Below are 115,084 nucleotides of genomic sequence, written 5' to 3'. Positions count from 1 at the left end.
GACCGCCCTCATGGACGACTCCGGGACGGCTGGCTAGGGTCGAAGTCGTCCCAGGACGTCCCAACGTGGAGGGGGAGAAGGGGAGATGGCGAACGAGCGACTTCGTGGAGCGATCACCGAACGAGGACTCACCATCGAGACTGTCGCCGAGCGCCTCGGGGTCGCCAGCAAAACCGTCGAGCGGTGGATCAACCAGGGCCGCAAGCCGTATCGCCGCTTCCAGTACGCGGTGGCTTCGCTGCTCCGCTACGAGGTGTCCTATCTGTGGCCTGACGAGCGGACGATGGCCGAGGTCACGTCAGCCGGCAGTGCAGAGCTCGTGAAGCTGTACCCACACCGTTCAGCGGTTCCCCCGCGTCTCTGGCCGCAGCTCTACTCGTCGTCCCGGGCCTACTTCGATGTTCTGGTCTACTCCGGTTTCTGGCTGACCGAAGATTCCGAATTCCTCCGCCTGGTCAAGGAGAAGTCGGCAGATGGCGTACGGGTTCGCTTCATGCTTGGCGACCCGGACTGCCCCGAGGTTGCGACCCGTGGTGCAGACGAGGGGATCGGCGATGCAATGGCCAGCAAGATTCGCAACGCGCTGATGAACTACCGAGGGCTCTTCGGCCTGCCGGGCGTCGAGTTCCGCTTGCACAGCACGACCCTCTACAACTCCATCTACCGTGCCGACAACGAACTGCTCGCAAACGGCCACGTATACGGAGTCGGTGCCTACCTTGCCCCTGTCCTCCACCTACAGCGCGTCCCTGGTGGCGAGCTGTTTGACACATACGCCGAGAGCGTTGAGCGCGTGTGGGAATCCGCCCGCGGGATCACCTCACCCACCGACTTCACGGAGGTTCACGCATGAGCCGCAGGGACTACTTCAACGACCCAGAGGCCCCGAAAGCCAACTCGGTGGTGCCTTCGGTTACCGCCGTCGTCAGAGATGAGGACGGGCGGCTCCTGCTCATCCACAAGACTGACAACGACCTGTGGGCTCTCCCCGGGGGCGGCCATGACGTCGGCGAGTCGATCGCCGAGACCGTCGTACGGGAAGTCGAAGAAGAGACGGGCTTTACGGTCGACGTGGATGGCGTCAGCGGCCTCTACACGGACCCGCGGCACGTCATGGCGTACGACGATGGAGAAGTCCGGCAGCAGTTCTCCATTTGCTTCCGTGCGCACCTCACAGGCGGTTCCCTGCGCACGAGCGACGAATCTAAAGAGGTCCGCTGGGTCTCTCCAGCGGACCTCGACCGACTCGACATTCACCCCTCGATGCGGTTGCGCATTGAGCACGGGCTGGAGGCCTCTCGGACGGTGCCCTACATCGGCTGACCTGCGCCCACGGCGGCCATCCGCTGTTCCACCCGGCTCGCGGCAGCGTGAATCTCGGGTGCCGCCCGCTGGATGAAGCGGCCCACGATGGTGTCAGGGCCGTAGCGCGCCACGATCTCGTTCAGCCGGTCGGCCGGCGCCGTGTGGCCGCCGTCCGGGGTCGTCGTCATGTCGCAGAAGATCAAGGCGTCGACGAGCTCCGGACGCTCCAGCTCGAACTCAGTCGCCAGTTCGTCACGCAGCCCCCGCTCCTCCGCCTCAAGCAGCGCGCAGGAGTGGTGGGCCACCAGGCGAACGACCCGTTCGTCGAACGACTCCTGCTCACGGAGGAATCGGGCGCCGTCGAGCGGATGGAACCCTGTCGTGGCGATCGATGGCGAGTAGCCAACGTCGTGGAGGACTGCGGCGGCCTCCAGGAGATCGGCGTCGTGACCGAGGATGGGGCGCAAGGCCGCCGCACGCTTGGCGACGCCGAGGGAGTGCGCCCAGCGGCGTGGGAGGGGTTCGGCCAGCATCGATTCCGAGAGGGCAAATGCCTGCTCTGTGAGTTCCATGGGCTCCAGCCTACGAATCGTGTGTGCTCACCGGGAGGGCGCGAACGAACCGCCCCTTCCCGTGCACGGCTTCCAGGATTCCCCGTCCTTCCAGCGCTGATAGAGCGCTACGCAGGGCTGTCCGCGAGACTGCGAATTCCTCGCAGAGCCGGGCCTCGGATGGAAACGCGTCACCGATCGCGAAACCGCGTTCCGTGATCATGTCGGTCACCCTTTGCGCCAAGGGGCGCCGCTCGCTGCCGTCGCTGACCACGCGGCCGACCCCTGGCGCAGCGTGGATGAGACCTTCCTGTTCCAAGATCTCCAAAGCACGTCGTACCGTGGTCCGCGCCACCCCGTGCTCCCGCATCAGCGCGGCTTCGGAGGGGAGCCCCGTCTCAGCGAAGCGTCCTTTCCCGATCTCCTTGCGCAGAGCATCTGCGATCAGCAAATACGTCCCGCGCGGACTCGCACCCGGCATCTGGTCCCTCTCATCCACATGAGTTTGCCCTCCAAGACTCGCACGGTCGCTCGTTCGCAGTCTCCGTGCAGCGCGCCGACCTTGGCCCATAAACCGAACGAGCGATCTAATTGGGATTTGGATCGCCCCGACTTCCCCCCACGACCTCCTGGAGGTCCAGACCGCTGACCGCTTGGTACCTCACCTGCGGTCGGTCGCTACGGCGCTGACGAACCAGGTGGTTCCCCACCGCCGGCGTCTGCTGGAGGTCTCCCGGCGCATCGCCGACCACCCCTACTGGCAGACCCTGCAGGGCACGCCCGCGGCCCGCGTGGCGCTGAAGGAGTAGGCCTACGCGGCCGCCGTGCGCGGACGGCGGCCATGAGCCCCACCGCCTGTCAGGAGCGCGTCGCCCGCAGCGCCCGCATTCCACCGCTCACCGCCGTACGCGCATCCCATCTGATGGTTCGCGCCTCAGGGCACGGTGATGCGCCTGCACATGTGCGCATGGGCGTAGCCGAGTGCTGGCTACGCCCACCGACTGTGCGGCGACCGGTGCTGATTCGGCCATGAGAACGCGGTTTGCGTCAATTTCACCGAACGTGACTCCTTGGCCACATAGGTCGCGCTACACCAGAGCACTGTGAGGCGGTCGGGAATTGACGGCGGGGCTTTGACGGGCGGTCCGTGGGGAGCCCGCACCTCTGGTTTCTTCCGGTCGCCCAACTGGCCATCAGCCGAGAAGTCCATGGGGGAAGCCAGCTCATGCCGCAGTCCGGCCCCGTCGGAGACGACGATCGCATCAACGCCCTGATAGACCACCGACGGACCGTTGCCAACCTTCAACGTCAGATCAAACGCACCCGCTTGGTCAGCGTCGCCACCCTCATTGGGGTGGTCGGGCCTCCGTTGCTGCTGCTCTCCCTGGTCGGCGCGACCGCTCTCACCTGGCGCCACTACAACATGGCGCCGATCAACATCTTCGGTGTCGTGTTTGCCGGGGCCCTCTTCGTGGGGTGCACCGTGTTCAGCCGTAAATTCGACACTGCGCAGCCCTGGATTAGGTACGGGAACGGAAGTCGCGCGCAACAAGACCTTTCGGTCGCGGAGCTGAAGCTGAACCTCGAACTGGCCGAGGAAGAGCGGGTTCTGGCTGCGTCCAAGGTCGCGCGGGCGGCCTTCGATCGGCAGTATTCCTACCGGGACGCCATCCCCCGGGAGATCGACCGCCTGCGGGGGGAGAGCGCGAGCTACCGCCGCTGGCACAACTGGCTCCAGTGGACGCTCGTTATCTGCTCGGCCGCCGTCACCGGCGTCACCGCCCTCTATGACCCGCCGCAGCCAGGTAAGGGCATTCTCATCGGTCTCGGCGGCGCCATCACCGTCATCACCTCGGTGATGGGCTACTTCAAGTTCAAGGAGCGCGGCTTCAACCTTCAGCAGACGGCCGATGCCATCGAGCAGGAGGTAACCGCTCTCGACCTGGCTATCGCCCCGTACAACCTCTCCGACGAGAAGGAGAACCTGGAGCTGTTCGCCGAGAGGGTCGAGGCCCTGCGGATCGAACAGCGCAAGCGTGAGCAGCAGCTCGACCAACCTCACCAGGGCCAGCAGGAGGTCGTGTGATTCCGCCCGCCCGGTACGGTCTTCAGCGGTGGCTCCTGGCGCCCCGCACCACCTGGCGCGCCCGCCGGCTGTGCGCCGCGCACCCCCAGCTCAGCGGTGATCAGGCGTGGGCCCTCGCTCGCCTGTACCGGCACCCCGACGAGGCTCTGTACGCCCACGGCTTCCTGCAGCGGCGCGACTCGGGCCAAGGGGACTGAGACCGCTGACAGCGTCAGCTGCTGGTGGGCCGGGTCTCAATTGTGGTCCCAGTTGCCGCCGCATCCATCGAGGTCCGTAGACGTCCACTGACGTTCACTACGGCCGCTGAACTGGGCAAACGGACCTCCATGGACGCCGACGGACGAAGATCCGACAACTCGTAATGCGTAGGTCACCCCAACCCTCAAGAAGCGTTGGTCGGGGGGTGTACCCGTTCGGTCTCCCTGCGGTCCCGGTGCCTCATTCCCACAAGGAATGATGCGGCGCCGACACCAGCGGTGATCAGCCCCCCAATGGCGGTTATGAGCTCAGGCCCGCCCGCCCCTGCCGCAGGTAGTTGAACAAACTGGGTGACGGTCACGGTTGGGGTGGGTGATTGCGTCGAGGGCGGGCCGGCGCTCCCGGGGGTGGATGTGGCGCCAGGGAACTCGGGTGTGTCACCAGGGGACTCGGAGACGGTGGGGTGCGCAGACACCGACGGTGCCGCGGTTGCCTCGTGCGAGGTGGAGGTGGACCCATTCCCGTGGCCGGTCAGAAAGGTGAAAACAGCCGCGGCGAGCAAAGCCACAGCTAAGCCCATTAGGGCAGCGCCGGACCAGATCAGGTGCTGTCGCCTCATGGGGTCGTGCCTTCGGCTGTCCTTCTGTGGCGACTCCATGTCTTGCGCTCCGTCACTCCACCAGGCTGCCGCAGGGAGACGGCCGGCGCGAGGTGACTGTCACGTTTCGTGGACCATCAGTGGACAGGTAGCCACCCCGCAGCTGCCCACCAATGAGCGACCAGCGAGAACGCCAGCCAGCGAGAAGTGCCGTCGGAGCCGTCCGCGAGAGGGCGCCAGTCGCCCACCATCCGCTAACGCCCTGATCAGCCCTGTCGGCTCGCTAGCGGGGTTGCTAACGTTGGCGACCCGAACGCTTGCGCTGGAGCCAGCGGCCGGGGCCCCGGGCCCCGGGCCGTCTAGGGGCCGTCAGAGGACAGCCGAGGGCGACCGGCAACGACCAACGACAACCGCTCCACTGCTGGTCAGTGGGCACGCCGGTAGAGTCATGGGAGGTGAGCAAAGGCGTGCATCAATCCCTGCGCAACAAGAAGCAGGAGTGGGAGGAGTACCGCTCCGAGGTCACCGCCTTCGAGCTGCGCAAGATGCTGCCCGTGCTCTGAGCCACCGCGCCACCGAGAGGCTTGCACCCATGGCACTTCCCGCTCCGCAGGGACGGCGGAGCAGCACCTTCACCCGGCTGCTGAGGCACGGCTTCACCGACCCCTCGGCGGCCGGGGCGCTGCTCGATTCCGCTCTGTTCGCGTCCGTACGCGATGACTCGGTCCTGCTGGAGGCGCTGGGCGCCACCGCGGACCCGGACCTCGCCCTGCACAGCCTGGCCCGGCTGGTCGAGGCCCAGGAGCCGGACGAGCAGCAGGCGCTGCTGAGCACCGTCGTCGCGGCGAAACCGCTGCGCGACCGGCTGCTGGGCGTGCTGGGCGCCTCCGAGGCGCTCGCCGACCACCTCGTCCGGCATCCGTACGACTGGCAGTCGCTGGTCACGTACGAGTCGGTGGATCTGCACCCCACCACCCCCGAGTTCGAGCTGGCGCTCGCCGAGGGGATCTGGGGCGGGCAGAACGCCGAACGGCCGCGCGCCGACGCGCTGCGCACCGCCTACCGCCGCTCCCTGCTGGGCATCGCCGCCCGCGATGTGTGCGGCACGACCGATGTCGCCGAGGCCGCCGCGGAGCTGGCGGACCTGGCCACCGCCACCGTCCGGGCCGCCCTGGAGATCTCCTACGAAGAGGCGCCCGGCGACGCCGCGGTGAGCCGGCTGGCCGTCATCGGCATGGGCAAATGCGGCGGTCGCGAGCTGAACTACGTCTCCGACGTCGATGTCATCTTCGTCGCCGAGGCCAAGGAGGGCGTGGACGAGGCCAAGGCCCTCCAGGCCGCGACCCGGCTCGCCGCCCGCATGATGCGGCTCTGCTCGGACAACACCGCCGAGGGCACGATCTGGCCGGTGGACGCCAATCTGCGCCCCGAGGGCCGCAACGGCCCGCTGGTCCGCACCCTCAGCAGCCATCTCGCCTACTACCAGCGCTGGGCCAAGACCTGGGAGTTCCAGGCGCTGCTCAAGGCCCGCCCGATGGCCGGTGACCTCCAGCTGGGGCAGGAGTACGTGGACGCGCTGGCGCCCATGGTCTGGGAGGTCGCCGAGCGGGAGAACTTCGTCGCCGATGTGCGCCAGATGCGCCGCCGGGTCGTCGAGAACATCCCCGCGGCGCAGGTCGAACGGGAGCTCAAGCTCGGCCCCGGCGGACTGCGCGATGTCGAGTTCGCGGTACAGCTGCTCCAGCTGGTGCACGGCCGCAGCGACGCCACCCTGCGCAGCGCCACCACCCTCGACGCCCTGGCGGCGCTGGCGGCCGGCGGCTATGTCGGACGCCAGGACGCCGCCGCCCTGGACGCCGCCTACCGCTTCCTGCGCACGCTGGAACACCGGATCCAGCTCTTCCGGATGCGCCGTACGCATCTGATGCCCGAGGACGAGGGCGAACTGCGGCGGCTGGCCCGCTCGTTGGGCCTGCGCACCGAACCGGTCGACACGCTCCGCCGGGAATGGCGGTGGCACGCCCGCGAGGTGCGCCGGCTGCACGAGAAGCTCTTCTACCGTCCGCTGCTCGACGCCGTCGCCCACCTGGAGCCCGGCGAGACCCGGCTCTCCGCCAGGGCCGCCGGCCACCGCCTCGAAGCCCTCGGCTACGCCGACCCGGTCGCCGCACTGCGCCACCTGGAAGCCCTCGCCTCCGGCGTCACCCGCAAGGCCGCCATCCAGCGGACCCTGCTGCCGGTGCTGCTCGCCTGGTTCGCGGACTCCGCCGACCCGGACGCCGGACTGCTCAACTTCCGCAAGGTCTCCGACGCGCTCGGCAAGACCCCCTGGTACCTGCGGCTGCTGCGCGACGAGGGCGCCGCCGCCGAGAACCTCGCCCGGGTGCTGTCGGCCGGCCGGCTCGCCCCCGATCTGCTGCTGCGCGCCCCCGAGGCGGTCGCCCTGCTGGGTGCCCCCGACGGGCTCCAGCCACGCGGCCGGGCCGCCCTGGAGCAGGAGGTGCTGGCCGCGGTCGGCCGCGCGGACGGTGCCGAGGCCGCGGTCACGGCGGCCCGCGGGGTGCGCCGCAGAGAGCTGTTCCGTACGGCCGCCGCGGATGTGATCGGCGCCTACGGCACGGAGTTCAGCCCGGCGGCGAACGACCACGGCCACTCCGTCGACGCCGTCGGCTCCGCCGTCTCCGACCTCAACGCCGCCACCCTCGCCGGTGCGCTGCGCGCCGCGGTCCGCGACCAGTGGGGCGACACCCTGCCCACCCGCTTCGCGGTGATCGGCATGGGCCGCTTCGGTGGCCATGAGCTCAACTACGGCTCGGACGCCGACATCCTCTTCGTCCACGAGCCCCGCGAGGGCGCCGACGAGCAGGAGGCCGCCAAGGCCGCCCACGCCGTCGCCAACGAGATGCGCCGGCTGCTCGAACTCCCCTCCTCCGACCCGCCGTTGCTCATCGACGCGGACCTGCGCCCGGAGGGCCGGACGGGCCCGCTGGTGCGGACACTCGCCTCGTACGCCGCCTACTACCGGCGCTGGTCACTGGTCTGGGAGTCGCAGGCCCTGCTGCGCGCCGAACCGGTCGCCGGCGACATCGAACTGGGCGAGCGGTTCATCGAGCTGATCGACCCGCTCCGCTACCCCGCCGAGGGCCTCGGCGAGGACGCGGTCCGCGAGATCCGCAAGCTCAAGGCCCGTATGGAGGCCGAGCGGCTGCCCCGCGGCGCGGACCCCACCACCCACGCCAAGCTGGGGCGCGGCGGCCTGAGCGATGTCGAGTGGACCGTACAGCTGCTCCAGATGCAGCACGGCTGGGAAGTCCCCGGCCTGCGCACCACCCGCACCCGCGAGGCCCTGGCCGCCGCCCACGCCGCCGGACTGATCGGCACCGAGGACGCCCAGACCCTGGACGAGGCCTGGGTCCTGGCCGCCCGTGTACGCAACGCCGTGATGGTGGTCCGGGGCCGCCCCGGCGACACGTTCCCCGTCGACGGCCGCGAGCTGGCGGCCGTGGGCCGCTACCTCGGCTACGAGGAGGGCCAGACGGGCGAGATGATCGACGACTACCGCCGGGTGACCCGCAGGGCGCGGGGCGTCGTCGAGGAGCTCTTTTACGGGGCGTAGGGGGCGGGGGCACCGCGGGGGCACCCACTCCGGCCGCTGCCCGCGCAGCCCTTGCGCCTGCCGCCGTGAGCGACACGATTCAGCCAGCCGGTTCCCGGTCCGGACGACGGGAAACCGGCTGCTGCGTCATGGCCATGGCGGGAGAACGGTGGTGTGCGCCGGTGATTCCGGCGGTGGGCCGGAAAAGGTGAACGGCGGACATTTTTCGATTTATCGGCGGGGGCGGCGGGGCTTATTCCGCCCCTCGTACCCTTGATCGTTTTCTGATTTCATTTCATGCGTTGATCAATTCCAACGCAAAGGAATGATGATGTGGGGTAAACAGAGGATCCTGGCGGGGATTCTGTCGGCATCGGTCGCCTCGGCTGGATTTCTGGGAGTCTTCGCAGAGCCCGCGCAGGCCGCCACGGTTTCGCATGTGCGTATGGGCGCGCCGGCGGATCAGAAATCGGCAGTCGGAAAGTGGCACATACGCAACTCGTTCTTCGGGAAGAACGGCGAAGACGTGCCACTCAGGCAGGGGAGCCTGAAGTTCGGATACAAACACATTCAGGACAAGCACCCGGAAGATGACACTTCCTTGCTCGGCTGGATCGACGATACCCTCGAAGATGGAAAATACGAGGAAGATGACGGGTCGATGGTGGCAAGGAGCCGTACGGCCACCGGGAAGATGTTCCGCGTGGTGTTCACGGAGCGCGAAGACGACGCCTCCAAGGACGGTCGGCCGGTCGGCATCATCACGGCGTTCCTGGAATGACGGTATGGAGAGGAGAGGCCGTGGACCATACACCGCGTGGCGGTATGGATGTGGAACAGTGGCTCGCACGATTTGAGCGATCCCTGGAAAGCTCCCTGCCGAAGAGTCTGGCCTCGGAAGAGGATCAGGGTTCCTTGCGGGAAATGCTTGTCGACCGGAGAGCGCAGGGCGTCTGGATCACCGCCACTTTCTCCATGGCGAGTCATCCCGGGGTGGCCTTTGAGTGGCGGCAGAATGTGGTGCCCGAATTCAGTGCGGACTGGGACCCCGAATTCGCTGCCATGCTCTTCCGCACGCACCTCATCGAGTGGTATCACACGGAGGCCAAAAGGCGGCCCCCCGCTGCTGATGGTGTCGTGCGGGACTGACCCGGTGGCCAGGCGGTTGCCCACCCTGTCCGCTTCCGCGCGCACCGTACCGTCAGGGCCTCATGCCGCCTCCCCTGCGCTCGCCCCTTCCGGGGGAGGGTGCGGGGGAGGCCGCATGCGGCTCCGCCTCACGCCGTGGCCGGCAACACCCGCTCCAGCCGATGCGGCAGCGACCCGTACCAGACAGAGGCACACGCGAAGCCCAGGGACAGGCACAGGACACCGCCCACCGCGTCCAGCCAGAAGTGGTTGGCGGTGGAGATGATCACCAGCAGGGTGACCGTGGGGTAGAGCAGCCCGAGGGCCTTGCACCAGAGGGGCTTGGCGAGCAGGGCGATGGTGATGCCGCACCACAGCGACCAGCCGATGTGCATCGACGGCATCGCGGCGTACTGGTTGGACATCGCGGCGAGGTTGCCGGACGCCATCGATCCCCAGGTGCCGTGGTGGACGAGGGTGTCGACGAAGCCGCCGTCCGGCATCAGCCGGGGCGGCGCCAACGGGTAGAGGTAATAGCCGATCAGCGCGAGACCGGTGGTGGTGAACAGGGCCAGCCGGGCGGCGGCGTAGCGGCCGGGGTGCCAGCGGTAGAGCCAGATCAGGACACCGATCGTGACGACGAAGTGCAGTGTCGCGTAGTAGTAGTTCATCGTGACGATCAGCCATGTCACGGAGTTCACCGCGTGGTTGACGGTGCGTTCGACGGCGATGCCCAGGAAGTGCTCCGTCTGCCACACCCAGTCGGCGTTCTTCAGGGCCTGGATCTTCTGCTCCGGCACGGCGTTGCGGACCACCGAATAGGTCCAGTAGCTGACCGCGATCAGCAGAATCTCGAACCAGAGCCGGGGGGAGCGGGGGGCCCGCAGACGGGCCAATCGGCGGTCGGTCACCGGGCGGTCCGCGTGTTCCCCCTTGGGTGGCGGGGTGGTCGGCAGGCCGTCCAAAATCCTCGTATTCGCATCACCCATAGGCAGACAGTCTGCCAGAAACGGACGTCTTGCCGATCATCCTTCGGGCGGGTATTCGAGGCCTCGTATCGGACCTGTGGGGTATGCCAGGACCCCGTACTTGCGGGTGATGTGGCGCTCAGTGAGCCCGCGACGGCTTCGGAATCCGCGCCGTGGTGCGGGGGGCCGAGGCGGTCGAGCCGCGCACCACCAGTTCGGGGTGGAAGACGAACTCGCTGTGCGGGGCGGGGGTGCCGCCGACCTCTTCCAGGAGGGCCCGTACCGCCGCCTGTCCCATGGCCGTCACCGGCTGCCGGATCGTGGTCAGCGGCGGGTCGGTGAAGGCGATGAGCGGGGAGTCGTCGAAGCCGACCACGGAGATGTCACCGGGGACGTCGAGGCCGCGCTGCCGGGCGGCGCGGATCGCGCCGAGCGCCATCATGTCGCTGGCGCAGACGATGGCCGTGGCGCCCCGTTCGATCAGCGCGCCCGCCGCGGCCTGGCCGCCCTCCAGGGTGTAGAGGGAGTGCTGGATGAACTGCTCCGCCTCGGCCGGGCCGAGCTGCAGCCGGTCCTGCATGCTGCGGACGAAGCCCTCGATCTTGCGCTGCACGGGAACGAAGCGCTTGGGGCCGAGCGCCAGCCCGATCCGCCGGTGGCCGAGTGCGCCGAGGTGGGTGACCGCCAGGTCCACCGCGGCCCGGTCGTCGGGGGAGACGAACGGCGCCTGCACCTTGTCGGAGAAGCCGTTGATGAGGACGAACGGGACGCCCTGGCCGCGCAGCTGCTCATAGCGCTGCATATCGGCGGAGGTGTCGGCGTGCAGCCCGGAGACGAAGATGATGCCGGCCACCCCGCGGTCCACCAGCATCTCGGTCAGCTCGTCCTCGGTGGAGCCGCCCGGCGTCTGGGTCGCGAGGACCGGCGTATAGCCCTGGCGGGTCAGGGCCTGCCCGATGACCTGGGCGAACGCCGGGAAGATCGGGTTCTCCAGCTCCGGAGTGATCAGTCCGACCAGCCCGGCGCTGCGCTGCCGCAGCCGCACCGGGCGCTCGTAGCCCAGCACATCGAGGGCGGCAAGCACGGACTGGCGGGTGGTGGCGGAGACTCCGGGCTTTCCATTGAGCACCCGGCTGACGGTGGCCTCGCTGACACCCGCCTGCGCTGCGATATCGGCCAGCCGGGCGGTCATGTGTGGGACTGTACCGTTCGGCTCTCAGATTGCCCACCAGGTGCAGCTGTCACCGGGGAGCACCGCGGCGGCCCCGTTGCCGGTCACCGGGGCGCTGGCCAGCAGCAGCGCACCGGGCGGCGGCAGCTCCACGTCGTGCCCCAGTGTGTTGACGGCGCACAGCACGCCGGGCCGGGTGAAGGCGAGCACCCCATCGGGTGCGGGGGCCCAGCTCATCTCCCCGTCGCCCAGCCCCGGCAGCCGGTGCCGCAGGGCGAGGGCGGTGCGGTAGAGCTCCAGGGTGGAGGCGGGGTCGCCGGTCTGGGCCTCGACGGTGAGGGCGGCCCAGTCGCCGGGCTGCGGCAGCCAGCTGCCGCCGTCGCCGAAGCCGTACGGCGGCAGCTCGCCGGACCAGGGGAGCGGCACCCGGCAGCCGTCCCGGAAGCCGTTCTGGCCGCTGGTGGCGGCGGCGCCCGCGGTCCGGCCGCCGCGGAAGAAGGCCGGGTCCTGGCGGACCTCGTCGGGGAGGTCGGTGACCTCGGGCAGGCCCAGTTCCTCGCCCTGGTAGAGGTAGGCGGAGCCGGGCAGCGCCAGCATCAGGAGGGTCGCGGCACGGGCACGGTCCAGACCGCCGCCGAGCCGGGTGGTGTGGCGTACGACGTCGTGGTTGGACAGCACCCAGGTCGTCGGGGCGCCGACCGAGGTGGTGGCGGCGAGTGAGGCGTCGATGACCTCGCGCAGCGCGCCGGCCTCCCAAGGGGCGTTCAGGAACTGGAAGTTGAAGGCCTGGTGGAGTTCGTCGGGGCGGACGTAGAGGGCCAGGCGCTCGGCGGTGGGGGCCCAGGCCTCGGCGACGCCGACCACCTGCTTGCCGTGGGCCTCGCCGTAGCCGTCCAGCAGCCGGCGCCAGGCGCGGTGGATGGTGTGCACCCCGTCCTGGTCGAAGAACGGCAGCACCTGATTGCCGATCAGCTTGGCCTGCTGGCCGTGGCCGATGTCCGGCAGGCCGGGTGCCTTGACCATGCCGTGCGCGACGTCGACCCGGAAGCCGTCCACCCCGAGGTCGAGCCAGAAGCGCAGGATGGCCTCGAACTCGGCGTGCACCTCGGGGTTGTCCCAGTTGAGGTCGGGCTGCTCGGGGGCGAAGAGGTGCAGATACCAGTCGCCGCGGTCGGTGCGGGTCCAGGCCGGACCGCCGAAGACCGACTCCCAGTCGTTGGGCGGGAGTTCGCCGTTCTCGCCCTTGCCGGGGCGGAAGAGGTAGCGCTCCCGGGCGAGTTCGGGGTCCTGGAACCACGGGTGCCGGTCGGAGGTGTGGTTGGGGACGATGTCGACGATCACCCGCAGGCCCAGGTCGTGGGCGGTGCGGATCAGGTCGTCGGCGTCCTGGAGGCTGCCGAAGAGCGGGTCGACGGCGCGGTAGTCGGCGACGTCGTAGCCGCCGTCGGCCTGCGGTGAGGCGTAGAACGGGGTGAGCCAGACGGCGTCCACCCCCAGATCCTTCAGGTGCGGCAGCCGGGCGCGGGCGCCGCGCAGATCGCCGACGCCGTCACCGTCGCTGTCGGCGAACGAGCGCACATACACCTGGTAGATGACGGCGTCGCGCCACCACCCCGGACCTCGGCCCGTTCCGGGGGCCTGGGGGGCGGGGCTGGGGGAAGTGAGCTCCTGGGTCATCTGCCGTCCCTGTCGAGATCAAGAGGCGTCGGTGCCTTCACGCAATCAACGCTCGGGCGGGCGCGGGGTGACGGTGCCGGGGGTGCCCGGAGGGTCCCGTTCCAGCCATCTCGTTGCAATTCGTTCCCATGGTCTTGCAGAAATTTGCCGCAAGGTCTTTCGGTTTGTTTTCCACGCTGTTACGTTCCTGACCGCCATCTGAGGCATTTCCCTAAGGAGTTCACATGCGGCGTGGCATACGGGGCATCACGGCCACCGCGCTGGTAGCGGGCCTGGCACTGGCAGCGACAGCGTGCGGCGGAGGCGACAGCGGCAGCGGCGGCGACAGCGGCAGCGGCGGCGACAGCGGGGGTGAACTGTCCGGAACCGTTACCTTCTGGGACACCTCCAACGACGCCGAGAAGGCGACGTACCGCAAACTTGCCGAGGGCTTTCAGCAAGAGCACCCCAAGGTCCACGTCAAATATGTGAACGTCCCCTTCGGCGACGCCAACGCCAAGTTCAAGAACGCGGCCGGCGGCAACTCCGGCGCCCCCGATGTGATGCGTACCGAGGTCGCCTGGGTCGCCGACTTCGCCAACCTCGGCTACCTCGCGCCGCTCGACGGCACCCCCGCCCTCGACAAGACCGACGACTACCTCCCGCAGGCCGTCGGCTCGACGAAGTTCAAGGGCAAGACCTACGCCGCACCCCAGGTCATCGACACCCTCGGCCTCTTCTACAACAAGAAGCTCCTCAAGGACGCCGGCGTCGAGGTACCCAAGACCTTCGACGAACTGGCCAAGGCCGCCAAGAAGATCAAGGCCAAGACCGGCGCCACCGCCCTGTATCTGCGCGGAGACGACCCCTACTGGTTCCTGCCCTACCTCTACGGCGAGGGCGGCGACATGGTCAACGCCCGCGACAAGGTCGTGGAGATCGACGACGGCGCCGGTGTCCGGGCGTTCAAGACGATCAAGGGCCTGGTGGACTCCAAGGCCGCGGTCACCGACGCCACCGACGGCTACGAGAACCAGATCAAGGCCCTCAAGGACGGCACCGTCGCGATGGCGGTCGACGGTCCCTGGGATATCGAGGCCGCTCGCGCCGGCAAGGCCTTCAAGGACAAGAAGAACCTCGGCGTCGCCCCCGTCCCCGGCGGCAGCACCGCCCAGGGCTCCCCGCAGGGCGGCTGGAACCTCTCCGTCTACGCCGGCAGCAAGAACCTCCAGGCCTCCTACGCCTTCGTGAAGTACATGAGCTCGGCCAAGGTCCAGCAGCAGACCAACGAGAAGCTCAGCCTGCTGCCCACCCGTAAGTCCGTGTACGAGGTGCCGGCCGTCAAGAGCAACGAGATGGTCCAGTTCTTCAAGCCCGCCGTCGACGGTGCCGTGCAGCGCCCCTGGATCGCCGAGGGCAACTCCCTCTTCGAGCCGGTCAAGGTCCAGATGAACAAGGTGCTCACCGGCGCCGCCTCGCCCCAGCAGGCCGCCAAGGCGACCGGCGACGCCTACCGGAAGCTGCTCAAGGACTACAAGTGACCTTTGCTGTACGGGTGCGCCGGGCGCTGGGCACCCACTGGTACGCGTGGACGATGGTCGCCCCGGTGGTACTCGTCATCGGGGTGATCATCGGCTACCCGCTGGTGCGCGGCGTCTTCCTCTCGCTCACGGACGCCAACGAGGCCAACGTCGAGCGGAACATCGGGGTCAACCACCTCCCCGCCACCTACAAGTTCACCGGCCTGGACAACTACCGGGCGGTGCTCTCCGACGGCGTCTTCTGGGACCGCCTCGGCTGGACCGTCCTGTGGACCGTCGCCTGCGTCTCGCTCACCTTCCTCGTCGGCCTCACGCTCGCCAACATGCTCAACCGCACCCTGCGCGGCCGCACCTTCTACCGCCTCGCGCTGATCCTGCCGTGGGCCATCCCCGCCTTCATCTCGGTCTTCACCTGGCGGATGCTCTACAACGAGAAGAGCGGCATCCTCAACAAGCTGCTGGCCGGCGGCGGTATCGACGCGGTCCCGTGGCTCAACGACCCGACCTGGGCCAAGCTCTCGGTCATCGCCGTCAACGTCTGGCTCGGCGTGCCCTTCATGCTGGTCGCGCTGCTCGGCGGGCTCCAGTCCATACCGGGCGAGCTGTACGAGGCCGCCGAGATGGACGGTGCGAGCGCGTGGCAGCGGTTCCGCCACATCACCGTGCCGGGGCTGCGGGCCGTCAGCAGCACCGTCATCCTGCTCTCCACCATCTGGACCTTCAACATGTTCCCGGTGATCTTCCTGCTGACCCGGGGCGGCCCCGGCGACGCCACCGAGATCCTGGTGACCTACGCCTACCGGCTCTCCTTCCTCGACAGCCCCCGCAACTTCTCCGAGTCCGCGGCCTGGGGCGTCCTGATCCTGGTCCTGCTCTCGGTCGTCGCGGTCGTCTACCGGCGGGCGCTGCGCAAGCAGGGAGAGGTGTGGTGACCATGACCCGTACACCGCCGGCCCGTCCGGCCCGCAAGCGCAACCAGCGCTCCCGGCTCGCCTCCACCGCTCTGCACGCCGGTCTGGCCGTCGCGGCCGTGCTGGCGGTCTTCCCGCCCCTGTGGCTGCTGGTGACGTCCTTCAAACCGAAGAACGACGCCTTCTCCACCAGCCTGGTCACCCACTTCACGTTCGCCAACTACACCCATGTACTGGCCGATACCGAGTTCCTGACCTGGTTCAAGAACTCCGTGATCATCGTCGGGCTGACCACCGTCCTCGGTGTCTTCCTCGCCGCCACCACCGGCTACGCCGTCAGCCGCTTCCGCTTCCCCGGCATGCGCCCGCTGATGTGGCTGCTGCTGATCACCCAGATGTTCCCGGTCGCGGTCCTGATCGTGCCGCTCTACAACCTCCTGGCGAGCCTCGGCCTCCTCAACCAGCCCGCGGGCCTGGTCATCACGTACCTGACCATCGCGGTTCCGTTCTGCGCCTGGATGATGAAGGGCTTCTTCGACACCATCCCGGTGGAGATCGACGAAGCGGGCCGGGTCGACGGCCTCAACCCGTTCGGCACCTTCTGGCGGCTCGTCCTGCCGCTGGCCCGCCCCGGCCTCGCCGTCACCGGCTTCTACACCTTCGTCACTGCCTGGGCCGAGGTCGCCTACGCCTCCGCGTTCATGACCGGCGAGGAGAACCTGACGCTCGCCGGGGGCCTCCAGACCTTCGTCAACCAGTACACCAACGACTGGGGTTCGATGACCGCCGCCGCCGTGATCATCGCCGTACCGGCCGCGCTCGTCTTCGCCTTCGCCCAGCGCCACCTCGTAGCCGGACTGACCGCCGGCACCACCAAGGGATGACATGACTCCACAGCACAACGTCACTCCTGCCACCGACTGGTGGCGCGACGCGGTGATCTACCAGGTCTATCCGCGCAGCTTCGCCGACGCCAACGGGGACGGCATGGGGGACCTGGCCGGCGTCCGCAGCCGGCTGCCGTACCTGCGCGACCTGGGCGTGGACGCCGTCTGGCTCAGCCCGTTCTACGCCTCACCTCAGGCCGACGCCGGTTACGACGTCGCCGACTACCGCGCCATCGACCCGATGTTCGGCACCCTGCCCGACGCCGAGGCCGTCATCCGGGACGCCCATGCCCTGGACCTGCGCATCATCGTCGACCTCGTCCCCAACCACTGCTCCGACCAGCACGAATGGTTCCGGCGCGGGCTGGCGGAGGGCCCGGGCTCGGTCCTGCGCGAGCGCTTCCACTTCCGTAAGGGACGGGGCCAGAACGGCGAGGAGCCGCCCAACGACTGGGAGTCCCTCTTCGGCGGCCCCGCCTGGACCCGGGTCCCCGACGGCGAGTGGTACCTCCACCTCTTCGCGCCCGAACAGCCCGACTTCAACTGGGACCACCCCGCCGTCCAGGACGAGTTCCGCTCCATCCTGCGCTTCTGGCTGGACCTGGGCGTGGACGGCTTCCGGGTGGATGTGGCACACGGCCTGGTCAAGGCGCCCGGCCTGCCCGACATGGGCCACGGCGAACAGCTGAAACTGCTCGGCAACCAGGTGCTGCCGTTCTTCGACCAGGACGGCGTCCACGACATCTACCGCTCCTGGCGCACCGTTCTCGACGAGTATCCCGGCGAGCGGATCGCGGTCGCCGAGGCATGGGCCCCCACCGCGGAACGCACCTCCCTCTACGTCCGCCCCGACGAACTCCACCAGGCCTTCAACTTCCATTACCTGAACACGGGCTGGGACGCGGCCGCCCTCCGCGAGGCGATCGACTCCTCCCTCGACGCCATGCGCCCCGTGTCGGCGCCCACCACCTGGGTGCTGTCCAACCACGACGTCGTACGCCACCGCACCCGGCTCGGCGGCGGCCTGGACCGCGCCCGCGCCGCCACCCTCCTGATGCTGGCGCTGCCCGGCTCCGCCTACCTCTACCAGGGCGAGGAACTGGGCCTGCCCGAGGTCACCGACCTCCCCGACGAGGTCCGCCAGGACCCCTCGTTCTTCCGGGACAGCGGCCAGGAGGGCCTGCGCGACGGCTGCCGGGTACCGCTCCCGTGGAGCGGCGACACCACCCCGTACGGCTTCGGCGACGGCGGCAGCTGGCTCCCGCAGCCGGACGACTGGGCCGCTCTCACCGTCGAGGCCCAGACCGGCGACCCCGCCTCCACCCTGGAGCTCTACCGCACCGCCCTCGCGCTCCGGCGCCGGCTGCCGGGACTGGGCGCGGGCGACGCGGTCGAGTGGCTGGACGCCCCCGACGGCGTCCTGGCCTTCCGCCGCCCCGGCGGCCTGATCTGCACCGTCAACACGACGGAGGCCCCGGCCCCGCTGCCCGCCCCCGGCCGGATCCTGCTCGCCTCCCGTCAACTCGACGCCCCCGGCGCGGACTTCACCCTGCCCGCCGACACCGCAGTCTGGTGGGCGGAGTGACCCTGCCCGATCTCCACACCGCCCCCCGGCTCGCCGACATCGCCGCCCAGGCGGAGGTCAGCGAGGCGACCGTGAGCCGGGTCCTGAACGGCCGGGCGGGCGTCGCGGCGAGCACCCGGCAGCGGGTGCTCGCCGCGCTCGACGTACTCGGCTACGAGCGTCCCGTACGGCTGCGGCGCCGCAGTGCCGGACTGGTCGGCCTGGTCATCCCCGAGCTGACCAACCCGATCTTCCCCGCCTTCGCCCAGATCATCGAGCAGTCGCTGGCCGGCCACGGCTACACCCCGGTGCTGTGCACCCAGATGCCGGGCGGGGCCACCGAGGACGAACTCGTCGAGCAGCTGGAGGAACGCGGTGTCACCGGCATCGTCTTCCTCTCCGGCCTGCACGCCGACACCCGCGCCGACCCCACCCGCTACGCCCGGCTGGCCTCCCGCGGCGTCCCGTTCGTCCTCATCAACGGCTACAACGACCGCATCGACGCCCCGTTCGTCTCACCCGACGACGGCGCGGCGGCCCGGATGGCCGTGCGCCACCTGGCCGAACTGGGACACGAGCGGATCGGCCTGGCCGTCGGCCCGGCCCGCTATGTGCCCTCCCGCCGCAAGGCCGACGGCTTCGCGGCGGCACTGGCGGAGTCGTTCGGCCTGTCGAGGGGGCAGGCCGAACGACGCGTCCAGCACACCCTGTTCAGCGTCGAGGGCGGCCACGCGGCCGCCGCGGCACTGCTCGACGAAGGCTGCACCGGCATCATCTGCGGCAGCGACCTGATGGCACTGGGCGTGGTGCGGGCGGCCCGCCAGCGCGGCCTGGACGTCCCCGGCGACGTCTCGGTCGTCGGCTTCGACGACTCCCAGCTGATCGCCTTCACCGACCCACCGCTGACCACGGTGCGCCAGCCTGTGCAGGCGATGGCTACGGCCGCCGTCGGCGCCCTGATCGAAGAAATCCACGAACGCACCGCGGGCCGCCAAACCCCCGCCCGGCGCACCGAGTTCGTCTTCCGCCCCGAACTGGTGGTCCGCGGCTCGACCGGGCCGGTGCACGGACGATAACGGGCGCACCCCGACCAATAGATGAAACATAACCCCGGTCCCTAGCGTCCCTCTCCGGATGAGTTGTCATTCCGGAAGGAAGAGAACGACGTGAAGATGCGCAGGAACGCGGGACGCACGCTGGCCATGGGTGCCATGGCCGCTTCCCTTCTGATCCTGGGAACGGGTGCCGCGAACGCCGCGACCGGCACGCTGGAGTTCTCCGGGAACGGTGAGCGGACGCTGACGAACCCGACGGACGGGGCTTGCTACAAGCTCGCCAAGAAGACGGGGCCGTGGGAGTCGCTGGGCTACAAGACGATCACCAATCACACCAACAAGAAGGTGACCTGGTACACCGCGGACGACTGCAAGGGAGACGGTTCGGCCGTCGAGCCCGGCAAGACCTCGGCGGCCAGCGGGACCTGGTGGCCGCTGGTCTCCATCAGGTACGTCAAGATCGGCTGACCGCACGAACCCGGGACCGCGGGCGGCGTGCCGCCGTGGCCCCGGGGTCAAGCCGTGCGCCGTCAGACCAGTTCGACGGCGTACCCGACGAACGCCGTCCAGGCACCGGCCGGTACGGCGAGCTGCGGGCCGTCCTTGTCCTTGGAGTCGCGGATGTGGACGGTGGCGGGGCAGGCGGCGATCTCCACACAGTCGTCGCCGGAGTCGCCGCTGTAGCTGGACTTGCGCCAGGCGAGGGCGACTTCCACGCAGCTGTCGCCGGAGCTGCCGCTGTAGCTGCTTTTGAACCAGGCCAGTTCGGTGGTCTTCATAGCGCTCCTCGCATCTGCGTCAGCAGGCTCCGGGAGTCCTCCGGTGTGAGGGCCTGCGAACGCAGTTTCGCATAGCGCATGTGCAGTGTGCTGATGGTCTTCGCATCAGAAATGAGAAGGCCGGATTCCTGTCCCTCGGAGTAGGCGTACCACCGGTTGCTCGGGGTCTCCAGCAGCCGCAGCGGCCCGTTCATCCCGGCGTGAACTCCCCTCGCCAGCGGCATCACTTGCAGCTCGACGTTCCGGAGCCTGGTGCTCTCCAGTACATGATCGAGGAGTTCCCGGCAGACCTCCGCACCGCCGGTCCGCCGCAGAAAGACATGCTCGTCGACGATGAAGCTGAACGCCGTGTTCGGCCGGTCCCGCAGCAGCTTCTGCCGGTCCAGTCGGGCGGTCACCTGCGTCTCGGTCTCCATGTCGGTCAGCAGCGGAATGCGGTGCTCGAACAGCTCCCGTGCGTACGCCTCGGTCTGCAACAGCCCTGGCACCAAACGGCATTCGTACGTGTACAGGCTGATCGCCTGCTCCTCCAGCTTGGCCCACTGCCGGAACCACGCGGCTAATCCCGGCTGCCGCGCCAGCTGCGTCGCCATCGCCCGCAGCACTCCGAAGGCGTCCAGTACCCGCTCGGCCCGTTCGATGAACTCCGGCGGCGGGAGCCGGCGCCCCTGCTCGATCGAGGCGACGGTCCCGGCGGAGAATCCCACCCGCCGCGCCAGACCTTCCTGCGTCAGCGCCGCCCGCCCCCGGAACGCCTTGACCACGGCCCCGAACGCCCTGAGGCTGTCGGTGGTTTCGGGCTCGCTGCCGCCCGCATTGCCGGCCATACCGGCCACCTCCCCTGCGTCTGTCGTGCCCCACGCACAACTCCTCCATGGTTACGGTCCGTTACCGTCAGTGTCTACCCTTTGCACTCGTACGCTGACGCTGCGTACGAGCTCCGTAGGGGCGGAAATCCTGGCCATGGCTGCCATACGGGCGCCACCGTGGAGCGCATGCCAGCCCAAGCAACCTCCCGGACTCCCCAAGCCCCGGTTACCGTACGTGTGTTCACCCAGCGCTTCAGTGCCACCTGCCTCGGCGCCCGTCTCGCCCGGCATCTCGCCGTCCACCGGCTCGATCTGTGGGGCTTTCCCTACGGCGGCGCGCTGTCCGATGCCGCCGCCGCGGTCGTCGCCGAACTCACCGCGAACGCCGTGACCCACGGCCGCGTCCCGGGCCGGGACTTCGAACTGCGCCTCGCGACCCTGTCCTACGCGCATGGGGATAGCGATGCGGCCCGCCCCGCCACCCTCCGCATCGAGGTCGCCGACACCCGTACGGAGAAGCGCCCGCCGTCCCCCGGAGCTCTCGTGCTGCCGCCGCCCGACTGTGAGACGGGACGGGGGCTGCCGCTGGTGGCCGCGCTCGCCGCCCGCTGGGAGGTCGTCGACCGGGTTCCGGTGGGCAAGGTGGTCCGCGCGGAACTGGACCTCTAGTGCCGCATCGGCAACGTTTGCCCCGCCCTCGGTGACCGAGTGATCCGGGCGGCTGCTTTCGAGTGAACGTCCGCGGCGGTCTGGCGCGCCGAGGGGGTGGCCGGGGGAGCCGACGGGCGACGATTCGGGCCGTATCTGCCGCTCCGGCATACGAAGCGAACGCGCAGAGGGGTTCCCGTGTCCACCGAGGAGAACAAGAGGCTGGTTCGCCGCTTCTACCAGGAGATCGACGCGGGCAACCTCGATGCCATGGATGATCTCGTGGCCGAGGACTACCAGGATCACTCGCCGCCACCGTTTCCTGGGTTCGCGCCTGGTCGGGAGGGGGTCAAACAGGTGTTGCGGCTGTTCTGGGAGGCCACACCCGGCACGCACGAGATCGAAGACCAGATCGCGGAGGGCGACAAGGTCGTGACCCGGCTGATGGCCCGGGGCGTACACGAGAGGGATCTCCCGGGCATCCCTGCCACCGGTAGGCCGATCGCGATGACCGCGACAGTGATGCATCGCATCGAGAACGGCAAGCTCGCCGAAAAGTGGTCGGACAAGGATCTCCTCGGCTTCCTTCAGCAGCTTGGTGTCATGCCGACGCCCGGCGGGGACCCGGGATAGTCCAGGGCGGCACTGCGAGCTGAGCGGGCCTGTCAGGTAGGAAGTCCGATGGCCCTGGCACCGGTCCGACCATCCGGGCGCGTAGGCCCCGTTCCGTGGTGGGCCTCCGGGTGGCCGGACCGGCTACTGCGGGAACGTAACACCCTTGCAATGTCTTGCGTAAGGTCTTGCAACGGGGAATCGGCACGGATAGAACCATGACCCATGTCTTCCACCACCCGCCGGTCCCGCCGGCGTCTGGCCGCCGCGCTCGCCCTGGTCCTTGGTACGGCGAGCCTGCTGGTCTCGTCCCCGCGTCAGTCGGCACAGGCGGCCCCGGCCCCTCCGGGGCAGGCCCTGGCCCAGTGGATCGACCGTGACACCGTCGTCTGGAAGGGCGCGGAACACAGCGCCGCCCAGCTGGAGTTCGGTGCCCAGGGCGATCGCATACGGCTGACGCCGGGCAGTCTCTCGCCGTCCGAACGGGCCGCCTATCCGCATCTGACGGGGTACCCGGCCTTCACCGTCGACCCCCGCGACCGCCACCTGGCCGGTACCGCGCTGCGCGGGAAGCTCCTGGCCGTCCAGCGTGCGGGGGACGGACGGCGCACCACTACCGGTGTCCAGATGCCCGGCGTTCTGGACGACCTCTACGGTCGGCGCGCCCAGCAGGCCGTGCTGGGGCCGGTGTTCCGCCACGGCCGGCCCACGCTCTCCGTCTGGGCGCCCACCGCCCGCACCGTCGCCCTGGAACTCGACGGCCGTACGGTCCCGATGCGACGCGATGACCGCAGCGGCGTCTGGCGCGTCCAGGGGCAGCGGGACTGGGCCGGGAAGCCGTACCGCTACCTGGTCACGGTCTTCGCGCCCACCGTCGGCAAGACCGTCACCAACAAGGTCACCGATCCCTACTCCACCGCTCTGACCGCCGATTCGGCGCGCAGCCTCGTCACCGACCTCGACGATCCGCGGCTCGCCCCGGACGGCTGGTCGCGGCCGGCGAAGCCCGCCGCGGTGCCGCTGCGCCGGGCCCGCATCCAGGAGCTACAGATCCGGGACTTCTCCGCCGAGGACCGGACCTCCCGCCACCCGGGGCAGTACCTCGCCTTCACCGACCGGCGCTCGGACGGGATGCGGCACCTGCGCTCCCTCGCCCGGTCCGGCACCTCCTACGTCCATCTGCTGCCCGCCTTCGACTTCGCCACCGCACCCGAGCGGCGCGCCGACCAGGCCCGTCCCGGCTGCGACCTCGCCTCGTACGCCCCCGACTCCGACCGCCAGCAGGACTGCGTGACCAAGACCGCCGGCCGCGACGCCTACAACTGGGGCTACGACCCGCTGCACTACACCGTCCCCGAGGGGTCCTACGCGTCCGACCCGGGCGGGACGGCCCGGACCGTGGAGTTCCGGCGGATGGTCCAGGGGCTGAACAGCGCCGGGCTGCGTACCGTCATGGACGTCGTCTACAACCACACCGCCGCGAGCGGCCAGGATTCGCGCTCCGTACTGGACCGTATCGTTCCCGGCTACTACCAGCGGCTGCTCGACGACGGCGGGGTGGCCACCTCCACCTGCTGCTCCGGGACCGCGCCCGAGCACACCATGATGGGCAAGCTCGTCGTCGACTCGGTCGTCACCTGGGCCAGGGAGTACAAGGTCGACGGCTTCCGCTTCGACCTCATGGGCCACCACCCCAAGGCCAACATCCTCGCCGTGAGGAAGGCGCTCGACGCGCTGACCCCGCAGAAGGACGGCGTCGACGGCAAGAAGATCGTCCTCTACGGCGAGGGCTGGAACTTCGGCGAGGCCGCGAACGACGCCCGCTTCGTCCAGGCCACCCAGCGGAACATGGCCGGCACCGGCATCGCCACCTTCAACGACCGGGCCCGGGACGCGGTGCGCGGCGGCGGCCCCTTCGACGCCGACCCCCGCATCCAGGGCTTCGCCTCGGGCCTGTACAGCGACCCCAACTCCGCGCCCGGCAACGGCACTCCGGCCGAGCAGCGCGCCCGGCTCCTCCACTACCAGGACCTCCTCAAGGTCGGCCTCACCGGCAACCTCGCCGACTACACCTTCACCGACACCACCGGCCACCGCGTCAAGGGCTCCCAGGTCGACTACAACGGCGCCCCCGCCGGCTACGCCGCCGCCCCCGGTGACGCGCTCGCCTACGCCGACGCCCACGACAACGAAACCCTCTACGACGCCCTCGCCTACAAACTCCCGCCGCACACCGGCCCCGCCGACCGCGCCCGGATGCAGGTCCTGGCCCTCGCCACCGCGGCCCTCTCCCAAGGACCCGCACTCTCCCAGGCCGGCTCCGACCTGCTGCGCTCCAAGTCCCTGGACCGCAACTCCTTCGACAGCGGCGACTGGTTCAACGCCCTGCACTGGAACTGCGCCGACGGCAACGGCTTCGGCCGCGGTCTGCCCCCGGCCGCCGACAACAAGGACAAGTGGCCCTACGCCCGGCCCCTGCTGGCCGACCCCGCACTCCGGCCCGGCTGCGCCACGATCCGCGGCGCCTCCGCCGCCTACCGCGACCTGCTCCGCATCCACGCCACCGAACCGGCCTTCGGCCTGTCCACCACCGCCCGCGTCCAGTCCGCACTGTCCTTCCCGCTCTCCGGCAAGAACGAGACCCCCGGCGTCCTCACCATGCGCCTCGGCAACCTCGTCGTCGTCCTCAACGCCACCCCGGACCGGCAGCACCAGACCGTCCGCGCCCTCACGGGCGAGCGCTACGCCCTGCACCCCGTCCAGGCCCACGGCGCCGACCGCACCACCGCCACCGCGTCCTACGCACCCGGTTCGGGCACCTTCACGGTTCCGGGACGCACGGTGGCGGTCTTCCGCCGGGGTCAGTAGAAGCCGGCTGGTGCGGCGGGGCGTGGTGGATGGGGCCGCTGGTGAGGAAGTCCTGGAGCTCGCGGTGGCGGAACTGGTAGGCGTTCCCGGCGGTGCGCGTCAGACCCGCGTCGCAGCACCAGTCGAGGAAACGGCCGAGGCGCCAGGGCAGTGGTTGGCCGGACCACCAGCGGCGGGTGCAGAGCAGGAAAGCCGTGTAGCGGACACCTGCGGTGCCGAGGGCCGGCCCGGCGCCGGTCCTGAACAGGGGGCCGAACGCACGCCAGGGCCTGAACAGCGCGTCGAGTGCGCCCCGGTAACCGCATCTGAACAGGCGGTTGTAGAGGAGTGCGAGCGCACGTCCGCCGCCGAGGCCGAACAGCAGCATGTAGATGAGTACGGCCCCGAGCGCAAATACGGGGCCCAGGGCGAACCAATAGAAAGGGACGAACCCGAGCCCGACCACGAGGCCGGTCGCGAACCCGGTCACGAGGTCGTCCCGCACCATGCCGCGCGGCGAAGCGCTTCCGTGCGGCCTGCGCTCTTCGGGTGCGTCCGAGAGCACGCCCGCCAGTCCGGCTCCCACCATCGCTCCACCGGCGAGCCCTACCAGCAATCCGTAGCCGAGCCCGATCACCGGCCCGACGACATTCCCCATGTCGACCACGACGACGAGCCCGCCCCAGAAGAGCCCACCCACCAGCCCGTTCACGAGCTGTTGCCTTCCCGCAGGGGTTTTGACAGCGACTCGTTCCAGCCGGGACGGCATGGGCCACGGCGGGATTCCGGTGAGCAGACTGCCCACCACCATGAGTGTCACGTTCCCTGCGTACACCTTCCAGTCATCGAGCAGGGCGGCAGGCAGGTCAGCGGTGGCCCACAGCACGAGGGTCAGCAGGACGTGGACGGTGCGGGCGCGGTGGTGGCCGGTGAGCGGCCACAGTTCATGGAGTACGAGGTCGGTGCCCGAGAGTCGCCGTCCGGCCACATCGCGGGCGCTGGTGGTGTTGGCGTGCAGGTAGCCGGCGAGGACCGTCAGCCAGGTGCGTACCTGGAGCCGGGTGTAGGGCGCTGTCGTGGCGCCGGTGGAGGAAGCGGCAAGGATGAACAGATTCAGCAGGTGGTCCCGGATCTGCTCAGGGGTCCGGAGGGTGGGCTCGAGGAGATCCACGGGGTCACGGGCCCAGCTGCCGTCGCGGTGACGAGCGTCGTAAACGGCGAGGGCCAGGGTCAGCCGCCAGGGTGTGGACAGGCCCTGGGCCAGTGGACCGGCCGGGGCGGCGTGGAGTGCGTTCAGGACGGGTTCCCAGCGGGCCGGCTTGCGGGCGCGAGCGGTGACGAACGCCTCGGTCGCGGCCAGGCTGACGGGGGCGATGTCGATACGGGAGGCGTCCTCTGCCCACATATCGGCACCTTCGAGAGCGGCGTAGGGGGTGCTGCGGCAGGTGAGGACGAGCTGGCCCTTGGTGGTGCCGTGGACGTAGCGGTTCATGGCCTCCAAAGCGGCTGCGGCGCGGGAGGCGCGCCCGGGAGTCTCACCGGCGTCCATTTCGTCGAGCCCGTCGAGCACGGGGAGGATCAGACGGGCGGCGACCAGGGCGGCCGCTGCGGTGGGGCGTAGCCGGTAGGCACGGGTGAGATGGTCGGCGAGCCAGTCGTCGAGCGTGTTCCGGTCGGGGTCGAAGGTGGACAACGACAGGCGTACGGGAACGGGGCCGCCCAGCGCGCGGTCGGCGAGAAGAAGCAGTATGAGGTGGAGGGCGAGCACGGTTTTGCCGGCTCCGGGTACGCCGGTGATGACGAGACGGCCGGGCCGGAGGGCCTGGTAGTAGGCGGCGACTTCTTGCAACGTGCCGTGGGGGGCTGCGCCGGTGCCGTGGTGGGCGGGGGAGGGCAGGAAGGTGAACGCGACGTTGATGGTGCGGTCGCTGCCGCCGAGGAGTCTCTGGCGGGCTTCCTCCTCGCGCTTCCTGACGTCGACGGCGAGGCGGTCGGCGAGTCCGGCGGTGTCGGTGTCCTGCCAGGCCTGGGAGAGCGTCGCCTGGTGCAGGCCCGCTACCGCCAGCATCAGGCTGACCAGCCCGACCGCCAACCCGCCCGGGTCCACCTCCCCGGTTCCCGCCCGGGCGGCCATGGTGACCGCCACCCCCACGGTCACCACCGTCAGCGCCAGCCATCCCCACCGCGTGTGACGTGCCGTGGCAGGGTTCGCCCTGGTCACCTGCTGCGTGAGCGGAAGCGGAAGGCGGCGGCCACAGCCATGGTGCCCAGGATGACAGTTCCCGCAGCCAGCGCGATCAGACGCGTGGTGCCCTGGCTGCCGGTCGTCGCCAGGTTGCCGGAGGGGCCGGCCGGGCCTTCCGTGGTCGCGCCCGCCCTCCCACCTCCGTTCGGGTTCTGCGACCCGGTGGTGCCGGAGGTGGCCGTATCAGCCGCCCCGGACGGGTCCGGGACAGCCGTCGTTCCCTTCCCAGCGATGCCGAGCGATGCCACGACGTGGTGTTGCCCGGGATCCAGCTTGCACGGCACATCGAGCTTGACCGTCATGACGCCGCTCGCGGTGACGTGCACGCTGAGGTCACCGATGGTGATTGTCGCCCTGCCCGGTCGGCTGAAGGTGCGGCTCGGCGCGGCGCCGGTCGCCCTGACCAAGAACGGTCCGGACTCCGGGACGTGGGTCCTGGCCACGTGGAACGGCACTCTGAGGTTGGTGGCGCCCTCGGGTGCTGTCACCCGGACCTTCGCTTCCACGGTGCCCTGGATGGTCTTGATGCCGGCCCTGCGCAGCCCTTTTGTTTCAGCCGCCTTCACCGGCACCGCCGCTCGGATGACGAATTTCGGGGTGGGCCTGGCGACCGCAGCCGACGTCGGGACATCCGAGTCGATCTTCACCGTGCCCGGCCGGTCGTGGGCCGCCAGAACCGAGCAGGTGTACCGCAGTTCGAGCGATAACGGGTCCGCGGCTGCGGGTCCGGCTCCGAACACTCCCACGCTTGCGCCCGCAATCCCTACCGCCATCGTCAGTCCCCAGGCTCTACGGGCCACGGGACCGCTCGGGACGGCACGGGATGTCCTGTGCTGCTCACGCAGGTTCTGGATCAGCTTGTCGCTTGCCATCTTGATCCTCGGTCAAGTACTTGGGTCTCTGGACAAGGCCCACGGGTTCGTCCACCAGGTGGGGCGGTTACGGGACCCCTCCCACCTCAGCCGGCGGGGACCCGCCTTGCCCTGGCGCACAGCGGATCCGGTAGCGATGGTAGGACTGGATCGCCCGCCGGAATTGCCCGCGCGCGTAAGGAAATTGTCACAGTGCGCAACAACGAGGTCAGCGCACAGCTGCACGCATCGCTCCGCCCATGGCGCGCGCTGCCCGGACCGCACCGCCCTTCACTAGAATTCGCGGCACCACCCGGGGGGGGGCTCAGGCCGTGAGCGCGAGAACCGACTCCGGCGGTGCACGCTGTGAGAAGGCCGCGGTGAAGGGTGTCTTCGATGGCCTTGGGAACCTACGTTGTGGATTCGTGGACAACCCGGGACGTGGCGTCGCGTGAGCGCACCGATCTCTGGGCCGAGCGCGTGACGTCGTATCAAAGCCGGATGAGCTATAGGTACCCGCACACCGACGACTTTCATGCGGGCACGATCCGGCAGTGCACCGACACCTATCAGCTCGTCCAGTGGTGGTCGGACACGATCAAGTACACCCGGACCGCGGGCCAGGTGCGGCACGAGCCGGACGAGGACTACCGCTTGCTGTTACCGGTCGCCGGAGAGCTGGTGCTGCGGCAGGACGACCAGGAGCTACGGCTGGGGCCGGAGGCCGGGTGTCTGCTCACGTTCGCCGCACCGTTCGAGATCCTCCAAGACGACTCCATGCGGGCGTTCATCATGTCGATCCCCGCTCAGGAGGTGAACGGGCGGTTGAACCGGTCGTCGCCGCTCGCTACGGGCCTCGACCTGACCTCCGGCCTGGGGCGGGTGGTGGGCGGCATGCTGACCGGCCTGCATGAGGAGCGTGACACCCTCACCAGCGACCAGTTCGACGCGGTGTCGGACCGGCTGGTCGAGTTGCTGTGCATGCTCGTCGCAGGCGACGACCGCACCACCGCACCGGGCCATCTGGCCGAGGTGGAGACGGTGGTCCGCCGGTACATCCGCGAGCACGCGGCCGACCCCGGCATGACCGGCGCCTCCATGGCACAGGCGCTGGGCTGGTCGCTGCGCCAGGTGCAGCTGGCCCTTCAGCATGCCGGGACGACCCCCCGCGAGCTGATCCGGGAGGAGCGGCTGCGGTTGGTACGGGACCGGCTGCGGGCACCCGCGTACCGGCATATGACGATCACCGAGCTCGCGTACGCGTCGGGCTTCTCCTCCTCCAGCGCGCTCAGCACCGCATTCCGGCAGCGCTTCGGGGTGTGCCCCCGCGAGATGCGGCACGCGGACCCCCGGTCCGTTAGTGAGACGCGCCGGAGCTGATTGACGGCCCCAGCCCTCCGGTCGAACCGGTCGCGGCCAGACTTTCACGAACGCCTCTGTTCGTGGAACCCCTCTCGAGGCTACCTTTGGCGTCGCACTGGGGCGGAACTCCCGTTCCCCCCAAGCCGATTCGAGACGAGGTGCACATGCGAAGGACCCGGTCGTTACTCGCGATACTTGTCGCGCTGCCCGTCCTGGGGCTGAGCTCACCGCAAGCCGTCGCGGCCGCCCCGCAGGCGCGGACCCGGGCCGACTGCCCGAACACGATGATCTTCGAGGTCGGGGGTCACCTCGATGGCGATGCCACGGTCTACGACCGCAGCAACGCCGCGCTCCCCGAAGGGGTTTCGTTCACCAAAATCCACTACTCGGCGTCCATCGCTCCCTACCCCGGCGACCCCAAGACGCTGGACGACTCCGTGGCCGAGGGCATCGCCACGCTCGACGCGGCGGTGAAGACCTTCCACGGCGCATGCTCCGCCAGTCACGTGACCATCGCCGGCTACTCGCAGGGCGCGATCGTCGCCGGCGATGAGCTGGCCGCCCTCGCCAGCAGCGACGCCGTCCCGCACGACCAGATCAACGGCGTGCTCTACGGCGATCCCCGGCGGCCCGGTGTGGACGGCGGCCCGGGCGGCATCGAAACGAACCTGCCGACGATCCTGCCGGGCATGACCATGAAGGGGCCGCGCGGCTTCGGCGACCTGACGGTCAAGGAGATCTGCAACACCAACGACGGCATCTGCCACTCCGAGAACCTGATCACGAACCTGGCGTGCTTCGCCAACGGCGTGGTCGGCTACTTCACCGGCGACCACGGTTACGACATCGATCCGCACGCCGTCTCGGGCGGCGGCGACCAGCTCCACCGTCAGGCGCCGAAGGTCCCGCTCTGCGGCCCCGGGCTACAGATCCCGGGCAAGACGCCCAACGAACTGTTCCACAGCGACCGCACCGCGGCCCGGCACCAGGTAGCCGGTTACCGCACGATGCTCCGGCCGCTGCTGCCCGCCGGCCTACAGGGTCAACTGGCGCGCTTCCCCTGGCTCCCCTAGGGGGCCGTTCAGCCAAGGAGCCGTACCGCAAGCCGGACGAGCGGATCCTCCAGTCTGCGCAGGCCCGTCAGGTCGTCCGCGACCAGGTGCGCCGTCACCAGCTGCGCGGCGGCCGCGACCAGGGCTTCGCAGCCGAAGCTCCGCTCGTCCGCACCGCCCTCGTCCCCCACGTGGAAGATCTCAGCGATGGCGTCGGCAAACCATCGTTGCCACTCCATGCGGATGGCCATCGCCTCGGGCCCGGCGGCGTACACCTCGACGAGGAACAGCCGGGCAAAGGCGGACTGTTCGGTGAGGGTCCGCAGATAGAAGTGCAGCAGTCGGCGGAAGGTTTCCTCCGGGGGCGCCGGCCGGGTTGCCTCCGGAGAGCCGGCCGCCGACTGCCGAGCGGCCTCCAGCAGGCCCGCCAGCTGCTTCGTGGCCGCGTCCAGGGCCTGGACGAAGCAGTCCTCCTTGGAACGGAACTGCTGGTAGAACGTCTCCCGCGACACCCCGGCGCGCCGGATGATCTCGGCAACCGAGGTCCCCACGTACCCCTTGTCCTTCATCGCCTCGGCGGTGGCGGTCAGCATGCGCAGCCGCTGCGACGTCACCACCTGCTCACGGCTGAGGTGGTGCCGGCCGCTGGGCAGCGGCCCGGGCCGGGCAGCATTGCCCCGGGACTCAGCCACTCTTCCCTCCACATATCGGATCGGGCTCAAGGATCTAGGAGTTGACCTCAACTGTCACGCCCACATCTGGAGCGAAGCGAGGGTGACGGCTGCTCGGTAGGACTCGGCGGTCTTGTCGTAGCGGGTGGCGATGCCGCGCCATTGCTTCAACCGGTTGAAGCAGCGTTCCACCACGTTGCGCTGCTTGTCCCGCCGCCTTGGGGCGCCTCAGGCGCCCAGCCGCTTTTCCAGCAGGGTGACGCCGTACCGGCTGCCGCCGTTGCCCTTCTTGGAGCGCTCCCCGGCGACGGCGTAACCGGCGCCCTCGTAATAGGTGCGCAGCCGACGATCCACCATCAGCCGGTGCACATAGCCCGCCTCCGGCGGCTGCGGCCCCCACGCGGGCTCGTCCTATCCAGCGGGCTGCCCTGTCGTACAGCTCGACCAGGGCCGTGAGGTCGTCGTCGCCATGGGAGCCGGTGCCGGTGCCGGCGGTGGCGAGCCTGAAGGTGATCTCGTTCATGGGGGTGATCTTGCCTCCCGCCGTTGCGCCTGGCGGCGGGCGGGTCCGCTGCGCGGGGCTATCGGGGTGCGGTGACGGACCTCCGGTGCCGGTGTGTGGGACTGCTTCGCTTTACGTCCCACACACCGGCCCCTCCGGCCCGTCCCCTCCCGTTGGGGGGTGGGGAAAGAAGGCCGGTGGGGGTGCCCGTAGGTGGTCCGGTGCACCTTGTCGGTCGCAGTGAACTGGCTACGCGTGGCCAGCCCCCACCCACCGTCACTCACTCCCCCAACGGGAGGGGACGGGCCGGAGGGGCAGGGTGTCCGGACGTAAAGCGAAGCAGTCCGGACACCCTGCCCCGGAGGCCCGTCACCGCACCCGACACCCACCCGGCCCGCCGCAGGCGCAACGGCGGGGGCACCGCGGAGCGGGCCACAAACGGCGAGCAACCCCCACGGCGGGAAAGCCGAAAACGTGGGAAGCCTAAGCGATGCGCCCCAGCCGAGCCACAAGATCCGCGAACATCCCGTCCTCCGGCTCATCGGCCAACACGCGGCGGACCACGACGGCCATCTGGCCGTCATACGCCGCACTCACCGCCGCCAGCGCAGCGAAATCGTGGACGAGCTGGCGTTCCAGCTCGGCGCGCGGTACGCGGCGGCCGTCCAGCCACAGGAGTGCGGTGGTCTCGGCGAGGGAGACCCAGGAGCGGACCACCAACTCCAGCCGTGGGGCGGGGTCGGGGATGCCGAGGTGGGCCAGGATCTGCTCGTAGGCGGCCTGGCGGACGCCGTCGATCATCGCGCCGGTGCGGGTGGAGCCGATCGCCGGGCCGCCGCGCATCAGGGCCGAGAAGCCGGGGCCGTGCTCGGCCACGAAGTCGAAGAAGCGCTCCATGACCCGCAACAGCCGGGCGCCGAGCGGGCCTGCGTGCGGCTCCACGAACCGGGCGGTGAGCTCCTCGGCGGCCCGGCGCAGCGCGGCCTCGTACAGCTGCTGTTTGCCGGGGAAGTAGTGGTAGACGAGCGGCCGGGAGATACCGGCCGCCTCGGCGACCTCGTCGATCGACACATCCTCCGGGGAACGGTGGCTGAAGAGATCGAGCGCGACAGCGATCAGCTGCTCACGCCGCTCCTCGACGCCCATTCTTCGCCGTGTCCCGGTCGTCATGCGGCCACCCTAACGACCTGGGGCGCGGCGCGGAATCGCCGGTCTCATCACAGATCGAGCACAAGACGTCCACCGCGCGCCCGGGAGACGCAGATCAGCAGGGAGTCCGCGCGTTCGGCGTCCGTCAGCAGGTCATCGCGGTGGTCCACCTCTCCGGACAGCACCCGCTGTTGGCAGGTGCCGCAGAATCCCCGCTCGCAGGAGTACGGCAGATCGGGCAGTGCCTGGTCGCGGAGGGCCCGCAGCACACTGCTGTCCGCGGGCACCGTGACCGTACGGCCGGTGCGGCGCAGCTCGACGTCGAACGGCGCGTTCCCGGCGGCCGGGGCGGGGGTGGCCGCCGTGAACCGCTCGGTGTGCAGGGTCAGTCCCTCGGTCACCGCGGGCAGGAGTGCCGCGACGGCGTCCATCAGGGGCTCGGGGCCACAGCAGTAGACGGCCGCCCCCGGTGGCGCAGCGGCGAGTACCGCCGCCAGATCGGGGCGCCCGTCCTCGTCTTCGGCGACCACCGTCAGCCGGCCGTCGCCGGGGCCCGCCAGCTGCCGGAGTTCCGCCAGGAACGGCATCGAGGCGCGCGACCGCCCGCAGTACAGCAGCCGCCACGGCACCCCGGCCCGCTCGGCCTGCCGCACCATCGGCAGGAGCGGGGTGATGCCGATGCCGCCCGCGAGGAAGAGGTAGGCGGGGCCGTCCCGGAGGGGGAAGCGGTTGCGGGGGCCGCGGACGCCGACGAGCGTCCCCTCGTGCAGCCGCTCGTGCACCTCGCGTGAGCCGCCGCGGCCGTCCTCGATCAGCCGGGCGGCGATGGTGTACGAACCGGGCGTCGCGGGGTCACCGCACAGGGAGTACTGGCGTACGGCCCCGAGGGCAGCACCAGATCGAGGTGCGCCCCGGGCTCCCAGGCCGGCAGCCCCTCGCCCGCCAGGCGCAGCCGGACCACGCCCTCGGCCTCCTCCGTACGCTCCACCACCCGCAACTGCCGTGTCCCGGACACGGTGTGGCCCTGCCCGGAGACCGGGTGCTCCAGTGCGGGCAGCGGCCACAGGGGGGAGGCCTGGATCCGGCGGCGCAGCGCCCGCCGGGCGGCCAGTGCACCCGCGGCGACCAGCACGACGGTGCGGACCCGGGGCATCTCAGGCACCTCCGGCGGTACGGGCCTCGGCGGCGGTCGCGGCGGGGGAGGCGGCCAGATAGGCCATGGCCTGCTCGGTGCTGCCGTAGTGGGAGGGGTGGTAGGTGCGACTCAGGTACTGCGGGATGGAGCGGGCCATGGCCCCGGTCGTCGGCAGCACGCCCCGCCGCCCGGCGCGGACGAACTCCCGGAAGCTCGCCTGTCCGCCGTCCGGCGACGGGTCGTTCGCCAGGAAGAAGCGGGTGCCGCGCTGCCACAGGAAGACCAGGGCGGTGAAGGCCGTGGCCCAGGTGCGGACCCGGCGCCGGTAGCCGCCGTCCAGGTGGACGAAGAGATCGAAGGCCACCGAGCGGTGCTCGACCTCCTCCGCGCCGTGCCAGCGCAGCAGATCCAGCATCGTCGGATCGGCGCCCCGCGCGTCCAGGGCGCGGGCGTTGAGCACCCAGTCGCCCAGGAACGCGGTGTAGTGCTCGATGGCGGCGATCAGCGCGACCCGCTCCAGCAGCCACCACCGCCGGGGGCGGCCCGGCGGCAGGGTGCGGTCGCCGAGCAGCTTCTCGAAGAGCCAGTCGACCTGTGCGGTGTACGGGGCCGGGTCCAGGCCCTGCGCCTTGAGGTGCGGCAGCACCTCGTGGTGTGCCTGCGAGTGCATCGCCTCCTGGCCGATGAACCCGATCACATCCGCCCGCAGCCGGGGGTCGCGGATGTGCGGCAGCACCTGCTTGTAGACGTGCACGAACCAGCGTTCGCCGGCCGGCAGCAGCAGATGCAGCACATTGATGGTGTGGGTGCTGAACGGATCGCCCGGTATCCAGTGCAACGGGGTGTCCGCCCAGTCGAAGGCGACGTTGCGGGCCTTCAGCGGGGGGTGCTCGGACGCGGCCGGCTGGGGCCGCAACGGGGCCGTATTAGACATGGCGTCAATGTACTGGGGGTAAGGAATGCCGGTACCCCTCGGGCGGGGAAAGGTCAGGGTGCCGCCTGCGGGTCCGCGGGGAGCTCCTCCTCGCCGGTGAGCAGCCGGTCGAGATCCATCACCGGGCGCAGCGCTCCCAGGAGCGCGCCGACGCACATCTCGCGCAACTCGGTGCGGCTGAAGGCCTGATGCGTCAGCCATTCCACGCAGAGCGCGCGGACGAACACCAGCCAGCTCATCAGGGCCGCCGGCACCAGCTCGCCGGGTCCGGCGCCGAGGCCGGTGGAGTCGAGCAGCCGCCGGCGCAGCTCGGTCAGCTCGTCGGTGATGACGGTCTGGATTACCGGGTCGTTGGCGAGTACCCGGTTCGCCGCGAGCACGGTGTGGCGGTTGGCGGCGAAGTAGTCGATATGGGCGTCGAGTCCGGCGCGCAGCTGCTCATGCACGGGGCGGGCCGGATCGAGTTCCGTACGGGTCAGCAGCCGGTCGGCGGCCTGCTGGTAGACCGCGGCGAACAGGTCGCGCTTGTTCGGGAAGTAGCGGTACAGCAGGGCGCGGGAGACGCCCGCCCGTTCGGCGACCTCCTCCATGAACACCTCGTCGTACGGCTTCGCCGCGAAGAGCTGCGCTCCGGTGTCGAGCAGCTGGCTACGGCGCTCGGCGGGGTCGAGTCGGCGGCGTGTGGTCATGGCCCCGAGGTTACTTGACACCTGTCTACTACCGGCCGTACGTTCCCCTCGTTAGTGGACAGGCGTCTACCAGGGGCATCTGGGGACGCGGGAAAGGGTGGCCGGGGCATGGCCGGACTTCTCAAGTGGCTGGCGCTGGCGATGGGGGCCGCCTGTGTGGCGATCGGCGCCTTCCACTTCGCCTTCGGCGTCGACTCCGTACCGGGGGAGGGCACCGCGGGTGCCACCGTCGACAGCCGGGAGCGCTTCTACGGGGCGGTCTTCCTCGGCTACGGCCTCGCCTGGATCCGGACGGCCCGGCGCTCGCCGATCCCGGCCACGGCAGTGCGCCTGCTGGCCGGCATCTTCCTGCTCGGCGGCCTCGGCCGACTGCTGTCACTGGCCGTCCACGGACCGCCCCAGTCGTTCCAACTCGCCCTGACGGCCCTCGAACTCGCCCTGCCGCCGCTCTACTTCTGGCTGGCGGCCGCCGACGAGCGAGCGGTGGCGGCCCGGCCCTCGCCCCGGCGGGCGGAACGCGGGCTTCCCTAGGCCCTGTCGGACCCGGGCCCGTCGGGCCGGGCGCTAGCCGATCGCCCCCACCCGCCCACCGTCCGCCAGCCGCCCGGTCAGTTCTGCCCTGTCGCCCGCCTTTGCCGGGAGGGCCAGCAGGCGGCCGGTCGACTGGCCGGAGATGCCGCCGGTTGCCCTGACCGAGGTGATCTGGGGGCTGCCCGCGGCGAGCAGCCACCAGCGTTTGTCGGCGGCCTTCCAGAGGACGCCGGCCAGGGCGCGGGGGGCGCGGGGGCCGCAGGCGGTGCCGCCCTCGGCGCGTGCCGCGATGGTGCCCGGGGTGTACGGCTTTCCGTGCGGTGTGGGGGGCTGGATCTGCGCCATCGTGCGGCTGCCCGGGCCGCGCCAGGTTTCGGCGCGGGTGCACAGCCAGGCCGCGGTACCGGCGCCGCCGGGCAGCGGCTGCCGGGCGAACTCCCAGGTGTTGACGGTGCGGACGCCCTGGCCGCGGGCCACGGCCAGCTGGCAGGCCGTGCGTGCCCATGCCCTCCGGGCCTTCGGGGAGGTCACGTCGCCCGGCTTGCGCGGGCTGCCGTACGTCAGGCGGGCGGGGGCCAGTTCACCGAGGTCGGTCAGCAGCCGGCCGCCCATCCGCAGTGCCGGCCAGGTCGTGCACTGCGCGGTGGGCTGCGCCGTGGGCACCGGATCGGTCACTCCGCCCGCGCCGACCGTCACCTGCTGGTCCACCGCCTCCGGCTTGACCAGATCGACCAGCCGCGCCGACTTCACCCAAGGGGCGGTCAGGAAGCGCACATTGCCCTGGGTGCGGCTCACCACCAGCGCGGTCGCCGAAGCCGCCGCCGCACCGTCCGTACGCGCGAAGTCCAGCGCCGCGCCGGTGCCGTCGCTCTGCCCCTCGCCGTCCGCCGCCTCCGCATAGCGCACCACCCGCAGCCCGTCGTGCAAGAGCACCACCACGGCATGGTTCACCACCCCCGCGAACAGCAGCTGGGCCGGACCGGCCGCCGGACCGGCCGGGGTGCCGGGGGTCGCCGAGACCTGGACTCCGGCCCCGGGCCTGGCCCATACGGCCAGCGCCCGCCGCAGCAGCGCCCGGTCGTGGATCCGGTCGCCGCGGGCGGGCCAGGCCGTGAAGTCCTGCCGGGCCGCGTGCTTCCAGGCGGTCGCGGAGGACACCGCCAGCTTGCCCGGGTCCAGGGCCGCCTCGGCCGCGGCGTTTCGCGCGTACGGCGGGGCGGCGGCGCCGTCCGGGCCCCAGCCCTCGCCCGGCAGCCCCAGCAGCGCGCCGCAGACCAGCAGGGCCGCGCCCGCCGCCAGCACCGCCCGGCCGTGCTGCCGCCGCCGGATCAGATCCGTCGGCCTGGCCTGAAGCGCACAGGGGTCGAACTCCGCCGACTCCAGCAGCGACCGGTCCCGGCTGCCGGCCGGGGTCGTGGCCCGCTCCGCCTCCTCCAGCGCCTCCCGGGGGTGCGCCACCCCGGCCGCCTCCAGCACCCGGCGGGTCTCCGGTGCGCTCAGCCGCTCCAGATCGCGCAGCACGAACGCCGCCCGGCCCGGCCCGGACAGCGCCGACAGCGCCTGGTCCAGCGCCAGTTCGTCGGCGCCACCGGAGCGCGGGAAGAGCCGCAGGCCCCACACCTGGGGGAGCAGCGGCGGCAGCGGCAGCCACCGGCGGGTCCGGCCGCCGGCCAGGGCGGCCCGCAGGACCCGCAGCCGGACGAAGGCGTAGCCGGGGTCGATCGCCGCGTCCGCGCCGGTGCGCGGGGCGGGCAGGCCGGCCCCGCGGGTGGAGCTGCGCTGGCGCGGCAGGGTCCGCTGCACCACGCCGTGGGCGGCCAGCACCCGCCGGCTGCGGCTCTGGCCGGGCGGCAGGACGAGGTAGGCCAGCCGGACCAGCCGGGGGTAGTGCTCCACCAGCGCCGCCTCGGCCTGCTCGACGTCGATGACGTCACCGACGTCCTCAAGGCTGCCGGGGGAGGTGCGGTCCGGGCGCCGGGGTGTCGCCTGCTGCGCTTTCTGCTGCTGCTTCACGTTCCGTGAAACGAGTGAATCCTGTGATGGTCACCGGCCCTCCCCGCACCCCGGGGGGCGCCGGGAGGGCCGGTGACGGGCCGCCGGGACCGGCGGTCTCAGGGCTGGAGGTCGAACTCGCCGTCCCGTGCGCCGAGGACGAAGGCGCGCCACTCCGCCTCGGTGTAGCGCAGGACCACCTCGGGGTCCGTGGAGTTGCGCATGGCCACCGCGCCCCGCTCCAGGAAGGCGATCTCCACGGCCTCCTCGGAGGCGCCGGGGGCGCGCTGCCAGGTCGCGTCGGAGATGTCGAGGGCGTAGAGCCACTCCTTCTCAGCTGCGGCACTCATACCGTGATCCCCTCGCTCGTGGTGCGTTCCCGGGTCAGCGTACGCGGCGCTCAGGCGAGCTTCCAGCGGCGGAATACGGCCGTCCCGCCGTCCCCGGTGGCCGAGTTGGCGGCCGACTGGTGCAGCCCGGTGTCCTGCCGGGCGGCGGCGCCGGGGACGGCGACGGTGGCGATATCGCGCCAGGTCGTGCCCCCGTCGGTGGAGCAGGCGCCGGTGTAGCTGCCGGAGTTGCCGCTGTCCTTGCCCCGGGTCAGCCGGAGCAGGACGGGGGCGCTGATGCCGGTGAGCCGCCGGTAGGTGTCCAGGGTGCCGTCGCCGCCGGCGTCGTAGGACAGCACCACGCCGTTGGCGGGCGTCACGGACAGGTTGAGGAAGCCGAGGGCGTCCGGGGCGCCCGGGGCGGAGGCCGCGAGGCGGTTGCGGACGATGATGCCGGCGCGGGCCCAGGGACCGGTCGGGTCCTGCGCGGTCACCTCGACGGTGACCGAGCCGCCGGCGGCGAGGGCGTCCGGCCGGTAGAGCGCGCCGAACTCGGCGGTGGCCTTCCACAGGTCCGCGCCCGCGCCATGGATGGCGAAACGGTCGTCCAACTGGCCGAAAACCGCCGCATTGGTGGTGACCGTCCGCAGCCCCGGGTCCAGCGGCCCCGCCACGAACAGGGTGCCGTGCCGCGGGGTACGGACCCGCCCTGCGCCCTGCGGGCCGTAGTCGACGGTGAGGTCGTAGGGGAGCGGGTGCAGCGGGGCCTCCAGGGGGCCGGCCGGTGCGGTGACCCGCCACCGGGCGCGGCCGGTGCCGCCGGGCGGGACCGACGGCAGCGACACCGGACCCGAGGCGGTGGCGTCGACACCGGTCAGCGCGAAGTCCACCCGGCCGGTGGCTCGCAGCCCGTTGACGTTGCGCAGCGCCGCGGTGACCGTGGCCCGGCCGCCGGGCGGCAGTGCGGCCGGGTCGGCGGTGACCGTGACGGTGCCCTGGTAGGGGGCTTTGGCGAGGGTGTCGTGGACCCGCCGCGCGGTGCGGTACGCGTCGGTCGTCGGCCGCAGCGGATGGCTGGTGCGGGCGCGGGTCCAGGGCTCTTCCATGGCGTACCAGTCGAAGGTCTTCGGCGGGCGGTCCGCCGCCAGGGCGTCCGCGAGCTCGTCCAGGTACGCCTGCCACTGCGGGAGATGGACCTCGCCGATCAGGCCGTGCCAGTCGCGGTTGGCGTAGTTGGCGAGCGAGCCGCCGTCGGCGGTGGGCCGGTCCGCCCAGGTGGTGATCAGGGCCCGGGCGCTGTGTTCCAGCCGCGCCTCCTCCTCGGCGCCGGCCGCCCTCGCGCGGGCGTCCGCCAGCCACGGCCCCAGCAGGAACTGCCGGTGGGCGCCGGTGACCTCGTCGCTGAGCCGCATCAGCCGCAGCCACAGCCCGGACAGCGCACGGAAGGTGTCCCGGTCCTTGCGCCGGTAGGCGTCCTGGAGCTGCCCGATCAGCTGCCAGGACCGGTTGGCCAGCGCCTGCCGGGCGGCGTCCGTCAGATCGTGGCGGTAGGCGTCACTGCCGCGCAGCGCGGGGCGGACCGCGAGCAGCGCGGCGAACGCGGTGTCGAAGGCCGCCGGGTCGAAGGCGGGGGTGTGGGTGGCGTAGACGGTGCCGGAGCGGGCGGCGAGGTTCGGGCGGGCGGCGAAGACCGAGTCGTGCGGGCGGCCGTCCTTGCTGGAGATCTCGTACGTGCTGGTGCGCAGCGCGGCGAACGCGGCACGGGCGTGGGCGTCGCGGGCGCCGTAGCGGAGGTCGGCATAGCCGTCGAACCAGGCGGTGCGGTCCACCGGGCGCTCCCGCCAGGCCAGTTCGCCGAACAGCTCGAACGCGGCCGGGTCGCGCTCGGCGGCCTCCGGCATGTACGCGGTGCCGACCAGCCGGCTGCCCGGCTTGTCGCGCCAGGCGGTGAAGCGCTCGGCCCAGATGTGGGTCTTGGCGCCGAGGGTGGTGCGGCCGCCGAAGTTGGGGATGGAGCCGAAGGCGTACGGCACCCCGCCCCAGTCCCGCTCCCGGTCGGTGACGGTGTCCAGGTCGCTGAGCCCGTCCACGATCAGCATCCGGTCGTGGTCGACGGCGTCCAGCAGATCGCGCCGCGGATTGTCCTGCCAGCCCAGGATCACCCAGGTCGCCCCGGGGCGGGCGGTGCGCAGCGCCTTCTCGACCGCCCGGGCGGCCTCCGGCACCGGCACGTCACCGGGGTCGCCGCCCTCGTGCAGCAGATCCATCTTGAAGTGGTCGGCGGGGCCGAGGAGTTGCTGCTGATGGCGGTAGAAGGCGGCGGCGACGGCGGCGAAGACATCGGTGCGCGGATCGAGCCAGTCGGGGCGCTTGAGGCCGGACCAGGTGCCCTGGGGGACGGTCCTGGCCCCGGGGTTGCGGGCGGCGAAACCGTCCGGGACGGTGCCGAAGTAGCCGGGGAGGACGGGACGCATGCCCAGCTCGCGCAGCCGGGTGGTGATCCGGCGTCCCAACTCGGCGCGCTGGGCGATCAGTTCGGTGCTGGTGGGGCCGCCGTAGCCGCTCATGTTCTGGAGCAGCCACCACGGCTGGTGCGAGGGGGCCGGGAGCCAGCCGCGGGCCTCGGTGTCGGAGTAGCCGAAGCCGGTCAGCAGCCGGTGGTAGACGGCCTCGGTGCCCGGGGTGACCAGCACCTCGTTCACTCCGCGCAGCGCCAGTGCGTCGATCAGCCGCTCCCAGCGCGGCCAGTCCGCGTACGGGGCGGTGTAGCCGTCGTGGGTGTCGTTGAGGGCGAACCGGTGCGGCAGCGAGGTGGCCCGCTCGACGGGGCCGTCCGGGGCGGGTAGCCGCTCGGGCAGCGATACCTGGTCACCGGCCCACGAAAGGTGCGCCCGGCAGGTGTACTTGAGGTACCAGTTGACGCCGGTCAGCGCCGCGGCGGGAGTGGTCGCGGCGACCGTCATGCGGCCCGTACGGCCCTCGATCCGGAAGCGGTCGCCGTCCCCGTCCCGGGCGAGCGGCACCAGCGTGAACTGGTCGGCGTGGGCGGGCAGCAGCCGCCTCAGCGCGGCCCGTGCCGGTGCGGTGTCGTCCACGGGTGTGGCCTCCTGGTGCCGGGCGGGTGGCGCCCCGGCGGAGGCGGCAGCGGGGGCGGTGCCCCCGCCGAACGCCGCCCCGGCGCCGATCGCTCCGGCGGTTCCCAACAGTGCGCGTCGTGACGGTCGGCTCACGTGTGCCCCCAGTGCTCGGTGCTCACAACAGTCCCGTGCGGAGGGCACGCTAACGGTCGGTCAGCCGCGGTCCAAGTAGGCCAGCACCGCCAGCACCCGCCGGTTGTCGTCGTCCGACGGCGGCAGCTGGAGCTTGCCGAAGATGTTGGAGGTGTGCTTGGCGACCGCCCGCTCGGTGATGACCAGCCGGCTCGCTATCGCCGTATTGGAGCGGCCCTGCGCCACCAGCTCCATCACCTCGACCTCGCGCGGGGTCAGCCGCGCCATCGGCCGGTCCCGGGCCCGCCGCGACAGCAGCTGCGAGATGACCTGCGGGTCCATCGCCGTACCGCCCGCCGCCACCCGGCGCACCGCGTCGATGAACTGCTCGGCGTCGAAGACCCGGTCCTTGAGCAGATACCCCACCCCGCCACTGCCGTCCGCCAGCAACTCCCGGGCGTAGAGCTGCTCCACGTGCTGGGAGAGCACCAGCACCGGCAGTCCCGGCCGGTCCCTGCGGGCGGCCAGCGCGCACTGCAACCCCTCGTCGGTGAACGACGGCGGCAGCCGTACGTCGACCACCGCGACATCCGGCCGCTGCTCGGCGAGCGCCCGGGTCAGCTCGGGGCCGCTCTCCACCGCAGCGACGACCTCGAAGTCGTACGCCTCCAGCATCCGGACCAGCCCGTCCCGCAGCAGGAAGAGGTCTTCGGCGAGCACTACGCGCACGGAATCTCCATGGTGACCAGTGTCGGGCCGCCCGCGGGAGAGCTGACGGCGAGGGTGCCGTCGAAGGTACCGAGCCGGCGTTCGATACCGCGCAGCCCGGTGCCTCCCCCAGGCGGCGGGCCCGTCGGGGCGAAGCCCCGGCCGTTGTCCGAGACCGTGATCCGGAGACGGCCGTCGGCATGGCGGAGGCCGACGGCTATCCGGTCGGCGCCCGAATGTTTCGCGGCGTTCGTCAGGACCTCACTGACCGCGAAGTACGCCGCCGACTCCACCGGCGCCGCCAGCCGCCCCGGCAGCGCCACCGCCACCTCGACGGGGATCTCCATCCGCAGCGCCAGCGCCCGTACGGCATCGCCCAGTCCGCGTTCGGCCAGCACCGGCGGATGGATGCCGCGGACCAGGTCACGCAGCTCGGTCAGCGCCTCGGCGGAGGACTGGCGGGCCCGCGCCAGCAGCTCCTTGGCCTGCGCCGGGTCCTTCTCCACCAGCGCCTCGATGGTGCCGAGACTCATGCCCATGGCCACCAGCCGCGCCTGGGCGCCGTCGTGCAGATCGCGCTCGATCCGGCGCAGTTCGGCGGCCGAGGCGTCCACCGCGTCGTACCGGGTCTCGGTCAGCCGCGCCACCCGCTCGGCCAGCTCGGCCCGGGGCGGCGTCAGGAACACCGCCGCGAGCAGGAAATGTGCCCGGATCAGGGCAGGGTTGGCGTACCGGGCGAGCAGGAGAAAACCGGCGCCGAGCACTGGCAGGGTGAACAGCAGCCACGGATGCTCCGCGGGCAGCGAGCCCAGGCCGAGGACGTAACCCCCGATACCCGTCAGCCCCTCCAGAACCGGCAGCAGCACGAACCCCACGCCGTAGCCGACCAGCGACGGCGGCAGCAGCACCAGCGCCAGGCCCACCGACGCGTCCACCGGCAGCCACAGCAGCTCCCGCCAGGTCGCCGGATCCCCCAGCAGGACCGCACACCGCCGCGCCTGGCTCACCGGCCCGTGGCCCAGACCGGCGGGGAACGGGCGGTAGTCCGCGGGAATCCGCACCCCGGCCAGGTCGTACCCCCACACCCGGCGCAGCTGGGCGTACCGCCGGGCCCAGAACAGCACCACCGGCGTGGTGAGGACGCCCACCCCGACGACGATCAGCGCCAGCGACACCACGGCCAGCACGAACAGCGTGACCGACCCCAGCTCCACGGCCGGCGCGAGCCCCAGGCCCCGGACCGCGGCGACCAGTGTTCTGCGGACCCTCATCCGTTCGCTCCCTGGGCTTCACGCGCCCGGCCGTCGGACACGGGAACAGTCTGCCGCGTAGAGAAGGGCCAGGTCATGGGGTTACGTCCCCGGCCGGGGTGTACCCGGCACCACCCGTGGAGCGGCGCACCGTCCGCCCCGCACGGCCCCACCGGCCCCCGCTGTCTCCACCGCCCGCCGACTCACCAGCCTCCCCCCTCCCCAAGGAGAGCTCTCATGAGCATGGCACCGACCGCGTCCGCCGCCGTCCCCCGCACCGCGCCCACCACCGCACCGGCGGCCGCCCCCGCCGAACCCGGCTACACCGCGGAGATCGCCGACACCCGCGCACAGATCCGTGCCGCACAACGTCTGCGCCACCAGGTCTTCGCCGAGGAGATGGGCGCGACCCTGCACTCCCCGCTGGCCGGCCATGACATCGACCACGTCGACGACCTCACCGACCACCTCATCGTCACCCACGACGCCACCGGCGACGTGGTCGGCACCTACCGGCTGCTGCCGCCCGGCCGCAGCCCGCGGCTGTACTCCGACGGCGAGTTCGACCTCGGCGCCCTGGCGGAGCTGCGCTCCTCCCTCATCGAGGCCGGCCGCTCCTGTGTGCACCCGGCCCACCGCAACGGCGCGGTCATGACCCAGATGTGGGCCGCCCTCGCCCGCTACACCCTGCTCTCCGGCCACCGTTACCTCGCCGGCTGCGCCTCCGTCCCGCTCGCCGACGGCGGCACCGCCGCCGCCCACGCCTGGGAGCTGGGCCGGACCCGCTACGCCGCCCCGCCCGAGCTCCAGGTCACCCCGCACCACCCCTGGCACACCACCCTCCCCGTCCCCGAGCGCCCCGCCCTCGCCCAGCTGCCGCCGCTGCTCCGCGGCTATCTGCGGATCGGCGCCGTCATCTGCGGCGCGCCCGCCCACGACCCCGAGTTCGACGTCGCCGATTTCTTCGTCGTCCTGGACATGGAGCGGCTGGGCGACCGCTACCGGCGCTACTTCCTGGGGGAACGGTGAACGGCCCCTGGGACGTCCACTCCGACTGCACCCCCGACTGCGCAGCGCACGCCCTGCCGCGGGTACCGGCGACCCGGATCGCCCGGCGCGGCGCCGCGTTCGCCCGCACCGTGCGGCGGGCGCTGACGGACGGCGAGCGGATGGCCGAGCCGGGCCGGCTGCGGACCCATGCCCGCGCGCTGCTCGACGCGCTGGACATCCCGGTCGAGGGCGCGGCCGCGCTCACCGGCGGGGGCGCCACCGGCACCCTCGTCGTCGTCAACCACATCTCCTGGCTCGACATCCTCGCCCTGCTCGCCGTCGAACCGGTCACCCTGCTCGCCAAGCGCGAGGTCGGCGGCTGGCCGGTCGTCGGCGGCCTGGCCCGCCGGGCCGGTACGTACTTCATCGACCGCACCCACCCCCGGCGGCTGCCGCACACCGTGCGGGAGGTGTCCGAACTGCTCGCCGCCGGACGGTCGGTGGCGGTCTTCCCGCAGGCCACCACCTGGTGCACCGCCGAGGCGGGCACCTTCCGCCGGGCCACCTTCCAGGCCGCCATCGACGCGGGCGCGCCGGTCCGCCCGGTGACCCTGGACTACCGCCAGCAGGGCCTGCCCAGCACGGTCGCCGCGTTCTGCGGGGAGGACACCTTCGCGGGCTCGCTGCGCCGGGTGCTCGCCGCCCGTGCCCTGACCGTACGCGTCACCGCGCATCCGGTGCTGTGGCCGCTCGACGGGGGCCTGGACCGGCGGGAGCTGGCGGCGCTGGCGGCCCGGGCCGCGCTGGGCGGGCGCCCGGTGACGGCGGTGACGGGCGGCGGCGCGGCCCGCCCGGCCGCCGTACTCCGGCCCGCCGCTCCGGTGCCGCACGCCCCGCCGCGGGACACCCCGGCCCATGTTTGAGCAGCTGGACCAGCTCACCGCGTCCCTTCAGGGCATGCTCGGCTCGCCCTGGCTGTGGCTGGTCATCCTGCTGGTGTCCGGGCTCGACGCGCTGCTGCCGTTCACGCCGAGCGAGACCACCGTCGTCCTGGTCGCCGTGCTCATCGGCCCCGACCCGGCGCTGCTCGCCCTGCTGGCGGGCGTCGCGGCGGCCGGGGCGCTGGCGGGGGACTGTCTCGGCTACGCCGTGGGACGGTACGCGGGCCCGCGCGCGAGCGCCCGGCTGCTGCGCGGTGAGCGGGGCCGGGCCCGGCACCTGCGGGCCCGCGCCCGGGTCGAACGGCACGCCGCACTGCTCATCGTCGCCGGCCGCTTCCTGCCCGGTGGCCGGGTGGTCGCCGCCCTGTCCACCGGGAGCCTCCGCTTCCCGCTGCGCCGCTTCGTGGCGCTGGACGCGGTGGGCGCGGGTCTGTGGGCGGTGTCCAGCGCGGCGCTCGGCGGGCTGGGCGGTGCGGCGCTCACCGACTCCCCGGCCAAGGGCGTGCTGCTGGTCTCCGGCATCGGGCTGGTGGCGGCGGTCTGCGTGGGCTGTTGGCACCGGTGGGGCGGCCCGGCGGACCGGGAGACGCCGCAGCGGTGCGGTCCCCGTGCGGGAGCGGCACCCGGCCGGGAGGGGGAGCGGATCCCCGCCCGGCCGGGCCTGCGGCAGGAGGGCTTCTGACCCGGCCTCAGATGCTCGGCACGTACTTGTAGCCGACCCGCCGCACCGTCACGATCGACGACCGGTGTGCGGCGCCCAGCTTGCGGCGCAGCCGGGCGACATGGACATCGACGGTGCGGCCGTCGCCGACATGCCCGTAGCCCCACACCGTGGTCACCAGCTGGTCGCGGGTGTGTACCCGGTGCGGATGCGCGACCAGATGGGCCAGCAGCTCGAATTCGAGGTAGGTCAGGTCCAGCGGCCGGCCCTGGACCTGCGCGGTGCGCTGTTCGGGGTCGATCCGCACGATCGCGTCACCGGTCGGCGCGGGCGCCTCGGGCCGGGCGGCCGGCGGCGGGGCGGTGGCGGCGGCCTGTTCGGCCGGTACGAGGACGAGATAGCCGACCATCGGCGGCCGGCCGGGCAGCGCGGGCAGGCTGTGCTGGGGCGCCGGCAGCCAGGTCGCCCCGGAGTTCAGCAGCTCGGCGACCGACACGGCACCCGGGGACGGAGCGCCGTCGGCCGGGGCGGTGGCGGGTGCGGGGAGGGCCTCGTCGGGTGTCACGGCGCGCAGCCGGTGACGGTGGGCGTGCGCCGCGGAGGCGGCGGGAAGCGGGGCGGTCGCGGAACCGGCGGTCAGGGTACGGAGGTTCGTCATCAGGAGTCAGCTTCTTTCGCGCGGCGGGGCGTCGGGGACGTCATGCGCGCGGGCAGGGCGGCGGACGCCGGTCAGCGGCGTCGGAGAGGTGTGTGCGGGCCCGCGCTCAGTGCGCGCGGCAACACAGACGGTCGAAGGCGTGCGCCTGCCGGGACGGCCAGAACGGCTCCAGGTCGCTGCGACCTGTCGCGGTGTCGGTGAGGCTGGCCATGGCCCTATTGAACCAGACGGTCGGTGATCTGTCCCCGGTGCGCGGCGCCCGGTGACGGGATCCCGCCGCGCCGGACCCGCCCGCACGCCGGGACCGGCGACGCCCCGGCCCCGACTCGGCTTGTCCGCACCGGAGTTGGCGACCGCGCGGCGGGAAGGTCCATGGCCGGAACCCGCCGCGCGACGCCCTGCCCGCGCTATCCCTGCTGCGTCCCCGCTCCGCCTCCGCCCGTGGCTCGTCGCATCCCCGCGCCCATCGCCACCCCGAGTGCCAGCGCCGCCAGATGCCCGGCGTCGGTGAATGTGCGCCCCCGGCGCAGCACGGGAGCGGTCGCCAGCGCCAGCAGTCCGCCGGTGGCCGCCGCCCGGATGCCGCGGTGCGGGACGGTGGCGGCGAGGGCGCCCACCGTGGCGTTGAAGCCGTAACTGGCCCCGACGTCGAGGGCCTGTGCGGTGGCGTCCGGCGGGGTGTCCCCCGTGGGCCCGTGGGCGGGGCGGCCGTGCTCCCGGGCCCGCAGGCCCCCGTAGACCAGCAGGCTGGCCCCGATGTGACCGGCCAGGAACACCCCCGCCGCGCGCCCGGTGCCCCAGCGCGCCTCGGCGGTACCGAGGGCGGCGAGCAGCGCGGCACCGTACGGCAGCGGCAGCGGATGTTCGACGAACGCCGCGCTGGTGACCAGCGTCCGCCACCGCCCGGCCCGCAGGTTGGCGACATTGGTGGAGTGCGCGCGCAGCAGCTCGGTGCGCCGCGGGCCGGGCAGCCGCGCGGTGGCGTACGCACCGAGCTGTATGCCGCCGACATACAGCGGCGTGGCCCAGGGCACGGCGGTGCGCCGGAGGCGGGTCAGGATCTCTGGCCGGCTGTGGCCCGGCCCGGTCCCGGCGTTGATCGTAGGCATGCCCTCAGCCTGCCAGCAGCCACGGACGAACGGCCTGGACCTGCCGTGTCCGGCGGCAACGGGACCCCACCGCCCCGGACATGCGGAGGGGCCGGACCCGTCCGGTCCGGCCCCGCTCACCCGCTCACCCGGAGGCGTCAGACCTGCATGCGCCGCGCCAGCTCGGTGCAGCAGGTGTCGACCATCAGCCGGGTGACGACATACGGGTCGACGTTGGCGTTCGGCCGCCGGTCCTCGATGTAGCCCTTCTTCTCGACCTCGACCTGCCAGGGGATACGCACCGAGGCGCCACGGTCCGAGGCGCCGTAGGAGTACGCGTCCCACGGGGCGGTCTCGTGCGCGCCCGTCAGCCGCTCCTCGATGCCGGTGCCGTACTGGCGGACGTGCTCCAGCGGCTTGCCGTCCTGGCCCAGCGCCTCGCAGGCGGTGATGATCGCGTCGTAGCCCTCGCGCATCGCCCGGGTGGAGAAGTTGGTGTGCGCGCCCGCGCCGTTCCAGTCGCCCTTGGCCGGCTTGGCCTCCAGCGAGGCGGTCACGCCGTAGTCCTCCGCGACGCGGTGCAGCAGCCAGCGCGCCACCCACATGTGGTCCGAGACCTCCAGCGCGGGCAGCGCGCCGACCTGGAACTCCCACTGGCCGGGCATGACCTCGGCGTTGATGCCGGACAGGCCCAGCCCCGCCGCCAGGCACAGGTCGAGGTGCTTCTCGACGATCTCCCGGCCGAAGATCGCGTCCGCGCCCACGCCGCAGTAGTAGTCGGCCTGCGGGGCCGGGTAGCCGCCGCCCTCGGGGAAGCCGAGCGGACGGTCACCCTTGAGGAAGGTGTACTCCTGCTCGATGCCGAAGATGGCTTCCTGGTCCGCGAACTTCTCCGCGACCGGACGCAGCAGCGCACGGGTGTTGGAGGGGTGCGGGGTGAGGTCGGTGTGCAGCACCTCGCACAGCACCAGCAGGTGGTCGCCGCCGCGGATCGGGTCCGGGCAGCTGAAGACCGGCTCCAGTACGAGGTCCGACGCGTGGCCCTCGGCCTGGTTGGTGCTGGACCCGTCGAAGCCCCACCGGGGCAGCTTGCTGCCGTCGGTCAGAATCCTGGTCTTCGAGCGGAGCTTGGCGGTCGGCTGGGTGCCGTCGATCCAGATGTACTCGGCCTTGATGCTCACGGGGTCCTCTTCACGGTCGGTGCGGGTACGGTGCGGGCGTACCGGAGCACTCTCGCAACGCGCCATTTCTCGTCCGTTGCTCGTTTGTGAACCGCAGGTTACCTAGCCGGACATCCAGGCTTTTCCAAGGTTTTCTTCGCTGGTCGCCTGGGATTGTTGCCTTGGCGTGCCTGGCTTCTCGCTGATTCGATGTGACGGAGACCTCAGGCGGGTGCGGCCCGCGGCACGGCCCGCGAAATCGGCGTCCCGCCCCGCGCCCCACGGGACACTGGCCCCATGACGACCCTGCGCATCGGACTCCTCGGCACCGGCCCCTGGGCACGGCGGGTCCACGCCCCCGCCCTCGCCGCGCACCCCGGCGTCGAGCTCACCGGTATCTGGGGGCGCCGGCCGGAGGCCGCCGCGGCGCTGGCCCAGGTCCACCACACCCGCCCGTACGACGGGCCCGATGAGCTGTTCGCGGCCTGTGACGCCGTCGCGATCGCGCTGCCGCCGGCCGTCCAGGCCCCGCTGGCGGTCCGCGCCGCCGAGGCCGGCCGCCACCTCCTCCTGGACAAGCCGGTCGCCACCTCCGTGCCCGAGGCCCGCGCGCTGGCCGCGGCAGCCGACCGCGCGGGGGTCGCCTCGGTGGTCTTCTTCACCGCGCGCTTCGGGGAGCAGGAGGGGGAGTGGATCGCCGCCCAGGCCGCGGCCGGCGGCTGGTTCACCGCGCACGCCGACTGGCTCGGCTCGGTCTTCGCCGAGGACAGCTCCAGCCCGTACGCCGCCTCGCCCTGGCGCCGCACGAAGGGTGGGCTGTGGGACGTCGGCCCGCACGCGCTGTCGGTGCTGCTGCCGGTCCTCGGGGACGTGGAGGCGGTCACCGCCACCCGGGGCCCGGCCGACACGGTGCTGCTGACGATGCGTCACAGCAGCGGGGCGGCCAGTACGGCGACGGTCGGCCTGGCCGCCCCCGCCGCGGCCGCCGGCGTCGAGATCACCCTCCGCGGCACCGCCGGAATCACCACCCTGCCCCGCCGCCTGGACGGCCCCGAACCGGCCTACCACCGCGCCGTCGACGCCCTGCTCGCCGCCGCCGCGACCGGGCTGCCGAACGCCTGCGATGTCCACTTCGGCCTCCGGGTCACCGAAATCCTGGCGGCGGCCGAGGAGACGCTGAGCCCGCTGATGCCTCTGGAGGCATGACCACATGGCGGAATTGGTCGTGGAGGGCATCAGCGGCGGTCCGTAGCGTCAGGGCCGTCAGCTGTCCGCACCGGCCCAGGGAGCCCCACGCCATGACGCCCGCCACCGGCTTCACCAGCTATACCGATGTGCTGCTCGCCGCCCTCGCCCGCGACCGGTCCCGGCCCGTCCTGACCACGGACGACGGCGACGAGGTCACCGCCAGCGCCCTGTACGACACCGTGCACCGCATGGCGGCCGTGCTCGCCGACCGCGGCATCGGCCACGGACGGACCGTCAGCCTCCTCAGCGGCAACCGCCCCGAGGTGCTCGCCGCCCGTTACGCTGCCAACCATCTCGGCGCCCGCGTGGTCTTCCTCTACGACGGGATGGCCGCCGAGACCCTGGCCCGGATCGCCGAGAGCGCGGAGACCGCCCTGCTCCTCGTCGACCCGGCCCTGCACGGCACCGCACGGGCGCTGCTTCAGCACACCCGCGGCCCCGCGCCCGACGTGCTGACCCTGGGCCCGGCGCCCGCGGCCGCCGGCCCGGCCGCCGACCTGGTCCCCGACCTGCTGGCCGCCTGCGCCGCCCTGCCCGCCACGCCCGAGGTGCCGCGCGGCGCCGTCGGGCCCGAGGACGACTGGTGCATCCGGCACACCGGTGGCACGACCGGCGTCCCCAAGGGCGTGCGGATGCCGCACGCCCCGTACGCCGGGATGCTCCTCCATCACCGCATGGAAGGCGCCGGCGATCCGCCCCGCTTCCTCGCCTGCACCCCGCTCGCCCATCTCGCGGGTGTCCTCACCGATGCCACCCTCGCGGCCGGCGGCACCGTCGTCCTGCACCGCGCCTTCGACCCCGCGGCCGTCCTCGCCGCCGTCGCCCGCGACCGCATCACCCACCTGTGGCTGCTGCCCCCGCTCCTCTACCGCCTGCTCGACGCCCCCGCGCTGCCCGCCACCGACCTCAGCTCCCTCACCCGCATCACCTATGGCGGCTGCGCGGCCTCGGCCTCCCGGCTGGCGCGGGCCGCCGAGGTCTTCGGGCCGGTGCTGTACGGGGTGTACGGCATGTCCGAGGCGATGACGATCAGCGAGGCCCGTCCGGAGGACCATCGCGCCGCCGGACCCGGCGGCCGGATCACCGCCGGCCGCGCACTGCCCGGCGTCACGCTCGCCATCCGGGACGCGGACGGGCGGGAGCTGCCGGCGGGGGAGCGGGGCGAGGTCCACGTACGCTCCGCCGGTGTGATGACCGGCTACTGGAAGCAGCCGGAGCTGACCGCGCAGGTGCTGCCCGGCGACGGCTGGCTGCGCACCGGCGACGTCGGCATCCTGGACGACGACGGCCGGCTCTACCTCGTCGACCGGGTCAAGGACCTGATCATCGTCGTCGGCGGCCATGTCCACCCGGCGGAGGTCGAGGAGCTGCTGCACACCCACCCGGCGGTCGCCCACTGCGCCGTCTACGGGGTGCGCGGGCCGGACGAGACCGAGGAGGTGCATGCCGCGGTCGTCCCCGCCCCGGGTCACCGTGTGGACCCTGCTGCCCTGCGGGCCTTCGTCATCGAACACCAGGGGGCCCTGTACGCCCCGGCCGCGGTCCATCTCGTCGACGCCATCCCGCTCACACCCGTCGGCAAGCCGGACAAAACGCGGCTGCGTGCCATGGCCGCCGCGGCCTGACCCGGGGCGCGCGCGAGGGCCGTTCTCCGGCCGTCAAATCCCCTCTGGCCAGGGGATTTTGTCAGTGGTGGCCAGTAGAATGGGAACCAGTCAGTGAGGGTTCATCCACGCTCCAGGAGGTCGCCGATGGCCGCTGCCACACTCATGACGAAGCCTCTCCCGGCCCACCCACTGCCCAGGAAGCCGCTGCCCGCCGGATGGCCGCGCGAGCGGTACGAATCGCACAACCGCCGCCTGAAGGCCATGCGGCTGGCCATCGCCCTGCTCGACACCGGCGTCTACCGCCCCGAGCAGGCCCACAACCGCAAGATCCGCAGCACCGCGGCCGACATAGGGGTGCACGCCCCGTCCGACACGACCTGCCGTCTGGTGCGCGCCCTGATCTACGACAACTGCTGACGGCACCCGGCGCATCAACAGGGCGGCCGGCCCCGGGACTTCCCCCGGGGCCGGCCGCCCCACGCCGTGCCCGTGGTGCGGTTCAGCCGGCCGCGCCGCCCCCCGGGGCCGTCGCGCCGTCCATGTCCGTCACCTCGGCCAGCGCCTCCGCCAGCCACTCCACCCAGAAGGTCTCCAGCCCGATCCCGGCCCGCAGCACCAGCCGCCGCAACCGGTCCTCCGGGTCCGCCGCCGCCCCGAAGTCGCGGTCCTCGATCTCCTGGTACTCCGCCAACTGCCGCCGGTGCAGCGTCAGATGACGCCGCAGCTCCTCGTCGAGCCCGGCCCGCCCCACCACCGCCGAGGCCCGCAGCCGCAGCAGCAGCGCGTCCCGGATGGGCTTGGACTCCTGCTCACCGGAGGCCCAGCGGGTCAGCTCGGCCCGGCCCGCGGGCAGCACCTCGAACTCCTTCTTCTGCCCCCGCGACGGCTGCTCGCTCGGCAGCGCCCGGATGAACCCGGCCTGCTCCAGCTTGCCCAGCTCGCGATAGATCTGCTGATGGGTGGCCGACCAGAAGTAGCCGATCGACCGGTCGAACCTGCGGGTCAGCGCCAGCCCCGACGACGGCTTCTCCAGCAGGGCGGTGAGGATCGCGTGCGGCAGTGACATGAGGGAATCCTAGGTCGCGGCGGCCGGGGCGTGGCGGGCCGCGCGGGCCCGCCGCCCCCGGCCGCCGCCGCAGCTCACAGGGTCGCCGCGAGCTCCGTGCCCTGCTTGATGGCGCGCTTGGCGTCCAGCTCCGCGGCCACGTCCGCACCGCCGATCAGATGCACGCTGCGTCCCTCGGCCCGCAGCTCCTCGTACAGGTCCCGGCGCGGCTCCTGCCCGGTGCACAGCACGATGGTGTCCACGGGGAGCGTGGTGGCCGTGCCGTCGACCGTGAGGTGCAGGCCCTCGTCGTCGATCCGCTCGTACGCCGCCCCGGCGACGCTGGTCACGCCCCGGTGCCGCAGCTCCGCGCGGTGGATCCAGCCGGTGGTCTTGCCGAGTCCGGCGCCGACCTTCGACGTCTTGCGCTGGAGCAGATGCACCTGCCGCGGGGCCTTGGGGCGCTCGGGTGCGCGCAGCCCGCCGCGGTCGCCGTAGCCGGTGTCGACGCCCCAGGCGCGGAAGTAGGCCTCCGGGTCCTGGCTCGCCGCGTCGCCCGCGTCGGTGAGGAACTCCGCGACATCGAAGCCGATGCCGCCGGCCCCGATGATCGCCACGCGTTCACCGACCGGCGCCCCGTCCCGCAGCACATCGAGGTAGCTGACGACGCTCGGGTGGTCGATGCCCTCGATCTCCGGGGTGCGCGGGGTGACGCCGGTGGCGACCACGACCTCGTCGTACGCCCCGAGGTCCGCGGCCGTGACCGGGGAATTCAGCCGCACGTCCACGCCCAGGCTGTCGAGCTGGTGGCGGAAGTAGCGCAGGGTCTCCTCGAACTCCTCCTTGCCCGGTATCCGCTTGGCGATGTTCAGCTGCCCGCCGATCTCGGCGGCGGCGTCGAAGAGGGTGACCGCATGGCCGCGCTCGGCCGCGGACACGGCGCAGGCGAGTCCGGCGGGACCGGCGCCGACCACGGCGAGCCGCTTGCGCCGCCGGGTGGGGGAGAGCACCAGCTCGGTCTCGTGGCAGGCCTGCGGGTTGACCAGACAGGACGTGATCTTCCCGCTGAAGGTGTGGTCGAGGCAGGCCTGGTTGCAGCCGATGCAGGTGTTGATCGCCTCGGCCCGGCCGTCCCGCGCCTTGGCGACGAAGTCCGGGTCGGCGAGGAAGGGCCGGGCCAGCGACACCATGTCGGCGCGCCCGTCGGCGAGCAACTCCTCGGCGACCTCGGGGGTGTTGATGCGGTTGCTGGTCACCAGCGGGATGGTCACCGAGCCCATCAGCCGCTTCGTCACCCAGGTGTAGGCGCCGCGCGGCACCGAGGTCACGATGGTGGGGATACGGGCCTCGTGCCAGCCGATACCGGTGTTGATGATCGTGGCCCCCGCCGCCTCGATCTCCTTGGCGAGGGTGACCACCTCCTCCAGCGTGGAACCGCCCGGGACCAGGTCCAGCATGGAGAGCCGGTAGATCAGGATGAAGTCGGTGCCGACCCGCTCCCGGGTGCGGCGGACGATCTCCAGCGGGAAGCGCATCCGGTTCTCGTACGAGCCGCCCCACCGGTCCGTGCGCTGGTTCGTCGCGCCGACGATGAACTCATTGATCAGATAGCCCTCGGAGCCCATGATCTCGACACCGTCGTACCCGGCGGACTGGGCCAGCTCCGCCGCCCGCACATAGTCCTCGATGGTCTGCTCGACCTCGTCGTCGGTGAGCGCATGCGGCGGGAAGGGGCTGATGGGCGCCTGGAGTGCGCTCGGTGCGACCAGATCGGCGTGGTACGCGTACCGCCCGAAGTGCAGGATCTGCATCGCGATCCGCCCGCCCGCGGCGTGCACCGCCTCGGTCACGGTCCGGTGCTGCGCGGCCTCCGCCTCGGTGGTGAGCTTGGCCCCGCCCTCGTACGGCCGGCCCGCGTCGTTCGGCGCGATACCGCCGGTCACCATCAGGCCGACGCCGCCGCGCGCGCGGGCGGCGTAGAAGGCGGCCATCCGCGCGAAGCCGTTCTCGGCCTCCTCCAGCCCGATGTGCATCGACCCCATCAGCACCCGGTTGGGCAGGGTGGTGAACCCGAGGTCGAGGGGGCTCATCAGGTGGGGGTACTGGCTCATGGGGGCCTCCAGGCGCGGTGGTCGTGGCTGTAGTTGTAGACCAGCCCGCGCGCGTTATGCAACAAGTTGCAAAAAACGTGACGCAGACTACTCCGCCGCACGCCAAGGCGCCCGGCTCCGCACCGCACGGCGCGCAGTTACGGGGTCGCGCAGTGCGACGTGTCACAGACAACCCGGCGACGCTGTGGGAGCTTCAACTGTGCTGCTCCTCGGTGGAGTTGCTGCAAGAGGAGTTGCCGAAGAGCCGGGGGCGCGACCTACGGCGCGCGGACCGCGGGGGCTGCCTGGAGGGGGGGTCCGCAGCGGGCCGCGCGGCCGCGGGCGGCATCCGGCTCACGACGGTCTGCCCGCATGTGGAGAGGATCGAATGAGCACTGCGCAAGCCCTCACGCTCGACCAGGTGGTCGACACCGCCCGGTACCCCCTGCCGGAACCCGACAGTGCCGGGGCCCAGGCCGTGATCTCCCGGGCCCGGCACGAACTCCGAACGCTCGGCTGCACCGTGCTGCCGGACTTCGTCCGCCCGGCGCTCCGCGCGGCGCTGGAGCAGGAGTGCGCCGCCATCGCCCCGCAGGCGCACTTCGACGTCGAGACGGTCAACGTCTACAACATCGCGGTGGACGAGGAGCTGCCGGCCGGCCACCCCGGCCGGCGGACCTTCCAGCGGGGCAACGCCTTCGTCCCGCGGGACCGGGTGCCGGCGGAGTCCCTGATCAGCCGGCTCTACTCCGACCCGGTGTTCCAGGACTTCCTGGCCCGCTGCTTCGGACTGCCGCGGCTGCACGAGCTGGCGGACCCGCTCTCCGGGCTGGTGCTCAATGTCGTGGCCCCGGGCATGGAGCACCCCTGGCACTTCGACACCAACGAGTTCACCGTCAGCATGCTCACCCGGCAGGCGCAGGACGGCGGTGTCTTCGAGTACTGCCCGAACATCCGGTCCGCGCACGACGAGTGCTTCGACGACGTCCGGGACGTCCTGGACGGCCGGGGCGAGCGGCTGATCCGCCGCCTGCCGCTGCACCCCGGCGACCTCCAGCTGTTCAGGGGCCGCTACTCGCTCCACCGGGTGAGCCCGGTGCGCGGCGAGACCGCGCGCCACTCCGCGATCTTCGCCTACAGCGAGCGGCCCGGCGTCATCGGAAGCGTGGCCCGCACCCGGCAGCTCTTCGGCCGGGTCCTGCCCGCCCACACCGCGGCCGAGGGCCGGGCCGTCCGGGGCGACCGGCTGCTGGACTAGCGGCGGCCCGGATGCCGCGCCGTACGTGTGCCGCCCCTGATCCCCGCACCATGGGGTGACGGACACGGTGGGTGACGGCGCGACCATGGATGAGTGACAGCACAGGTCCCCACGAGCCGAATCGAGAGAGCAGAATTGAATAACCGTCAGGAAAGGGCCGCCATGACGACTTTTGCCCAGGAGGACAGCCTCCCCCGGGTGCCGCTGCCCACGCTGGAAGCGAGCTGCGAGAGGTTCCTCGCCTGGTGCGCGCCGCTGCTGACCGACGACCGGCGGGCGGAGACCGAGGCGGAGGTGGCCGCCTTCCTCCGCCCCGGCGGCCCCGGCCGGGTGCTTCAGGCGGCGCTGGAGGAGTACGACGCCACGGAGGGCGTCCACAGCTGGCTCGACACCTTCTGGCCGTACCGCTATCTGGGCCGCCGGGACCGGATCGCGCTCAACGCCAACTTCTTCTTCCTGTTCCGCGACCCCGCCCCCGGGCAGCCGCAGTCGCAGGTGGAGCGGGCGGCCGGGCTCATCGCCGGCGCCGTCGGCTACAAGCGCCGGCTCGACCAGGAGGCCATCCCTCCGGTGGTGCAGCGGGGCGTGCCCCAGTCGATGGTGCAGAACCGGTTCCTGTTCTCCGCCACCCGGATCCCCGGGACGGAACAGGACACCGTCCGCAGCCCCTACACCGACGCCTGGCCCGGCCCGTCCGAGGCCCGGCACATCGTGGTGTTCCACCGCGGCAACCTGTTCCGGATGGAGGTGCTCGGCGCGGACGGGGTCCCGCACAGCCTGGACGACCTCGAAGCGGGCCTGCGCGCCGTACAGAAGGCCGGTGCCGAACCGGCCGCGGCCGGCACCTCGGTCGGCCACCTCACCACCATGGCGCGCGCCGAGTGGGCCGCCGCCCGGGAGTCCCTGCGCGCCCACCACCCCCGCAACGCCGACGCCCTGGACGACATCGAGACCGCGCTGTTCTGCGTCTGCCTGGAGGACGCCGCCCCCGCGGACGTCCAGGAGGCCTGCGACCGGCTGCTGTACGGCGACGGCGGCAACCGCTGGTTCGACAAGGCCGTCTCCCTGATCGTCTTCGCCGACGGCCGGGCGGGCATCAACGTGGAGCACTGCGAGCTGGACGGAACCACCATCCTCAGCTTCACCGACGCCCTGCTCAGCGCCCCGGCCGAGGAACACTCCGCCCGGTCCGGCGCCCGCTCCCAGGGGCTCCCGTCCCTGGAGCCGGTCCTCTTCGAGCTGGACGACGCCCTCCGGGCGCAGGTGCGCGACGCCGCCGAGGCCTTCGCGGAGTACGGGGCGAACACCGCCACCCGCACCGTCTCCTTCGACGACTTCGGCAGCACCACCGCCAAGGCGCTGGGCGCCTCACCGGACGCCTTCGTCCAGCTCGCCTACCAGCTCGCCCATCAGCGGGCCAAGGGACACCTCGGCGCCACCTACGAATCGATCGCCACCCGCCAGTGGCGGCGCGGCCGGACCGAGGCGATGCGCGTCGTCACCCCGGAGATCCAGGCGTTCGTGGCCGCGATGGAGGACCCGGCGGCCTCGCCGGACGACCGCCGGGCCGCGTTCCGGGCCGCCGCCGGCAAGCATGTGGCGCGCGCCAAGGAGTGCCAGGCCGGCCAAGCCCCCGAGCAGCACCTGTGGGAGCTGGAGCTGATCCAGCGGCGGCGCGGCGCGGAACTCGGCGTCACCGAGCAGCCCGCCCTCTACCGCAGTCCGGGCTGGCTGACGATGCGGGACGACTACCTGAGCACCAGCTCCGCCCCGTCCGAGAACATCCAGTACTTCGGCTTCGGCTCCACCAGCAGCCGCTGTATCGGCGTCGCCTACGTCCTGCTGCCCGACCGCTTCCACCTCTACCTGAGCACCCCCCGGGCGGTGGCCGGCCCGATGGAGGCCTTCGCCGACCGGCTCCGCGAGGCGGTGGCCGAACTCCGGGAGCTGCTGGCGTCCGGCCGGTCCGCGGACTGACCGTCCCGGGCGGGCCGGCGGCCGTCCCCGCTACTTCAGCAGCCGGGACAGCCGCCGGTCCGCCAGGGGCCTGCCGCCCGTCTGGCAGGTGGGGCAGTACTGGAGCGCCGAATCGCTGAACGACACCTCGCGCACCGTGTCCCCGCAGACCGGGCACGGCTCCCCCTTCCGCCCGTGCACCCGCAGCCCGCTCTTCTTCTCCGCCTTGAGGTCCTTCAGGGCCAGTCCGCGGGACCGCTCGACCGCCTCCGTGAGCGTGCTCCCGACCGCCGCGTACAGCCGCTCCACCTCCTCCCCGGAGAGCGTCGCGGCCAGTTTGAACGGCGACATCCGGGCCATGTGCAGAATCTCGTCCGAGTAGGCGTTGCCGATTCCCGCCAGCACGCGCTGATCGCGGAGCACGCCCTTGATCTGCCGGCGCTCGCCCTCCAGCAGCGCACGGAAGGCGGCCAGGGTGAAGTCCTCGCCGAGCGGATCGGGCCCGAGCCGCGCCACTCCCGGCACCTCCTGCGGATCCCGTACGACATGCACGGCGAGGTGTTTCTGACTCCCCGCCTCGGTCACATCGAACCCCGCGCCGTCGTCCGGATCGGCGAGCCGCACCCGGAGCGCCAGCGGCCCTTTCCCGGGCCGCGGCGGCACCGCCGGCAGGGTGTCGTTCCACCGCACCCACCCCGCCCTGGCCAGGTGCAGCACCAGATGCAGCGCCCCCACCCGGAGATCCAGGAACTTCCCGTGGCGGGTCACCCCCTCGCACGCACCCCCTTCGAGCGCGGTGACCGGCGGGTCATAGGTCTTCAGCGCATGCACGGCCACGGGATACACCCGGCCGACGGCCCGGCCGGCCAGACGGTCGGCGAGGAACTGGGCGAGTGACTCAACTTCCGGCAATTCAGGCATAACGCCAGTCTGCCCGGAGGGTGTGAGCGGCGCGTGCCGGCGGGGCGGCCGGGCGGTCCGGAGCCGAGTCGGGAGCCGAGTCCGGGGCCGAGTCCGGGGCCGAGTCCGGGGCCGGCCCGTCAATCCCGGTCAGCGGGGGCGAGGCGCCGCCGCGCCGGCGAGGCGCCGACCCCAACAGCCGTCACGCCAGGGCATGTTGGGGGGAGCGGTTGATCGGAACCGGGGTGGCTGCCCACGGCTCCGGCAGTAGCCTGTGGGGGCTCATTGAAGGGGGATGCGATGAAGCAGCTCGAGGCCGCGGACCCACGGCAGATCGGGCCCTACACACTCCTGGGCCGGCTGGGCGCGGGCGGGATGGGGGCGGTGTACCTCGGCCGGGCCCGGGGCCGCACGGTCGCGGTGAAGGTGGTGCGGCCGGACCTGGCACGGGACGACGCGTTCCGGGACCGCTTCCAGCGCGAGGTCGAGGCGGCCCGCCTGGTGTCCGGGGCCTTCACGGCGCCGGTCGTGGACGCCGATACCCGGGACCGGATCCCCTGGATGGCGACCGCCTTCGTCGTCGGCGTCTCGCTGGACCAGGCGGTCAGCACCCGGGGCCCGCTGCCCGAGGACGCGCTGTGGGCGCTGACCGCCGGGGTGGCGGAGGCGCTGGCCAGCGTGCACGACGCCCGGCTGATCCACCGGGACCTGAAACCGGCGAACGTCCTGCTGGCGCTGGACGGGCCGCGCGTCATCGACTTCGGCATCGCGCGGGCCGTCGACGGCACCGCGCTGACCTCCACCGGCGCGATCATCGGCTCGGCCCCGTACATGTCGCCGGAGCAGGCGGTGGGGGAGGCGCTCACCTCGGCCAGCGACATGTTCTCGCTGGGCTCGGCGATCGCCTTCGCGGCGGGCGGGGACAGCCTGTTCGGCGCGGGCGCGGCCGCCGGCGTCCTCTTCCGCATCGTGCACACCGAACCCGATCTCGGCGCGGTCCCGGCCGGACTGCGGGACCTGATCGCGTCCTGTCTCGCCAAGAACCCCGACGACCGGCCGACCCCGCGCCAGGTGTCCGAGTTCGTCGAGCGGGAGGGCCACCCCATCCCGTCCGGCGGCTGGCTCCCGGAGGCGGTCGCCGCCGACATCATCGCCGTCCGCGCCGTCATGACGACACTGCCCGAACCCCCGCCGACCCGGCCGTTCACCCAGGTGGCGCCGGTCCTCGGCAGCGCGGTCGCGGTTTCCGGGGCGGCGGAGCCCCTCCCGGCGGCGTCGGACGGTGCGGGTCCGGGCCGCCCGGAGTCCGGCCGCCCGGAGCCGGGTGATGCGGTCGCGGGCCGCCCGGAGCCGGACCGCCCCGGCCCGGACCGCCCCGGCCCGGACCGCCCCTGGACGAGCCGCAGAAAGCTGATCCTCGGGCTGGCCGGCGGCACGCTCGCGGTGGCCGGAGGCGGGACCTGGCTGGCCCTGGGCGGTACGGGGCAGGCCGGCGGCGGGTCCGGCCGCCCCCGCCCCTCCGGCGACGACGTCCCCGAAGCGACCCTGGCCTGGAAGGACAAACAGTCCGCGACCTGCCCCCAGGTGCTCTCGTCCCACGGCGTGGTGGCCTGCCCCTCCCTCGAACGGGTCCTGGGGCTCGACGACGAGGGCAATACGAAGTGGACCGTGAACGGCGCCGACCACGGCATCGCCTTCTCGGTCCAGGGCTCGCTGCCGAACGTCATCGCCGCCGTGGACGGCGATCACCTGTACGTGGCCGGGATGTCGATGAAGTCGACGGCCATGCAGAGCGCCGTACTCGCGATCGACCTCGCCAACGGGAAGGCCGCCTGGACGGCCACGCTGGACCGGCCGCACACCCGGGGCGTGCTCCGCTTCTGCGGCATCCTGGACGGCACGGCGTATCTGATCGGCTGGGGGGACGGCAAGGACCACGGCCCGACCCCCGCGGGCTACCACGTCTGGGCGCTGGACCTCGCCTCCCGCACAACCTCCTGGTTATACGGCGAGGACACCGACCTCATCGTCTCGGCCCTGCCGCAGCGCGGTGACCACACCCTGTTCGCGGGCACCACCCGGCTGCGGGCGCTCGACGCCGACGGCAAGGTCGCCTGGGCGAAGAAGGCGGAGCCGCACACCGTCGACGCCGCCGGGCGGAACTTCGTCCTCGTCGACGGCGGCAGCCGGATGTCGGCACTGGACCCGGCGACCGGCAAGAGCCTGTGGTCGGTGCCGGACGCCGTCCCGGCATCCCTCCGGGGCGACGGCATCGCCGCCGACAAGGACGGGAAGATCCTCTACGCCCTCTGGCAGGACAAGGACCACGGCTACTCCCTGGGTGCCCTGGACAGCGGCACCGGCCGGACGCGATGGAAGGCGCCGCTCCCCGCCGACTCCAAGGACTCCCGGCCCTTCGGCGCCCGTCTGCTGTGCGCCGACGGAAACCTGTACCGGATGGGTGCGGACTCCGTCGTCTGGGCATGTGACCCCTCGAACGGCAAGCCCCGCTGGAAGTACACCGGCATGAAGGGAACCGATCCCACGAAACTGGCGTGGACAGCCGGTGACGGGCGACTCTGCCTCTCGGACCCGACGGCCACGACGGTCGCCGCACTCCACGCGAACGGAGCCTGAAAATGGAGCCGTTGGACCCCTCGGACCCGCCCCGGGTCGGCCCCTACACACTGCTGGGCCGCCTGGGATCGGGCGGGATGGGCTCGGTCTACCTCGGGCGCTCGGCCGGCGGCCGCACGGTCGCGGTGAAACTGATCCGCCCGGAACTGGCCGGCGACGCCGGATTCCGTGCCCGGTTCCGCGCCGAGGTGTCCGCGGCGCGGGCCGCGTCCGGCGCCTTCACCGCCGCGGTGGTCGACGCGGACCCGGACGCCGCCGTGCCGTGGATGGCGACGGCCTTCGTACCGGGCATCTCCCTGCACCGCGCGGTGACGCTCGGCGGCCCGCTGCCGGAGACCGCGCTGCGCGCCCTGACGGCCGGTATCGCCGAGGCGCTGGTGAACATCCACGCCGCCCGGCTGACGCACCGGGACCTGAAACCCGCGAATGTCCTGCTGGCCCTCGACGGGCCGTACGTCATCGACTTCGGCATCGCCCGGGCCGCCGAGGGCACGGCGCTGACCACCACCGGCGTGGTCCTCGGCACGCCCGCGTACATGTCGCCCGAGCAGGGAAACGGGGAACCGCTCTCCTCGGCGAGCGATATGTTCTCGCTCGGCGCCACCCTGGTCTTCGCCGCGTCCGGGGCGAGCCCGTTCGGCGAGGGCCGGGTCCCGGACGTCCTGAAACGGGTGGTGTTCGACGAGCCCGACCTGTCCACGGTCCCGGACGGCCTGCGGCTGATGGTCGCGGCCTGTCTCGCGAAGGACGCCGCCGACCGGCCGACGCCACGTCAGGTCATCGAATTCATCGAACGGGACGCGGAGTCGGCGGCACCGGGCGCCTGGCTGCCGCCGGTCCTGATCGCCGCGATCGAAGAGGCCGCCGCGGTCATGGCACCGGCCCGGCCGCCCGCCGTCGGCCCGACCCGGCGCATGCCCGCCCTCCCCGACGCCGCGGACGCCGGGTCGACAGCGGCCACCCAACTCCTGCCCGCCCCGCCCGACGCCGCACCGACAGCAGCCACCCAACTCCTGCCCGGCCCCGCCTCCCCGCTCGCCGGGCAGCCGCCCGCGCCGGGCACCCCGCACCCCCCGTACGGGCCGGTGCCGGACTTCCCGGACACGTCCCCGGCCCCCACGCCCCTCCTCGGCCGCCGCAAGCTCCTCCTCGGCCTGGCCGGCGGAACCGTCGCCCTGGCCGGCGGCGGCACCACCCTCGCCCTGTCGCTCCGGGACACCCGCACCGGAGACAAGGCGTCCTCCCCCTCCCTCAAGAACCCCGCACGTTCGCTCGCCACCCGCACCGTCGCCACCCCGCGGTGGACGGCCCCCCTCACCGAACCCCTGACCCAGGTAACGGGCGCGGACGGGACGGTCGTCGCGGTCAGCGGCAAGCACCTCTGGGCCTTCGACCGCGCGGGCCGCCCCCGGTGGGGGCCGCTGGCCAACCTCTCGGCCGTGCCGGCCCTCGGCGGTATGGGCGGCCGCCCCGTCGTCGCCGGCCACGGCAGGGCGTTCGCGGTCGGACAGACGAAGATGCCGGGCCGGTCGAGCTGGGTGCCGGAACCGGCCACGGTGCTGCGGGCCGTGGACCTCGACACCGGCAAGGTCGCCTGGACCCTCGGCAGCCCGAAGACCGGCGTGGCCACCGCCTGGGTGCCGGGAATGCTCGACGACACGGTCTACGTCACCGGCACGATGTCCAAGAGCCTCCTGTCCGACGACATGACGAAGCTCCGCTCCGAACTCTCGAAGCTGAGCTCCGACCCGTCGAAGGGGGCGGGGCTGTTCGCCACGAAGAGCTTCATCTGGGCCGTGGACCCGGCCACCGGAAAGCTCCGCTGGGAGAACACCTTCAAGAACACGACCATGGGCCAGGTCTCGCTCAAGGTCCCGTCGTCCGGTACCCACCTGCTGTGGACCACCAGCAACCCCGACCGGAGCGCCCCGAAACTCGCCGGACTGGACGTCCACGCCCGCGGCAAAATTCAGTGGCAGCAGCCCGCCCCGGGCGGCGGCCAGACCTCCGGCCACGAGAGCGACTTCTTCACCGTCTCCTGGCACGACGGCCCCCACTGCTCCGCCGGCGGCAACTTCCTCTACCTGGGCGACCGCCTCTACGCCGTCGACGCGACGAACGGCCAGAAGGCATGGCAGTCGCCCGACCGCGTGACCATCCACGCCATGGCAGCCTCCCCCGACGGCTCCACCGTCTACGCCGCCGGCCCCGACTTCCAGGGCCACGTCATCCTTCACGCCTTCGACGCCAAAACCGGCGCCATCCAGTGGGCCGGCTCCCTCCCCATGCTCAACACCGGAATCCTCGCCCTCCAGCCCACCACCGACACCACCTACCTCTGGGCCCGATCCCAACTCTGGGCCCTGGACCCCGAAACCGGAAAAGCCCGCTGGAGCTACGAATTCGCCGGCAGCACCACCTCCTGGACCTCCCCCGTAGCCTTCTGGGCCGACAACGACCACGCATACGGCCCCACGGAGAAGGGGCTCACGGCGATTGCGGCCGGGGGGAAGTGAACGCGTCGGCACAGGAGCCAGGGACCGGCCGCGGCACAGGAGTTACTCGACTCAGGCGGCGGCCGCAGGAGGAGACGATGCATCCGTCCTCGCCGCGCGGACGCCTGCGCGATGCCCTGTTGCGCGTCGGCGAACGGGGTGACGTGAACGAGGCCGACCTCAGCGCGGCAGTCACCACCGCGCTGCGCGAACTGGCTTCGGAGGCCCTGGGCGAGCGCTCGCGCGTCGACCTGGTCACCCTTGGCGCCGAGGACCACCCCTGGGGACGAAGCCTCGGTCTCCGGCTTGCGGACTATGACGTAGAGCTGCCGCGCGTGCTCTTGTCCGCGGACCGGAGCGCCCTTCCGCCCCAGGTCCAGGAGAGTTGCCCGACTCTGCGCCAGGAGGAGTGGGAGACCGTACTGCTGCTCTCCAAACTCCTCCTCATGGCCCTCCAGTCCGAGCCCGAGCCGGTGCGCGACGGTGCCGCCCACCCTCCGCAGAGCACCCCGAGACCGCCCCGGTCGGTAGCGAGAGAACAGTTCTGCCAGGCACTGGCTGACATCCCGGAACGCCCTGACCGGCACCCGGACGAACTCACCGGGCAACTGCGAACCGCGCTCCTGAACTTCGCCTCGGAAACACCCGACAACAAGGAATCCGCTCGCCGCATCGCGGTGCTGCACACCGGCGAGCCCCCGCAAGGCCCGCGCTTGTCCCTCAGCCGCTCGGGGCCGGCCCTCACGAAGGCAGTGCTGAGCGCTGCCGGCTGCCCTGTCCCCAGCTGCGTACGGGAGGAATTCCCGGACCTGACCCAGGACGAGTGGACCGCCGTCATCCAGGTCACGGGCCTGACACTCATGGCCTTCGAGGCCGACCCGCCCCGCGAGACGGAATAGCGCCGGAGTCGCCGGACCTCGAAGGACGACGAGCGGTTGCCGCCCCGCTGCGGCGAAGGCGGCGAAACGCTCGGCAAGTGCCTCGTCGGGGGTGTCGGGGCGCTCTCGACCTTGGCCACTCGGACCCGGGGTTCACGTTGCAGAGGCACCGGCCGCGGCCTCAACGGCGATCACACAAAGGCCGTCGGCCGCGCCTTCCGGGAGTGGAAGTGCACGGCCGACGGCCCAGAGACGGCGCAGGCGAGCGGAAACCGCTCTGGCCTGCGGCGTTCTTAGATGTCGTAGTAAAGCTCGAACTCGTGCGGGTGCGGGCGCAGCTGGATCGGGGCGATTTCGTTGGTGCGCTTGTAGTCGATCCAGGTTTCGATCAGGTCGGAGGTGAAGACGCCGCCCTGCTGGAGGTACTCGTTGTCGGCCTCGAGGGCGTCGAGGACGGCCGGGAGGGAGGTCGGGACCTGGGGGACGCCCGCGTGCTCCTCGGGGGCGAGCTCGTAGAGGTCCTTGTCGATCGGCTCGGCCGGCTCGATCTTGTTCTTGACGCCGTCCAGGCCCGCGAGGAGGAGGGCGGAGAAGGCGAGGTACGGGTTCGAGGACGGGTCCGGGGCGCGGAACTCGACGCGCTTGGCCTTGGGGTTCGAGCCCGTGATCGGGATACGCATGGCCGCGGAGCGGTTGCGCTGCGAGTAGACCAGGTTGACCGGGGCCTCGAAGCCGGGGACCAGGCGGTGGTAGGAGTTCACCGTCGGGTTGGTGAAGGCCAGCAGCGACGGGGCGTGCTTGAGGATGCCGCCGATGTAGTAGCGGGCGGTGTCCGAGAGGCCCGCGTAGCCCTGCTCGTCGTAGAAGAGGGGGCTGCCGCCCTGCCACAGCGACTGGTGGACGTGCATGCCGGAGCCGTTGTCACCGAAGATCGGCTTGGGCATGAAGGTGGCGGACTTGCCGTTGCGCCAGGCGACGTTCTTCACGATGTACTTGAAGAGCATCAGGTCGTCGGCCGCGGCGAGCAGCGTGTTGAACTTGTAGTTGATCTCCGCCTGGCCGGCCGTGCCGACCTCGTGGTGCTGGCGCTCGACCTCGAGGCCGGCCGCCTCCAGCTCCAGGGAGATCTCGGCACGCAGGTCGGCGAAGTGGTCGACCGGCGGGGCCGGGAAGTAGCCGCCCTTGTACCGGACCTTGTAGCCGCGGTTGTTCTCCTCCGAGCCGGTGTTCCAGGCACCCGCCTCGGAGTCGATGTGGTAGAAGGACTCGTTCGCCTTCGTCTCGAAACGGACGTTGTCGAAGACGTAGAACTCGGCCTCGGGACCGAAGAACGCGGTGTCCGCGATGCCGGTCGAGGCGAGGTAGGCCTCGGCCTTCTTGGCGATGTTGCGCGGGTCGCGGCTGTACTGCTCGCCCGTGATCGGGTCGTGGATGAAGAAGTTGATGTTGACGGTCTTGTCGCGGCGGAACGGGTCCACACGGGCCGTCGACAGGTCCGCGCGCAGCGCCATGTCGGACTCGTGGATGGCCTGGAAGCCGCGGATCGAGGAGCCGTCGAAGGCGAGTTCCTCGGCCGGGTCGAACGCCTTCGCCGGGATCGTGAAGTGCTGCATCACACCGGGCAGGTCGCAGAACCTGACGTCGACGAACTTCACGTCTTCGTCCGCGATGAACTTCTTGGCCTCGTCGCCGTTCTGGAACATCCAACTCCTCCTAGCCCGGTCACCGGTCGGCGGACGCGGGATTGCTACTCGGAACGCGACCCTGTGCGGTGGCGCGATGCCCGACCATAGGCAGGCGGGATTTCCCAAGCATGACCCATTTGTTTCGCCGAGGTTAACCGGCGGCGGCCGCCCTTACCTCCCAGTGTGCGCCAAAGAGGGATGTTCCGGGCGCCCGCTGCCGCCGCCCCGTCCCGGGGCCCGCCGAGCCGTCCTGCCCCCTTCCGGGGCGCCCGTCGCGCCCGGTCCCTGCGGCCCGTCCCCGCGCCCTCACCGGCCCTCCGCGAAGGGAACGTATGCGGTCGCAGTACCGTGGTCGGGTGGACAACAGGCGAGCAATCGGATCGTGGATCTCCGGGCCCCGCGCGGCAGCCGAGGACATGGGTGTCGAGTTCGGATACCGCGGGCAGCAGCTGGGGCTGCCGGAGGAGGGGCCGGGCTCGATCGCCCGCCCCGGGCGGCGCTTCGCCGCGCTCTTCATCGACTGGGCGCTGTGCCTGCTCATTGCGTACGGCCTGCTCAGCGGCGGTAAGGCGCAGGCGGCGAGCAACTGGGCGCTGGTGGTCTTCGCCGTGCTCAGCGTGCTCACGGTCGGCACGGTCGGCTTCACGCCCGGCAAGCGGCTGCTGGGCCTGCGGGTGATCTCCGAGGACGGTGGCCGGATCTCGCTGCCGCGGGTCGTGGTGCGCACGGTGCTGCTGGTGGTGGTCATTCCGGCGGTGGTGTGGGACCAGGACGGGCGGGGGCTGCACGATCGCGTCACACGTGCCGTACAGGTCCGGTTGTGACCTGTTGCCGGTGAGGGGGCGGGCGAGGCGTCGGGACGTCTGTGACGGCCGGACGGGGCGCTGGTGACGACTTGCCTGTGACGGGCCGGACGGGCCCTTGCATACGCCGCCCCCGGCGAGCCTCCATACGAAACGCCCCGGACCCAAAGGTCCGGGGCGTCGCTGTGCGGTCTGTTGTCGGTCCGGCGGGCGGTCAGCGCGTCTTGCCGCCGCCCTTGGGCATCCGCATGCCCTTCGGCATGGGGCCCTTCGGGACCGGCATGTTGCTCATCAGGTCGCCCAGCGCGCGGAGCCGGTCGTTCACGGCCGTCACCTGGGCGCCGGGGAGTACGCGCGGCAGCTTCAGCAGGGTCGTGCGGAGCTTCTTCAGCGGCACCTGGTCCTCGCCGTCGCCCACCACGATGTCGTGGACGGGGGCGTCGGCGACGGTGCGCGCCATCCGCTTCTTCTCGGCGGCCAGCAGGCCGCGGAGCCGGTTCGGGTTGCCCTCGCCGACCAGCACGATGCCGGCCTTGCCGACGGCGCGGTGGACCACGTCCTGGCTGCGGTTCATGGCCACCGCGGGGGTGACCGTCCAGCCGCGGCCGACGTTCTCCAGCACGGCGGCCGCCGCACCGGGCTGGCCCTCCATCTGCCCGAAGGCAGCTCGCTCGGCGCGCCGTCCGAAGACGATCGCCATCGCGAGGAAGGCCAGGACGAAGCCCAGGATCCCCGCGTAGATGGGGTGGCCGATCGCGAAGCCGATGGCAAGGAGAACGCCGAATACGACGATGCCTACACCAGCGACGACAAGACCGACCTTGGAGTCGACCCGACGGGTCATCTTGTAGGTCAGGGCGATCTGCTTCAGCCGCCCGGTGTTCTCAGCGCCGGCAGCGCCGTCTGAGTTTGCCTTCCTCGCCATACAGCGAAGTTTACGTGGCGTGCGGACGACGGGTCGCCGCGGCCTCCAGTACGTACTCGGCCTCGTGGCGGTCCTTGGCGCGGGCGCGGTCCTCCAGGACCGACGTCCAGGCGTTACGACGGGCGGTGCGCTGGCCGCCACGCATCAGCACGGCCTCGACGGCACGCAGGGCGCCGGTGACCGAGGGGAGCGGGAGGGCGGGGCTGGTGGCGGTGGTGGCGCGGAGCGGCGCGGCCTGCATGGTGGGTGACTCCCTCTGATCTGTTCGGAGAAGCAGGGGTAGGTGCGGGAGCGGTACGTGCATCCATCGTCACCGACAGGTGTTACCAACGGATGACCTGCCGGTCAAACACCAATGAAACGTTGACGCGGCCCCACGCCCTCCGTCCTGGGGGAGTGCGGGCCGCGTCCTCAGCATGTGCCACGTTTCACAAGAAGGCGCGCCGGGAGCGTCAAACCGCCTGACTGGCCGTCTCGGCCGCGCGCCGGTCCATGGCCTGCTGGTAAAGGCGGCCGGCGCGGTAGGAGGAGCGGACCAGCGGGCCGGACATGACACCCGCATAGCCGATCTCCTCGGCCTCTTCCTGGAGCTCCACGAACTCGGCGGGCTTGACCCAGCGGTCGATGGGGTGGTGGCGCACGGTCGGGCGCAGGTACTGGGTGATCGTGATCAGCTCACAGCCCGCGTCGTACAGGTCCTGGAGCGCCTGGCTGATCTCCTCGCGGGTCTCGCCCATGCCCAGGATGAGGTTGGACTTGGTGACCAGACCGGCCTCGCGGGACTTGGAGATGACCTCCAGCGAGCGCTCGTAGCGGAAGCCGGGGCGGATCCGCTTGAAGATCCGCGGGACCGTCTCGACGTTGTGGGCCAGCACCTCCGGGCGGGAGGAGAAGACCTCGGCGAGCTGCTCGGGGACCGCGTTGAAGTCGGGGATCAGCAGCTCGACGCCGGTGTCGGGCATCGCGGCGTGGATCTGCCGGACCGTCTCGGCGTAGAGCCAGGCGCCGCCGTCCTCCAGGTCGTCGCGCGCGACGCCGGTGATCGTGGCGTACTTCAGGCCCATGGTCTGCACGGACTCGGCGACCCGGCGGGGCTCGTCGCGGTCCAGCTCCTGCGGCTTGCCGGTGTCGATCTGGCAGAAGTCACAGCGGCGGGTGCACTGGTCACCACCGATGAGGAAGGTCGCCTCGCGGTCCTCCCAGCATTCGAAGATGTTGGGACAGCCCGCCTCCTGGCAGACCGTGTGCAGACCCTCGCTCTTGACCAGGCCCTGGAGGTGGTTGTACTCGGGACCCATCTTCGCCCGGGTCTTGATCCACTCGGGCTTGCGCTCGATGGGGGTCTGGCTGTTCCGGACCTCCAGGCGCAACATCTTGCGTCCGTCGGGTGCGACTGCGGACACGACCGGCTCCCTACGACTTCGTTTCTTCGGCGTACACCAGGGTACGCCCGTTGATTCGCACGTCTTTACGTGCGGTGCAACCCCGTATGGCGGGGGTGCATTCCCTGCGGTCTCCGGGGTGCATGACCGGCGCCCTGCCGTTCAGACCGCGCGGGGGAGCAGTTCGGCGCCCTCGAGGACGTCCCGCAGATGCTTCTCGGCCACGGGCAGCACCTCGGCGATGGTGATCTCGCGGCCGAGCTCGTTGGCCAGCGAGGCGACACCGGCGTCCCGGATACCGCACGGGACGATCTTGTCGAACGAGGTGTTGTCCGGGTTCACGTTCAGCGCGAAGCCGTGCATCGTGACGCCCTTGGCGACGCGGATGCCGATCGCGGCGAGCTTGCGGTCCTCACGGCGCTGGCCGGCGTTGGACGGCGCGTACTCCGGACCGTTCAGCCGCGGGTCGAAGAGCTCGTCCGTGACCCGCGGGTCGAAGTCGAGGTTCAGCCCGCCCAGGGCCGCCCGCTCCTCGACCGGGTCGCCCAGCACCCACACCCCGCTGCGGCCCTCGACCCGGGTGCCCTCCACGCCGAACTCGGCGCAGACCCGGATCAGCGCGTCTTCGAGACGGCGGACATGGGCCACGACGTCAACCGGACGCGGCAGTTTCTGGATGGGGTAGCCCACCAGCTGGCCGGGCCCGTGCCAGGTGATCTTCCCGCCGCGGTCCACGTCGACGACCGGGGTCCCGTCCAGCGGCCGCTCGTCATCGGACGTCCGCCGCCCCGCCGTGTAGACGGCCTGGTGTTCCAGCAGCAGACAGGTGTCGGGTACCTCGTCGGCGAACCGGGCGGCGTGCACCCGGCGCTGCTCCTGCCAGGCGGATTCGTACTCCACGGCCTCGGCGCCGAAGCCCAGATGCACAAAGCGCAGCCCCTCGGGTACGGGGGTCTCCCCCCGAGAGATCGCAGTCACGGCAGCTCCTCTTCGAACCTTCGTTGCACTTTGCTGCAACGTTGATGCCACTTCGCGCCCATGCCACTGTACGGCCGCCGGCTCCGGTCCCCGCAGGCGGCCGGGGGTCCCGGCCGGTACGTCCCTGCTCACACGATCGGATGAACGCGGGTCACAGGCCAGGATCGGGCCGCCGAAGGCCGTTACATTCACGCCGTTCCACAAGGGCGCTGAGCATGCCGGACAGGGTCCGCCGAACCCGGCAGTGCGGCCCGGAAGGCAGGAGACCGGTAAAGCTGATGACGGAACGACCCCCGCACCACACGCCCAACCGCCAGCTGGCCGCGCTCATCGCCGAGGCCGGATTCTCCAATGCCGGGCTGGCCAGACGCGTCGATCAGCTGGGCATCGAGCACGGCCTCGACCTCCGTTACGACAAGACGTCGGTGACCCGCTGGCTGCGCGGCCAGCAGCCCAGAGGCACCACCCCCGCACTGATCGCGGAGGTGTTCACCCGCCGGCTGGGGCGCCGGCTGTCCGCCCAGGACCTCGGCCTGGACGCCTGTGCGCCGGTCTACGCCGGGCTGGAGTTCGCCGCGACCCCCAGCGAGGCGGTGGACATCGTCAGCGGCCTGTGGCGCAAGGACTCCGGCAGCCACGCCGAGCTCCGCAAGATCGCCTTCACCCCCGCCGGGCTGGTGGTGCCCAGCCGGGACTGGCTGATCGGCCGGGCCGACGAGCGCGTCGCCCGCGGCGAGCCGGTCCCCGAGGGTGCGGGCCGGGTGCCCGCACAGGGCGGCCGCCCCGCCACGGTGCCGCGCCAGCGCCGCACCGACCGGGTCGACCGCACCCAGGGCTCCCGGGTCACCTCCGGCGACATCGCGGCGCTGCGCTCGGTGGGCGAACTGTTCCGGGCGCTGGACCACGCCTACGGCGGCGGCCACGCCCGGCAGGCCCTGGTGCGCTATCTGGAGCACGAGGCCGAGCCGATGCTGCGCGGCACCTACGGCGAGGCCACCGGCCGCCGGCTGTTCGCCGCCGCCGCCGCCGATCTGACCCGGCTGGCCGGCTGGACCTCGTACGACATCGCGGCCCACGGGCTGGCGCAGCGGTACTTCGTCCAGGCCCTGCGGCTGGCCCAGGCCGCCGGAGACCGGGCGTACGGGTCCTACGTCCTGGTGACGATGAGCCGGCAGGCCGTCTATCTGGGGCACGGCAGGGAGGCGGTCCAGCTGGCGCGCGTCGCCCAGCAGGGCATCGGCAGCAGCGCACCGCCCACGGTGCAGGCGCTGCTGCACTCCGCGGAGGCCCGCGGCCACGGTGTGCTCGGCGAGGTCCGGGCCTGCACCGCGGCGCTGGCCCGTGCCGAGCGGGCGCTGGAGACCGTCCGCCCCGGCGACGACACCCCGTACTGGGCGCGTTTCTTCGACGAGGCACAGCTCGCCGACGAACTGGCGCACTGCCACCGCGACCTCCAGCAGTACCGCGCGGCCTCCCAGCACGCCGAACGCTCCCTCCAGCTGCGCGCCGCCGGCTTCGCGCGCAGCCGGCTGTTCTGCCGGGTGGTGCTGGCGACCGCGCGGCTGGGCCTGGGCGAGCTGGAGCAGGCCTGCACGCTGGGTGCCGAGGCGGCGCTCCAGGCCTCCGAGATGCGGTCCGTACGGGCCCATGAGTACGTCAGGGAGTTCGAGCGCCGCCTGGAGCCGTACCGGGACGCGGCGGCGGTCCGCGGGTACCAGGAGCGGGTGGCGGCGCTGGGGTGACCCGGGCCCGGCCGCGGGGTCAGGCCGCGGTGGGCAAGGTGTCCGGTTCCGTCGTGAGACCGGGCAGGCCGAAGTCCTGGAGGACGGCGCGGGCCGCGCGCCGTCCCGAGTTCAGGGCGCCCTGGAGCGTGCTGGTGTCGCGGTGGTCGCCGCAGACATAGAGCCCGGCGAGCACCCGCACCGTGCGCTCCGGGTCGTACGGGGCGGGCATCGCCGGGACCGCGTACGGGGTGTGATGGGCGGTCAGCAGCTGCCGGTCCTCGGTGTGCGCGCCGTAGATCCGGTCGAGGTGGGGCCGGACCGTCCGTTCGAGGACGGACAGCGGCAGCGCGGCCGCGGCGCCGAGCACGGCCGTGGTGATCAGGGACCGGCCCGGCGGCGTACGGGACGGGTCGATCGCGCCGGCGGCGTAGGTGTACGCGACGGGGCCGTCCGTCGGCAGGATCAGCGTCGTGTCACGGGCCGCCGCGCCGCGGCTCCCGGGGGCCACCGCCGCGGAGTGGTGCAGGACGGTCACCGGGTGGAAGGCGGGCACCCGCAGTCCCGGCAGCAGCTCGGCCGCCTCGCGCGCGCCGGTCGCCACCAGCACCGCCCGGCACGGGATATGGCCGTGCTCCGCGGTGCTGACGCCGGTCGTGGAGACGGCGGTGACCTGCACGGACGTACGGACCGTGCCGGGTGGCAGGGCGGCGGCGAGCAGTTCGGGGACGGCGTCGGCGCCGCCGGCCGGCAGCCACAACCGGCCCTCCGCGTAGGCGCGCAGCGCCGCCGCGGCACCCCGGCTGGAGCCGCCCAGCTGCGGATCGCACAGCAGCGCGCCCAGCAGGGGCCGCAGCAGCGCGTCATGGGCGCGTGGCGGGAAGGCGGGGCGGCCCGCCAGCACGTCGCGGATCGGCCGGTCGGCGGCCGGGGCGTGGGTGGCGGAGGCGGGGGGAGCGACGGCGGTGTGGTCGCTGCTCCGGTCCGTACGGCGGTCGGTGTCCTGGACGGTCCGCCGGTCGGTGAGGCGGCTCACCTGACGGCCCACCTGACGCCCCACCTGGCGGCTCACCTGACGGTCCGTCCGGCGTTCCGTACGGCGGTCGGCGCGGGAGAGGGCGCGGGCCGCGGCAAGGGCGGCTCTCGTGCTCCGGGGGGCGCTGACGCGCTGCGCCCGCTGGCCGTTGTGGAGGCTCAGACCGGGGGCGAACGGACGCAGGGCCAGCTCGCCGAGCCCCGGCGTACGGCGCAGTTCGGCGGCGGAGACGGTCAGCGGCCGGCCACAGCGGTCCAGCCGGAAGCCGTCGAGGGGGTCGGTGACGGACCGGCCGCCGATGCGTGCGGCGGCCTCCAGAACGGTGACCGACACTCCCACGCCGGTCAGATGGCGGGCGGCGGCGAGACCGGCCGGGCCGGCTCCCACGATGACGACGTCCACGTCCGATGCGGTGCGCAGCACTTGCCCCTCCCGGGGTCGGTCCCAAATGGCGGCACCGAGTGTCATGCCCGGTACAGCTGCGAGAGATGCCGATTCGTGGGTGTGAGGTGGCACCGGAGAGGCTGCTGCCCGGGTGTGTGGGGCGTCCGCGGGCGCGCCGGAGCCCCTTGGCCAGGCCCGCCGGGAGGCCTCGCCGGTCCGGAAGGCGGGCCCTACGCGGCGGCCGCCCGGACCGCTTCCATGATGCCGGGGTGGCGGAAAGTGAACCCGGAGTCCAGCAGCCGCCGCGGGACGACCCGCTGGCTGCCCAGCACATCACCGGCGAACTCGCCGAGGGCGATCCGCAGCACCGGCGCCGGGACGGAGAACAGCGTGGGCCGGTGCAGCACCTTGCCCATCACGGCGGTGACCTCGCGGTTGGTGACCGGTTCCGGGGCCGTGAGGTTCACCGGCCCGGCAAGGTCCCCGGTGTCGAGGAGATGGCGAAGCGCTGCGATGTGGTCGTCCAGGGAGATGAAGCTCCAGTACTGACTGCCGTCGCCGAGCCGCCCGCCCAGACCGAGCCGGAAGAGCGGGAAGAGCCGGCCCCAGGCGCCGCCCGCGCGCGCCACGACCAGACCGGTGCGCGCGAAGACGGTACGGATCCCCGCGTCCTGGGCCGGTGTCGCGGCGTCCTCCCAGGCCACACAGACCTCCGGCAGGAAGCCGTGGCCGGCCGGCGCGTTCTCGTCCGTGCGCCGGTCGCCGGTGTCGCCGTAGTAGCCGATCGCGCTGCCGCACACGAGGACCCGCGGTGGGGTGTCCATGGCGGCGAGGGCCGTGGCGAGGGTGCGGGTGCCCAGCACCCGGCTGTCCCGGATCTCCTGCTTGTAGGCGGCCGTCCAGCGATGGTCGCCGACCCCGGCGCCGGCCAGATGGACCACCGCCTCGCAGCCGGCCAGCCCGGCCGCGTCGACCTCCTGGCGCCCGGGGTCCCAGCGCACCTCGTCGGCGGCCGTGGGCGCCCGCCGTACGAGCCGGACGACCTCATGGCCGCCCTCGGTGCGCAGAGACCGTACGAGCGCCGTGCCGATGAGTCCGGTCGAGCCGGTGATCGCGATCCGCATGGAGCCATACTGCCCGCAGTGGCGGGCCGGGGACGGAACCCGGGGCCGGGGCGTGCCCTCCGGCCCGATGGCGCTACGGCCGGAAGCGGTCCCAGAGGGTGGGGAAGCGCTCCGCCATGGTCCGCTCGTCGTCGAAGTCGAGGTAGGCGCCGAGCGGTTCGCGGGGCGGCGGGGGCAGCTCCAGGTCCGGCATCACCCCGCCGGTCATCTGCTCGTACGCCTCATCGGCCGCGTAGCCCAGCTCCTCGGCGTCGCCGTCCACCGACTCGTCGAAGTCGTCCACCAGCTCGGCGAGCTGATCCGGGTCGTGCAGCCCGCCCTCGAAGACCTCCCGGCCCTGGCCGATCAGCCAGCAGCGGAAGTAGTCGAAGGCGTCATCGCTGGCGCCGCCCAGCATCACCGAGGCGGCGGCCCACAGATCCCAGGAGTACGCCCGGTTGTAGCGGGCCTCGAAGTGGCGGGCGAAGTCCACGACGGCGTCCGGGTCGAGCCCGAGCAGCCGCTCGACCAGTGCGTCGGCCTGCTCCTCGGGATCACCCTCAGCGCTCTCGCGGGAGGCGTCGATCAGCTCCCAGAACTCCGTCTCGTCCATCACCGCTCCAGCATCTGCCCTGCCGGCGCCCGTCGCATGCGGAGTCCCCCGGATGCGACGGGGTCGTTATCCGGAATGATGACGGGCCGCCCGGGAGGGTGACGGGGTGTTCGGACCGCGGCTCGCTCACCCCGGTCGGTGATCCGTCTTGTGACCGTCCCAAGAATCACTCGTTGGAAGGCGTGCAACGGACAACGACCGCATATCCCTCATTTCGCGAAGGGCTGTTCCAGGCCATGCCCATGGACGAACGCACCCGGGCCGATGTCGAACGGGCCGAGGCGGCCATCGTCGAGCACTATCCACGGCTCGTCCGCCTCACCTACCTCGTACTGCCCCCGTCGATGGGCCGCCACCGCCGGGTCCTGACCGCCCACGGTCTGGTCCAGCGCGCGCTGCCCCGGACCCGGCTGCGCCGCCCGGACGGCGGGCTGCCGGCGCAGCGCGGCCCGGCCCCCGAGTCCGGCTACGACCTGGTCCGCCAACGGGCCCTGCGGCTGGCGCTGGCGTACGAGGGACAGCCGGGCCGGGTACTGCCGGCGCTGCCCCTGGTCTGGGGGCTGCGGCTGTTCCCGCGGGCCGGCGGCGCCGATGAACTCGCCCTGGACCAGGCGCTGTCCGCCGTCCCGGCAGCGGTGCGGGCCGCCCTCGGGCTGTGGCATCTGGAAGGGCTGGACGAGGACGCCGCGCGCGGCGTGCTGGCGCGGGCCGGGGCCGAGGAACCGGACGCGGCGCAGCGCGCGGCCGCGCAGCTGGACCTGGAGACCGGGGCCGGTGCGGCGGCGCTGCTGAGCTCGGGGGAGTTCGACCCGTGCATGGTGCAGACCCGGCCGACGGATCTGCTGCGCCGCCGGCAGCGGGTGCGGGTGGTGGCCGCGGTGGCGGCCGTACTCGCGATCGGTGCGGCGGCGGCCGGGACCTGGCCCGACCCGGCGGACCGGCGAGCCCGGACCGCCGCGGAGCAGGCGCTGGACCCGGGCCGGCTGCTGCGCACCCCCAACGAGCAGTGGGCGGACACCTCCCGGGTCGACTTCACCGCCTGGCCCGTCCGCGGCCGGCAGGCCGGCGACCGCAAACTGCTGGCACGGGCGCTGCGCGTCTGGGCGGCGCCGCCCGCCGACACCCGGATCAGGGCGGCCGCGGGCACCTCCACCCGGCCGCCCGGCCATCCGCCGCAGCTGCTGTACGCAGGGCTGATCGACAACGTCATGGTGGTGGTCCTGTACGACGGGGAGCGCCTGGTCCGCTACGCCGAGCCCGAAGACGCCACGCCCACCCTGCACTTCGCCCGGGTCGACGCCGCGGATCTGACGACCGCTGCCGCGCTGGTGATCGGGCGCGGCAACGGCTGGATGCGCTATCTGCTCGCGCCGTGGATCTCCGAGATCACCACCCGGGATCTGCTGACCCCGGCCGCCCCGCCGCACGGGCTGCATGTCGCCCCCGACGGTGTCACCGACCGGATCCCGCTCCCGCCCGCGGCGGGCGCCGGCTGCGGGCGCTGGCCGGTGGCCCGGTTGCGGCCCTCGACGCGGATCGTGGCGGCCGGCCCCGACACCGCCTTCATGGTCGCCGACCTCGACGATCTCGTCCCCGCCCACCTCTCCTCCGGGCCCCCGCCGTCCGCCGGAGCACCGGCCGGGGCACCGACCGGTGCGACCGCTGCGCCCGCCCTGCGGAACTGGGCCCGTACGGCCTGCTCGCTCGGGTCGCTGCGGGGCACCGGCGTACGGGCCGTCAACACCTGGGAGTTCGCCCGGCAGCAGCTTCCGGAGGACGGCGGCAGCGCGGCCTGGGTGTGCACCCGCGCCGACACCTGGCGCGGGCCCGGCAGCGTGACCCTGCGGTTCCTGCCGCCCGCCGCGCGCCCGGCCGACCCCGGGCGGATCGCCGGGCGGGCCGGGAACACCGCCGCCTGTAGCCGCTTCGGGCCCCAGGTGGTCGGGGACATCCACTGGCAGGCGAAGTCCGGGAAGGGGTACCTGCTCGCGGCCGGCAGCCCGGCGGTCGGCGGACTCGACGTCACGGGCGGCGTCCGCGCCACCGCCGAGGAGAACACCCTCGCCACACCGGCCGGGCCGGACGCCCCGGCGGAGGTCACCGGGCGGCTGCGGGCCGGAGGGAGCGTACGGGCGCCGCATCCGTGACCCGGTGGACGGATTGCCGGGCAGTGCCCGCTGAATCCGGACAGAAGGTGTCGGGTATCGCTGTCAGGGTCGCCATGCAACACGACAAGGCACCTGACAGCGAGGAGTGGCGTACGTGACCGGACAGAAGGAACTGGCGGGACGGGTGGCGCTGGTTGCCGGGGCGACCCGGGGCGCGGGCCGGGCCATGGCGGTGGAGCTGGGCCGGGCCGGCGCCCTGGTCTATGTGACCGGCCGGACCACCCGGGAGCGGGTGAGCGAGGTCGGCCGGCCGACGGAGACGATCGAGCAGACCGCGGAGCTGGTGACCGCGGCGGGCGGCACCGGGATCGCCGTACCGACCGACCATCTGGATCCCGCGCAGGTCAAGGCGCTGACCGAGCGCATCGACCGCGCGCAGGGCCGGCTGGACGTGCTGGTCAACAGCCTCTGGGGCGGCGACCGGCTGATCGAGTTCGACACCAGGCTGTGGGATCTCGACCTGGAGAACGGGCTGCGGATGTTCCGGCTCGGCATCGACAGCCACATCATCACCAGCCATTACGCCCTGCCGCTGCTGATCCGGCGGCCCGGCGGCCTGGTCGTCGAAATCACCGACGGCACCGCCACCTTCAACCGCCGGTACCGCGAAAACCTCTGCTTCGACCTCACCAAGAACGCCCCGCACCGCATCGCCTTCGGCCTCGCCGCCGAGCTCAAGGAACACGGCGGCACGGCCGTCTCGCTCACCCCCGGCTTTCTGCGGTCCGAGGAGATGCTGGACCACTTCGGGGTGACGGAGGAGACCTGGCGCGACGCGGTGGCCCAGGAACCGCACTTCGCCATCGCCGAGTCCCCGGCCCTGATCGCCCGCGGGCTGCGGGCGCTGGCCGCCGACCCCGACAAGGCCCGCTGGAGCGGGCAGTCGCTCTCCAGCGGCCAGTTGGCGAAGGAGTACGACTTCACCGACACGGATGGGTCCCGGCCCGACGGGTTCGGGTACATCGAGGACGTGGTCTTCGGGGGCAAGGACGGGAGTGCGGCGGACTATCGCTAGGGGCCGCGGGGGGCCCTTCGGGCCCGGGGGCCGGGCGGTTTCGTCTGCGGCTGCCGTCGTGGCTGGTCGCGCCCCCTTTGGGGCATGAGCGGTCAGGTGTACAGCGCCGCCGTGCGGTGGGCGGCCGTGGCGAAGCGGGCACGTAGCTCGGGGGGCGCGAGTATCTCGCCCTCCGGGCCCAGTGCCAGCAGCTGGGCGTAGGCGACGTCGGCGGACTCCACGGCGAGGGTGACCGTCAGCCGGCCCTGCTCGTCGGGGCCGCCCTCGGACTGCGCCCGGGCGATCGCCTTGCGGGCCGCCGTGCGTTCGGTGACGTACGGCAGTTGGCGGACGCCGCCGGCGGAGAGCCGCAGCGTGACCTCCTCGCGGAGGATCGACCGGGCGAACTGGGCGGCCCGCTCCGCCCAGAACGCCGGGAGGTCGAAGGTCGCGTCGCGGGTGAACCGTTCGCCGGTGTTCTCGGTCCCGGGGGCGTTGTCGGGTTCCGCGACTGCCACGGAGGTGAACCGGTCGACCCGGTAGACGCGGTAGTCGCCCTGCGTACGCGCCGCCAGATACCAGACGCCCGCCTTCAGCACGAGGCCGTACGGCTCCAACTCCCGCTCCACCTCGGTGTCCTTGCGGAGGTAGCGGGCGGTGATCCTGCGGTCGTCCCAGACCGCGTCGGCGATCTCGGGCAGCAGGGCGGGGGTCTCGGGCTCCTGATACCAGGCGGGGGCGTCGAGATGGAAGCGCTGGGCGACGCCCGTCGCGGCGTCCCGCAGCTCGGGCAGCAAGGCGGCGGAGACCTTCAGCCGGGCCGCGGACGCGGCGTCCGCGAGCCCCATCTCGCGTAGGGCGGACGGCACTCCGGACAGGAAGAGCGCCTCCGCCTCGCTGCGGCCGAGGCCGGTGAGGCGGGTGCGGTAGCCGCCGATGAGGCGGTAGCCGCCCGCCCGGCCGCGGTCCGCGTAGACGGGCACGCCCGCCTCGGACAGCGAGAGGACGTCGCGGGCGACCGTGCGCTCCGATACCTCCAGCTCTCGTGCCAGCTCGGCCGCCGTCATTGACGGACGTGCCTGGAGCAGCAACACCATCTTGATCAGCCGGGCTGCGCGCATGGCATCCATGATGCCGGGGGGTGCTGACAGTCCGCCGGTGCGGTGTTTTTGTCTGCGGGTGCGTTGTGGCTGGGCGCGCAGTTCCCCGCGCCCCTGTGCGGGTGGCCGTGGCGTTTTTGCTGCGGCTGCGTTTGGGCTGGCGCCTTGCGGGGTTTGTGGTTGCCGCGGGGGTCGGAGGGGACGCACCGGGGCCCGTCCTCGGCGCGGGCGACGCGGCTACGTGGGATTGATTGCCCCGGTGTTTGCTCCGGTCCTGCGGGCGGGCCCCGGTACATCCCCTCCGCCCCCACCACCCACAAGCCGTAGGCGAACCGGCGGCCAGCCCACGGCAAACGCCAAACCCGGCCCGGCCGTAGTCAGGGCGTGGCTCGGCCGGGCCGGTGGTGGGATCCCGTGCGGAGGCCCCGGGCGCGGGAAGGTGGCCTCCGCACGGGAGATCGGGGTGCCCCTGAGGGGCGAGGGGCGGGAGCCGCCTCCTTAGTTACAGGCCGTACCGCTCCTTGGCCTCCTTGACGGCCTCCGGCTTGACCTCGCCGCGGCGGGCGAGTGCGGCCAGGGCCTGGACGACGACCGACTGGGGGTCGACACCGAAGTGGCGGCGGGCCGCCTCGCGGGTGTCGGAGAGGCCGAAGCCGTCGGTGCCGATGGAGGTCCAGTCCTGCTCGACCCAGGGGGCGATCTGGTCGGGGACGGCGCGCATCCAGTCGCTGACCGCGATGACCGGGCCGGGGGCGCCGGCCAGGGCGCGGGTGACGTACGGGATGCGGTCGTCGCCGTCCAGACGGGCGGCATCGCACTCCAGGGCGTCCCGGCGCAGCTCCGTCCAGGACGGGGCCGACCAGACGTCCGCCGCCACACCCCAGTCGGCGGCCAGCAGCTGCTGTGCCTCCAGGGCCCAGTGGATGGCGGTGCCGGATGCCAGCAGCTGGAGCTGCGGGCTGTCGGCCTCGGGACGGGTGCCCTCGTTGAAGCGGTACAGGCCCTTGAGGATGCCCTCTTCGACGCCCTCCGGCATGGCCGGCTGGACCTTGGTCTCGTTGTAGACCGTGAGGTAGTAGAAGACGTCCTCGGCCTCGGGGCCGTACATCCGGCGCAGGCCCTCCTTGACGATGACCGCGACCTCGTAGGCGAAGGCCGGGTCGTAGGAGAGCGCCGCCGGGTTGGTGGAGGCGATCAGGTGCGAGTGGCCGTCGGCGTGCTGGAGGCCCTCGCCGGTCATCGTGGTGCGGCCGGCGGTGGCGCCGATGACGAAGCCGCGGCCCAACTGGTCGGCCAGTGCCCAGAACTGGTCGGCGGTGCGCTGCCAGCCGAACATCGAGTAGAAGATGTAGAAGGGGATCATCGGCTCGCCGTGCGTCGCGTACGAGGTCGCGGCGGCGGTGAAGTCGGCGAGCGAACCGGCCTCGGTGATGCCCTCGTTGAGGATCTGGCCGTTCTTGGCTTCCTTGTACCAGAGCAGCTGATCGCGGTCGACCGGGTCGTACGTCGCGCCCTTGGGGGAGTAGAGGCCGGCCGTCGGGAAGAGGGACTCCATACCGAAGGTGCGGGCCTCGTCGGGGACGATGGGGACCCAGCGCTTGCCGGTCTCCTTGTCCCGCATCAGGTCCTTGATCAGCCGGACGAACGCCATGGTGGTGGCGATCTCCTGGCTGCCGGAGCCCTTCTTCAGGGCGTCGAAGGCCTTGTCGGCGGGCATCGGCAGCGGCTTGGCGACGACCTTGCGGGCGGGGGCCGGGCCGTCGAGGGCGGTGCGCCGCTCGCGCAGGTAGACCATCTCGGGGGAGTCCTCGGCGGGGCGCCAGTACGGCACCTGGTCGCCTTCCAGCGCGCTGTCCGGGATGGGGAGTTCGAGCACGTCACGCATGGTGCGGAACTCCGCCATGGTGAGCTTCTTCATCTGGTGGTTGGCGTTGCGGGACTCGAAGCCCGCGCCGAGGGTGTAGCCCTTGACGGTCTGCGCCAGGATGACGGTGGGCGCGCCCTGGTGCTCGACGGCGGCCTTGTAGGCGGCGTACACCTTGCGCGGCTCGTGGCCGGCCCGGGAGGTCTGGAACAGCTCCAGCAGCTTGGCGTCGGACAGGCCGGCGGCGAGCGCCCGGAGGGACTCGTTGGCGCCGAAGAAGTGTTCGCGCAGGTAGGCGGCGTCGCGGGTGGCGTACGTCTGGAACTGCGCGTCGGGGGTCTCGCCGAGGCGGCGGATCAGGGCGCCGTCGGTGTCGAGGGCGAAGATCTCGTCCCAGGCGCGGCCCCACAGCGACTTGACGACGTTCCAGCCGGCCGCGCGGAACTGGGCCTCCAGCTCCTGCACGATCTTGAAGTTGGGGCGGACCGGGCCGTCGAGGCGCTGGAGGTTGCAGTTGATGACGAAGGTCAGGTTGTCCAGGCCCTCGCGGCCGGCCAACGCCAGGGCGGCGGTCGACTCGGGCTCGTCCATCTCGCCGTCGCCCAGGAAGGCCCAGACGTGGGAGTTGGCGGTGTCCTTGATGCCGCGGTGCTCCAGGTAGCGGTTGAAGCGCGCCTGGTAGATCGCGGAGAGCGGGCCGAGTCCCATGGAGACGGTGGGGAACTCCCACAGCCAGGGCAGCCGCCGCGGGTGCGGGTAGGAGGGCAGGCCCTCGCCGCCGGTCTCCTGGCGGAAGCGGTCGAGGTGGTCCTCGGTGAGGCGGCCTTCGAGGAAGGCGCGGGCGTAGACGCCGGGGGAGGCGTGGCCCTGGATGTAGAGCTGGTCGCCGCTGCCGTCGCCTTCCTTGCCGCGGAAGAAGTGCTGGAAGCCGGTCTCGTAGAGCCAGGCGGCGGAGGCGAAGGTGGCGATGTGGCCGCCGAGGCCCAGCGCGGAGCCGCGGGTGACCATCGCGGCGGCGTTCCAGCGGTTCCAGGCGGTGATCCTGGCCTCCATCGCCTCGTCGCCCGGGAAGGCGGGCTCGGCGGAGGTCGGGATGGTGTTGACGTAGTCCGTCTCCAGGAGGGACGGCAGGGCGGTGCCCTCGGTGCGCGCGGTGTGCTCAAGGGCACGGCGCATGAGGTACGCGGCGCGATGCGGGCCGGCTGCCTTGGTGACGGCGTCGAGCGACTCGCGCCACTCGCTCGTCTCCTCGGGGTCGCGATCCGGGAGCTGGTCGAGCTGGCTGTACGGCAGGCGCACGGGATCGGGCATGGGTGGCCCCTTTCCGGACGGGAGGGTAGCTCGGGGGTGCCGTCGTGGGCGGGCCGCGTCCTCAGGGTGGACGGGCCCGCGACGACACCCCCTACAAGTTCGGCAGGCAGGGTTGTCGCGCCCCGAGGGAGGACGATACGCCTCTGATCGATGATCGATCAACGCTCAACGAAGGAAAAACCGCAGGTCGGCACGGGGTGCCGCATTTTCGGGCACCGCGTGCCAGTCCCGAAGGGGGGTTTCCGCGCCCTCCCGGCGCCGCCTCAGACCCGGGGTGCGCAGCTCAGCACATGCGACTTGAGCAGGGCGCCGATCTTCGGATCGCGCCGCCGGAAGGCGTCCACGATCTCCTGGTGGTCCTGGGCGTGCGAGCGCGGCTCCGGGCTGAACCAGCGGATCGACAGCGTCGTCCAGACCTCGATGCCCAGCGACTCCCAGGTGTGCAGCAGCACGGAGTTGCCGGCCGCCCGCACGATCTCCCGGTGGAAGGCGACCGTGTGCCGCACCTGTGCCTCCCCGTCACCGGCCCGGTCCGCCCCGCGCAGCGCCGCCACCTCCCGCTCCAGCGCCTCGGTGTCCTCGGCCAGCCGGCCGGCGGCCAGTTCGGCGGCCACCTGCTCCAGCCCGGCCCGCACCGGGTAGCTCTCCTTGAGGTCGGCGGCGGTCAGGTTCCGCACCCGTACGCCCTTGTTCGGCGCCGACTCGATCAGCTGGAGCGACTCCAGCTCCCGCAGCGCCTCCCGGACGGGCGTCTGGCTGACCTCCAGCTCCACCGCGATCCGCCGCTCCACGATCCGCTCGCCCGGCTGCCAGCGGCCGCTGACGATCCCCTCGAGGATGTGCTCGCGGATCTGCTCGCGCAGCGAATGGACGACGGGCGGGGTCATGAGGTGCTCCTTCAGAGCGGGCGGTGACAGAGGGCCATTATCCGGGAGGCGCGCGGGGGGCCTGTCAAAGGCCGCGAGGCGGACGCGTACCCCGGCACGGGGCCGGGGTACGCAAAAGGGCCGGCCCCGGCTCGTACGAACCGGGGCCGGCCCCTAGGACACGCCTGCTGCGCGACTGCCGGGACTCAGAGACCGATCTCGGTCTCGAACTCGGCGGCCTCCAGGATCTGCTTGACCGTGGTCAGGTAGCGGGCGGCGTCGGCGCCGTCCACCAGACGGTGGTCGTAGGAGAGCGCGAGGTAGGTCATGTCGCGCACCGCGATGGTCTCGCCGAGGTCCGGGTGGTTGATGACCACCGGGCGCTTGACGGTGGCACCGATGCCCAGGATGCCGACCTGGTTCGGGGGCACGATGACGGTGTCGAACAGGGCGCCGCGCGAACCGGTGTTGCTGATGGTGAAGGTCGCACCGGACAGCTCGTCCGGCGTGATCTTGTTCGCGCGGACCTTGCCCGCCAGGTCCGCCGTCTTGCGGGCGATACCGGCGATGTTGAGGTCACCGGCGTCCTTGATGACCGGGGTCATCAGGCCCTTCTCCGCGTCCACCGCGATACCGACGTTCTCGGTGTCGAAGTAGGTGATCGTGCCCTCGTCCTCGTTGATCCGGGCGTTGACGACCGGGTGGGCCTTCAGCGCCTGGACCGCGGCCTTGACGAAGAACGGCATCGGAGAGAGCTTGACGCCCTCACGCTGCGCGAACCCGTCCTTGGCCTGGTTGCGCATCCGCATGATCTTGGTGATGTCCACCTCGACCACGGAGGTCAGCTGCGCCTGGCTGTGCAGGGCCTTCATCATGTTGTCGCCGATGACCTTGCGCATCCGCGGCATCTTGACGGTCTGACCGCGCAGCGGCGACGCCTCGATGGCCGGAGCCTTCGACACGGCGGGAGCGGCGGCGGCCGGCGCGGCGGCCTTGGCGGCCTCGGCGGCGGCGATGACGTCCTGCTTGCGGATACGGCCACCGACGCCGGTGCCCTTGACGGTGGCGAGGTCGACACCGTTCTCGGCGGCGAGCTTGCGCACCAGCGGGGTGACGTAGGCACCCTCACCGGCGGCCGGAGCCGGGGCGGCGGGGGCGGCAGCCGGGGCCGGGGCGGCCGGAGCCGGCGCGGGGGCCGGAGCCGGAGCCGGAGCGGCCGGGGCGGCGGGCGCCGGAGCGGCAGCAGCCGGAGCCGGGGCCGGGGCCGGGGTGGGCTCCGGGGCGGGCGCGGCGGCGGGGGCCGGGGCGGCCGGAGCCGGCGCGGCGGCCGGGGCGGCACCAGCGGCACCGATGACGGCGAGCTTGGCGCCGACCTCGGCGGTCTCGTCCTCACCGACGACGATCTCCAGCAGGGTGCCGGAGGCCGGGGCGGGGATCTCGGTGTCGACCTTGTCGGTGGAGACCTCCAGCAGCGGCTCGTCGGCCTGGACCTCCTCGCCGACCTCCTTCAGCCAGCGGGTGACGGTGCCCTCGGTGACGCTCTCGCCGAGCGCGGGGAGGACGACGTCAGTGCCCTCGGCGCCGCCCGCGGGGGCAGCGGCGGGGGCCGGGGCCTCGGCGGCCGGAGCCGCGGCAGGCTCGGGCTGCGGCTCGGCCGCGGGGGCCTCGGCAGCGGCCGGGGCCGGGGCAGCGGCAGGCGCGCCGGTGCCGTCGTCGATGACGGCCAGCTCGGCGCCGACCTCCACGGTCTCGTCCTCGGCCACCTTGATGGCGGTCAGGACGCCGGCGGCCGGGGCCGGGATCTCGGTGTCGACCTTGTCGGTCGACACCTCGAGCAGCGGCTCGTCGGCCTCGACGCGCTCACCCTCGGCCTTGAGCCAGCGAGTGACGGTGCCCTCGGTGACGCTCTCGCCGAGCGCCGGCAGGGTTACGGAAACCGCCATGGTTTCAGTTGCTCCTTACAAGTGTGGTGCGGATGTGGTCGCGCCCGGGACTGGGGTCAGTCGTGGGAGTGGAGAGGCTTGCCGGCCAGGGCCAGGTGGGCCTCGCCGAGCGCCTCGTTCTGCGTCGGGTGCGCGTGCACGAGCTGCGCAACCTCGGCCGGCAGGGCCTCCCAGTTGTAGACCAGCTGGGCCTCACCGACCTGCTCGCCCATACGGTCACCGACCATGTGGACGCCGACCACGGCACCGTCCTTGACCTGGACGAGCTTGATCTCGCCCGTGGTCTTGAGGATCTTGCTCTTGCCGTTGCCCGCGAGGTTGTACTTGAGAGCGACGACCTTGTCGGCGCCGTACAGCTCCTTGGCCTTGGCCTCGGTGATACCCACCGAAGCGACCTCGGGGTGGCAGTACGTCACGCGCGGCACGCCGTCGTAGTCGATCGGCACGGTCTTCTGACCGGCCAGCCGCTCCGCCACCAGCATGCCCTCGGCGAAGCCGACGTGCGCGAGCTGGAGGGTGGGAACGAGGTCACCGACGGCCGAGATGGTCGGCACGTTGGTCTGCATGTACTCGTCGACGAGGACGTAGCCGCGGTCCATCGCGACGCCCTGCTCCTCGTAGCCGAGGCCCGCCGAGACCGGCCCGCGGCCGATCGCGACCAGCAGCACCTCGGCCTCGAAGGTCTTGCCGTCGGCGAGGGTGACCTGCACGCCGTCGGCGGTGTACTCGGCCTTGTCGAAGAAGGTGCCGAGGTTGAACTTGATGCCGCGCTTGCGGAAGGCCCGCTCCAGCAGCTTGGAGCTGTTCTCGTCCTCGACCGGGACGAGGTGCTTGAGGCCCTCGATGATCGTCACGTCGGTGCCGAAGGACTTCCACGCGGAGGCGAACTCGACGCCGATGACGCCGCCGCCCAGCACGATCGCGGACTTCGGCACGCGGTCCAGCGTGAGCGCGTGGTCCGAGGAGATGATGCGGTTGCCGTCGATGTCCAGGCCCGGCAGCGACTTCGGCACGGAGCCGGTCGCCAGCAGGACGTGGCGGCCCTGGACACGCTGGCCGTTCACATCGACGGAGGTCGGGGAGGACAGCCGGCCCTCGCCCTCGATGTACGTCACCTTGCGGGAGGCGATCAGGCCCTGCAGGCCCTTGTACAGGCCCGAGATGACCTCGTCCTTGTACTTGTGGACAGCCTCGATGTCAATGCCCTCGAAAGTGGCCTTGACACCGAACTGCTCGCTCTCACGAGCCTGGTCGGCGATCTCACCGGCGTGCAGCAGAGCCTTGGTGGGGATGCAGCCGTTGTGCAGGCAGGTGCCTCCGACCTTGCCCTTCTCGATCAGGGCGACGTCCAGGCCCAGCTGCGCCCCGCGCAGGGCAGCGGCGTAACCACCGCTACCGCCTCCGAGGATCACTAGGTCGAAAACGGTGCTGGCGTCGTTCGCCACGTCACGTCCTCCATGCATGGGTACGCCGGAGCCGGTCTCCAATGACCGGACGGCGGCTGTGGTTCGGCCGCTTTTACTTCGGCCCTGGGTAAGGGGGGCCCTGTCCTGCCGAGAACCCATCTTCGCACTTGTTCCACGAAGCCGGGACGGCGGGCCGGGCACTGGGACGGTGATCAGCCGCCTCGTAAGGGTTACTGGTGCGTATGCCCGTACGGATTTCGTTGAGGGCGAACGCGGGACGCACACGCGCCGACGGCCCCGGGCGAGCAGCCCGGGGCCGTGCGGGGAAGGGGCCAGGGGAAGATCCCCGGGCCGGGAATCAGCCCAGGTCGCCCGCGGCGGTGCGCTCGGCGAGCCGGACCAGGGTGCGCACCGCGGAGCCCGTGCCGCCCTTGGGGGTGTAGCCCCAGGGCGCGCCCTCGTGGAAGGCCGGGCCCGCGATGTCCAGGTGGGCCCAGGTGATGCCCTCGCCGACGAACTCCTTCAGGAACAGGCCGGCGACCAGGCCGCCGCCCATCCGCTCGCCCATGTTGGCGAGGTCCGCGACCGGGGAGTCCATGCCCTTGCGCAGCTCGGGCGGCATCGGCATCGGCCAGGACTGCTCGCCGGCCTCCTCGGCGATCTCGTGGACCGAGGTACGGAAAGCGTCGTCGTTGGCCATGATGCCGAAGGTGCGGTTGCCCAGCGCCAGCACCATCGCGCCGGTCAGGGTGGCGACGTCCACGATCGCGTCCGGCGACTCCTCCGAGGCGCGGGTGAGCGCGTCGGCCAGCACCAGCCGGCCCTCGGCGTCGGTGTTGAGCACCTCGACGGTCTTGCCGCTGTACATGGTCAGCACGTCACCGGGCCGGGTGGCGGAGCCGGACGGCATGTTCTCGGCGAGCGCCAGCCAGCCGGTGAGGTTCACCGCCAGGCCCAGCCGGGCGGCGGCCACGACCGTGGCGAACACCGCGGCCGCACCGCTCATGTCGCACTTCATGGTCTCGTTGTGGCCGGCCGGCTTGAGCGAGATGCCGCCCGAGTCGTAGGTGATGCCCTTGCCGACCAGCGCCAGGGTCTTCTCGGCCTTGGGGTGGGTGTAGGCGATCCGCACCAGCCGCGGCGGGGCCTGCGAGCCCTGGCCGACGCCCAGCAGGCCCCCGTAGCCGCCCTTCTTGAGCGCCTTCTCGTCGAGCACCTCGACCTTGAGGCCGAACTCCTTGGCCGCCGCCTGCGCCTCGGCCGCGAAGGTCTTCGGGTCGAGGTCGTTGGGCGGCATGTTGATCAGGTCACGGGCGCGGTTGACCTCCGCGGCCAGCGCCTCGGAGCGGGCGGCGGCGGCCTTGAACTCCTTGTCGCGCGGCTTGCCGCCGAGGAGCGCGACCTCCCCGAGCGGCGCCGACTTGGCGTCGTTCTTCTTGCCGCCCTTGCCGTTCGCGGCGCCGTTGTCGCGGTTCGCGGCGTAGGAGTACGCGCCGAGCAGCGCGCCCTCGGTCACCGCGGCGGCCGCGTCGGCGTCCTCGACGGGCAGCGCGAAGCCGGCCTTCTTGGTGCCGGTCAGCGCGCGGGCGGCGCTGCCCGCGGCACGCCGCAGCGCCTCGTGGCCGAAGCCGTCGCCCTTGGCCGGCGCGTCACCCAGGCCGACCGCCAGCACGACCGGCGCCTTGAGGCCGTCCGCTGCGGGCAGCTTGGTCACCTCGCCCTCGGCACCACTCGCACCGAGGGTCTCCAGCACGGCGGCGAGCTTGCCGCCGAAGGCCTTGTCCACGGTCTCCGCGCCGGGGGCGACAACGACGCCCTTGGCGCCCTTGGCCACGCCGACGACGACGGCATCCGCGCGCAGCGTCGCGGCGGAAGAAGTACTGAGGGTCAGTGCAGTCACGGTGATGAGGGTCCTGTTCCGTCCGGGGAATCCGTCTGCGCGCAGCGCGCTGCTCCGGCTGAGCCTACGCTCGGCGGCGCCACAAGGCCCGTCCGATAGCACACCGGCACATAACGGTGCCCCGGAGGTTGCCGGCGTACCGGGTGAACTGCCCTTCCGTACACGTCAGTTGGGTACCCGGAAGGGGCCGCCGGGGCAGGCTAACCGAGCGTCAGCACAACCAGCGCCGCGAGCCCCGCGCTCTCCGCGAGCGCCCCGAACACATCACCGGTCACCCCGCCGAACCGCCGCCGGCAGTGCCGCAGCAGCAACTCGCCCAGCCCGAGGCCGCACAGCGCCGCGAGCCCGGCGTGCAGCGCGCCGTACGGGCCGAAGCCGGCGCCGGCGGCCGCGCATCCGGCGGCCACCAGTACCGCACACAGCAGCGCCGCCCGTACCGGGACGGTGCCCGCGACCGCCGCGCCGAGTCCCTCCGGACGGGCGGCCGGCACCCCCGCGCGGGAGGCGAGGGTCAGCGCACAGCGGGCGGTGATCGCCGCGACGGCCGCCGCCGCCGCGCCGTGCGCCCAGCCCTGCGCGTACCGCTCGGACAGCGCGGCCACCTGCGCCAGCAGCGTGAACAGCAGCGTGATCACCCCGAACGGGCCGATGTCGGACTGCTTCATGATGCGCAGCGCGTCCTCGGCGGGCTTGCCGCTGCCCAGGCCGTCGGCGGTGTCGGCGAGCCCGTCCAGATGCAGCCCGCGGGTGAGCACGGCGGGCACCGCGGCGCTGCCGACCGCGGCGAGCAGCGGCCCGCCGCCGAGCACCAGCAGCGCCCCGCCGACCGCGGCCGCGCACAGCCCGACGACCAGCCCGGCCAGCGGCGCGGACAGCATCCCGCCGCGCGCCGCGGCCCGGTCCCAGCGGGTGACGCGGACCGGCAGCACGGTCAGCGTGCCGAACGCGAAGCGCAGGGCGTCGGACGGGGCCAGGGGAGCGGGGGTCTCGGTCACCGCGGCAGGCTATCCGGGCGTCCGTCGCGTTTGACTGCCGGTTCCGGCCGCCCGGACAGGGCCTAATGGTGGCTATGTGTCCTTACGCGACAAAGGGGAGCGTGTGGGATGGGCCACTGGTGGTACCGCAACATCGTCGAGCCGGGGAAGCTGCCGCTGCTGCTCGCGCTCGCCTCGTTCGTGCTGACCTTCCTGGTGACCCGGGCCGTCACCCGCCTCATCCGCGCGGGCAAGGGCCCGTTCCGCAACATCACCCCGGGCGGGGTCCATATCCACCATGTCGTCCCCGGGGTGCTGCTGATGGTCCTCGGCGGCTTCATCGCGCTGGCCGGCGGGCGGCGCGGCTTCGGCACCGGGGTCGCGGCGGTGGTCTTCGGGATCGGGGTGGGCCTCGTCCTGGACGAGTTCGCGCTCATCCTGCACCTGGATGACGTGTACTGGACCGAGGAGGGCACCAAGAGCGTCGAGATCGTCATCCTCACCGTCGCTCTCGTCGCCCTGATCCTCGGCGGTTTCCTGCCGTTCGGCGTCAATGAACTCAGCCCCGATGAGGAGACCGACCGTTTGACGGTGGTGCGGACGGTGGCCGTCAACTTCCTCTTCGCGGTGATCGCCCTCGTCAAGGGCAAGGGCCGGATGGCGGTCATCGGGGTGTTCGTGCCGTTCGTCGCGCTCTTCGGCGCGATCCGGCTGGCCCGGCCCCACTCGCCCTGGGCCCGGCGCTTCTACCGCACCCGGCCGAAGACGCGGGCGCGTGCCCAGGTCCGCGCCTACCGTCACGACCGCCGCTGGTCGGCGCTGCGCCGCAGGGTCGAGAACTTCATCGGGGGTGCGCCGAGCCGCTGACCCGCTGGGCGTCCCCCGGCTTCCGCGGCGACCACAGCTCCATGAGCCCGCAGAGCACCAGCACCGCCAGCACCGCCGCGACATGCTCCTTGCCCGCCAGGTTGTTCTTGATGGACACCACCTCGACGACCATCGCCACCGCCACCGCGGCACAGGTGAACCAGGCGCGATAGCGCCAGCACACGAACACCGCCAGCCCCACCACGGCCGCCGACGGCCCGGTGTCGGTGACGTACTTGTCCGAGTCGGGCAGCCCGAGCGGGCTCACCGGGCCGATCCAGATGCCGATCCGGGCGTACATGGTCCCGGCGAGTGTGGCGAGGTAGGCGACGGCCAGCATCTGCCGCCGGCCCACACAGATCTCGGCGATCCCGAAGACCACCAGGATCTGCGCCAGGGCACCCCACACCGGCAGGTCCAGCGCGGGCACGAACAGCGACAGCGGGGTGCGCAGCAGCGCCAGCCACAGATGCTCATCGGCCTGTACGGAGCCGATGTTCTGGACCGCCCGGTAGCCCCAGGCCTGGTTCTGCACGAACTGGAAGACCAGGGTCAGGCCGACCGCGGTGAGCGTCACCGGGATCGCCCGCAGCCGCGAGGCGGCCAGCGCGGCCCGTACCGTCCGCAGCAGCGGGCCCCACTCGGCGCGTGCGGCGCGACGCAGGACGGGCATCCCTCCCCGGCCCGGCGCGGGTGCCTGCCGCCGCCCCGCCCCAGCGGAGGTCATCTCACATTCTCCAGGTGCTTGCGGTTCAGCCACTTGGGCAGACCGGGTGCTTCCAGAAAACCTTCCGCGCGGCCGGCGGCGATTCCGATGCGGAGCAAATCGGTGCTCTTTTCGAAGAGCATGTACCGCGGCTCCCAGATCGGCCGGTATTTCGCATTGGCACGATAGAGCGATTCGATCTGCCACCACCGGGAGAAGAAGCTGAGCAGCGAGCGCCACAGGCGCAGCACCGGGCCCGCGCCGAGTCGCGATCCACGTTCGAAGACGGAACGGAACATCGCGAAGTTGAGCGAGAGTTGCGTGACCTCCACCTCTTTCGCCCGTTGGATCAGCTCCAGCACCATGAACTCCATCAGACCGTTCTCGGAGTTCCGGTCCCGCCGCATCAGATCCAGCGAAAGGCCCTTCTCGCCCCACGGCACAAAGCTGAGCAGTGCCCGCAGTTCCCCGTCTTCGCCGGCTTCCTCCCCGCCGCCGCTCCGGCATTCGAGCATCACGCAGCGCCCGTCCCCCGGGTCGCCGAGCCGGCCCAGCGCCATCGAGAAGCCGCGCTCCGTCTCCCCGTCACGCCAGTCGTCGGCCAGCCGCAGCAGCCGGTCCATCTCCGCGGCCGGGATGTCCTCGTGGCGCCGGATGGTGACCGTGTAGCCGGCCCGCTTGATGCGGTTGTAGGCCTGCCGCACGGTGCGCATCGCCCGCCCGTCGAGGGTGAACTCCCCGGTCTCCACGATCGCTTCGTCGCCCAGCTCCAGCGCGTCCAGACCGTGCCGGGCGTAGATCGTGCCGCCCTCCTCGCTCGCCCCCATCACCGCCGGCGCCCAGCCGTGCTCCCGTGCCTCGGCCAGCCATACCTCGATCGCCCCCGGCCAGGCCTCGGGGTCGCCCAGCGGATCGCCGGAGGCCAGCGACACCCCGCCCACCACGCGGTAGGTGACGGCGGCCTTGCCGCTGGGGGAGAACAGCACGCTCTTGTCGCGCCGCAGCGCGAAGTAGCCCAGCGAATCGCGGTCGCCGTGCCGCGCCAGGAGGGCCCGCAGCCGCTCCTCGCCGTCCGCGGTGAGCGCCTCGGTGCTCCGTACGGACCGGAACGCCGCCCACAGGACCGCGACCAGCAGCAGCGTGCTCAGCACATTGATCGCGACATTGACCCAGTTCGGGGTGGCGATCTCCGGGAACGCACGGTCGTCGGCGGCCAGCGACACCAGCCGCATCAGGCCGTAGCGCCAGCGCTGCACAAAGGTCGAGGGACCGGCCGCGGTGTTGGTGACGGTCACCAGGAGCGCGGCGAGCAGCGAGGCGGCCAGCAGACCGCCGGCCGCGACCGCCGCCGCCAGTTTCGGGTTCGCCCGGTCGCCCTTCGCGGCGAACTCCCGGCGCCCGGCCACCAAGGCGACGGCGAACAGCGCGGTCAATACCAGCGACACCCAGTTCTGCACATGGCCGCGGAACTCCGGGGCCGCCACCATCCCGAAAGCGAACAGCAGCGTCAGCAGCCCGGACAGCACCAGATTCAGGATCCACGCCGCCCGCTTGCCCCGTCGCAGGGTGACCGACAGGAACAGCGAGAAGGCGGCGGAGGCGAAGCCCGCCGTCAGCAGATACGGAGTGAAGAATTCCGCGCTGTTGTGCCGGCGGATGTCATTGCCGAACGACACCCACACCGCACTCAGGAAATTGAGGAAGGTGACCGTGCGCAGATACCAGATGCCGAACGCGGCACCACGCTGTGACCATGAGCCGCGCGCGCGGCCTTCGTCCGGACTCAAGCGATGTCTCCCATAAAACGTGTAAAGCGCGATCTTATGGGGCGCCGCCGGTGGTCCGGCACGGGCGTGCAGCCGGCGCCCGGGTCCGGGCCCCCGCCCGGGCGCTTCCGGTGGAGCCGGCCGCGCTGGGCCGGCCCCGGGTCAGTCGCGTACGGGCAGTTCTGCCGCCAGGGCCGCGGCCGCCTGCACCAATGGCAGGGCCAGCAGCGCCCCCGTCCCCTCACCCGCAGTGACGCCGTGGTCGAGCAGAGGGTTGAGTGCGATCCGGTCAAGCGCCTTCGCCTGCGCCGGCTCGCCGCTGGCCTGCCCGGCCAGCCACCAGTCCGGCGCCCGGAACGCCACCCGCTGCGCCACCAGCGCACAGGCCGCCGAGACCACCCCGTCGAGGATCACCGGAGTACGGCGCACCGCGCTCTGGAGCAGAAAACCGGTGATCGCGGTCAGATCCGCGCCGCCGACCGTGGCCAGCAGCTCCAGCTGATCGCCGAGCACCGGACGGGCCCGCCGCAGGGCGTCACGGATCGCCGCGCACTTGCGCATCCACGCCAGGTCGTCGATCCCCGCGCCGCCCCGGCCGGTGACCACCGAGGCGTCCGTCCCGCACAGCGCGGCGATCAGCGTGCTCGCCACCGTCGTCCCGCCGACGCTCAGATCACCCAGCACCACCAGATCGGTGCCGGCGTCCGCCTCCTCGTCCGCGATCGCCATCCCGGCCCGGAACGCCGCCTCGGCCTCCTCGGCCGTCAGCGCGTCCTCGGCATCGATCCGTCCCGAACCCCGCCGCACGCGGTACCGGGTGACCTCCTCCGGCAGCTCCTCCGGGTCGCAGTCCACCGCCAGGTCCACCACGCGCAGCTGCGCCCCGGTGTTCCGCGCCAGCACCGCGGCCGGGCTCGCGCCGTCCAGCACGGCCCGTACGAGATCCCGGGTGCCGCCGGCCGGCCGGGCGGACACTCCCAGTTCCGCCACCCCGTGATCGCCCGCGAACAGCAGCACCCGCGGCCTCTCGACCGGCCGCACCGGCACCTGCTGCTGTGCGGCGGCCAGCCATTCGCCCAGTTCGTCGAGGCGGCCGAGGGCTCCCGGCGGCACGGCCAGCCGCGCCCGCCGCTCCTCGGCGTCACGGCGCACACCGCCGTCGGGGCGCTCGATCAGGTGGGCGAAGTCATCGAGGTTCAGGGCACTCATTGGGCGCAGATTACCGTCAACTCACCGCTGACGAGGCCCGCCGGGGGGAACGGGCCGCCGCGAAGCGCACCTCGCACACCAGGGGCGTCAGCGCACCCAGCACCGGCATCCGGCGCAGCCACCCGACCGGGCCGACCTCGCGCACCGCCACGATGCCCGGGTGCACTCCGGCCACCCGCGGCAGCTCGGCCCGGTCCAGCCCCCAGCGCACCGGCCCCGGCCACCGGCCGCCGCCCGGCCCGGCGGCCCGCCGGGCCAGCGCCGTCGCCGTCCGTGGCAGGGCGTCAAAGACCAGCGCACCACCGGGAAACCGCTCCGCACACGCCGCCAGCAGCGCCCGCACCGCGGACGGCGACAGCCGCATCAGCACCCCCGGCGCGGTGACGACGACCCCGCGCTCCGGCTCCTGTACCGCGTCCAGCCAGCGGTGATCGGTCACCGCGCGGGCGACCGTACGCCGCCGCGGGCCGTCCGGCAGCAGTATCCGGCGCACCGCGGCGGTCTCCGGCGCCAGCACCGTCAGCCAGTTCAGCAGCCCGTTGTCCAGCCGCCAGAACCCGGTACCGAGCCCCTCCCCGAGCGCGACCACCGTCGCCCCCGGATACCGCGCCAGGTAGCCGCGTACGGCCGCGTCGAAACGCCGCCCCCGTGCCCCCGGCTCCCGGAGGGCCCCCGGCCCCCGCTCGTCCGGCGCTGCCGTCTCGGTCCGCTCGGATTCGGTCACGGGTCAAGAGCACCCGGCGCCGCGCCCCCGGGCAAGCGGACACGGGGCCCACCGGGCCTCCGTCATCCACGCAGCGCAAGCGGATCCCGGCCACCGGGCCTCGGCCATCCCGCAGGGCGAGCGCCCACCGGCTCCCGGCCCTCCGTCATCCCGCGGCGCAAGCGGCCACCGGCCGCAGAGCCCCCGTCATCCCCGCAGGGCAAGCGCCTGGCCCGCGACGACCAGCAGCACCTGCTCGCACTCCGCGCCGAACGCCGCGTTCAGCCGCCCCAGTTCGTCCCGGAACCGCCGGCCCGCCGGGGTCGCCGGGACGACGCCGGAGCCGACCTCGTTGCTGACCGCCACCACCCGCCGGCGCGTATCGCGCACCGCCGCCACCAGTGCGTCGGTCCGCTCTTGCAGCGCCCGCCGGCCACCGGCCTCCCAGGTCGCGTCGTCCCACGCCCCGACCTCGTCCATGACATGCGTCAGCCACAGCGCCAGACAGTCGATGAGCAGCGGTGACGCCTCGGCCGGCCACCGGGTGCCGGGGTCCGCGCCGGGCCCGGCCGCGGCCAGCAGCGGCACCAGATCGCAGGTCTCGACGGTGCGCCAGCTGCTCGGCCGCCGCTCGCGGTGCAGCGAGACCCGCTGCGCCCAGTCCTCGTCGCCGTCCCGGGTGCCGCCGGTGGCCACGTAGACCACGTCCGGGAAGGCCACCAGCCGCCGCTCCGCCTCCACCGACTTCCCGCTGCGCGCCCCGCCCAGCACCAGCGTGCGCCGCGGCAGATCCGGCACCGCGTGGAACTCGCCGACCCGCAGTGTGCTGCCGTCCGCCACCGCGCGGGCCCCCACCGCCGCCAGCCGCCGGTGCAGCTCGGGCCCCGGCGGCACCTGGTGGTCCAGGTGCACCGCGAGCACATCCGTCGCCGCGTCGACCGCCCCGCTCGCCCGCAGCCTGGCCAGCGCGTCGGGCCGCCCCAGCACATCGAGCAGCACCAGGTCGTACGGGCCGTTGCCGCCGGTGCCCTGGTCACCGCCGCCCGCCGGCCGGCCGTTCCCGTCCAGCCCGGACGGGGCCGCGCCCGGCGGCAGATACAGCAGCCGCTCGCCCTCGGCGCCGGAGATCTCGTAGCCGGTCCCGGGGATGTCCACCGCGAGGGCCCGCACCCGGTGCCCGTCGAGCAGCGCCAGCTCCCGCCCGTCCGCGACCCGGCCCGGCTGCGGCAGCCCGGCCGGCACCTCCAGCGCCGGACCGTCGTGCGGATGCGAGAGCAGCACCTGCCGCACGCCCGCCAGTGACTGCCCGGCGCGGGCGGCCGCGAAGGCCGGGCCCGGGGTCAGATCGATCAGCAGCGCACCGTCGACGAGCAGCGCGGTGGCCGCCCGCGCCTCGTCGCCGACGGCGGTCGCACAGGCGGCACACGGGCAGCCGGGCCGCGGCAGCCCCTGCGGGGCCCCGGTGCCGAGGAGAGTCACATCCACACCGCCGAGTTTCTCGCGTCCCCGCCCGGCGGGCGCGGCGGGGGCGGACTCGACACGGCCGTTAGGCTGCCGATCAGCACGGAAGAACGGCCCGGCGGAGGGCACTTCGACGCGCTCCGCGGGGGCACAGACTCGTACTCGGTGGGATCCAGGAGGCGCAGATGGCGTGGACGTGGCGGTTCGAGAAGGCCGACGGTTCGGAGACGGCGCCGGCCGTGCAACCCGAGGAGTTCACCACGCAGGGCGACGCGGAGTCCTGGATCGGCGAGGAGTGGAAGGCCCTCCTGGAGGGCGGCGTCGACCAGGTCAGGCTCTTCGAGGACGCGACCGAGATCTACGCGGGCCCCATGAGCCTGCACGCGGACGCGGAGGGCTGAGAACCGAAGACGCCGGGCCGGGCCCCTGAGGGGTCCGGCCCGGCGTCAAAGCGACCCCGCCGCAGCGACTACGGCTTCTCGCCCCGCTTCACCTGCGGCTTCGGCAGCCGCAGCCGCCGCATCTGGAGCGTGCGCATCACCGCGTACGCCTTCACACCCTTGAGGTTCTCGTTCGGGAAGCGCTCCTGGAGCAGCTTGCCGAGACGGAACCAGATCAGCACCGAGTCGAGCACGATCAGCACGATGATCACGAGCCACAGCAGCAGCGCGATGCTCTGGATCGACGGCACCCGGATCATGGTGAGCACCAGGATCACCACGGCCATCGGCAGGAAGAACTCGGCGACCGCCCAGCGGGAGTCGACATAGTCCCGCGCGAACCGGCGCACCGGCCCCTTGTCGCGCACCGGCAGATACCGCTCGTCGCCGCTGGCCATCGCCTCACGCTGGCGGGCCATGTCGGCACGGCGCGCCTCACGCTGGGCCTTGGCCGCGTCCTTGCGGTTGGCCGGCGTATGCGCACGCGAGCGGCGCTGCGACTGGGCGTCACTGCGCTTCGGTGTCGGGCGGCCCTTGGGGGCCTGCGGGTCGCGGGGCTGCTGGGGCTGGTCCGCGGTCACCTTGGCGGTCGCGGCCTGCTCATCCTTCGAACGGCTTCGGAACACAAAACCCAAGGGTACGTGCTCGCCGCGGGTGAGCCACGGTCCGACGGGGAACGATCCGGCAACGGCGCGCCCCGAGACCGGGGCCTTACCGGGACAGAAGCCCCTTCCTGCCAGGACAGATCAGACATCGCGCCGGTTGTCCGGACTCTCCCTACTCCTTGCGCGGGAGAAGCCGGGCCCCTCGATCGTCCTGGAGGAGGAGCGCATCCGGGCGCGAACAGTGCGGTAATGGAACCAGGGCCCGTACTGTGGGGTCTGTAGATGTGCTGGAGCCTAAGCCCGAGGTGACTCGGCCAGAAGGGGGCGCGCGAGGCCCATGAGCGATGGTGTCATGAAGCGGATGGGGATGATCTTCCGCGCGAAGGCCAACAAGGCCCTGGACCGGGCCGAAGACCCGCGCGAAACCCTCGACTACTCGTACCAGAAGCAGCTGGAGCTGCTTCAGAAGGTACGCCGCGGCGTCGCCGACGTGGCGACCTCCCGCAAGCGCCTGGAGCTACAGCTCAACCAGCTCCAGGGCCAGTCCGCCAAGCTGGAGGACCAGGGCCGCAAGGCGCTGGCGCTCGGCCGCGAGGACCTGGCCCGTGAGGCGCTGACCCGGCGCAGCGCGCTGCAACAGCAGGTCACCGACCTGGAGACGCAGCACCAGACGCTTCAGGGTGAGGAGGAGAAGCTCACGCTCGCGTCGCAGCGGCTCCAGGCCAAGGTCGACGCCTTCCGTACGAAGAAGGAGACGATCAAGGCCACCTACACGGCCGCCCAGGCGCAGACCCGGATCGGCGAGGCGTTCTCCGGCATCTCCGAGGAGATGGGCGACGTCGGCATGGCCATCCAGCGCGCGGAGGACAAGACCGCGCAGCTCCAGGCCCGGGCCGGTGCCATCGACGAGCTGATGGCCTCCGGTGCGCTGGACGACCCGTCCGGTATGGCCAAGGACGACATCACCGCCGAGCTGGACCGGCTGTCCGGCGGCAGCGACGTCGAGCTGGAGCTCCAGCGGATGAAGGCGGAGCTCTCGGGCGGCTCGTCCGGCCAGCAGGCCATCGAGGGCGGACAGAACGGTGCGGGGCAGTCCGCGCCGCAGCAGGACCGGCCGCGTTTCGACAAGCAGTGAGGGACGGCGGCCGTTAGCCTCGCCAGAGATCGTCGGACCGGACCAAGGGAGACCGTCGTGATCGTACGGATCATGGGGGAGGGCCAGGTGAAGCTGGACGACGCCCACTTCACCGAGCTCAACAAACTGGACGATGAGCTGCTCGACGAGATGGAGAGCGGCGACGAGGCGGGCTTCCGGCGCACTCTCGGGGCCCTGCTGGAAGCGGTGCGCCGGATGGGCACACCGCTTCCCGACGACGCCCTGGAACCGTCCGAACTCATCCTCCCCGCCCCGGACGCGACCCTCGGCGAGGTCCGGGAGATGCTCGGCGACGACGGCCTCATCCCGGGCTGAAACCTGGCCGGTCCCGGCCTGCACACTCCACTCCAGCGCACCGCGCCCCGGCCCCGCGAGGGACCGGGGCGCTACCGTTTGCTCTTGTGAGCCTCCTCGACCCCCGCCCGGACGCGCCCCGCACCGGCCGCTTCCGGTGGTACCGGAAGCATCCGCTCGCCTTCGACGCCGTCGTGGCCGGCGCCGTCTTCGCGTGCATCCTGCTCGGCGCGGTGGTCGGTCCGCACGGTCCGCACGGCCCGCGGTTCGTCGGGCACCAGCCGGCCGCCACGACCGTGGTGCCGGCCGCGCTGGCCTGTGCCGCCCTGGTCCTGCGCCGCCGGCTGCCCCGTACGGTCCTGGCGGCCACCGGCTCGCTCACCATCATCGAGCTGATCGCCCGGTCCGGCGACGCGCGCGCCCCGGTGGCCGCCGCCGCCGTGATCGCCCTGTTCACCCTCGCCTCGCGCACCGACCGTCCCACCACCTGGCGGGTCGGCGCGCTGACCGTCGTGGGGCTGACCGCCGCCGCGATGCTCTACGGGCCCCGCCCCTGGTACGCCCAGGAGAACCTCGGCATCTTCGCCTGGACGGGGATGGCCGCGGCGGCCGGTGACGCGGTCCGCAGCCGCCGGGCGTTCGTCTCCGCGATCCGTGAGCGCGCCGAACGGGCCGAGCGCACCCGCGAGGAGGAGGCCCGGCGCCGGGTCGCCGAGGAGCGCATGCGGATCGCCCGTGAGCTGCACGATGTCGTCGCCCACCACATCGCGCTGGTCAACGTCCAGGCCGGGGTCGCCTCGCACGTCATGGACAACCGGCCCGACCAGGCCAAGGAGGCGCTGGCCCACGTCCGGGAGGCCTCCCGTTCGGCGCTGGAGGAACTCCGCGCCACCGTCGGCCTGTTGCGGCAGTCCGACGACCCCAGGGCGCCGACCGAGCCCGCCCCGGGCCTCGGCGTGCTCGATCAGCTCGTCGACGGCTTCGTCCGGGCCGGCATCCCCGTCGACCTGGACATCCCGAGGGAGCCGCGGCCGCTGCCCGCCGCCATCGACCTCACCGCCTACCGTGTGGTCCAGGAAGCGCTGACCAATGTCCACAAGCACGCCGGTGAGGGCGCCCGCGCCACGGTACGGATCAGTCACTCCGACACCACGCTGACCGTGACCGTCCTGGACGACGGCGCGGGCCGGGCGGGCATCCCGCGGCAGAAGGGCGGCGACCGGCCGCCCGTGGAGCCGGGCGGGCCCGGCGAGCCGGAGGACAGCGGCGGCGGCCACGGCCTGATCGGGATGCGGGAGCGGGTCTTCGCGCTGCGCGGCACGGTCGTGACCGGCCCGCGCGCGGCCGGCGGCTTCCAGGTAAGGGTGACCCTTCCGCTTCAGACCGTCCGTACGGGGGAGACATTGTGACGATCAAGGTGCTGCTCGTCGATGACCAGGCGCTGCTGCGCAGTGCGTTCCGGGTGCTGGTCGACTCCGAGCCGGACATGCGGGTGGTGGGGGAGGCCTCCGACGGGGCGCAGGCGTACGAGCTGACCCGGGCCGAGCGGCCCGATGTCGTGCTGATGGACATCCGGATGCCCGGTGTGGACGGCCTCGCGGGCACCCGCCTGATCAGCGAGGACCCGGAGCTGACCGATGTCCGGGTGGTCATACTGACCACCTTCGAGGTCGACGACTATGTGGTGCAGTCGCTGCGGAACGGCGCCAGCGGCTTCCTCGGCAAGGGCGCGGAGCCGGACGAGATGCTGAACGCGATCCGGATCGCGGCGGCCGGTGAGGCACTGCTCTCGCCCGTCGCCACCAAGGGGCTGATCGCCAAGTTCCTCGCGCAGGGCGGCAGTTCCGCCGACGGCGGGCCCGGCGACCGGGGCAGCGAGCGGCTGGCGACGCTGACCGGCCGGGAGCGGGAGGTGCTGATCCTGGTGGCCGGCGGGCTGTCCAACGACGGCATCGCCGAGCAGCTGGAGGTCAGCCCGCTCACCGTGAAGACGCATGTGAACCGCGCGATGGCCAAGCTGGGCGCCCGGGACCGTTCCCAGCTCGTCGTCATCGCCTACGAGTCGGGACTCGTACGCCCACGGGTGCAGTGAGGGCGGGGCACCCCCTACTCCGAACGCGGTACGGCTTACGGCCGGAAACCGACTTGCGAGCGAGGAAAACCGGCCACGGCATGGCTGAAGGTGTAGGTGGGCCCGAGAACGGTCCCGCCGACTTCGTAGAACAGAAGAGAGACCCCACCCATGACCTGGCTGTCCCGACTCAGCCTCGTACAACGGGGCCTGATAGCGCTGATGTCGATCGTGGCGATCGCCTTCGGCGCCATCGCGATCCCCCAGCTGAAGCAGCAGCTCCTGCCGTCCATCGAATTCCCGATGGTGTCCGTCATGGCGCCGTACCAGGGCGCCTCGCCCGATGTCGTCGAGAAGCAGGTGATCGAGCCGCTCGAGGACGGTATCCAGGCGGTCGACGGCATCAAGAGCGTCACCTCCACGTCCAGCGAGGGCTCGGGCGTCATCAGGGCGCAGTTCGACTACGGCAATGACTCCAAGCGTCTGGTCGCCGACGTCCAGCAGGCCGTGAACCGCGCCCGCGCGAAGCTGCCCGACGACGTCGACCCGCAGGTGGTGGCCGGCTCGACGGACGACATTCCCACCGTCGTCCTCGCCGTCTCCTCCTCGGGCCGGGACCAGCAGAGCCTCGCCGACCAGCTCGACCGCAGCGTCGTGCCGGACCTGAAGAACATCGAGGGCGTCAGCCAGGTCACCGTGGACGGCGTCCAGGACCGGATCGTCGCGGTCACCCCCGACGACAAGAAGCTCGCCGCCGCCGGGCTGACCTCCCAGGCACTCGGCCAGGCGCTGGAGGCCGGCGGCACCTCGGTGCCCGCCGGTTCGTTCGCCGAGGACGGCCGGAGCAAGACCGTCCAGGTCGGCGCGGGCTTCAGCTCCGTACGGCAGATCAAGGACCTGCGGATCGCGCCGGCCGCGGGCGCCGAGGGCGCCGGTCCGGGCGCGGGCGCCGGCCGGCCGGCCGAAGCGGTCCGGCTCGGTGATGTCGCCACCGTCAAGGAGGAGTCGGCCACCCCGACCTCCCTCACCCGCACCAACGGCAAGCCCAGCCTCGCCATCAGCATGACGATGGACCAGGACGGCAGCGCGGTCGGCATATCCGACGCGGTCAAGGACCAGCTCCCCGAGATCCGTCAGGACCTGGGCAAGGGCACCGATGTCACGGTCGTCTCCGACCAGGGCCCGGCGGTCTCCAAGTCGATCGAATCGCTGACCACCGAGGGCCTGCTGGGCCTGGCCATGGCGGTCATCGTCATCCTGGTCTTCCTGCTCAGCCTGCGCTCCACGCTGGTCACCGCGGTCTCCATCCCGCTCTCGGTCGTGATCACCCTGATCGTGCTGTGGACCGGGGATCTCTCGCTCAACATGCTCACCCTCGGCGCGCTGACCATCGCGATCGGCCGCGTCGTCGACGACTCCATCGTCGTCCTGGAGAACATCAAGCGGCACCTGGGCTACGGCGAGGAGCGCCGCGAGGCCATCCTCTCCGCCGTCAAGGAGGTCTCCGGCGCGATCACCTCCTCCACCCTCACCACGGTCGCGGTCTTCCTCCCGATCGGTGTGGTCGGCGGCATGGTCGGCGCCCTCTTCGGCTCCTTCTCGCTGACGGTGACCGTAGCCCTGCTGGCCTCCCTGATCGTCTCCCTGACGGTCGTCCCGGTCCTGTCGTACTGGTTCCTGCGCGCCCCGCAGATCCCCGAGGGCAGCGACCCCGAGGAACTTAGGCGCCAGGCCGAGGAGAAGGAGATCCGCAGCCCGCTCCAGCGCCTCTACGTCCCGGTCCTGCGCTTCGCGACCCGCCGCCGGGTCACCAGCATCGTCATCGCCGTCGTCATCCTCCTCGGCACCTTCGGCATGGGCCCGTTGCTGAAGACCAACTTCCTGGACCAGGGCGACCAGGACACCCTCACCCTCAAGCAGGAGCTCAAGCCCGGCACCAGCCTCGACGCGTCCGACAAGCAGGCCAAGAAGGTCGAGAAGCTGCTCGCGGACACCGACGGCATCACCGACTACCAGGTCACCATCGGCTCCTCCGGCTTCATGGCGGCCTTCGGCGGCGGCACCGGCGCCAACCAGGCCTCCTACCAGCTCAACCTGGCCGACGGCGTGGACGCCGACAAGGTCACCGGCGATCTGCGCGAGGGCCTCGACAAGCTCGGCACGTCCATCGGCGAGACCACGGTCACCGCGGGCGGCGGCGGAGGCGTCGGCAACCAGGACCTGAGCGTGGTCGTCAAGGCCGCCGACGGTGACGTGCTGGAGAAGGCCGGCGAGCAGGTCCGCAAGACCGTCGCCGGGCTCGACGACGTCACCGACGTCCAGAGCGACCTCTCCCAGAGCGTCCCGCGGATCTCCGTGAAGCCCAACGCCAAGGCGGCCGCGGCCGGTTACAACCAGACCACCCTCGGCGGCGCGGTCACCCAGGCGGTCCGCGGCTCCACCAGCGGTACGGCCGTCCTGGACGACACCGAGCGCGACATCGTGATCAAGTCGGCTCACCCGGCCACCACCGAGGCCGAGTTGAAGAACCTCACCGTCCCGACCCCGGCGGGCCCGGCCAAGCTGAGCACCCTCGCCACGGTGGAGACCGTGCCCGGCCCGGTCCAGATGACCCGGATCGACGGGGCCCGCTCGGCGACCATCACCGCCAAGCCGGTCGGCGACAACACCGGAGCGGTCAGCACCACCCTCCAGAGCAAGATCAACGCTCTGAAGCTGCCGGACGGTGCCACCGCGGAGATCGGCGGCGTCTCCCAGGACCAGTCCGACGCGTTCTCCTCGCTCGGCCTGGCGATGCTGGCGGCCATCGCCATCGTCTTCATGCTCCTGGTGGCCACCTTCCGCTCGCTGGTCCAGCCGCTGATCCTGCTCGTCTCGATCCCCTTCGCGGCGACCGGCGCGATCGGCCTGCTGGTCGCCACCGGCACCCCGCTGGGCGTCCCGGCGATGATCGGCATGCTGATGCTGATCGGCATCGTGGTCACCAACGCCATCGTGCTGATCGACCTGATCAACCAGTACCGGTCGCAGGGTTACGGCGTCGTGGAGGCGGTCATCGAGGGTGGCCGCCACCGTCTCCGCCCGATCCTGATGACGGCGCTGGCCACGATCATGGCGCTGCTGCCGATGGCCCTGTCCATCACCGGCGACGGCGGCTTCATCTCCCAGCCGCTCGCCGTGGTCGTGATCGGCGGTCTGATCACCTCCACCCTCCTCACCCTGCTTCTCGTCCCGACGCTCTACGCGATGATCGAACTCCGCAAGGAGCGCCGGGCGGCGAAGAAGGCCGCGAAGCGGTCCGGCCCGGCCGGTCCGCAGGCCGAGGAGTCCGACCGTGCACCGGAGCCGGCGGGCGTCTGACGACGGCCCGGCGCCGGCCGGGCTGTCCGACGACGGCCCGGCCGGCGGGAGTTCAACGAGGCTCCCGGTGAAGAAACGATGCCCCCGCAAGCCGACGCTTGCGGGGGCATCGTGCCGGGCATCCCGTCACGGGGCGGCCGGACCGCCCCGTCACCGACGAAGGGGGACCGCAATGGGGAAGCACGGCGACGGCAAGGGCGGCGCGGAGGGCGACCGGCAGCAGAGCCCGAAGGAATCCGACGGCCAGTGGACCAAGCCGGTGACCGATCCGCCGAAGAAGTAAGGGGCGCGTGATGTCCTCGCCGGGCCGCCTGCTGGAAATCCTCCGCAACAAGGGCGCGCTGACGCCGGAATGGGCGCCGGCCGTCGCCGCGGTCGACCGCGCGCATTTCGTACCGGACACCTTCGAGGTGGGGGAGCGCACGGTCTCCCGCTCCGCCGACGAGGCGGAGTGGCGGCGGATGGTCTATGCCGACTTACCGCTGATCACCCAGCACAACGACGGCCGGGCCACGGCGGGCCAGGTCGCTTTTCCCACGTGCTCGACGTCCATGCCCTCCCTCATGCTGGCCATGGCCGCGATCGTCCGGGACGGCGACGCCGTATTGGAGATCGGCACCGGCACCGGCTACCACGCCGCGTGGCTCGCCCACCGGCTCGGCGAGGACCGCACGACCAGCATCGAAACCGACAAGGCCCTCCACGACATCGCCCGGGACAATCTCGCGCGGGCCGGCCTGCACCCGCATCTGGTGTGCGGCGACGGCTTGGCCGGGGTACCGGAGCGGGCCCGGTTCGACCGGACCATCGCCACCTGCACGGTCCGCGACATCCCGTACGCCTGGGTGGAGCAGACCGCCCCGGGCGGCACGATCCTCACCCCGTGGGGCTCCTCGTTCCACTCCTACTCGTTCGCCACCCTCACCGTCCGGGACGGGCGGGCCACCGGCGGCTTCTCCGGCCGCCCGGCCTTTATGTGGGCCCGCCAGCAGCGCCGCTCCTACGGCCGCATCCGGGACTGGTACCACGGCGAGGAGGGCGAGCGCGCGACGACCACTCTCGACCCCCGGGTACTGGAAGAGGACCCGGACGCCCGCTTCGCCGTCGGCCTGCGCGTCCGGGACGCCTGGCCCCTGCTCTGCCCCGCCGACGACGGCAGCGACGAGGCCACCTACTGGCTCTTCGACGACGCCCGCAGCTCCTGGGCCACCGTCGAATACGCCCCCGGCCGGCACACCTACGAGACCGAACAACACGGCCCTCGCCGCCTCTGGGACGAGGTCGAATCCGCCTACCGCGACTGGACCACCGAGGGCAGCCCCACCCGCGACCGCTACCGCATCACCGTCACCGCCGAAGGACAGACCGTGTCGCTGTGAGGATCCGTCCCGTGCGGCCGGCGGCACCCACACATTCGGCGGCGCCCCCCTCGCCGATCACCCCAAGCGATGGTTTTGTGGCGGATGCTGCTGAACCGACGAAAGGTGAGCGAGCGTGCCCTCCGTCCTGGCCCGCGGGGCCGCCCCCGCGACCGCCGCAGGTCTCGCCCTGGCCCTGGCCCTCGCGACCGCACCGCCCGCCACTGCGGCCCCCGGCGACGTCCGGGTCCGCGTAGGCGTCACCGGCGGCCCCTACACCGCCGGCGTGGGCCTCGTCGTCACGGGCCCGCGCACCATCGACGGCTTCTACTGCGCCGCCAACGGCACCACCGCCACCCCGCTCACCGCCCTGGTGGACGCCGACGACCAATACGGCCTCGGCGGCGTGCGCACACGCTGGGACGCCACCACCCAGGACTTCGTCGTCACGGAGATCCACGGCGATGCCGCCGACGCCACCAAAAAGTGGAACGCGTACGTGAACGAAAAGAAGATCACGACCGCCCCCTGCCACACCCCGATCAAGGGCGGCGACAAAATCCGCTGGACCCTGGAAGCCGCAACCCCCACCCCAGCAACCTGACCAAGCGCCAAGGCCACAGCCGACCCGGCACACGCCGGCCCCACCCACCGTCACTCACTCCCCCACGGGAGGGGACGGGCCGGAGGGGCCGGTGTGTGGGACGTAAAGCGAAGCAGTCCCACACACCGGCCCCGGAGGTCCGTCACCGCACCCACAGCCCCGCGCAGCGGACAAGGCCCGCCGCAGGCGCAACGGCGGGAAAGCCGCAAGCGCGACCGAGGCACAGCCCCGCGCAGCGGACCCGGCCCGCCGCAGGCGCCACGGCGGGGGCACCGCGCAAGCGGGCCACAAACGGCGAGGTCCCCCACGGCGGGAAAGCCAAAAACGCGGGCTAAGGCAACGCCAGCATCCGCTCAAGAGCCAGCTTCGCGAAGCTCTCCGTCTCCTTGTCGACCTCGATGCGGTTGACGACCTTGCCGGCGGCCAGCGACTCCAGCGCCCACACCAGGTGGGGGAGGTCGATCCGGTTCATCGTCGAGCAGAAGCAGACCGTCTTGTCGAGGAAGACGATCTCCTTGTCCTCCGCGGCGAAACGGTTCGCCAGCCGGCGGACCAGGTTCAGCTCGGTGCCGATGGCCCACTTCGAGCCGCGCGGGGCGGCCTCCAGCGCCTTGATGATGTACTCCGTCGAGCCGACGTAGTCCGCCGCCGCCACGACCTCGTTCTTGCACTCGGGGTGGACCAGCACGTTGACGTCGGGGATGCGGGCCCGCACGTCGTTCACCGAGTCCAGGGAGAAGCGGCCGTGCACCGAGCAGTGGCCGCGCCACAGGATCATCTTGGCGGCCCGCAGCTCCTCGGCGGTCAGCCCGCCGTTCGGCTTGTGCGGGTTGTAGACCACGCAGTCGTCCAGGGACATACCCATGTCGCGGACGGCGGTGTTGCGGCCCAGGTGCTGGTCGGGCAGGAAGAGGACCTTCTCGCCCTGCTCGAAGGCCCAGTCCAGCGCGCGCTTGGCGTTAGAGGAGGTGCAGATCGTGCCGCCGTGCTTGCCCGTGAAGGCCTTGATGTCGGCGGAGGAGTTCATGTACGAGACCGGCACGACCTGTTCGGCGATACCGGCCTCGGTGAGCACGTCCCAGCACTCGGCGACCTGTTCGGCGGTGGCCATGTCGGCCATCGAGCAGCCGGCGGCGAGGTCGGGGAGGATGACCTGCTGGTCGTCGCCGGTGAGGATGTCGGCCGACTCCGCCATGAAGTGCACACCGCAGAAGACGATGTACTCGGCGTCCGGCCGGGCGGCGGCGTCCCGCGCGAGCTTGAACGAGTCGCCGGTGACATCGGCGAACTCGATGACCTCGTCGCGCTGGTAGTGGTGCCCGAGGACGAAGACCTTGTCCCCGAGCTTCGCCTTGGCCGCGCGGGCGCGCTCGACGAGGTCGGGGTCCGACGGGGCCGGCAGATCGCCGGGGCACTCCACACCGCGCTCGCTCTTCGGGTCGGCCTCTCGGCCGAGGAGGAGCAGGGCCAGCGGGGTCGGCTGGACGTCCAGGGGCTGGGCGGTGGTCACAACACGCACCCTCTCTTCTCTACGTGCCTTTTCGTCTATTTGACGTTATCTATCATAGCTGCTTCACGTCACTTTGACGATGGCCATAGTGTCGATGTGACGCATCAGAACCCCCCGGTGTGCGGTCGGCCACCTGTTCCCGGCGGCCGGTGTGCGAGCATGAGGAGAGAACGACAGGAGAGGCTGCCCCCGGCGGTGTCCGGAAGGCTTCTCGACGAATTGCGCCCAGCCGGAATTAATCCGGGACGTCCCCGGTTGCAGCTGGTTGCAACCGATGACAAGCGGTCCGTACAACCCGGGAGAGATCTAGATGAGCGTTCAGGACGAGACCACCGTCAGCGACGGCATCATCCTGTCCGACGCGGCCGCGTCGAAGGTCAAGAGCCTTCTGGAGCAGGAAGGCCGGGACGACCTCGCGCTGCGGGTGGCTGTTCAGCCCGGCGGCTGCTCCGGCCTGCGCTACCAGCTCTTCTTCGACGAGCGCTCGCTCGACGGCGATGTCGTCAAGGACTTCGACGGTGTCAAGGTCGTCACCGACCGGATGAGCGCGCCCTACCTGGGCGGTGCCTCCATCGACTTCGTCGACACCATCGAGAAGCAGGGCTTCACGATCGACAACCCGAACGCCACCGGCTCCTGCGCCTGCGGCGACTCCTTCAGCTAAGGAGTACGGGCACGTACGCACGAAAGCGGCGCCCCCCGAGAGGGGGAGCGCCGCTTTCGCTGTATCGGTCTCCGCCGGGTCCGGCCCGGCGGTTTCCGCGGGGCCCGTTACCGCTTCGGCACGGAGTCGCCGCTCGACTCATCGATCACCTTCCGGCCGTCCAGCGGCTTGTCCAGCGTCACGGTCTTGGTGAACTCCTTGGCGATCTTCACGCAGACCTGGCCGGGCTTCTTGTCCTTGCCGACGACCTTGGTCTTCACCGTTTTCGCCGACTCCTCCGCGCTCACCGAGTAGACGCTGCACACCCCGCCCCAGAAGTGCACCGTCAGTTTCTTGCCGCCGTCGCTCACGTCGTACGACTCCAGGGCCATCGCCCCCGGCTTCCCGGACGGCTTGTGCGGCGACTGTCCCGGGCTCTGCGACGTCCCGCCGCCCCGGTGGGCCAGGTACTTCGGGTTCACCGCCGGGTGCGTGACCGTCGAGGCGCTGTCCGGGCCGCTGCCGGCGCCCGGCTGGCGCACCTTGTACAGCCACGACGGCACCAGCGCCTGGCCGCCGTCCACGTACTGCACCGCGAGCCCGAAGACCGCACCGGTCACCTCGGCCGGCGGCTGCGCCTTCGTCGGCGACGGCTCGCACGGCGCGATCCCGTCGCCCTTGCCGTCCTTGTCACCCTTGTCGGCCGTGCCGCCGGGTGCCGAGGGGCAGCCGGCCGGCGTGCGGCCGCCGCCCGAATTCAGCCGGTCCAGCGTCTTGTCGGCGCTCAGCACCGGATACTCCGCGCCCTTGACCGGGTTCGCCAACTGGCCGCTGCCACCGACCACCTGACCGTCCGAGCCGACCTGGAGGTCGCTCTGCCAGCCATAGGTCGGCAGCCCGCCGAGCACCGGGTTCGCGGTCACGACCCGTACGGCGCCGGACAGTCCGCCCGCGTCGAGCCGGGCGTTCTTCTGGCCGAGGGCCGCCAGTACGGGCTGCGCCGCCTTCTTGGCCTTCTCCGGCGACACCGCGCCCTTGCCGCTGCTGTCGTCCTCGGTCGTGACGTCCCCGCCGCCGCGGTACGACGGACAGCCCGGCCGGTTCGACGGCGTACCGCCACCGGACCCGTCCTGGCCGCCCTTGGGGGACGACGGCAGCGCACAGTTCGTCCCGCCCGGCGTGCCGTACTGCGAGTACGTCCACGCGCCCGAGCCGGTCTTGCTCACCTGGAGGAGGGGGCCACGGGAATCCGGCGCCCCGCCCACCTTCCAGCTGGTGCCGTCCGAACGGACCTTTCCGGCCACATCCAGGGCCTTCGCCAGCCGCTCCACCGACTGCCGGCTGATCTCCCCCTTGGGGCGGTACACCGGCGCGGACGCCGGACCGCCGGGCAGCTTCTTCACCGCCCGGTACTTCGCACCCTGCGGATTGGGCTCACCGGCCGCGATCGAGCCGCCGCCGGTGTAGCCGTCGAGTGCGAGCGGTGGCGGGTCGCCCTTGGCCGCGGAGCCCGCGCCGGAGCCCTCGCTGCTGGACGCGGACGAGGCCCAGTACGCCGCGCCGCCCCCGGCCAGCAGCACCGCGGCAGCCAACGAGGCGGCCACCAGCGGGGTGCGCCGCTTGCGCTCCTTGGGGTTCGTGTCGGTGCTGTCCTCGGTGTTCACCGCATCGCTCCTTCAGCTCCGCTGAACATCTGACGTGCCATCCTCCATGAGGTGGACGCCGATGGGACGGGGCGGGGGCGTGCGCGGTTCCCCCCGGCACGCGCTGTGGCGGCCGCGGGGCGGACTTCAGTCGCCGTACTCGGACATTCCGTCCACGAGGGCGGCGGAGGAGGAGGGGACCTTGATGCCGTGCAGATCGGCGGCGCGTCCCGGGGCGGGCGCGGGGCGCCGGCCGGCCTTCCAGTGGCCCGCCATCCGCGCGCAGTCGCCGCGCAGCTCGTCGAGTGACTCCGGCTCCTGCGGGTCGGGGGAGGCGCCGTGGCGCGGTGTGACGGCTTTCACAGGCTTGGTCATAGGGGCACCGTACGCAGCTGAGTATCGAGGAGAAAGACCTACTATTGGGTAGTTTCAGTGGTTCCAAGTGTCCGGGATGACCGGGTGGCGCGCGACCTCGCGGGGTAGCGTTGCTTCACGTCCGCCCGTCCCTCCGCCTTCCGCAGGAGCAGACCCGTCGTGCGTATCGCAGTCACCGGCTCCATCGCCACCGACCACCTGATGACCTTCCCCGGCCGTTTCGCCGATCAGCTGGTCGCCGACCAGCTGCATACGGTCTCCCTCTCGTTCCTGGTCGACCAGCTGGACGTCCGCCGCGGCGGCGTCGCCGCCAACATCTGCTTCGGCATGGGCCAGCTCGGCACCGAGCCGATCCTGGTCGGTGCCGCCGGCAACGACTTCGAGGAGTACCGCGCCTGGCTCGACCGCCACGGCGTCGACACCCGCTCCGTCCGCATCTCCGAGGTGCTGCACACCGCCCGCTTCGTGTGCACCACCGACGCCGACCACAACCAGATCGGGTCGTTCTACACCGGCGCGATGAGCGAGGCCCGGCTGATCGAGCTCCAGCACGTGGCCGAGCGGGTCGGCGGCCTCGACCTCGTCCTGATCGGTGCGGACGACCCCGAGGCGATGATCCGGCACACCGAGGAGTGCCGCAGCCGCGGCATCCCCTTCGGCGCCGACTTCTCCCAGCAGATCGCCCGGATGGACGGCGACGCCATCCGCACCCTCATGGAGGGCGCCGCCTACCTCTTCTCCAACGAGTACGAGAAGGGCCTGATCGAGTCCAAGACCGGCTGGACCGACGAGGAGATCCTCGCCAAGGTCGGCACCCGCGTCACCACCCTCGGCGCCAGCGGCGTCCGCATCGAGCGGGTCGGCGAGCCGACGATCGAGGTCGGCGTCCCGGAGGAGAACGCCAAGGCCGACCCGACCGGCGTCGGCGACGCCTTCCGCGCCGGCTTCCTGTCCGGCCTGGCCTGGGGCGTCGGCCTGGAGCGCGCCGCGCAGATCGGCTGCATGCTGGCGACGCTGGTCATCGAGACCGTCGGCACCCAGGAGTACGAGCTGCACCGCAGCCACTTCATGGACCGCTTCACCAAGGCCTACGGCCACGAAGCCGCCGCCGAGGTCCAGCAGCACCTGGTCTGAACCGCCGGGTCAGGCGCGGCGCCGCACGACATACGCGGCGCCGCGCTCGGCCGGCCGCTCACCCGCGTACTCCTGCTCGCGCATGGCGCACCAGGCCGGGATGTCCAGCCGGGCGGCCTCGTCGTCGGCGAGCACCGTCACCGTCCCGCCGACCGGCACCTCCAGGATCGCCTTCGCCAGCTCGATCACCGGGAGCGGACAGCGCTTGCCGAGCGAGTCGACGACCAGACCGGCCGGTTCGGCGGAGGCCGCGGGCTCGCCGGGCTCTTCGGCCGCCGCTGCCGGGGCCGCTTCCGGCCCCCCGCCGGCCGTAGCCGCCACCGTCTCCCGCCCCGCCGCCGGGACGCCCAGCCGCTCCCGCACCGAGCGCACCACCGCCGGCAGCACCTCCAGGAAGCGGTCCACCTCCGCCCCGTCCGTGCCGTACGGCAGCGAGACCCGCACATTCCCCTCGGACAGCACGCCCATGGCGCGCAGTACATGGCTCGGCGTCAGCGTGCTGGACGTACAGGACGAGCCGGACGACACCGAGAAGCCCGCCCGGTCGAGCTCGTGCAGCAGCGCCTCCCCGTCGACGTAGAGGCAGGAGAAGGTCACGAGGTGGGGGAGGCGGTGCACCGGATGGCCGACCACCTCCACATCCGGGACCAGCTCCGGCACCCGGGTCCGGATCCGGTCCACCAGCTTCCGCAGCCGCGCCGCCTCGCCGGCGGCCTCCTGGCCCGCCCGCAGGGCGCGCAGCGACGCCGCGGCGGCCACGATCGCCGGGAGGTTCTCGAACCCCGGGCTGCGGCCCGCCTCGCGCTCGTCCCGCGGCCCCTGGGGGGCGAACCGGGTCCCCTTGCGGACCGCGAGCAGCCCCACCCCGGGCGGGCCGCCCCACTTGTGGGCGCTCGCCGCCAGCAGTGACCAGCCACCGGGCACCGGCCCCCAGGGGAGCGACTGTGCGGCGTCCACCAGGAGGGGTACGCCCGCCTCCTGGCAGAGCGCGGCCACTTCCTCGACCGGCTGTTCGGTGCCCACCTCGTGGTTGGCGGACTGGAGGCAGACCAGCGCGGTGTCCGGGCTCAGCGCGGCGGCGACGTCCCCGGCCGCCACCCGGCCCGTACGGTCCACCGCCAGCTCCGTGCAGCTGCCGCCGGCCGCCGTATGGACCTCGGCGGCATGCAGGACGGAGGAGTGCTCTACGGCGGAGTGCAGCAGCCGGCGACCGACACGCCGGCGGGCCGCCAGCGCCCCCGAGACTCCCGAGTGCACCGCTTGTGTCCCCGAAGGGGTGAAAACCACTTCGTCCGGGCGGCAGCCCACCGCCTCGGCCGCGGCCTCGCGCGCGGCGTCCAGCAGCAGCCGGGCGCGCCGCCCCTCGCGGTAGAGGCGGGCCGGGTCGGCCCAGCCTTCGTCCAGCGAGGCGAGCAGGGCCTCACGGGCGACGGGATGCAGCGGGGCGGCGGACGCCGCGTCGAAGTAGGGCACATACAAGACGTTAGTCCCCTCTTTCCGGGGAGCGGGCCGCCCACCCGGCCGGGCGGGGGCACGGGAGCCCGGTCCTCGGGGGCGGGGCGGGCCGGCGCCTGCCGGGAGAGCGGTCGGCGCCGGTGCCGGGCGCGGCGTCAGATGCCTGGTGAAAGCGGGTAATCGGGGCTTCGGAGACCGTCTCCCACCGGCCTCGGCCACCCCTTAGGGGTGCGACGCGGCGCGTTGGGCACCCTCCCCGCGCGACCCCAAATAGCGTCCAGTAGGGTTTGGTCCGCATAAACATCCAAACCCCTGCCCGCGCCAGGGCCGGCGACCGACCAGCGAGACGGCCGCAGCCGGTCTCGCGGGCGAGACTCTCGGGAAGGCGCTACGTGAGTCCCAACGGCTCCGACCGCTCGTCGCGGCGCCCGATGCGGCGGAAGCTGCCGCAGGTGCTTGCTGCGGGCCTGGTCCTGGCGACCGCGACTGGTTGCACATATAAGGACTTCCCCCGCCTCGGCATGCCAACGCCCGTCACCGACGAGGCGCCGCGGATCCTCTCTCTTTGGCAGGGCTCCTGGGCCGCCGCCCTCGCAACGGGCGTGCTGGTGTGGGGCCTGATCATCTGGAGCGTGATCTTCCACCGCCGAAGCAGGACCAAGGTGGAGGTCCCCGCGCAGACCCGGTACAACATGCCGATCGAGGCGTTGTACACGATCGTGCCGTTCATCATCATTGCGGTGCTTTTCTACTTCACCGCACGTGATGAGAGCGCACTCCTCAAGACTTCCAAGAAGCCGGACCACGTCGTGAACGTGGTCGGCTTCCAGTGGAGCTGGGCGTTCAACTACCTGGAGAACGTGGACGGCAACAAGTCGACCTCGGCCATCAACTCCAGCGCGCTCGACGCGATCCCGGACAAGTGGAAGAAGTCCGCGCCGGCCGGTGCGGACGGCGTCTACGACGTGGGCAACCCGGGCACGCGGAACCCGCAGAACGGCAACCCCGGTCCGACCCTGTGGCTGCCGAAGGGCGAGACGGTTCAGTTCGTGCTGACCTCTCGCGACGTCATCCACTCCTTCTGGGTGGTGCCGTTCCTGATGAAGCAGGACGTCATCCCGGGCCACACCAATGTCTTCGAGGTGACTCCGAACAAGGAGGGCACCTTCATGGGCAAGTGCGCCGAGCTCTGCGGTGTCGACCACTCCCGGATGCTCTTCAACGTCAAGGTTGTCTCCCCCGAGCGGTACCAGGAGCACCTGAAGGACCTGGCGAAGAAGGGCCAGACCGGATACCTGCCGTCGGGCATTGAGCAGACGGATCACGCCAGGAATGCGGAGACCAAGAACCAGTGAGCATCCTCAACGAACCTCAGGGTGCCGCCGCCGATACGGCTCCGGCAGCACCGCCCGTACGCAAAAAGCAACCCGGCATCGCT

The 115,084-nt window shown here is 72.0% G+C and carries 99 protein-coding genes and 3 pseudogenes (1 of these 102 running past the window's edge); 50 read left to right on the top strand and 52 right to left on the bottom strand.

From position 1 onward, the window contains the following. Positions 1-85 precede the first annotated feature (85 nt). A complete protein-coding gene (locus tag CP981_RS11180) occupies positions 86-853 on the top strand; it encodes a helix-turn-helix domain-containing protein (RefSeq protein ID WP_085925306.1) in 768 nt (255 codons plus the stop codon). Next, the gene (locus tag CP981_RS11175; protein ID WP_085925307.1) at positions 850-1,323 is read left to right on the top strand and encodes an NUDIX domain-containing protein; all 474 of its coding nucleotides are present in this window, start codon (positions 850-852) and stop codon (positions 1,321-1,323) included. The genes CP981_RS11180 and CP981_RS11175 overlap by 4 nt, the downstream gene beginning before the upstream one ends. Here CP981_RS11175 and CP981_RS11170 read toward each other — a convergent pair. Then, positions 1,311-1,877 (bottom strand): HD domain-containing protein, encoded by a 567-nt coding sequence (locus CP981_RS11170; protein WP_085925308.1) that lies wholly within the window; start codon positions 1,875-1,877, stop codon positions 1,311-1,313. The two genes, CP981_RS11175 and CP981_RS11170, sit on opposite strands and share 13 nt — an antisense overlap. Positions 1,878-1,887: 10 nt before the next feature. After that, on the bottom strand, positions 1,888-2,337 hold the full coding sequence (locus tag CP981_RS11165; protein ID WP_085925392.1) for a GntR family transcriptional regulator: 450 nt from the start codon (positions 2,335-2,337) through the stop codon (positions 1,888-1,890). Positions 2,338-2,509: 172 nt separating this feature from the next. Between CP981_RS11165 and CP981_RS37645 the strand changes: the two genes are divergently transcribed. The 7 genes and pseudogenes from CP981_RS37645 to CP981_RS11135 all read left to right on the top strand — a co-directional run bounded on the left by CP981_RS37645 (position 2,510) and on the right by CP981_RS11135 (position 9,482). Beyond that, complete coding sequence (locus CP981_RS37645; protein WP_158092653.1) at positions 2,510-2,665, top strand: hypothetical protein; 156 nt, start codon at positions 2,510-2,512, stop codon at positions 2,663-2,665. Positions 2,666-3,081: 416 nt separating this feature from the next. Further along, complete coding sequence (locus CP981_RS11160) at positions 3,082-3,942, top strand: DUF4231 domain-containing protein (RefSeq protein ID WP_208852925.1); 861 nt, start codon at positions 3,082-3,084, stop codon at positions 3,940-3,942. Then, positions 3,939-4,139, top strand: a complete 201-nt coding sequence (locus CP981_RS11155) for a hypothetical protein (protein ID WP_085925309.1) — start codon at positions 3,939-3,941, stop codon at positions 4,137-4,139. The genes CP981_RS11160 and CP981_RS11155 overlap by 4 nt, the downstream gene beginning before the upstream one ends. Positions 4,140-5,217: 1,078 nt before the next feature. After that, a pseudogene (locus CP981_RS11150) lies at positions 5,218-5,301 on the top strand (glutamine synthetase); the annotation flags it as partial. 29 nt (positions 5,302-5,330) lie between these two features. Next, positions 5,331-8,354 carry a bifunctional [glutamine synthetase] adenylyltransferase/[glutamine synthetase]-adenylyl-L-tyrosine phosphorylase gene (locus tag CP981_RS11145; RefSeq protein WP_085925311.1) on the top strand — a complete coding sequence of 1,008 codons (3,024 nt, stop codon included), beginning with the start codon at positions 5,331-5,333 and terminating at the stop codon, positions 8,352-8,354. A gap of 310 nt (positions 8,355-8,664) precedes the next feature. Beyond that, on the top strand, positions 8,665-9,114 hold the full coding sequence (locus tag CP981_RS11140; protein WP_143658882.1) for a hypothetical protein: 450 nt from the start codon (positions 8,665-8,667) through the stop codon (positions 9,112-9,114). A 20-nt stretch (positions 9,115-9,134) separates the two neighbouring features. Next, positions 9,135-9,482: a hypothetical protein gene (locus tag CP981_RS11135; RefSeq protein WP_143658883.1), complete on the top strand. Its 348-nt coding sequence runs from the start codon at positions 9,135-9,137 to the stop codon at positions 9,480-9,482. Positions 9,483-9,610: 128 nt separating this feature from the next. On the opposite strand, the gene CP981_RS11130 is transcribed toward CP981_RS11135, so the two are convergent. From CP981_RS11130 to CP981_RS11120, 3 genes are all read right to left on the bottom strand, one after another. Then, positions 9,611-10,450, bottom strand: a complete 840-nt coding sequence (locus CP981_RS11130; protein WP_085925314.1) for a phosphatase PAP2 family protein — start codon at positions 10,448-10,450, stop codon at positions 9,611-9,613. Positions 10,451-10,568: 118 nt separating this feature from the next. Next, complete coding sequence (locus CP981_RS11125; protein WP_085925315.1) at positions 10,569-11,621, bottom strand: LacI family DNA-binding transcriptional regulator; 1,053 nt, start codon at positions 11,619-11,621, stop codon at positions 10,569-10,571. Between the two features lie 24 nt (positions 11,622-11,645). After that, the gene (locus tag CP981_RS11120; RefSeq protein ID WP_085925316.1) at positions 11,646-13,277 is read right to left on the bottom strand and encodes a glycoside hydrolase family 13 protein; all 1,632 of its coding nucleotides are present in this window, start codon (positions 13,275-13,277) and stop codon (positions 11,646-11,648) included. A 224-nt stretch (positions 13,278-13,501) separates the two neighbouring features. Here CP981_RS11120 and CP981_RS11115 point away from each other — a divergent pair, with 224 nt between their 5' ends. The 6 genes from CP981_RS11115 to CP981_RS11090 all read left to right on the top strand — a co-directional run bounded on the left by CP981_RS11115 (position 13,502) and on the right by CP981_RS11090 (position 19,682). Then, entirely contained in the window at positions 13,502-14,797 is a 1,296-nt protein-coding gene (locus CP981_RS11115) for an extracellular solute-binding protein (protein WP_085925317.1), read from the top strand. A gap of 53 nt (positions 14,798-14,850) precedes the next feature. Beyond that, complete coding sequence (locus CP981_RS11110; RefSeq protein WP_371874151.1) at positions 14,851-15,729, top strand: carbohydrate ABC transporter permease; 879 nt, start codon at positions 14,851-14,853, stop codon at positions 15,727-15,729. Positions 15,730-15,731: 2 nt separating this feature from the next. Continuing rightward, positions 15,732-16,592 (top strand): sugar ABC transporter permease, encoded by an 861-nt coding sequence (locus tag CP981_RS11105; protein WP_085925319.1) that lies wholly within the window; start codon positions 15,732-15,734, stop codon positions 16,590-16,592. 1 nt (position 16,593) lies between these two features. Beyond that, on the top strand, positions 16,594-18,180 hold the full coding sequence (locus CP981_RS11100; RefSeq protein WP_085925320.1) for a glycoside hydrolase family 13 protein: 1,587 nt from the start codon (positions 16,594-16,596) through the stop codon (positions 18,178-18,180). Further along, on the top strand, positions 18,165-19,235 hold the full coding sequence (locus CP981_RS11095; RefSeq protein ID WP_425282210.1) for a LacI family DNA-binding transcriptional regulator: 1,071 nt from the start codon (positions 18,165-18,167) through the stop codon (positions 19,233-19,235). The genes CP981_RS11100 and CP981_RS11095 overlap by 16 nt, the downstream gene beginning before the upstream one ends. A gap of 90 nt (positions 19,236-19,325) precedes the next feature. Next, positions 19,326-19,682 (top strand): hypothetical protein, encoded by a 357-nt coding sequence (locus CP981_RS11090; RefSeq protein ID WP_085925322.1) that lies wholly within the window; start codon positions 19,326-19,328, stop codon positions 19,680-19,682. Between the two features lie 62 nt (positions 19,683-19,744). On the opposite strand, the gene CP981_RS11085 is transcribed toward CP981_RS11090, so the two are convergent. Both CP981_RS11085 and CP981_RS11080 read right to left on the bottom strand, forming a co-directional pair. Then, the gene (locus CP981_RS11085) at positions 19,745-19,993 is read right to left on the bottom strand and encodes a DUF397 domain-containing protein (protein WP_085925323.1); all 249 of its coding nucleotides are present in this window, start codon (positions 19,991-19,993) and stop codon (positions 19,745-19,747) included. After that, on the bottom strand, positions 19,990-20,820 hold the full coding sequence (locus CP981_RS11080; RefSeq protein WP_085925394.1) for a helix-turn-helix domain-containing protein: 831 nt from the start codon (positions 20,818-20,820) through the stop codon (positions 19,990-19,992). Before CP981_RS11080 ends, CP981_RS11085 begins: the two co-directional genes overlap by 4 nt. Positions 20,821-20,988: 168 nt before the next feature. Here CP981_RS11080 and CP981_RS11075 point away from each other — a divergent pair, with 168 nt between their 5' ends. From CP981_RS11075 to pulA, 3 genes are all read left to right on the top strand, one after another. Continuing rightward, positions 20,989-21,471, top strand: coding sequence for an ATP-binding protein (locus CP981_RS11075; RefSeq protein ID WP_085925324.1), 483 nt, complete (start codon positions 20,989-20,991; stop codon positions 21,469-21,471). 177 nt (positions 21,472-21,648) lie between these two features. Further along, positions 21,649-22,083 carry an ester cyclase gene (locus CP981_RS11070; protein ID WP_085925325.1) on the top strand — a complete coding sequence of 145 codons (435 nt, stop codon included), beginning with the start codon at positions 21,649-21,651 and terminating at the stop codon, positions 22,081-22,083. A 204-nt stretch (positions 22,084-22,287) separates the two neighbouring features. Continuing rightward, positions 22,288-24,930 carry a pullulanase-type alpha-1,6-glucosidase gene (gene pulA, locus CP981_RS11065; RefSeq protein WP_085925326.1) on the top strand — a complete coding sequence of 881 codons (2,643 nt, stop codon included), beginning with the start codon at positions 22,288-22,290 and terminating at the stop codon, positions 24,928-24,930. Here the strand turns inward: pulA and CP981_RS11060 are convergent. Both CP981_RS11060 and CP981_RS11055 read right to left on the bottom strand, forming a co-directional pair. Then, positions 24,884-27,061 carry an NACHT domain-containing protein gene (locus CP981_RS11060; RefSeq protein ID WP_143658885.1) on the bottom strand — a complete coding sequence of 726 codons (2,178 nt, stop codon included), beginning with the start codon at positions 27,059-27,061 and terminating at the stop codon, positions 24,884-24,886. The two genes, pulA and CP981_RS11060, sit on opposite strands and share 47 nt — an antisense overlap. A gap of 65 nt (positions 27,062-27,126) precedes the next feature. Next, on the bottom strand, positions 27,127-28,026 hold the full coding sequence (locus CP981_RS11055; protein ID WP_143658887.1) for a DUF6801 domain-containing protein: 900 nt from the start codon (positions 28,024-28,026) through the stop codon (positions 27,127-27,129). Between the two features lie 480 nt (positions 28,027-28,506). Here CP981_RS11055 and CP981_RS11050 point away from each other — a divergent pair, with 480 nt between their 5' ends. Together CP981_RS11050 and CP981_RS11045 are read left to right on the top strand one after the other, a co-directional pair. After that, positions 28,507-29,385, top strand: coding sequence for an AraC-like ligand-binding domain-containing protein (locus CP981_RS11050; protein ID WP_341873673.1), 879 nt, complete (start codon positions 28,507-28,509; stop codon positions 29,383-29,385). 146 nt (positions 29,386-29,531) lie between these two features. Beyond that, positions 29,532-30,440 carry a PE-PPE domain-containing protein gene (locus CP981_RS11045; RefSeq protein WP_085925330.1) on the top strand — a complete coding sequence of 303 codons (909 nt, stop codon included), beginning with the start codon at positions 29,532-29,534 and terminating at the stop codon, positions 30,438-30,440. Positions 30,441-30,448: 8 nt separating this feature from the next. Here the strand turns inward: CP981_RS11045 and CP981_RS11040 are convergent, their stop codons facing one another. From CP981_RS11040 to CP981_RS11010, 7 genes and pseudogenes are all read right to left on the bottom strand, one after another. After that, positions 30,449-31,111, bottom strand: a complete 663-nt coding sequence (locus tag CP981_RS11040; protein ID WP_208852924.1) for a TetR/AcrR family transcriptional regulator — start codon at positions 31,109-31,111, stop codon at positions 30,449-30,451. 54 nt (positions 31,112-31,165) lie between these two features. After that, positions 31,166-31,297 (bottom strand): annotated as a pseudogene (locus tag CP981_RS11035) (transposase); the annotation flags it as partial. Between the two features lie 21 nt (positions 31,298-31,318). Further along, complete coding sequence (locus CP981_RS38535) at positions 31,319-31,459, bottom strand: hypothetical protein (protein ID WP_244329614.1); 141 nt, start codon at positions 31,457-31,459, stop codon at positions 31,319-31,321. A 616-nt stretch (positions 31,460-32,075) separates the two neighbouring features. Continuing rightward, the gene (locus CP981_RS11025; RefSeq protein WP_085925332.1) at positions 32,076-32,762 is read right to left on the bottom strand and encodes a TetR/AcrR family transcriptional regulator; all 687 of its coding nucleotides are present in this window, start codon (positions 32,760-32,762) and stop codon (positions 32,076-32,078) included. A gap of 47 nt (positions 32,763-32,809) precedes the next feature. Further along, positions 32,810-33,894 (bottom strand): annotated as a pseudogene (locus tag CP981_RS11020) (PDR/VanB family oxidoreductase). Position 33,895: 1 nt separating this feature from the next. Further along, positions 33,896-34,810 carry a metal-dependent hydrolase gene (locus tag CP981_RS11015; protein ID WP_085925333.1) on the bottom strand — a complete coding sequence of 305 codons (915 nt, stop codon included), beginning with the start codon at positions 34,808-34,810 and terminating at the stop codon, positions 33,896-33,898. A 53-nt stretch (positions 34,811-34,863) separates the two neighbouring features. Further along, positions 34,864-35,499, bottom strand: a complete 636-nt coding sequence (locus CP981_RS11010) for a TetR/AcrR family transcriptional regulator (protein ID WP_085925334.1) — start codon at positions 35,497-35,499, stop codon at positions 34,864-34,866. A 108-nt stretch (positions 35,500-35,607) separates the two neighbouring features. Between CP981_RS11010 and CP981_RS11005 the strand changes: the two genes are divergently transcribed. Continuing rightward, entirely contained in the window at positions 35,608-36,030 is a 423-nt protein-coding gene (locus CP981_RS11005; protein WP_085925335.1) for a DUF4345 domain-containing protein, read from the top strand. A gap of 33 nt (positions 36,031-36,063) precedes the next feature. Here CP981_RS11005 and CP981_RS11000 read toward each other — a convergent pair whose 3' ends face one another. The 5 genes from CP981_RS11000 to CP981_RS10980 form a co-directional block, all read right to left on the bottom strand. Further along, positions 36,064-38,043, bottom strand: a complete 1,980-nt coding sequence (locus tag CP981_RS11000) for a hypothetical protein (RefSeq protein WP_085925336.1) — start codon at positions 38,041-38,043, stop codon at positions 36,064-36,066. A 98-nt stretch (positions 38,044-38,141) separates the two neighbouring features. Further along, complete coding sequence (locus tag CP981_RS10995) at positions 38,142-38,372, bottom strand: DUF397 domain-containing protein (RefSeq protein WP_085925337.1); 231 nt, start codon at positions 38,370-38,372, stop codon at positions 38,142-38,144. A 50-nt stretch (positions 38,373-38,422) separates the two neighbouring features. Next, positions 38,423-41,557, bottom strand: coding sequence for an alpha-N-acetylglucosaminidase (locus CP981_RS10990; RefSeq protein ID WP_483028331.1), 3,135 nt, complete (start codon positions 41,555-41,557; stop codon positions 38,423-38,425). A gap of 84 nt (positions 41,558-41,641) precedes the next feature. Beyond that, a complete protein-coding gene (locus CP981_RS10985; protein ID WP_085925339.1) occupies positions 41,642-42,289 on the bottom strand; it encodes a LuxR C-terminal-related transcriptional regulator in 648 nt (215 codons plus the stop codon). Next, entirely contained in the window at positions 42,280-43,539 is a 1,260-nt protein-coding gene (locus CP981_RS10980) for a sensor histidine kinase (RefSeq protein ID WP_085925340.1), read from the bottom strand. Before CP981_RS10980 ends, CP981_RS10985 begins: the two co-directional genes overlap by 10 nt. Before the next feature lie 216 nt (positions 43,540-43,755). Between CP981_RS10980 and CP981_RS10975 the strand changes: the two genes are divergently transcribed. From CP981_RS10975 to CP981_RS10965, 3 genes are read left to right on the top strand one after another with little or no spacing between them, the layout of a single operon-like run. Then, entirely contained in the window at positions 43,756-44,547 is a 792-nt protein-coding gene (locus tag CP981_RS10975; protein ID WP_085925341.1) for a GNAT family N-acetyltransferase, read from the top strand. Then, positions 44,544-45,431 carry a lysophospholipid acyltransferase family protein gene (locus CP981_RS10970; RefSeq protein ID WP_085925342.1) on the top strand — a complete coding sequence of 296 codons (888 nt, stop codon included), beginning with the start codon at positions 44,544-44,546 and terminating at the stop codon, positions 45,429-45,431. Before CP981_RS10975 ends, CP981_RS10970 begins: the two co-directional genes overlap by 4 nt. Beyond that, a complete protein-coding gene (locus CP981_RS10965; protein WP_085925343.1) occupies positions 45,424-46,131 on the top strand; it encodes a DedA family protein in 708 nt (235 codons plus the stop codon). Before CP981_RS10970 ends, CP981_RS10965 begins: the two co-directional genes overlap by 8 nt. A 7-nt stretch (positions 46,132-46,138) precedes the next feature. Here the strand turns inward: CP981_RS10965 and CP981_RS10960 are convergent, their stop codons facing one another. The 3 genes from CP981_RS10960 to glnII all read right to left on the bottom strand — a co-directional run bounded on the left by CP981_RS10960 (position 46,139) and on the right by glnII (position 49,037). After that, positions 46,139-46,768, bottom strand: coding sequence for a winged helix-turn-helix domain-containing protein (locus tag CP981_RS10960; RefSeq protein WP_085925344.1), 630 nt, complete (start codon positions 46,766-46,768; stop codon positions 46,139-46,141). A gap of 407 nt (positions 46,769-47,175) precedes the next feature. After that, positions 47,176-47,877 carry a rhomboid-like protein gene (locus CP981_RS10955; protein WP_244329613.1) on the bottom strand — a complete coding sequence of 234 codons (702 nt, stop codon included), beginning with the start codon at positions 47,875-47,877 and terminating at the stop codon, positions 47,176-47,178. A 137-nt stretch (positions 47,878-48,014) separates the two neighbouring features. Further along, complete coding sequence (gene glnII, locus CP981_RS10950) at positions 48,015-49,037, bottom strand: glutamine synthetase GlnII (protein WP_085925345.1); 1,023 nt, start codon at positions 49,035-49,037, stop codon at positions 48,015-48,017. Between the two features lie 276 nt (positions 49,038-49,313). Between glnII and CP981_RS10945 the strand changes: the two genes are divergently transcribed. From CP981_RS10945 to CP981_RS10935, 3 genes are all read left to right on the top strand, one after another. Then, positions 49,314-50,222 carry a Gfo/Idh/MocA family protein gene (locus CP981_RS10945; RefSeq protein WP_085925346.1) on the top strand — a complete coding sequence of 303 codons (909 nt, stop codon included), beginning with the start codon at positions 49,314-49,316 and terminating at the stop codon, positions 50,220-50,222. Between the two features lie 92 nt (positions 50,223-50,314). Beyond that, on the top strand, positions 50,315-51,889 hold the full coding sequence (locus tag CP981_RS10940; protein ID WP_085925347.1) for an AMP-binding protein: 1,575 nt from the start codon (positions 50,315-50,317) through the stop codon (positions 51,887-51,889). Between the two features lie 126 nt (positions 51,890-52,015). Beyond that, positions 52,016-52,288: a hypothetical protein gene (locus CP981_RS10935; RefSeq protein WP_085925348.1), complete on the top strand. Its 273-nt coding sequence runs from the start codon at positions 52,016-52,018 to the stop codon at positions 52,286-52,288. Positions 52,289-52,370: 82 nt separating this feature from the next. Here CP981_RS10935 and CP981_RS10930 read toward each other — a convergent pair whose 3' ends face one another. Further along, entirely contained in the window at positions 52,371-52,937 is a 567-nt protein-coding gene (locus CP981_RS10930; RefSeq protein ID WP_085925349.1) for a PadR family transcriptional regulator, read from the bottom strand. Positions 52,938-53,011: 74 nt separating this feature from the next. Then, entirely contained in the window at positions 53,012-55,027 is a 2,016-nt protein-coding gene (locus CP981_RS10925; RefSeq protein ID WP_085925350.1) for an NADPH-dependent 2,4-dienoyl-CoA reductase, read from the bottom strand. A 152-nt stretch (positions 55,028-55,179) separates the two neighbouring features. On the opposite strand from CP981_RS10925, the gene CP981_RS10920 reads away from it, so the two are divergent. From CP981_RS10920 to CP981_RS10910, 3 genes are all read left to right on the top strand, one after another. Further along, positions 55,180-55,398 (top strand): hypothetical protein, encoded by a 219-nt coding sequence (locus tag CP981_RS10920; protein ID WP_143658889.1) that lies wholly within the window; start codon positions 55,180-55,182, stop codon positions 55,396-55,398. Next, positions 55,395-56,264 carry a HalD/BesD family halogenase gene (locus CP981_RS10915; protein WP_085925351.1) on the top strand — a complete coding sequence of 290 codons (870 nt, stop codon included), beginning with the start codon at positions 55,395-55,397 and terminating at the stop codon, positions 56,262-56,264. The genes CP981_RS10920 and CP981_RS10915 overlap by 4 nt, the downstream gene beginning before the upstream one ends. Before the next feature lie 162 nt (positions 56,265-56,426). After that, positions 56,427-58,241, top strand: coding sequence for a choline/carnitine O-acyltransferase (locus CP981_RS10910; protein ID WP_085925352.1), 1,815 nt, complete (start codon positions 56,427-56,429; stop codon positions 58,239-58,241). A 30-nt stretch (positions 58,242-58,271) separates the two neighbouring features. Here the strand turns inward: CP981_RS10910 and CP981_RS10905 are convergent, their stop codons facing one another. After that, complete coding sequence (locus tag CP981_RS10905; RefSeq protein WP_085925353.1) at positions 58,272-59,141, bottom strand: Fpg/Nei family DNA glycosylase; 870 nt, start codon at positions 59,139-59,141, stop codon at positions 58,272-58,274. A gap of 279 nt (positions 59,142-59,420) precedes the next feature. Here CP981_RS10905 and CP981_RS10900 point away from each other — a divergent pair, with 279 nt between their 5' ends. The 3 genes from CP981_RS10900 (at position 59,421) to CP981_RS10890 (ending at position 65,151) form a co-directional block, all read left to right on the top strand. Beyond that, a complete protein-coding gene (locus CP981_RS10900) occupies positions 59,421-61,757 on the top strand; it encodes a protein kinase domain-containing protein (RefSeq protein WP_085925354.1) in 2,337 nt (778 codons plus the stop codon). A gap of 2 nt (positions 61,758-61,759) precedes the next feature. Next, positions 61,760-64,273, top strand: coding sequence for a protein kinase domain-containing protein (locus CP981_RS10895; RefSeq protein WP_085925355.1), 2,514 nt, complete (start codon positions 61,760-61,762; stop codon positions 64,271-64,273). A gap of 77 nt (positions 64,274-64,350) precedes the next feature. After that, entirely contained in the window at positions 64,351-65,151 is an 801-nt protein-coding gene (locus CP981_RS10890; protein ID WP_085925356.1) for a hypothetical protein, read from the top strand. Between the two features lie 272 nt (positions 65,152-65,423). Here the strand turns inward: CP981_RS10890 and glnA are convergent, their stop codons facing one another. Continuing rightward, on the bottom strand, positions 65,424-66,833 hold the full coding sequence (gene glnA / locus CP981_RS10885) for a type I glutamate--ammonia ligase (protein WP_085925357.1): 1,410 nt from the start codon (positions 66,831-66,833) through the stop codon (positions 65,424-65,426). 338 nt (positions 66,834-67,171) lie between these two features. Between glnA and CP981_RS10880 the strand changes: the two genes are divergently transcribed. Then, the gene (locus CP981_RS10880) at positions 67,172-67,639 is read left to right on the top strand and encodes an RDD family protein (protein WP_167536080.1); all 468 of its coding nucleotides are present in this window, start codon (positions 67,172-67,174) and stop codon (positions 67,637-67,639) included. 193 nt (positions 67,640-67,832) lie between these two features. Here the strand turns inward: CP981_RS10880 and CP981_RS10875 are convergent, their stop codons facing one another. From CP981_RS10875 to lipB, 4 genes are all read right to left on the bottom strand, one after another. Further along, the gene (locus tag CP981_RS10875; RefSeq protein ID WP_085925359.1) at positions 67,833-68,543 is read right to left on the bottom strand and encodes a DUF4191 domain-containing protein; all 711 of its coding nucleotides are present in this window, start codon (positions 68,541-68,543) and stop codon (positions 67,833-67,835) included. 10 nt (positions 68,544-68,553) lie between these two features. Beyond that, positions 68,554-68,784, bottom strand: a complete 231-nt coding sequence (locus CP981_RS10870) for an SCO2195 family GlnR-regulated protein (protein WP_085925360.1) — start codon at positions 68,782-68,784, stop codon at positions 68,554-68,556. A 211-nt stretch (positions 68,785-68,995) separates the two neighbouring features. Continuing rightward, complete coding sequence (gene lipA, locus CP981_RS10865; RefSeq protein WP_085925361.1) at positions 68,996-69,946, bottom strand: lipoyl synthase; 951 nt, start codon at positions 69,944-69,946, stop codon at positions 68,996-68,998. Positions 69,947-70,087: 141 nt separating this feature from the next. Beyond that, positions 70,088-70,903 carry a lipoyl(octanoyl) transferase LipB gene (gene lipB, locus CP981_RS10860; protein WP_244329612.1) on the bottom strand — a complete coding sequence of 272 codons (816 nt, stop codon included), beginning with the start codon at positions 70,901-70,903 and terminating at the stop codon, positions 70,088-70,090. 278 nt (positions 70,904-71,181) lie between these two features. Here lipB and CP981_RS10855 point away from each other — a divergent pair, with 278 nt between their 5' ends. Continuing rightward, positions 71,182-72,645: an NsdA family TPR-like regulatory protein gene (locus tag CP981_RS10855; RefSeq protein WP_150522323.1), complete on the top strand. Its 1,464-nt coding sequence runs from the start codon at positions 71,182-71,184 to the stop codon at positions 72,643-72,645. A 19-nt stretch (positions 72,646-72,664) separates the two neighbouring features. Here CP981_RS10855 and CP981_RS10850 read toward each other — a convergent pair whose 3' ends face one another. From CP981_RS10850 to CP981_RS10840, 3 genes are all read right to left on the bottom strand, one after another. Then, positions 72,665-74,083, bottom strand: coding sequence for an FAD-dependent oxidoreductase (locus CP981_RS10850; protein ID WP_085925364.1), 1,419 nt, complete (start codon positions 74,081-74,083; stop codon positions 72,665-72,667). A 191-nt stretch (positions 74,084-74,274) separates the two neighbouring features. Next, positions 74,275-75,168 carry a TIGR01777 family oxidoreductase gene (locus tag CP981_RS10845; RefSeq protein ID WP_085925365.1) on the bottom strand — a complete coding sequence of 298 codons (894 nt, stop codon included), beginning with the start codon at positions 75,166-75,168 and terminating at the stop codon, positions 74,275-74,277. Positions 75,169-75,241: 73 nt separating this feature from the next. After that, positions 75,242-75,760 carry a DUF4240 domain-containing protein gene (locus CP981_RS10840; protein WP_085925366.1) on the bottom strand — a complete coding sequence of 173 codons (519 nt, stop codon included), beginning with the start codon at positions 75,758-75,760 and terminating at the stop codon, positions 75,242-75,244. Between the two features lie 242 nt (positions 75,761-76,002). Between CP981_RS10840 and CP981_RS10835 the strand changes: the two genes are divergently transcribed. Both CP981_RS10835 and CP981_RS10830 read left to right on the top strand, forming a co-directional pair. Then, the gene (locus tag CP981_RS10835; RefSeq protein ID WP_085925367.1) at positions 76,003-77,907 is read left to right on the top strand and encodes a hypothetical protein; all 1,905 of its coding nucleotides are present in this window, start codon (positions 76,003-76,005) and stop codon (positions 77,905-77,907) included. 115 nt (positions 77,908-78,022) lie between these two features. Beyond that, positions 78,023-78,943 carry an SDR family oxidoreductase gene (locus CP981_RS10830; RefSeq protein ID WP_085925368.1) on the top strand — a complete coding sequence of 307 codons (921 nt, stop codon included), beginning with the start codon at positions 78,023-78,025 and terminating at the stop codon, positions 78,941-78,943. A 92-nt stretch (positions 78,944-79,035) separates the two neighbouring features. Here CP981_RS10830 and CP981_RS10825 read toward each other — a convergent pair whose 3' ends face one another. From CP981_RS10825 to CP981_RS10795, 7 genes are all read right to left on the bottom strand, one after another. Further along, entirely contained in the window at positions 79,036-80,043 is a 1,008-nt protein-coding gene (locus CP981_RS10825) for a helix-turn-helix transcriptional regulator (protein WP_085925397.1), read from the bottom strand. Positions 80,044-80,524: 481 nt separating this feature from the next. Then, entirely contained in the window at positions 80,525-83,197 is a 2,673-nt protein-coding gene (gene aceE, locus CP981_RS10820) for a pyruvate dehydrogenase (acetyl-transferring), homodimeric type (RefSeq protein WP_085925369.1), read from the bottom strand. Between the two features lie 263 nt (positions 83,198-83,460). After that, positions 83,461-84,084 carry a GntR family transcriptional regulator gene (locus CP981_RS10815; protein WP_085925370.1) on the bottom strand — a complete coding sequence of 208 codons (624 nt, stop codon included), beginning with the start codon at positions 84,082-84,084 and terminating at the stop codon, positions 83,461-83,463. Between the two features lie 185 nt (positions 84,085-84,269). Next, positions 84,270-86,006 (bottom strand): 2-oxoglutarate dehydrogenase, E2 component, dihydrolipoamide succinyltransferase, encoded by a 1,737-nt coding sequence (sucB, locus tag CP981_RS10810; RefSeq protein ID WP_085925371.1) that lies wholly within the window; start codon positions 86,004-86,006, stop codon positions 84,270-84,272. A gap of 56 nt (positions 86,007-86,062) precedes the next feature. Further along, positions 86,063-87,451 (bottom strand): dihydrolipoyl dehydrogenase, encoded by a 1,389-nt coding sequence (lpdA, locus tag CP981_RS10805; RefSeq protein ID WP_085925372.1) that lies wholly within the window; start codon positions 87,449-87,451, stop codon positions 86,063-86,065. 319 nt (positions 87,452-87,770) lie between these two features. Further along, positions 87,771-89,312, bottom strand: a complete 1,542-nt coding sequence (locus CP981_RS10800; RefSeq protein ID WP_085925373.1) for a leucyl aminopeptidase — start codon at positions 89,310-89,312, stop codon at positions 87,771-87,773. 200 nt (positions 89,313-89,512) lie between these two features. Further along, positions 89,513-90,307 carry an adenosylcobinamide-GDP ribazoletransferase gene (locus CP981_RS10795; RefSeq protein ID WP_085925374.1) on the bottom strand — a complete coding sequence of 265 codons (795 nt, stop codon included), beginning with the start codon at positions 90,305-90,307 and terminating at the stop codon, positions 89,513-89,515. Positions 90,308-90,415: 108 nt separating this feature from the next. Between CP981_RS10795 and CP981_RS10790 the strand changes: the two genes are divergently transcribed. Continuing rightward, a complete protein-coding gene (locus CP981_RS10790) occupies positions 90,416-91,153 on the top strand; it encodes a hypothetical protein (RefSeq protein ID WP_085925375.1) in 738 nt (245 codons plus the stop codon). Here the strand turns inward: CP981_RS10790 and CP981_RS38140 are convergent. The 5 genes from CP981_RS38140 to CP981_RS10765 form a co-directional block, all read right to left on the bottom strand. Continuing rightward, a complete protein-coding gene (locus CP981_RS38140) occupies positions 91,128-91,826 on the bottom strand; it encodes a hypothetical protein (RefSeq protein ID WP_158092655.1) in 699 nt (232 codons plus the stop codon). The two genes, CP981_RS10790 and CP981_RS38140, sit on opposite strands and share 26 nt — an antisense overlap. A gap of 50 nt (positions 91,827-91,876) precedes the next feature. Further along, the gene (locus tag CP981_RS10780) at positions 91,877-93,646 is read right to left on the bottom strand and encodes a phosphatidylglycerol lysyltransferase domain-containing protein (RefSeq protein WP_085925376.1); all 1,770 of its coding nucleotides are present in this window, start codon (positions 93,644-93,646) and stop codon (positions 91,877-91,879) included. A gap of 141 nt (positions 93,647-93,787) precedes the next feature. Continuing rightward, positions 93,788-94,834, bottom strand: a complete 1,047-nt coding sequence (cobT, locus tag CP981_RS10775) for a nicotinate-nucleotide--dimethylbenzimidazole phosphoribosyltransferase (protein ID WP_085925377.1) — start codon at positions 94,832-94,834, stop codon at positions 93,788-93,790. 16 nt (positions 94,835-94,850) lie between these two features. Next, on the bottom strand, positions 94,851-95,558 hold the full coding sequence (locus tag CP981_RS10770; protein ID WP_085925378.1) for a class I SAM-dependent methyltransferase: 708 nt from the start codon (positions 95,556-95,558) through the stop codon (positions 94,851-94,853). Between the two features lie 186 nt (positions 95,559-95,744). Further along, positions 95,745-97,022, bottom strand: a complete 1,278-nt coding sequence (locus CP981_RS10765) for a bifunctional adenosylcobinamide kinase/adenosylcobinamide-phosphate guanylyltransferase (protein ID WP_085925379.1) — start codon at positions 97,020-97,022, stop codon at positions 95,745-95,747. Between the two features lie 161 nt (positions 97,023-97,183). Between CP981_RS10765 and CP981_RS10760 the strand changes: the two genes are divergently transcribed. Continuing rightward, a complete protein-coding gene (locus tag CP981_RS10760; RefSeq protein ID WP_042161891.1) occupies positions 97,184-97,399 on the top strand; it encodes a hypothetical protein in 216 nt (71 codons plus the stop codon). A 68-nt stretch (positions 97,400-97,467) separates the two neighbouring features. Here the strand turns inward: CP981_RS10760 and CP981_RS10755 are convergent, their stop codons facing one another. Next, the gene (locus CP981_RS10755; protein WP_042161893.1) at positions 97,468-98,064 is read right to left on the bottom strand and encodes a DUF3043 domain-containing protein; all 597 of its coding nucleotides are present in this window, start codon (positions 98,062-98,064) and stop codon (positions 97,468-97,470) included. A 316-nt stretch (positions 98,065-98,380) separates the two neighbouring features. Here CP981_RS10755 and CP981_RS10750 point away from each other — a divergent pair, with 316 nt between their 5' ends. The 7 genes from CP981_RS10750 (at position 98,381) to CP981_RS10720 (ending at position 106,886) form a co-directional block, all read left to right on the top strand. Continuing rightward, positions 98,381-99,178 (top strand): PspA/IM30 family protein, encoded by a 798-nt coding sequence (locus CP981_RS10750; protein ID WP_280116702.1) that lies wholly within the window; start codon positions 98,381-98,383, stop codon positions 99,176-99,178. Positions 99,179-99,235: 57 nt separating this feature from the next. Next, positions 99,236-99,514 (top strand): PspA-associated protein PspAA, encoded by a 279-nt coding sequence (pspAA, locus tag CP981_RS10745; RefSeq protein ID WP_085925381.1) that lies wholly within the window; start codon positions 99,236-99,238, stop codon positions 99,512-99,514. Positions 99,515-99,600: 86 nt separating this feature from the next. After that, complete coding sequence (locus CP981_RS10740; RefSeq protein WP_085925382.1) at positions 99,601-100,902, top strand: sensor histidine kinase; 1,302 nt, start codon at positions 99,601-99,603, stop codon at positions 100,900-100,902. After that, positions 100,899-101,585 carry a response regulator gene (locus CP981_RS10735; RefSeq protein WP_085925383.1) on the top strand — a complete coding sequence of 229 codons (687 nt, stop codon included), beginning with the start codon at positions 100,899-100,901 and terminating at the stop codon, positions 101,583-101,585. Before CP981_RS10740 ends, CP981_RS10735 begins: the two co-directional genes overlap by 4 nt. A 150-nt stretch (positions 101,586-101,735) precedes the next feature. Beyond that, the gene (locus CP981_RS10730) at positions 101,736-104,924 is read left to right on the top strand and encodes an efflux RND transporter permease subunit (protein WP_085925384.1); all 3,189 of its coding nucleotides are present in this window, start codon (positions 101,736-101,738) and stop codon (positions 104,922-104,924) included. A gap of 293 nt (positions 104,925-105,217) precedes the next feature. Further along, the gene (locus CP981_RS10725; RefSeq protein ID WP_085925385.1) at positions 105,218-106,303 is read left to right on the top strand and encodes a methyltransferase domain-containing protein; all 1,086 of its coding nucleotides are present in this window, start codon (positions 105,218-105,220) and stop codon (positions 106,301-106,303) included. Positions 106,304-106,418: 115 nt separating this feature from the next. Continuing rightward, the gene (locus tag CP981_RS10720) at positions 106,419-106,886 is read left to right on the top strand and encodes a hypothetical protein (protein WP_085925386.1); all 468 of its coding nucleotides are present in this window, start codon (positions 106,419-106,421) and stop codon (positions 106,884-106,886) included. Positions 106,887-107,217: 331 nt separating this feature from the next. Here CP981_RS10720 and nadA read toward each other — a convergent pair whose 3' ends face one another. Beyond that, positions 107,218-108,405 carry a quinolinate synthase NadA gene (gene nadA, locus CP981_RS10715; protein WP_026169723.1) on the bottom strand — a complete coding sequence of 396 codons (1,188 nt, stop codon included), beginning with the start codon at positions 108,403-108,405 and terminating at the stop codon, positions 107,218-107,220. A gap of 301 nt (positions 108,406-108,706) precedes the next feature. Here nadA and erpA point away from each other — a divergent pair, with 301 nt between their 5' ends. Beyond that, positions 108,707-109,060, top strand: a complete 354-nt coding sequence (gene erpA, locus CP981_RS10710; RefSeq protein ID WP_006606077.1) for an iron-sulfur cluster insertion protein ErpA — start codon at positions 108,707-108,709, stop codon at positions 109,058-109,060. 107 nt (positions 109,061-109,167) lie between these two features. Here erpA and CP981_RS10705 read toward each other — a convergent pair whose 3' ends face one another. Together CP981_RS10705 and CP981_RS10700 are read right to left on the bottom strand one after the other, a co-directional pair. Further along, complete coding sequence (locus CP981_RS10705; protein ID WP_085925387.1) at positions 109,168-110,703, bottom strand: hypothetical protein; 1,536 nt, start codon at positions 110,701-110,703, stop codon at positions 109,168-109,170. Between the two features lie 126 nt (positions 110,704-110,829). Then, positions 110,830-111,057: a hypothetical protein gene (locus CP981_RS10700; RefSeq protein WP_085925388.1), complete on the bottom strand. Its 228-nt coding sequence runs from the start codon at positions 111,055-111,057 to the stop codon at positions 110,830-110,832. A gap of 159 nt (positions 111,058-111,216) precedes the next feature. On the opposite strand from CP981_RS10700, the gene CP981_RS10695 reads away from it, so the two are divergent. Next, positions 111,217-112,191: a carbohydrate kinase family protein gene (locus CP981_RS10695; RefSeq protein WP_085925389.1), complete on the top strand. Its 975-nt coding sequence runs from the start codon at positions 111,217-111,219 to the stop codon at positions 112,189-112,191. A gap of 9 nt (positions 112,192-112,200) precedes the next feature. Here the strand turns inward: CP981_RS10695 and CP981_RS10690 are convergent, their stop codons facing one another. Further along, positions 112,201-113,664 carry a cysteine desulfurase/sulfurtransferase TusA family protein gene (locus tag CP981_RS10690; RefSeq protein ID WP_085925390.1) on the bottom strand — a complete coding sequence of 488 codons (1,464 nt, stop codon included), beginning with the start codon at positions 113,662-113,664 and terminating at the stop codon, positions 112,201-112,203. 374 nt (positions 113,665-114,038) lie between these two features. On the opposite strand from CP981_RS10690, the gene ctaC reads away from it, so the two are divergent. Continuing rightward, complete coding sequence (gene ctaC / locus CP981_RS10685; protein ID WP_085925391.1) at positions 114,039-115,001, top strand: aa3-type cytochrome oxidase subunit II; 963 nt, start codon at positions 114,039-114,041, stop codon at positions 114,999-115,001. Continuing rightward, positions 114,998-115,084: the beginning of an aa3-type cytochrome oxidase subunit I gene (ctaD, locus tag CP981_RS10680; protein WP_150522322.1), read on the top strand. The gene runs 1,650 nt beyond the window's last position; the window shows 87 of its 1,737 coding nt (coding positions 1-87); its start codon is at positions 114,998-115,000; the stop codon falls past the right edge of the window. Before ctaC ends, ctaD begins: the two co-directional genes overlap by 4 nt.

Source organism: Streptomyces platensis (assembly GCF_008704855.1).
GTDB classification, from domain to species: Bacteria; Actinomycetota; Actinomycetes; order Streptomycetales; family Streptomycetaceae; genus Streptomyces; species Streptomyces platensis.
This window is presented reverse-complemented; position numbering and strand designations above follow the sequence as displayed.

Excerpts from the sequence above, each read along its gene's own strand:
- CP981_RS11180 (WP_085925306.1), top strand. The coding sequence starts at position 86 with ATGGCGAACGAGCGACTTCGTGGAGCGATCACCGAACGAGGACTCACC.
- CP981_RS11175 (WP_085925307.1), top strand. The coding sequence starts at position 850 with ATGAGCCGCAGGGACTACTTCAACGACCCAGAGGCCCCGAAAGCCAAC.
- CP981_RS11170 (WP_085925308.1), bottom strand. The coding sequence starts at position 1,877 with ATGGAACTCACAGAGCAGGCATTTGCCCTCTCGGAATCGATGCTGGCC.
- CP981_RS11165 (WP_085925392.1), bottom strand. The coding sequence starts at position 2,337 with ATGCCGGGTGCGAGTCCGCGCGGGACGTATTTGCTGATCGCAGATGCT.
- CP981_RS11160 (WP_208852925.1), top strand. The coding sequence starts at position 3,082 with ATGCCGCAGTCCGGCCCCGTCGGAGACGACGATCGCATCAACGCCCTG.
- CP981_RS11145 (WP_085925311.1), top strand. The coding sequence starts at position 5,331 with ATGGCACTTCCCGCTCCGCAGGGACGGCGGAGCAGCACCTTCACCCGG.
- CP981_RS11140 (WP_143658882.1), top strand. The coding sequence starts at position 8,665 with ATGTGGGGTAAACAGAGGATCCTGGCGGGGATTCTGTCGGCATCGGTC.
- CP981_RS11130 (WP_085925314.1), bottom strand. The coding sequence starts at position 10,450 with ATGGGTGATGCGAATACGAGGATTTTGGACGGCCTGCCGACCACCCCG.
- CP981_RS11125 (WP_085925315.1), bottom strand. The coding sequence starts at position 11,621 with ATGACCGCCCGGCTGGCCGATATCGCAGCGCAGGCGGGTGTCAGCGAG.
- CP981_RS11120 (WP_085925316.1), bottom strand. The coding sequence starts at position 13,277 with ATGACCCAGGAGCTCACTTCCCCCAGCCCCGCCCCCCAGGCCCCCGGA.
- CP981_RS11115 (WP_085925317.1), top strand. The coding sequence starts at position 13,502 with ATGCGGCGTGGCATACGGGGCATCACGGCCACCGCGCTGGTAGCGGGC.
- CP981_RS11110 (WP_371874151.1), top strand. The coding sequence starts at position 14,851 with ATGGTCGCCCCGGTGGTACTCGTCATCGGGGTGATCATCGGCTACCCG.
- CP981_RS11105 (WP_085925319.1), top strand. The coding sequence starts at position 15,732 with ATGACCCGTACACCGCCGGCCCGTCCGGCCCGCAAGCGCAACCAGCGC.
- CP981_RS11100 (WP_085925320.1), top strand. The coding sequence starts at position 16,594 with ATGACTCCACAGCACAACGTCACTCCTGCCACCGACTGGTGGCGCGAC.
- CP981_RS11085 (WP_085925323.1), bottom strand. The coding sequence starts at position 19,993 with ATGAAGACCACCGAACTGGCCTGGTTCAAAAGCAGCTACAGCGGCAGC.
- CP981_RS11080 (WP_085925394.1), bottom strand. The coding sequence starts at position 20,820 with ATGGCCGGCAATGCGGGCGGCAGCGAGCCCGAAACCACCGACAGCCTC.
- CP981_RS11075 (WP_085925324.1), top strand. The coding sequence starts at position 20,989 with ATGCCAGCCCAAGCAACCTCCCGGACTCCCCAAGCCCCGGTTACCGTA.
- pulA (WP_085925326.1), top strand. The coding sequence starts at position 22,288 with ATGTCTTCCACCACCCGCCGGTCCCGCCGGCGTCTGGCCGCCGCGCTC.
- CP981_RS11055 (WP_143658887.1), bottom strand. The coding sequence starts at position 28,026 with ATGGCAAGCGACAAGCTGATCCAGAACCTGCGTGAGCAGCACAGGACA.
- CP981_RS11050 (WP_341873673.1), top strand. The coding sequence starts at position 28,507 with ATGAGCTATAGGTACCCGCACACCGACGACTTTCATGCGGGCACGATC.
- CP981_RS11045 (WP_085925330.1), top strand. The coding sequence starts at position 29,532 with ATGCGAAGGACCCGGTCGTTACTCGCGATACTTGTCGCGCTGCCCGTC.
- CP981_RS11025 (WP_085925332.1), bottom strand. The coding sequence starts at position 32,762 with ATGACGACCGGGACACGGCGAAGAATGGGCGTCGAGGAGCGGCGTGAG.
- CP981_RS11015 (WP_085925333.1), bottom strand. The coding sequence starts at position 34,810 with ATGTCTAATACGGCCCCGTTGCGGCCCCAGCCGGCCGCGTCCGAGCAC.
- CP981_RS11010 (WP_085925334.1), bottom strand. The coding sequence starts at position 35,499 with ATGACCACACGCCGCCGACTCGACCCCGCCGAGCGCCGTAGCCAGCTG.
- CP981_RS11005 (WP_085925335.1), top strand. The coding sequence starts at position 35,608 with ATGGCCGGACTTCTCAAGTGGCTGGCGCTGGCGATGGGGGCCGCCTGT.
- CP981_RS10995 (WP_085925337.1), bottom strand. The coding sequence starts at position 38,372 with ATGAGTGCCGCAGCTGAGAAGGAGTGGCTCTACGCCCTCGACATCTCC.
- CP981_RS10980 (WP_085925340.1), bottom strand. The coding sequence starts at position 43,539 with ATGAGGGTCCGCAGAACACTGGTCGCCGCGGTCCGGGGCCTGGGGCTC.
- CP981_RS10975 (WP_085925341.1), top strand. The coding sequence starts at position 43,756 with ATGAGCATGGCACCGACCGCGTCCGCCGCCGTCCCCCGCACCGCGCCC.
- CP981_RS10965 (WP_085925343.1), top strand. The coding sequence starts at position 45,424 with ATGTTTGAGCAGCTGGACCAGCTCACCGCGTCCCTTCAGGGCATGCTC.
- CP981_RS10960 (WP_085925344.1), bottom strand. The coding sequence starts at position 46,768 with ATGACGAACCTCCGTACCCTGACCGCCGGTTCCGCGACCGCCCCGCTT.
- CP981_RS10955 (WP_244329613.1), bottom strand. The coding sequence starts at position 47,877 with ATGCCTACGATCAACGCCGGGACCGGGCCGGGCCACAGCCGGCCAGAG.
- CP981_RS10945 (WP_085925346.1), top strand. The coding sequence starts at position 49,314 with ATGACGACCCTGCGCATCGGACTCCTCGGCACCGGCCCCTGGGCACGG.
- CP981_RS10940 (WP_085925347.1), top strand. The coding sequence starts at position 50,315 with ATGACGCCCGCCACCGGCTTCACCAGCTATACCGATGTGCTGCTCGCC.
- CP981_RS10935 (WP_085925348.1), top strand. The coding sequence starts at position 52,016 with ATGGCCGCTGCCACACTCATGACGAAGCCTCTCCCGGCCCACCCACTG.
- CP981_RS10930 (WP_085925349.1), bottom strand. The coding sequence starts at position 52,937 with ATGTCACTGCCGCACGCGATCCTCACCGCCCTGCTGGAGAAGCCGTCG.
- CP981_RS10925 (WP_085925350.1), bottom strand. The coding sequence starts at position 55,027 with ATGAGCCAGTACCCCCACCTGATGAGCCCCCTCGACCTCGGGTTCACC.
- CP981_RS10915 (WP_085925351.1), top strand. The coding sequence starts at position 55,395 with ATGAGCACTGCGCAAGCCCTCACGCTCGACCAGGTGGTCGACACCGCC.
- CP981_RS10910 (WP_085925352.1), top strand. The coding sequence starts at position 56,427 with ATGACGACTTTTGCCCAGGAGGACAGCCTCCCCCGGGTGCCGCTGCCC.
- CP981_RS10905 (WP_085925353.1), bottom strand. The coding sequence starts at position 59,141 with ATGCCTGAATTGCCGGAAGTTGAGTCACTCGCCCAGTTCCTCGCCGAC.
- CP981_RS10900 (WP_085925354.1), top strand. The coding sequence starts at position 59,421 with ATGAAGCAGCTCGAGGCCGCGGACCCACGGCAGATCGGGCCCTACACA.
- CP981_RS10895 (WP_085925355.1), top strand. The coding sequence starts at position 61,760 with ATGGAGCCGTTGGACCCCTCGGACCCGCCCCGGGTCGGCCCCTACACA.
- CP981_RS10890 (WP_085925356.1), top strand. The coding sequence starts at position 64,351 with ATGCATCCGTCCTCGCCGCGCGGACGCCTGCGCGATGCCCTGTTGCGC.
- glnA (WP_085925357.1), bottom strand. The coding sequence starts at position 66,833 with ATGTTCCAGAACGGCGACGAGGCCAAGAAGTTCATCGCGGACGAAGAC.
- CP981_RS10875 (WP_085925359.1), bottom strand. The coding sequence starts at position 68,543 with ATGGCGAGGAAGGCAAACTCAGACGGCGCTGCCGGCGCTGAGAACACC.
- CP981_RS10870 (WP_085925360.1), bottom strand. The coding sequence starts at position 68,784 with ATGCAGGCCGCGCCGCTCCGCGCCACCACCGCCACCAGCCCCGCCCTC.
- CP981_RS10855 (WP_150522323.1), top strand. The coding sequence starts at position 71,182 with ATGACGGAACGACCCCCGCACCACACGCCCAACCGCCAGCTGGCCGCG.
- CP981_RS10845 (WP_085925365.1), bottom strand. The coding sequence starts at position 75,168 with ATGCGGATCGCGATCACCGGCTCGACCGGACTCATCGGCACGGCGCTC.
- CP981_RS10840 (WP_085925366.1), bottom strand. The coding sequence starts at position 75,760 with ATGGACGAGACGGAGTTCTGGGAGCTGATCGACGCCTCCCGCGAGAGC.
- CP981_RS10835 (WP_085925367.1), top strand. The coding sequence starts at position 76,003 with ATGGACGAACGCACCCGGGCCGATGTCGAACGGGCCGAGGCGGCCATC.
- CP981_RS10825 (WP_085925397.1), bottom strand. The coding sequence starts at position 80,043 with ATGCGCGCAGCCCGGCTGATCAAGATGGTGTTGCTGCTCCAGGCACGT.
- aceE (WP_085925369.1), bottom strand. The coding sequence starts at position 83,197 with ATGCCCGATCCCGTGCGCCTGCCGTACAGCCAGCTCGACCAGCTCCCG.
- CP981_RS10815 (WP_085925370.1), bottom strand. The coding sequence starts at position 84,084 with ATGACCCCGCCCGTCGTCCATTCGCTGCGCGAGCAGATCCGCGAGCAC.
- sucB (WP_085925371.1), bottom strand. The coding sequence starts at position 86,006 with ATGGCGGTTTCCGTAACCCTGCCGGCGCTCGGCGAGAGCGTCACCGAG.
- CP981_RS10790 (WP_085925375.1), top strand. The coding sequence starts at position 90,416 with ATGGGCCACTGGTGGTACCGCAACATCGTCGAGCCGGGGAAGCTGCCG.
- CP981_RS38140 (WP_158092655.1), bottom strand. The coding sequence starts at position 91,826 with ATGCCCGTCCTGCGTCGCGCCGCACGCGCCGAGTGGGGCCCGCTGCTG.
- cobT (WP_085925377.1), bottom strand. The coding sequence starts at position 94,834 with ATGAGTGCCCTGAACCTCGATGACTTCGCCCACCTGATCGAGCGCCCC.
- CP981_RS10760 (WP_042161891.1), top strand. The coding sequence starts at position 97,184 with ATGGCGTGGACGTGGCGGTTCGAGAAGGCCGACGGTTCGGAGACGGCG.
- CP981_RS10750 (WP_280116702.1), top strand. The coding sequence starts at position 98,381 with ATGAGCGATGGTGTCATGAAGCGGATGGGGATGATCTTCCGCGCGAAG.
- CP981_RS10730 (WP_085925384.1), top strand. The coding sequence starts at position 101,736 with ATGACCTGGCTGTCCCGACTCAGCCTCGTACAACGGGGCCTGATAGCG.
- CP981_RS10725 (WP_085925385.1), top strand. The coding sequence starts at position 105,218 with ATGTCCTCGCCGGGCCGCCTGCTGGAAATCCTCCGCAACAAGGGCGCG.
- erpA (WP_006606077.1), top strand. The coding sequence starts at position 108,707 with ATGAGCGTTCAGGACGAGACCACCGTCAGCGACGGCATCATCCTGTCC.
- CP981_RS10700 (WP_085925388.1), bottom strand. The coding sequence starts at position 111,057 with ATGACCAAGCCTGTGAAAGCCGTCACACCGCGCCACGGCGCCTCCCCC.